General features: G+C 43.8%; 82 protein-coding genes. 45 read left to right on the top strand and 37 right to left on the bottom strand.

Annotation, left to right across the window (positions count from 1 at the left end; translation table 11 throughout):
- Nucleotides 1-143 precede the first annotated feature (143 nt).
- Nucleotides 144-530, bottom strand: a complete 387-nt coding sequence (locus tag FFM70_RS11385; protein WP_137616978.1) for a hypothetical protein — start codon at nucleotides 528-530, stop codon at nucleotides 144-146.
- A 199-nt stretch (nucleotides 531-729) separates the two neighbouring features.
- Nucleotides 730-1,200, bottom strand: coding sequence for a nucleoside-diphosphate kinase (gene ndk, locus FFM70_RS11380; protein ID WP_137616977.1), 471 nt, complete (start codon nucleotides 1,198-1,200; stop codon nucleotides 730-732).
- Between the two features lie 204 nt (nucleotides 1,201-1,404).
- Here ndk and FFM70_RS11375 point away from each other — a divergent pair, with 204 nt between their 5' ends.
- Nucleotides 1,405-2,754, top strand: coding sequence for a DUF2252 domain-containing protein (locus tag FFM70_RS11375; RefSeq protein ID WP_137616976.1), 1,350 nt, complete (start codon nucleotides 1,405-1,407; stop codon nucleotides 2,752-2,754).
- 333 nt (nucleotides 2,755-3,087) lie between these two features.
- Here FFM70_RS11375 and map read toward each other — a convergent pair whose 3' ends face one another.
- A complete protein-coding gene (gene map, locus FFM70_RS11370; RefSeq protein WP_137616975.1) occupies nucleotides 3,088-3,876 on the bottom strand; it encodes a type I methionyl aminopeptidase in 789 nt (262 codons plus the stop codon).
- A gap of 280 nt (nucleotides 3,877-4,156) precedes the next feature.
- On the opposite strand from map, the gene FFM70_RS11365 reads away from it, so the two are divergent.
- Nucleotides 4,157-4,648: a hypothetical protein gene (locus FFM70_RS11365; RefSeq protein WP_137616974.1), complete on the top strand. Its 492-nt coding sequence runs from the start codon at nucleotides 4,157-4,159 to the stop codon at nucleotides 4,646-4,648.
- A gap of 260 nt (nucleotides 4,649-4,908) precedes the next feature.
- On the top strand, nucleotides 4,909-5,697 hold the full coding sequence (gene pnuC, locus FFM70_RS11360; protein ID WP_137616981.1) for a nicotinamide riboside transporter PnuC: 789 nt from the start codon (nucleotides 4,909-4,911) through the stop codon (nucleotides 5,695-5,697).
- Between the two features lie 146 nt (nucleotides 5,698-5,843).
- On the opposite strand, the gene FFM70_RS11355 is transcribed toward pnuC, so the two are convergent.
- Together FFM70_RS11355 and FFM70_RS11350 are read right to left on the bottom strand one after the other, a co-directional pair.
- The gene (locus FFM70_RS11355) at nucleotides 5,844-7,241 is read right to left on the bottom strand and encodes an aspartate ammonia-lyase (RefSeq protein WP_137616973.1); all 1,398 of its coding nucleotides are present in this window, start codon (nucleotides 7,239-7,241) and stop codon (nucleotides 5,844-5,846) included.
- A gap of 380 nt (nucleotides 7,242-7,621) precedes the next feature.
- Nucleotides 7,622-8,398, bottom strand: a complete 777-nt coding sequence (locus tag FFM70_RS11350) for a hypothetical protein (protein WP_137616972.1) — start codon at nucleotides 8,396-8,398, stop codon at nucleotides 7,622-7,624.
- 205 nt (nucleotides 8,399-8,603) lie between these two features.
- On the opposite strand from FFM70_RS11350, the gene FFM70_RS11345 reads away from it, so the two are divergent.
- From FFM70_RS11345 to lpdD, 4 genes are all read left to right on the top strand, one after another.
- Complete coding sequence (locus FFM70_RS11345; RefSeq protein ID WP_171002364.1) at nucleotides 8,604-10,793, top strand: glycoside hydrolase family 65 protein; 2,190 nt, start codon at nucleotides 8,604-8,606, stop codon at nucleotides 10,791-10,793.
- 162 nt (nucleotides 10,794-10,955) lie between these two features.
- Nucleotides 10,956-11,771, top strand: coding sequence for a chitosanase (locus FFM70_RS11340; protein WP_223877489.1), 816 nt, complete (start codon nucleotides 10,956-10,958; stop codon nucleotides 11,769-11,771).
- Between the two features lie 136 nt (nucleotides 11,772-11,907).
- Nucleotides 11,908-12,471 carry a UbiX family flavin prenyltransferase gene (locus tag FFM70_RS11335; RefSeq protein WP_137616969.1) on the top strand — a complete coding sequence of 188 codons (564 nt, stop codon included), beginning with the start codon at nucleotides 11,908-11,910 and terminating at the stop codon, nucleotides 12,469-12,471.
- Nucleotide 12,472: 1 nt separating this feature from the next.
- Entirely contained in the window at nucleotides 12,473-12,883 is a 411-nt protein-coding gene (gene lpdD / locus FFM70_RS11330) for a prenylated flavin chaperone LpdD (protein ID WP_137616968.1), read from the top strand.
- Between the two features lie 62 nt (nucleotides 12,884-12,945).
- Here lpdD and FFM70_RS11325 read toward each other — a convergent pair whose 3' ends face one another.
- Complete coding sequence (locus tag FFM70_RS11325) at nucleotides 12,946-13,386, bottom strand: Rrf2 family transcriptional regulator (RefSeq protein WP_137616967.1); 441 nt, start codon at nucleotides 13,384-13,386, stop codon at nucleotides 12,946-12,948.
- A gap of 184 nt (nucleotides 13,387-13,570) precedes the next feature.
- Here FFM70_RS11325 and FFM70_RS11320 point away from each other — a divergent pair, with 184 nt between their 5' ends.
- Nucleotides 13,571-14,248, top strand: a complete 678-nt coding sequence (locus tag FFM70_RS11320) for a TetR/AcrR family transcriptional regulator (RefSeq protein ID WP_137616966.1) — start codon at nucleotides 13,571-13,573, stop codon at nucleotides 14,246-14,248.
- Nucleotides 14,249-14,470: 222 nt separating this feature from the next.
- On the top strand, nucleotides 14,471-15,838 hold the full coding sequence (locus FFM70_RS11315; protein ID WP_171002365.1) for an Nramp family divalent metal transporter: 1,368 nt from the start codon (nucleotides 14,471-14,473) through the stop codon (nucleotides 15,836-15,838).
- A 397-nt stretch (nucleotides 15,839-16,235) separates the two neighbouring features.
- Here the strand turns inward: FFM70_RS11315 and FFM70_RS11310 are convergent, their stop codons facing one another.
- The 3 genes from FFM70_RS11310 to FFM70_RS11300 are packed head-to-tail and all read right to left on the bottom strand — an operon-like array spanning nucleotide 16,236 to nucleotide 17,487.
- Nucleotides 16,236-16,862 (bottom strand): hypothetical protein, encoded by a 627-nt coding sequence (locus FFM70_RS11310; protein ID WP_137616964.1) that lies wholly within the window; start codon nucleotides 16,860-16,862, stop codon nucleotides 16,236-16,238.
- A 35-nt stretch (nucleotides 16,863-16,897) separates the two neighbouring features.
- A complete protein-coding gene (locus FFM70_RS11305) occupies nucleotides 16,898-17,200 on the bottom strand; it encodes a hypothetical protein (protein WP_137616963.1) in 303 nt (100 codons plus the stop codon).
- Between the two features lie 38 nt (nucleotides 17,201-17,238).
- Nucleotides 17,239-17,487: a hypothetical protein gene (locus FFM70_RS11300; protein WP_137616962.1), complete on the bottom strand. Its 249-nt coding sequence runs from the start codon at nucleotides 17,485-17,487 to the stop codon at nucleotides 17,239-17,241.
- A gap of 254 nt (nucleotides 17,488-17,741) precedes the next feature.
- On the opposite strand from FFM70_RS11300, the gene FFM70_RS11295 reads away from it, so the two are divergent.
- A complete protein-coding gene (locus FFM70_RS11295; protein WP_137616961.1) occupies nucleotides 17,742-20,081 on the top strand; it encodes a cation-translocating P-type ATPase in 2,340 nt (779 codons plus the stop codon).
- Nucleotides 20,082-20,158: 77 nt separating this feature from the next.
- Nucleotides 20,159-20,470: a type II toxin-antitoxin system Phd/YefM family antitoxin gene (locus FFM70_RS11290; protein WP_137616960.1), complete on the top strand. Its 312-nt coding sequence runs from the start codon at nucleotides 20,159-20,161 to the stop codon at nucleotides 20,468-20,470.
- A gap of 148 nt (nucleotides 20,471-20,618) precedes the next feature.
- Here the strand turns inward: FFM70_RS11290 and FFM70_RS11285 are convergent, their stop codons facing one another.
- Nucleotides 20,619-21,995 (bottom strand): sensor histidine kinase, encoded by a 1,377-nt coding sequence (locus FFM70_RS11285; RefSeq protein WP_137616959.1) that lies wholly within the window; start codon nucleotides 21,993-21,995, stop codon nucleotides 20,619-20,621.
- Nucleotides 21,982-22,686 carry a response regulator transcription factor gene (locus FFM70_RS11280; protein ID WP_137616958.1) on the bottom strand — a complete coding sequence of 235 codons (705 nt, stop codon included), beginning with the start codon at nucleotides 22,684-22,686 and terminating at the stop codon, nucleotides 21,982-21,984. Before FFM70_RS11280 ends, FFM70_RS11285 begins: the two co-directional genes overlap by 14 nt.
- Nucleotides 22,687-23,184: 498 nt before the next feature.
- Here FFM70_RS11280 and FFM70_RS11275 point away from each other — a divergent pair, with 498 nt between their 5' ends.
- The 4 genes from FFM70_RS11275 to FFM70_RS11260 all read left to right on the top strand — a co-directional run bounded on the left by FFM70_RS11275 (nucleotide 23,185) and on the right by FFM70_RS11260 (nucleotide 27,136).
- Nucleotides 23,185-23,472 (top strand): hypothetical protein, encoded by a 288-nt coding sequence (locus tag FFM70_RS11275; RefSeq protein ID WP_137616957.1) that lies wholly within the window; start codon nucleotides 23,185-23,187, stop codon nucleotides 23,470-23,472.
- An 81-nt stretch (nucleotides 23,473-23,553) separates the two neighbouring features.
- Nucleotides 23,554-24,285: a MurR/RpiR family transcriptional regulator gene (locus FFM70_RS11270; protein ID WP_137616956.1), complete on the top strand. Its 732-nt coding sequence runs from the start codon at nucleotides 23,554-23,556 to the stop codon at nucleotides 24,283-24,285.
- Between the two features lie 313 nt (nucleotides 24,286-24,598).
- Nucleotides 24,599-25,927 (top strand): PTS cellobiose transporter subunit IIC, encoded by a 1,329-nt coding sequence (celB, locus tag FFM70_RS11265; protein WP_137616955.1) that lies wholly within the window; start codon nucleotides 24,599-24,601, stop codon nucleotides 25,925-25,927.
- Between the two features lie 117 nt (nucleotides 25,928-26,044).
- Nucleotides 26,045-27,136: a S66 family peptidase gene (locus tag FFM70_RS11260; protein ID WP_137616954.1), complete on the top strand. Its 1,092-nt coding sequence runs from the start codon at nucleotides 26,045-26,047 to the stop codon at nucleotides 27,134-27,136.
- Nucleotides 27,137-27,221: 85 nt separating this feature from the next.
- On the opposite strand, the gene FFM70_RS11255 is transcribed toward FFM70_RS11260, so the two are convergent.
- The gene (locus FFM70_RS11255) at nucleotides 27,222-27,533 is read right to left on the bottom strand and encodes a hypothetical protein (RefSeq protein WP_137616953.1); all 312 of its coding nucleotides are present in this window, start codon (nucleotides 27,531-27,533) and stop codon (nucleotides 27,222-27,224) included.
- Nucleotides 27,534-27,764: 231 nt separating this feature from the next.
- Between FFM70_RS11255 and FFM70_RS11250 the strand changes: the two genes are divergently transcribed.
- Complete coding sequence (locus FFM70_RS11250; RefSeq protein WP_137616952.1) at nucleotides 27,765-28,031, top strand: hypothetical protein; 267 nt, start codon at nucleotides 27,765-27,767, stop codon at nucleotides 28,029-28,031.
- A 478-nt stretch (nucleotides 28,032-28,509) separates the two neighbouring features.
- On the opposite strand, the gene FFM70_RS11245 is transcribed toward FFM70_RS11250, so the two are convergent.
- Complete coding sequence (locus FFM70_RS11245; RefSeq protein WP_137616951.1) at nucleotides 28,510-29,544, bottom strand: LCP family protein; 1,035 nt, start codon at nucleotides 29,542-29,544, stop codon at nucleotides 28,510-28,512.
- Between the two features lie 216 nt (nucleotides 29,545-29,760).
- Between FFM70_RS11245 and FFM70_RS11240 the strand changes: the two genes are divergently transcribed.
- From FFM70_RS11240 to FFM70_RS11230, 3 genes are all read left to right on the top strand, one after another.
- Nucleotides 29,761-31,155 (top strand): FAD-binding oxidoreductase, encoded by a 1,395-nt coding sequence (locus FFM70_RS11240; protein ID WP_137616950.1) that lies wholly within the window; start codon nucleotides 29,761-29,763, stop codon nucleotides 31,153-31,155.
- Between the two features lie 167 nt (nucleotides 31,156-31,322).
- Nucleotides 31,323-31,610, top strand: coding sequence for a hypothetical protein (locus tag FFM70_RS11235; protein WP_137616949.1), 288 nt, complete (start codon nucleotides 31,323-31,325; stop codon nucleotides 31,608-31,610).
- A 49-nt stretch (nucleotides 31,611-31,659) separates the two neighbouring features.
- The gene (locus FFM70_RS11230) at nucleotides 31,660-32,349 is read left to right on the top strand and encodes a GTP pyrophosphokinase (protein WP_137616948.1); all 690 of its coding nucleotides are present in this window, start codon (nucleotides 31,660-31,662) and stop codon (nucleotides 32,347-32,349) included.
- Between the two features lie 340 nt (nucleotides 32,350-32,689).
- On the opposite strand, the gene FFM70_RS11225 is transcribed toward FFM70_RS11230, so the two are convergent.
- A complete protein-coding gene (locus FFM70_RS11225; protein WP_137616947.1) occupies nucleotides 32,690-33,283 on the bottom strand; it encodes a TetR/AcrR family transcriptional regulator in 594 nt (197 codons plus the stop codon).
- 181 nt (nucleotides 33,284-33,464) lie between these two features.
- Between FFM70_RS11225 and FFM70_RS11220 the strand changes: the two genes are divergently transcribed.
- The 6 genes from FFM70_RS11220 (at nucleotide 33,465) to apf (FFM70_RS11195) (ending at nucleotide 44,350) form a co-directional block, all read left to right on the top strand.
- Entirely contained in the window at nucleotides 33,465-37,994 is a 4,530-nt protein-coding gene (locus tag FFM70_RS11220) for an MMPL family transporter (protein ID WP_137616946.1), read from the top strand.
- 162 nt (nucleotides 37,995-38,156) lie between these two features.
- Nucleotides 38,157-38,717 (top strand): DNA-3-methyladenine glycosylase I, encoded by a 561-nt coding sequence (locus tag FFM70_RS11215; protein WP_137616945.1) that lies wholly within the window; start codon nucleotides 38,157-38,159, stop codon nucleotides 38,715-38,717.
- Nucleotides 38,718-38,942: 225 nt separating this feature from the next.
- On the top strand, nucleotides 38,943-40,700 hold the full coding sequence (gene spxB, locus FFM70_RS11210; protein WP_137616944.1) for a pyruvate oxidase: 1,758 nt from the start codon (nucleotides 38,943-38,945) through the stop codon (nucleotides 40,698-40,700).
- A 652-nt stretch (nucleotides 40,701-41,352) separates the two neighbouring features.
- On the top strand, nucleotides 41,353-42,783 hold the full coding sequence (locus FFM70_RS11205; RefSeq protein WP_137616943.1) for an ABC transporter permease: 1,431 nt from the start codon (nucleotides 41,353-41,355) through the stop codon (nucleotides 42,781-42,783).
- Between the two features lie 15 nt (nucleotides 42,784-42,798).
- Nucleotides 42,799-43,458 carry an ABC transporter ATP-binding protein gene (locus FFM70_RS11200; protein ID WP_137616942.1) on the top strand — a complete coding sequence of 220 codons (660 nt, stop codon included), beginning with the start codon at nucleotides 42,799-42,801 and terminating at the stop codon, nucleotides 43,456-43,458.
- A gap of 280 nt (nucleotides 43,459-43,738) precedes the next feature.
- Nucleotides 43,739-44,350 carry an aggregation-promoting factor gene (gene apf / locus FFM70_RS11195; RefSeq protein WP_137616941.1) on the top strand — a complete coding sequence of 204 codons (612 nt, stop codon included), beginning with the start codon at nucleotides 43,739-43,741 and terminating at the stop codon, nucleotides 44,348-44,350.
- 425 nt (nucleotides 44,351-44,775) lie between these two features.
- On the opposite strand, the gene FFM70_RS11190 is transcribed toward apf (FFM70_RS11195), so the two are convergent.
- The 9 genes from FFM70_RS11190 to FFM70_RS11150 form a co-directional block, all read right to left on the bottom strand.
- Nucleotides 44,776-45,378, bottom strand: a complete 603-nt coding sequence (locus FFM70_RS11190; RefSeq protein WP_223877488.1) for a sugar O-acetyltransferase — start codon at nucleotides 45,376-45,378, stop codon at nucleotides 44,776-44,778.
- Between the two features lie 141 nt (nucleotides 45,379-45,519).
- Complete coding sequence (locus FFM70_RS11185; RefSeq protein WP_171002363.1) at nucleotides 45,520-46,257, bottom strand: CPBP family intramembrane glutamic endopeptidase; 738 nt, start codon at nucleotides 46,255-46,257, stop codon at nucleotides 45,520-45,522.
- Between the two features lie 197 nt (nucleotides 46,258-46,454).
- Nucleotides 46,455-47,195 carry an aggregation-promoting factor gene (apf, locus tag FFM70_RS11180; protein ID WP_137616939.1) on the bottom strand — a complete coding sequence of 247 codons (741 nt, stop codon included), beginning with the start codon at nucleotides 47,193-47,195 and terminating at the stop codon, nucleotides 46,455-46,457.
- 524 nt (nucleotides 47,196-47,719) lie between these two features.
- Nucleotides 47,720-48,319: an aggregation-promoting factor gene (apf, locus tag FFM70_RS11175; RefSeq protein ID WP_137616938.1), complete on the bottom strand. Its 600-nt coding sequence runs from the start codon at nucleotides 48,317-48,319 to the stop codon at nucleotides 47,720-47,722.
- 424 nt (nucleotides 48,320-48,743) lie between these two features.
- On the bottom strand, nucleotides 48,744-49,118 hold the full coding sequence (locus FFM70_RS11170) for a glycine cleavage system H family protein (RefSeq protein WP_137616937.1): 375 nt from the start codon (nucleotides 49,116-49,118) through the stop codon (nucleotides 48,744-48,746).
- 35 nt (nucleotides 49,119-49,153) lie between these two features.
- A complete protein-coding gene (locus tag FFM70_RS11165; RefSeq protein ID WP_223877487.1) occupies nucleotides 49,154-50,071 on the bottom strand; it encodes a sce7725 family protein in 918 nt (305 codons plus the stop codon).
- A complete protein-coding gene (locus tag FFM70_RS11160; RefSeq protein ID WP_137616935.1) occupies nucleotides 50,068-50,784 on the bottom strand; it encodes a hypothetical protein in 717 nt (238 codons plus the stop codon). Before FFM70_RS11160 ends, FFM70_RS11165 begins: the two co-directional genes overlap by 4 nt.
- Complete coding sequence (locus tag FFM70_RS11155) at nucleotides 50,774-53,152, bottom strand: ATP-dependent DNA helicase (protein ID WP_137616934.1); 2,379 nt, start codon at nucleotides 53,150-53,152, stop codon at nucleotides 50,774-50,776. The genes FFM70_RS11160 and FFM70_RS11155 overlap by 11 nt, the downstream gene beginning before the upstream one ends.
- A gap of 141 nt (nucleotides 53,153-53,293) precedes the next feature.
- Nucleotides 53,294-53,653, bottom strand: a complete 360-nt coding sequence (locus tag FFM70_RS11150; protein WP_137616933.1) for a hypothetical protein — start codon at nucleotides 53,651-53,653, stop codon at nucleotides 53,294-53,296.
- A gap of 209 nt (nucleotides 53,654-53,862) precedes the next feature.
- On the opposite strand from FFM70_RS11150, the gene FFM70_RS11145 reads away from it, so the two are divergent.
- Nucleotides 53,863-55,077, top strand: coding sequence for an acetate/propionate family kinase (locus FFM70_RS11145; protein WP_137616932.1), 1,215 nt, complete (start codon nucleotides 53,863-53,865; stop codon nucleotides 55,075-55,077).
- An 812-nt stretch (nucleotides 55,078-55,889) separates the two neighbouring features.
- Here the strand turns inward: FFM70_RS11145 and FFM70_RS11140 are convergent.
- The 3 genes from FFM70_RS11140 to FFM70_RS11130 form a co-directional block, all read right to left on the bottom strand.
- Nucleotides 55,890-57,110 (bottom strand): MFS transporter, encoded by a 1,221-nt coding sequence (locus tag FFM70_RS11140; protein ID WP_137616931.1) that lies wholly within the window; start codon nucleotides 57,108-57,110, stop codon nucleotides 55,890-55,892.
- Between the two features lie 22 nt (nucleotides 57,111-57,132).
- On the bottom strand, nucleotides 57,133-58,191 hold the full coding sequence (locus tag FFM70_RS11135) for a HesA/MoeB/ThiF family protein (RefSeq protein WP_137616930.1): 1,059 nt from the start codon (nucleotides 58,189-58,191) through the stop codon (nucleotides 57,133-57,135).
- A 377-nt stretch (nucleotides 58,192-58,568) separates the two neighbouring features.
- Nucleotides 58,569-58,922 (bottom strand): hypothetical protein, encoded by a 354-nt coding sequence (locus FFM70_RS11130; protein WP_137616929.1) that lies wholly within the window; start codon nucleotides 58,920-58,922, stop codon nucleotides 58,569-58,571.
- A gap of 1,045 nt (nucleotides 58,923-59,967) precedes the next feature.
- Here FFM70_RS11130 and FFM70_RS13965 point away from each other — a divergent pair.
- The 8 genes from FFM70_RS13965 (at nucleotide 59,968) to FFM70_RS11090 (ending at nucleotide 65,534) form a co-directional block, all read left to right on the top strand.
- The gene (locus FFM70_RS13965) at nucleotides 59,968-60,231 is read left to right on the top strand and encodes a hypothetical protein (protein ID WP_223877486.1); all 264 of its coding nucleotides are present in this window, start codon (nucleotides 59,968-59,970) and stop codon (nucleotides 60,229-60,231) included.
- A 68-nt stretch (nucleotides 60,232-60,299) separates the two neighbouring features.
- Nucleotides 60,300-61,094 carry a hypothetical protein gene (locus FFM70_RS11120; RefSeq protein ID WP_137616928.1) on the top strand — a complete coding sequence of 265 codons (795 nt, stop codon included), beginning with the start codon at nucleotides 60,300-60,302 and terminating at the stop codon, nucleotides 61,092-61,094.
- Entirely contained in the window at nucleotides 61,081-61,761 is a 681-nt protein-coding gene (locus FFM70_RS11115) for a hypothetical protein (RefSeq protein WP_137616927.1), read from the top strand. Before FFM70_RS11120 ends, FFM70_RS11115 begins: the two co-directional genes overlap by 14 nt.
- A gap of 1 nt (nucleotide 61,762) precedes the next feature.
- A complete protein-coding gene (locus FFM70_RS11110; protein ID WP_137616926.1) occupies nucleotides 61,763-62,473 on the top strand; it encodes a hypothetical protein in 711 nt (236 codons plus the stop codon).
- Between the two features lie 8 nt (nucleotides 62,474-62,481).
- The gene (locus tag FFM70_RS11105; protein ID WP_137616925.1) at nucleotides 62,482-63,117 is read left to right on the top strand and encodes an ATP-binding cassette domain-containing protein; all 636 of its coding nucleotides are present in this window, start codon (nucleotides 62,482-62,484) and stop codon (nucleotides 63,115-63,117) included.
- Nucleotides 63,104-63,637 carry a hypothetical protein gene (locus FFM70_RS11100; protein WP_137616924.1) on the top strand — a complete coding sequence of 178 codons (534 nt, stop codon included), beginning with the start codon at nucleotides 63,104-63,106 and terminating at the stop codon, nucleotides 63,635-63,637. Before FFM70_RS11105 ends, FFM70_RS11100 begins: the two co-directional genes overlap by 14 nt.
- Before the next feature lie 387 nt (nucleotides 63,638-64,024).
- Complete coding sequence (locus FFM70_RS11095) at nucleotides 64,025-65,227, top strand: NAD(P)/FAD-dependent oxidoreductase (protein WP_137616923.1); 1,203 nt, start codon at nucleotides 64,025-64,027, stop codon at nucleotides 65,225-65,227.
- Nucleotides 65,228-65,264: 37 nt separating this feature from the next.
- Nucleotides 65,265-65,534: a hypothetical protein gene (locus FFM70_RS11090; protein WP_137616922.1), complete on the top strand. Its 270-nt coding sequence runs from the start codon at nucleotides 65,265-65,267 to the stop codon at nucleotides 65,532-65,534.
- A 56-nt stretch (nucleotides 65,535-65,590) separates the two neighbouring features.
- Here FFM70_RS11090 and FFM70_RS11085 read toward each other — a convergent pair whose 3' ends face one another.
- The 7 genes from FFM70_RS11085 to FFM70_RS11055 form a co-directional block, all read right to left on the bottom strand.
- Nucleotides 65,591-66,361, bottom strand: a complete 771-nt coding sequence (locus FFM70_RS11085; protein ID WP_137616921.1) for a CPBP family intramembrane glutamic endopeptidase — start codon at nucleotides 66,359-66,361, stop codon at nucleotides 65,591-65,593.
- A gap of 91 nt (nucleotides 66,362-66,452) precedes the next feature.
- The gene (locus FFM70_RS11080; protein WP_137616920.1) at nucleotides 66,453-67,523 is read right to left on the bottom strand and encodes an ABC transporter substrate-binding protein; all 1,071 of its coding nucleotides are present in this window, start codon (nucleotides 67,521-67,523) and stop codon (nucleotides 66,453-66,455) included.
- Nucleotides 67,520-68,332 (bottom strand): ABC transporter permease, encoded by an 813-nt coding sequence (locus tag FFM70_RS11075; RefSeq protein ID WP_137616919.1) that lies wholly within the window; start codon nucleotides 68,330-68,332, stop codon nucleotides 67,520-67,522. Before FFM70_RS11075 ends, FFM70_RS11080 begins: the two co-directional genes overlap by 4 nt.
- Entirely contained in the window at nucleotides 68,329-69,165 is an 837-nt protein-coding gene (locus FFM70_RS11070) for an ABC transporter permease (RefSeq protein ID WP_137616918.1), read from the bottom strand. The genes FFM70_RS11075 and FFM70_RS11070 overlap by 4 nt, the downstream gene beginning before the upstream one ends.
- A gap of 11 nt (nucleotides 69,166-69,176) precedes the next feature.
- Nucleotides 69,177-70,274 (bottom strand): ABC transporter ATP-binding protein, encoded by a 1,098-nt coding sequence (locus tag FFM70_RS11065; protein ID WP_137616917.1) that lies wholly within the window; start codon nucleotides 70,272-70,274, stop codon nucleotides 69,177-69,179.
- A 21-nt stretch (nucleotides 70,275-70,295) separates the two neighbouring features.
- Nucleotides 70,296-70,838: a helix-turn-helix domain-containing protein gene (locus FFM70_RS11060; RefSeq protein WP_137616916.1), complete on the bottom strand. Its 543-nt coding sequence runs from the start codon at nucleotides 70,836-70,838 to the stop codon at nucleotides 70,296-70,298.
- 175 nt (nucleotides 70,839-71,013) lie between these two features.
- Nucleotides 71,014-71,481 (bottom strand): ASCH domain-containing protein, encoded by a 468-nt coding sequence (locus FFM70_RS11055; protein ID WP_137616915.1) that lies wholly within the window; start codon nucleotides 71,479-71,481, stop codon nucleotides 71,014-71,016.
- Nucleotides 71,482-71,676: 195 nt separating this feature from the next.
- Between FFM70_RS11055 and FFM70_RS11050 the strand changes: the two genes are divergently transcribed.
- The 9 genes from FFM70_RS11050 (at nucleotide 71,677) to FFM70_RS11015 (ending at nucleotide 76,918) form a co-directional block, all read left to right on the top strand.
- A complete protein-coding gene (locus FFM70_RS11050; protein WP_137616914.1) occupies nucleotides 71,677-72,162 on the top strand; it encodes a GNAT family N-acetyltransferase in 486 nt (161 codons plus the stop codon).
- Between the two features lie 8 nt (nucleotides 72,163-72,170).
- Nucleotides 72,171-72,698, top strand: coding sequence for a GNAT family N-acetyltransferase (locus FFM70_RS11045; RefSeq protein ID WP_137616913.1), 528 nt, complete (start codon nucleotides 72,171-72,173; stop codon nucleotides 72,696-72,698).
- 420 nt (nucleotides 72,699-73,118) lie between these two features.
- A complete protein-coding gene (locus FFM70_RS11040; protein ID WP_137616912.1) occupies nucleotides 73,119-73,778 on the top strand; it encodes a hypothetical protein in 660 nt (219 codons plus the stop codon).
- 141 nt (nucleotides 73,779-73,919) lie between these two features.
- Entirely contained in the window at nucleotides 73,920-74,105 is a 186-nt protein-coding gene (locus FFM70_RS11035) for a hypothetical protein (protein WP_137616911.1), read from the top strand.
- 32 nt (nucleotides 74,106-74,137) lie between these two features.
- Nucleotides 74,138-74,443: a hypothetical protein gene (locus FFM70_RS11030; RefSeq protein ID WP_223877485.1), complete on the top strand. Its 306-nt coding sequence runs from the start codon at nucleotides 74,138-74,140 to the stop codon at nucleotides 74,441-74,443.
- 182 nt (nucleotides 74,444-74,625) lie between these two features.
- Nucleotides 74,626-74,799 carry a GntR family transcriptional regulator gene (locus FFM70_RS11025; protein ID WP_137616910.1) on the top strand — a complete coding sequence of 58 codons (174 nt, stop codon included), beginning with the start codon at nucleotides 74,626-74,628 and terminating at the stop codon, nucleotides 74,797-74,799.
- 15 nt (nucleotides 74,800-74,814) lie between these two features.
- The gene (locus FFM70_RS13880; protein ID WP_171002362.1) at nucleotides 74,815-74,988 is read left to right on the top strand and encodes a GntR family transcriptional regulator; all 174 of its coding nucleotides are present in this window, start codon (nucleotides 74,815-74,817) and stop codon (nucleotides 74,986-74,988) included.
- Nucleotides 74,985-75,878, top strand: a complete 894-nt coding sequence (locus FFM70_RS11020) for an ATP-binding cassette domain-containing protein (protein WP_137616909.1) — start codon at nucleotides 74,985-74,987, stop codon at nucleotides 75,876-75,878. Before FFM70_RS13880 ends, FFM70_RS11020 begins: the two co-directional genes overlap by 4 nt.
- Nucleotides 75,879-75,892: 14 nt before the next feature.
- Complete coding sequence (locus FFM70_RS11015; protein WP_137616908.1) at nucleotides 75,893-76,918, top strand: hypothetical protein; 1,026 nt, start codon at nucleotides 75,893-75,895, stop codon at nucleotides 76,916-76,918.
- 90 nt (nucleotides 76,919-77,008) lie between these two features.
- Here FFM70_RS11015 and FFM70_RS11010 read toward each other — a convergent pair whose 3' ends face one another.
- Nucleotides 77,009-78,379: an aldehyde dehydrogenase family protein gene (locus tag FFM70_RS11010; RefSeq protein WP_137616907.1), complete on the bottom strand. Its 1,371-nt coding sequence runs from the start codon at nucleotides 78,377-78,379 to the stop codon at nucleotides 77,009-77,011.
- Between the two features lie 439 nt (nucleotides 78,380-78,818).
- Between FFM70_RS11010 and fba the strand changes: the two genes are divergently transcribed.
- The gene (gene fba, locus FFM70_RS11005; RefSeq protein WP_137616906.1) at nucleotides 78,819-79,682 is read left to right on the top strand and encodes a class II fructose-1,6-bisphosphate aldolase; all 864 of its coding nucleotides are present in this window, start codon (nucleotides 78,819-78,821) and stop codon (nucleotides 79,680-79,682) included.
- A gap of 313 nt (nucleotides 79,683-79,995) precedes the next feature.
- Nucleotides 79,996-80,634, top strand: coding sequence for an EAL domain-containing protein (locus FFM70_RS11000; RefSeq protein ID WP_307722489.1), 639 nt, complete (start codon nucleotides 79,996-79,998; stop codon nucleotides 80,632-80,634).
- Between the two features lie 189 nt (nucleotides 80,635-80,823).
- Here the strand turns inward: FFM70_RS11000 and FFM70_RS10995 are convergent, their stop codons facing one another.
- The 3 genes from FFM70_RS10995 to FFM70_RS10985 form a co-directional block, all read right to left on the bottom strand.
- A complete protein-coding gene (locus tag FFM70_RS10995; protein WP_137616904.1) occupies nucleotides 80,824-82,143 on the bottom strand; it encodes an MFS transporter in 1,320 nt (439 codons plus the stop codon).
- 117 nt (nucleotides 82,144-82,260) lie between these two features.
- Nucleotides 82,261-83,163 carry an SPFH domain-containing protein gene (locus tag FFM70_RS10990; protein ID WP_137616903.1) on the bottom strand — a complete coding sequence of 301 codons (903 nt, stop codon included), beginning with the start codon at nucleotides 83,161-83,163 and terminating at the stop codon, nucleotides 82,261-82,263.
- A gap of 13 nt (nucleotides 83,164-83,176) precedes the next feature.
- The gene (locus tag FFM70_RS10985) at nucleotides 83,177-83,377 is read right to left on the bottom strand and encodes a hypothetical protein (RefSeq protein ID WP_137616902.1); all 201 of its coding nucleotides are present in this window, start codon (nucleotides 83,375-83,377) and stop codon (nucleotides 83,177-83,179) included.
- Between the last annotated feature and the right edge of the window lie 158 nt (nucleotides 83,378-83,535).

Genomic DNA, 83,535 nt, shown 5'->3' with positions numbered 1-83,535 from the left:
TTCCAAAACTTTTGACTTCGACAAGGATCTCGTTAAAGTCTAAAGGCTAACTAAAGTTATCTGATAAAGTACCACTTAAACATACTAAGATTAGCTTCGTAAGACCATTTGATCTTACGAAGCTAATCTTAGTATGTTTGTCATTATAGGTGCGAATACAGGGTTTCAATCAGATCATCGCTATTAGAAATCAATTGGCGATTTAACGAAATCAAGTATCCAGGTTGTGTTGGATTGAGGATATTATGGAACGTATCTTGAATAATACAACCAGTCATAGAAAAAGTCTTTTCGTGATTTTGAACGATAATGGTAAATGTTTGGCGATCATTGGTGACCACGACAGTTGCCCCAATGAGATGGGTCAGGTTAAGGCCCAAAGTAGCGGTTGAGTTTGTGAGGCCCAAAACACCTGTCGCGGTAATCAGCCTTAAGCAGGCATCAACCCGTTCGAGTGCTGCGTACATCGAAAAGTGAGTCGACGATCGTTCGTGTGGTTTGCGTAAAAACGGTCCGACAACTAAGTTCATAAGAATCCCCCCAAATCCTTAATTGATAACTTTATCATACGGACTTAGGTTAATTGGTTCTAACATTGCGACTTTTTTCAGCCGTTAGTTGAGTCACTTTACGGGTTAACTTTGTAAGGCTTATAAACTAGGCTAGCATAGCTCACTCCTGACTAGTCGTACAAAAAAACGCTTGGCTGTTGAGCCAAGCGTCAGGTCGTTAATTTTTAGCTGCCTTTTCAGCGGCATCTTTACGTGATTTGACCGCTAATTCTGGAAACCAGATGGCGATTTCGTGATGGGCGTTTTCACGACTGTCGGAGGTGTGAATGACATTGCGGAGAATCCCATCTGGATATTCGTGGGCAAAGTCGCCGCGAATGGTGCCGGGTTGAGCATCGTTAGGCCGCGTTTTACCGGCTAGATTATGCACCGATTTGACGACTCCAGTACCACTGACGATAATGGCTACCAGTGGGCCTTCCGTCATGTAAGTTTCGATTTCGGCGAAGTACGGCTTTTCGACTTTTTCACGATAATGTTGCCGTAATTGTTCGGGAGTTGCGCTGATGACTTTTAAAGCGGTAATTTGGTAACTTTTACGTTCTAAACGGGAAATAATATCACCAATGTGTCCTTCAGCGACGCCATCGGGTTTAACGAGTACTAAAGTCTTTTCTGAATTTGCCATAATGAAAATTCCTCCTTAGTTTTAGAAAACGCTTTCATTCCTTGATAACTTAAATTGTAGCTGAATGCAGGCTGGGCGTCAATGGAAGACGGTTTAATTAATGTTTAGAAACAACTAATTTAATGAAATTGTCGATGTAATCCTTTCGTTTTGGTCTCATAAATCGTTATAATGGAAACAGTTTAAAACAAAGGATTGATGTTCATGCCACCACTTGATTTATCACATATTCGCCAACATCATACCGTGGCCGAACTGATTGCGTTGGGCAAAGCGCGCCGGTTAGTCACGTCGTTCGATCAGCTTGGGTCATTTACCTCCGTTGAACGGGATGCGTCGGCGTTTTTAAAACACGTTCGTGAAATGTTAGTACCAGAATTATTGCCATTGCGTCAGGAACGGATGGCGACGTCGGCGTTTGCTTTTTTCCGTGGCTCCGTCGAATTAATGGATTACGATTTAGACTATCAAAATTCAACCGAAATCCCCGCAGTGGTTTGTGGTGATGCGCATATTGGGAACTTTGGATTCTATGCGTCGCCAGAACGGCGGTTAGTCTTTGATTTGAATGATTTTGATGAAGCTGGTATCCACCCCTGGGAATGGGATTTACGCCGGTTGCTTGTGAGTGTGATCTTAGCGGCCCGTGATTCTGATTTCAAGCCGAAAAAAGTGCTGAATTTAGTGCGTGAGGCGAGTGCCAGCTATCGTGATGCGATTAAGCGGATGTACAATCAGACGACGCTCGAGCGCTTTTACCGTGATAATGAAGTGCAGGCAGTGTTGAACTTTGGCGGCGAGCCAGCGGATACCGCCGATTTTATTGCGGATTTAGTTAAGAAGGCGACCAAGCGGAATTCGGAACAAGTTGTCCGTAAGTTTACTTGGACCAATAGCCAAGGTGAACGCCAATTTAAGGATAATGCGCCACGCTCAGTGCATATTGATAAAAAGACCTATCGTGGGCTCAAGGAAGGGATTACCCAGTATCTCCAGACGGTCCGGACGGATGTAGCGTTGCTCTTATCACAATATGAAGTCACCGATATTATTCGGCATAGCGTTGGGGTTGGGAGCTTTGGCTCGCTCTGTTATTTGGTGTTACTGACTAGTACGGATGGTAGTCACATGGTCTTACAAATCAAAGAAGCGTTGCCCACTCGGAAAGTCGGTAGCCAGTCGCGCCAAGCTTTGACCGCCGCTATGGAATTAACCGAAGGCCAACGGATTGTCAGTTCACAGCGAATTTTACAATCCACGTCAGATGTCTTCTTGGGCTATTTTCAAATGGCCGACAAAAGTTTTTACGTCCGTCAATTTCGAGACATGAAAGAGTCGATTGATATCCCAACTTTATCGTGGGGCCAATTTCAAGCTTATGCGAATACTTGTGCCATGATTTTAGCGCAAGCGCATGCACAGAGTCCGACCGCTGCGATGATTCGTGGGTATGTCGGTAGTTCGGCAAAGTTCGATGAAGCGATGGCTAACTGGGCTGAGGCCTATGTCACCCAAGTTGAAAATGATTATCAGACCTTTTTGGAATTAATTTAAAATTGGTAAAAATTTGTTGTAACTGATTGGCTGAATTGAGAGGAATACTCCCTGATGCTTACTTGGCATGAGTATAAACAGCGACTTAAATCTATCAGTACTGAAGCGTGGTATTTCTCAAAAAGATTTCGCTAGAACGATCAAAATGCAACAGTTACAGCTGGCAAAACTAGCGCAACTGGACTCATTATCAACATTAAAGACTTTGAATCGGCATGCCAATGGTTTGGGATGACAAGTGACCTTATCAGTGACGCCGTTAGTCGTTTCTGGTGGCGACCAGTAGCAAAAAAGTTCCGCTGACAGTAATTTGCCAGCGGAACTTTTTTACGATTATTTCAATAAATATTTAGCGTCAAAATCATGGTCATATGACGATAAAATCTTAGGACCATCATCGGTAACGACTAAGGTGTGTTCATATTGGCAACTTAAGCTACCATCCATGGTCCGCACCGTCCAGCCGTCATCAGCGGTTTCGCCAGAACGCCAGTCGCCAACGTTGACCATTGGTTCGATCGTAATGGTCATCCCAGCCTTTAAACGCGTCCCGTGACCAGCTTCGCCGTAATGGGGAACATCAGGCTTTTCGTGCATCGTCGGTCCGATACCATGGCCGATGTATTCGCGAACGACCCCGTAACCCATTTGGTTTTCAGCGTAGTTTTGAATCGCCCAGCCAATGTCACCAATGCGGTTGCCAACAACCGCTTGGTCAATTCCAAGGTATAAGGCTTTCAACGTGACGTCCATTAACTGCTTAACTTCAGGTGATGCCGTTCCAGCAACGAAGGCGTGGCAAGAATCACTCAAGTAGCCATGGTAGTTAATGACCGTATCGACTTTTAACAAGTCGCCGTCTTTAATTAAGATGTCTTTACTTGGGCAACCATGACAAATCATGTCATTAACACTGACACAAGTTGAGTATTTGTAGCCTTCAAAGTTGAGTTCACCAGGGGTGGCATCATGCGCAATGATGTATTCATAGGCGAAATGGTCAACATCCCAGGTCGTCTGCCCAGGTTTAATATAATCTTCGAGTGCATGGAACAGTCCGACCATGATGTCGCCGGCTGCTTGCATGCCCTTAATCTCTCGATCTGATTTAAGAGTTATCATGTTGCCTCCAAAAAAATTTAAATATTGTAAGTGAAAAAGTTTCCATATCTAGTATACTCCAGCCGAGTCTTTCCGACAAAAAGCAATGTTTACGACTATAATTAGCATCAATTGAATTGATTTTTGACGAACAACCAAGATCGGGTTAAGTTGTTTTGAAAGCGCTTTAATTTGTGAGTGCTTATTGTGTGGAATGAGTTAGAATGAAGGCAAGTGTCGTCTTACTGTAATTGTGGTCGTGATCGATAGTCATGAATGACGTCGATTGTTTGGGGGGAATATGAAAAAGAGTGATTGGCATCATCACAAGAAGTGCTTTTTACTGTCGCTCATTGCGTTTATGGTAATTATGGTCGTGCTAATTATTAATCGGCCAACGCTGAGTGATAAGTTGACTGCTCGCAGTTGGTTTATTTTTGATGAGACGACGGTGGTTTTAAGTATGAACAATCACCGTGCAACGCTCGCGGATCGCTTGTTTTCAGCTGATGGTAGCCAGGCCAATGAAGCACTTGCGAAAGTTGTTTTTAAAGCTGATGGGACTGGTCTGCTTAGTTATAAAACTAAGGTTGAACCTTTCAAGTGGCAATTGCACAAAAATATCGTCAGGCTAACTGTTCAGCGAGGGGCTAAACGAGTCGTCGTAAACTGGACGCTTGCAACCACTAGCGGGAAGGTCATTGGGCAGCATTATAAAGGATATACTGTCGACTCAGACGATATTGGTGGTTTGTTTGTCGGCAAGGCTTTTTTGATCTATAAGCGATGGTAATGACTTTCAACCTAAATTAGGGGCTTCTAAAAAACGCAAAAAAAATTGCCCGCACGAAAAGTACCGTGCTGACGGGAAGTAACCGGATTCGTAAGTGATAACTGAATTGATATTTTAAAATTAGCCCTTTTCATCCACAAAGATAATGATACAATATATAGTGTTGTTTCAAACGGAAACACTACATGTGGTAGTGTAAGTCGAAATGGTTGGCCAACTATGATGACGCAACGGCATATGATTATCGATGGAAAGAGGAATTGATTTTGAGTAATTATTTTAAATTTTTAGCGCACCAATTGAAAGGTTGGCCACAACAGAACTACTATTTATTCTACTTTAGCCTAGGTTGCCAAGTGATGACCTTGGTCAGCGCACCAATCACAACGTTATCCATTCTAACATTTATTGGGACGACATTGGGTGTTTTATGTGTCTTAGCCATCAATGCGGCAAAATCAGTTAACGGCTTATTAGGGGTCATTTCTGCGGCTTGCTTTATTGTCGTTGGTTTCTCAGCTAAAAACTACTTGAGTATCGGTGAACAGTTAGCTTATGTGGTCACGCTGGATATTCCAGTGTTGCTCAGTGCTAGCTGGAATGTCAACATGGTCTCAAAAATCCGGAAATTTACGGGTAAGACTTGGATCGTCGCCATCGTATCAACGTTAGTCGTTTATGGCATTTCTGGTTACTTAATCGGGGCACTCACTGATGACCCACGGCCATGGGTCGATGCCATTAGTTTTGCCATTTGTTTAACAGCTGGGGTCATTTGCTTCTTACGTTACAACAACCAATACTTCTGGTGGATCGCATCTGGCTTAGCACAAATGGTGCTTTGGTTCATCTCATTCCGCCAAGGCTCCGCAACTTTAGCAATGTTTATCAACAGTTCCGTTTACTTGATGAACGATGTTTTAGCCTTCACCGTTTCACCTTGGTATAACAAACATGAACGGGCTCGCTTGATTGCTGAAGAAAAAGCTAGCACCCAAGCTGACAAAGCAACTGAAGCCAACGTTTATGGGTTAGATCATCAAGCTTAAAAAATAACTCACTCGGAATCACTGTTCCGGCTATTAGATCAAGTCAATCTGACTTGGTCTTTTTTGTGTTCTAGGCCGGACTGAGCACACTAGTGTGTCTAAAATAAAAATGATCACCCGCTTGAAGGATGACCACTTTTATTGATTTAGGCTTGATTCTGAATTGAAGGTGCTTTAGTCGCGCGTGGCTGCGTTAAACTAGCGGGACTGAAGAGTTGTTCAATCAGTGTAGCTGGTAATCGTTTTTCTTTTAGCAGTAATTCTTTAACTGAGATATGTGCTGTCATGGCACGTTTGATTAGCTTAGTTGTGGTCATATAGCCCAGATAGGGTGTGAGGACGGTGGCGGTGATGGCCGACTGTTCGACCGCGGTCGCACAAGCGGTCTTGTTGACCGTTAAATCTCGTAGACAGTTTTTGACGAGCGTGTGCATGGCTTGTTGTAAATAGCGTTCGTTGGCTAGCAGGTCGCGCAGCATAATTGGCTCAAACGCATTCAATTCGAGTTGCCCCGCTTCAGCTGCCATGGTGACGGTCACGTCATTGCCGATAACTTCGAAACAAACTTGGTTGACGACTTCCGGGATAACCGGGTTGACTTTGCCGGGCATGATCGATGAGCCGGCTTGTTTGGCGGGCAAATTCAGTTCACCCAAGCCAGCTTGCGGGCCACTGGATAGCAGCCGGAGATCATTACTAAACTTCGATAAGTTTACGGCGAGGGTCTTCATGGCACCTGAAAATTCAACGAATAGGTCGCAATTTTGGGTGGCATCGATCAAATCGGGGGCCGTTTGCAAGTTGAGCTTGGTGTTTTGGTTGAGGACTGTCAGAATGTGCGTTTGATAGTAGCGCGTGGCGTTCACGCCGGTACCGATCGCTGTCCCGCCTAAGTTGACAAGTTGTAAATGTTCGCCAGCCGTCTGTAAACGACCCAAGTCTCGTTTAAACAAATGATAGTAAGCCTGGAAAGTACGGCCATAGGTGGTTGGCACGGCATCTTGGAGCTGGGTTCGACCAACTTTAATGGTGTCACGATAAGTGTTGGCTTGCACCAACAAAGTTTGGACCAACTGACCAATTGCGCCGAGTAATCCCGGCAATTGTTGTAATAAGGCCATTTTACCGGCCGTTGGGAACGTATCATTAGTGGATTGTGATTGGTTAACGTCATCATTTGGCTGCAACTTGACCGTTGGATTTAACCGATGCCCCAAGTTAGCGACAACTTCGTTGACATTCATGTTGGCCGAAGTCCCAGCGCCACCTTGAATGGCTGGAACGATAAAGCTGTCGGCGTGACGCCCAATCAACAATTGATTGCACGCGGCCACGATGGCTTGCTGTTTTGCCAACGATAGGGTGCCAGCGGCTTGATTCGTTTCTGCCGCAGCCTTCTTGATTTGAATTAAGCTTTGAATGATTAGTGGATCCAGCGGTTCGTGACTAATCGGAAAATTCCGGACGGCCCGCACCGTGTGAATGCCGTACAACGCTTGTTTATCAATTGGTAATTTGCCAATACAATCTTCTTCAATCCGCATGCCATAACCCTCTTAATTAGATTTCATGTTAGAACTTCTCACATGAATAACTAGAGTTTAGACCACTAATTCTATAATACAATGCGTCACGGTAAATTCTGAGGAATCTAAAGTAAATTGATGGGGTAACGATTGTTTGAATAGTTTACTGGACGATTGGCGAATTTTTCGATTGTAAAAAGCAAATGAGTTAACATAGACCAATTGAGTAGAACGTTTAGTGGTTATAGTTGAAACGGCGTTTTTACATCTTTATAGTTGAAACGTGCAAAAAAAGACTGCCACTTCCGTTTAGCTACGAAAGCGGAACGATTGAAGAACCCAATCATTCCGCTTTCTAGGCGATACTCGGTGGCAACCCGTCTTTTCTTACAGACTTGCTAAATGGTTTGTAACTGCGCTTGTTGCCGAATCGCTTCGACGTAAATGCGGACGAAATCCGTTCCGTACGTTGCCGCCAATTGTTGTTCCAAGTGCGGTGTCGGGGGCAGTTGTCGTAATAGTGGTCGAATCCACTGATTGGTTGGCAACAGCCGCAATAATTGATGGCTGGTAAATTGTGAAAACAACAAGTTTCGGCCGAAATATTGACCGAGACGGGCTTGAAACGCTGGCTGCTTAACTGGCACCAGCTGTAGGCTACTATTATTCATATTACCCAATAATAATTTGGCGCTTGGAAAATCATCATGTAAGTCTAAACGTTGATTTTTATACGCTTTGGCGATGGTCGGCGATAATTGAACTAACCAAATCAACTGATGCTGTTCCAGATGTAAGACCAACCGGAGTGTCACGATATCCGTTGTGGTTAATTGATAACTGTACTGTAGCAAAGTTGCTGGCGTTAAACGTTGCCGTAAGGTTTGCTGAACACTCGCAAAATTACCAGCTTCCCAAGTCACTGCTAACTGGTCATGATTACTGAGCCATAAGCTGTGATCGGCAATCCGTAGCGTCAAAAATCGCGGTATTGGACTGTCTGGTTGATCAAGCATGAGTAGCCAATAAGAACTCGCACTGGAGCGGGCGAAGTTACGTGCCAAGACATGGACATTCGTCGGCAGCGCGGTTTGCACTGCAAGTTGCAGTTGCCGACGATGTGCGTCGGTATTCACGAATTGATGTGGATCATGATTAATTCGTCGTTTTGCCATTGGCCGTCCCTCCTTAGACGATAAACTGCCTTAAGTATAGGTCAAAATTATAGCTGCGACACAGATTATGTCCAAATAGTTCGTGATTTTAGCCATTCGATGGTGCTTGCCGTTATTAGGACCGTTTTCGGGGTATAATTAAAGGTGACTGTTAGCGTTTGACGCTAATTGTAAACGGAAACAAAAATCAATGAGGGGGTCCAGTATGGATTTATGGAAAATTACCGCCACGCAACCAACCCGCGAACTCGCATCCAAGTTAACGGTTAGTAACGGTTTAGTCGGCGTGAAGGATTTAGTGGAAGTTCCCCAATTACAAAATGACCCATCGATGGCAGCCGTTGTTTATGTGAACGGTTTCTATGACTATGAACCAATTCAGTACGGTGAAGCCCAATTTGGGTTTCCAAAACGTAATCAGACGATGATTCCGTTGCCAGCACCGACGCGTTTTGAACTTTGGCTGGACGATGTGCCAGTGGATTTAGAACAAGGGCGGCTAGTTTCGCAACAATATACGTTATCAATGGCAAACGGCCAGTTTAGCCATGAGCTTGTTTGGGAAGAACATGCCACGGGACGGCAGTTAGCCATTACGATAACCCGACTGACTAGTCTGAAGACGTCAGCTTTATTGACGCAGCAAATTGCAGTCAAAGCGCTAAACTTTGAGACTGGTCACTTGCGGATAATTTCTGGCTTGCACGCGCCAGTTACCTCACAATCAGCGGACTTTGATCCACGTTTGGCGCACTTTGACGTTGATGAGATTTTGGCTAATCAACAAAGTCAGCAATTGTCGCCAACCGTCCGTGCCCTGACCTTTAATGCCTTACAGAGTCAGCAACAATTAAGTTTATTAATGAGTTATGATCAGCCAGGCGAGTGGGTTACAGATGGCGATTGGACGGGCGAATTTGAGCTGAGTGCGACGCCGGTGACGGTTACGAAAAAGATTTGGTTCGAGTTGGGCGCTGCCGAATTGTCTGCGGCAGCTGAAACCAATTTGGCAGCGTCGTTTACGGCGATTACACAAGCTCAGACGGCCGCGTTAACGGAATTTTGGTCAACGAGTGATATTAAGATCACTGGTGACGATGCCTCACAACTAGGTATTCGATTCTCTCAATTTGGTTTGCTACAAGCCGTTGGTCTCCATGAAGATGGGCGCGGTATTGCAGCCAAAGGACTGACGGGCAGTGGTTATAACGGTCATTATTTCTGGGACACGGAAATTTATGAAGCCCCATTCTTCTATTGGAATCATCCCGAATTGGCTAAGCGGTTATTAATGGTCCGCTTCCAACAATTGCCACATGCGAAAGCCTACGCGCAATCGCTCGGACTGGCAGGGGCATTGTTCCCATGGCGGACGATCAATGGGGAAGAGGCATCGGCGTATTTCCCAGCAAGTACCGCAGCGATTCATATTGACGCAGATATCGCGTACCTGGTTATTCGCTACTATCAAATTACGCGTGATGCAGCGTTTATGCGCGACTATGGTCAGGAGCTGTTGGTTGAGACTAGCCGTTTCTACCTGAATTATGGTAATTTTGATGATGAAAAAGGGTTCGTTTTAAATACGGTTACCGGCCCAGATGAATATACGGCACTCGTGAATAATAATGCCTATACTAACTATTTGGTACAATTCGAGTTACGCTATTTAACGGATCATTTCAGTCAAAAGGATATTGGGCGCTTCAAGGTATCGCAGCGTGAATGGACAAGCTTTCAAAAAGCGGCTGATCAGATGCACTTTGAAACCCGTGGCGATTTGATTGCTCAAGATGACAGCTTCTTATCGAAGAAGCGGTTAGATCTGAGTCGGATTCCCAAGGATCAGTTCCCGTTACTCACGCATTTTCATCCGTTAGTCTTGTATCGGTTGCAGGTTTTGAAGCAGGCTGATTTGTTACTCGCGATGGTTTTGTTACCTGAGCAGTTTAGTGATGCGCAGGTACAGACAAATTACGATTATTATGAGCCGATAACAACACATGATTCGTCGTTGTCGCCAGCAATTTATGCGATTGCGGCCGCACGTTTAGGCAAACATGACGGGGCAATTAATTTCTTCAAACGGACGATCAATACTGATTTAGCTAATACGCAAGGCAATACGGCGGACGGCCTCCATTTAGCCGCCATGGGTGGTAGCTGGATCACGTTTGCTTGGGGTATGATGGGCTTAACGGTCAATGATGAAGCCGCTAGCCTGCATCCTTATCTACCAACAGGTTGGACAGCTTGTCAGTTTAGACTTCGTTATCGTGACACGGTTTACACGATCAAAGTGACCGCAACCGCGCTAACGGTGACCGGTGCGACTGAAGATGAAGTCACGATTGATCAGAAAAAACGGACAATCAAGATTTTAGCAACCAGATAATCAGAACCCAGTAAGTGGTCTATCTAATTCTTTGGATAGTTACTTGCTGGGTTTTAAATTGGTCTAAAAAATAAATATAAAACAATTTATGAATAGTGTCGCCCATAGTCTCGTTGAATCCGGTACACTAGAGTTAAATTACCAAAAATGGGGGCGCTCAGGATGCGAAAATGGTGGGGTTGGTTAGTTGTTGCTGGAATCTTGTTAGGGGGGATAAGTGGTTATTGGTATTATCGATTACACCGGACTATTATGACGGGGAAGCTCCGCGAGACGACTTTTGCGTTAGTTTCGTCAGCTGAGAATTCTTCGCTCAATTATCACCGCCAATATCGCTATATTGCGGACATTAGAGATGGGCGCGGCTATACGGCTGGTATTATTGGCTTCACTTCGGGAACTGGCGATATGATCCGAGTCGTCAAACGCTATGAAGCGCTACAGTCACATAATCACTTGGCAAACTATTTACCAGCTTTGAAACGAGTCAATGGGACCGCTAGTCATCGGGGGCTAGGGCGGCCGTTTGTGACCGCTTGGCGTCAAGCGGCCAAAGACCCGCAATTTGTCAAAGCTCAAAACGACGTGCTTAATCAGCTGTACTTGAAGCCAGCAGTGGCTGCGGCTAGAGCGGACGGCTTAGCCCCGCTTGGTCAGTATATCTATTATGATGCGATGGTCGTTCATGGCCCAGGAAATGGCGCCGATAGCTTTGGTGGTATTCGGCGGGCAGCCAAGCAACGAGCCAAGACACCGAAACAAGGTGGCAAGACTAAGGCCTACTTGCGGACTTTTCTGACCATCCGAGCCCACGTTATGCGCGAGGAGAGTGCCCATCATGATTTGTCGCGTTTGATTGCGCAGTGGCAATTCGTGTGTGCGGATAAAGATCAGTTACAGCTCCCGCTGACTTGGAAAATGTACGGGGATACGTATAACCTGACGTCAGAAAAATTGGCTAAATTGAAGGCGTTTTAATTTAACCGACTTTTAATAGTCTTAAATCGAATAATACTAAGTCTAAATGCGATTTGTTTGGGCATTACTTGACCCTTAAACTAGAAAGTGAACATGAGACTGAAAGTCACTGCTATTGAAAAGTGAGGGTCACAAGATGAAACGACTTATTATTGGGATTACAGGTGCTTCGGGCACTATTTATGCAATCGATTTATTAGAAAAATTACATCAATTACCGGACGTTGAGGTCCATTTGGTTATGAGTACGTGGGCCAAGAAAAATTTGGCGCTGGAAACGGCCTATACGCTGAAGCAAGTCCAAGCTTTAGCGGATGTCAGTTATTCGATTAATGATCAAGGTGCGGCGATTGCGAGTGGCTCATTTTTGGCTGATGGCATGGTGATTGCTCCAGCTAGTATGAAGACCGTTGCCGGGATCGCCTGTGGCTTTGGCGATAACTTGATTTCACGGGCCGCGGATGTCACCATCAAGGAACAGCGTAAGTTGGTAATCGTCCCGCGTGAAACACCGCTGAGTGTGATTCATTTGGAAAACTTAACGAAACTGGCACGGTTAGGCACGCAGATTATTCCGCCGATTCCAGCATTTTATAATCAGCCAAAAACGATTCAAGATTTAGTTGATCATCAAACGATGAAAATTTTGGATGCGTTTCAGATTCCAACTAAAAATGACCATCGATGGGAAGGTGATTAAGTTGCCAAGTTTTAAAACTGAACAAGCTGGCTATTCAATGACTGCGGTGCTACAGGTAATTGGTCACGACTTGCTAATTGTGGTCACAGGTGGCACGAACCCGCACATTGGGGCTGTAACGACCGTGACCAAGACGACCCCAGTGACAACCGTGAAATTTCCTAGTCACGATGGCCGTTTTCACAAAGATAATTTTATTTCTGAACGACTGGCTAAAATAGTACAGCCCGATTTAGCAGGGAGTTGTACTATCACAGCGGGGATTCATGTCAACCAGATCACTAAGGTACAGCTTGCGGCGGCTGGGCCAATGACGATGGACTTAGGCCGACAGATTACTGCCTGGCTTGAGCACAATCCAATTAAGGCTGCCCAACCGGAGTATTATTGTAAAAATGAAGCGCCAAAGTAAAAAAAGTCCAAGTTGTGTCCAATTTCAGGGCACATACTTGGACTTTTTTAGACCAGTTAAGCCTATTGAACGGCTTCTTTTTTAGCTTGCTCAACTAAAAGATTGTCGACGATATCCTGCAAGCTCGTCTTGGCTAGCCGTGCTTCAGCGGCCGTTTGAGCGTCTTGATAATACTGTTGGAGCACGTTTTGGATGTTGCCACCGACGATGCAATCGGGGTTGGTTTTCGGATCAACTGAAAACAAAGACTTGTCACCTTCGACCGCATAGAAAACGGTCAAGAGCGAGATATCGCTTAGCGGTTTGGCTAACACGGGTTGGGCTGTTCCGGGCGTCGTTGCAATCAGCCCGGCATGGCGTAACTTACCCATCAGTCGGCGGACGACAACGGGACTCGTCTCGATACTGCTAGCAATTAAATCGCTGGTCAATCGCTCACCAGCATAAACTTTAAGGAATGCGAGTAAATGGATTGAGTCGCTAAAACGGGTGGAAACACGCATTTGAATCACTTCCTGTAACTAGATTAATTACCGTGATTATAGCTGATTCAGATAATTAAAGCAATTATACATGACCATTTGAAATATCATGTAACTTTTCATCGATAATGATTGCTTATTATCATAAAATCGGTTATCTTAATGATGATGAATTGAGCAGTTACTTCAAAAAGGAGTTAGTGAGATGAGTGAAATTGAAACCATCCAGGCTTATTATGCCGCCTCATTGGGGAAGGATGGTCAAATTACCAAGACCCAACAAAGAATTCTCGCTGCGGCCCTCGCGTTATTTGCCGAGAAAAGCTATGAAGAGGTTGGGACGCGTGAGATTGCGGACCGGGCAGGGGTAGCCGAAGGGACCCTCTTTCATAATTTTGTTAATAAGAACGGTATCTTGGATGCAATCATGCAACCAATCATGCAGAATATTTTACCAACGATGTTAAACACGTTAGACCAGGCCGTGCTAGATGGTGATAGTCAAACATTGGACGCGTTCATTGTTGCGCTAGTCACCGATCGCGTGGCTTTTGCGGAACGTAATCAGGAATCATTGGCCGTGATTTTGTCCCAATTTTTTAACAACGAAAAAGATCGCGCCGCCGTGATGGGAATGGTCTCCCCAGAAATTTTGGCCCAGGCGAATGTGGTCATGGACCGCTTAAAAACCGCTGGTGAACTTGTTGACTGGCCCAATCGAATGATCTTGCAATTATTATTTTCAACACTTGGGGGCTATTTAGTTGAAAAAGTCTTGTATCCGGACTTAAATCAACTTGATACCAAACAAACCGTCCGTTATCTCAGTGATTTCTTAGTAAATGGTTTAAGCCCACGTAGAATGCCCTTACATGTGGATTAAACTAGTCGTAGCTAGGGTTTAGGACTGCCAAACAATAAAATAAAAACAGTTGACTATTATCTCATGGATGATATACTACCAATTGGAATTGAAGCAAGCGCTCAATCAGCATGAACGAGTGTTGGCTGTTGAGGATCACACAGTAGTCCACAACCTGAATTCTAAACCAATAGAAGAGAGGGTTTCATTATGAAACTAGCAAAAACGAAGGACCGTTCAGCGATGTTAGCCACCAAAGGGAGTACCGGCAGTGGGATACATTCGACTGGGACCGATAGTAAAAGCTTGGACGAAGTGAATGGGAGTGTTCGCGTTCCGAAAAATGCGAGTTTCTGGCGTACGCTGATCGCATATACGGGACCGGGTGCTTTGGTCGCAGTCGGGTACATGGATCCAGGTAACTGGATTACATCGATTGCTGGGGGTTCACAGTATAAGTACGCGTTGCTATCTGTAATCTTACTGTCAAGTTTGATTGCGATGTTGTTACAAGCCATGGCAGCGCGGTTGGGGATTGTCACTGGGAAAGATTTAGCCCAATTGACCCGGGAACGGACGTCAAAAAGAATGGGTATCTTCCTCTGGATTATTACTGAATTAGCCATTATGGCGACCGATGTGGCTGAAATCATTGGGTCTGGGATCGCGTTGAAACTGTTATTTGGTTTCCCACTGATCGTTGGGATCTTGATTACGACTGCCGATGTTTTGATCTTATTGTTATTAATGAAGTTAGGTTTCCGTAAAATTGAAGCTATTGTGGCGACGTTGGTTGCCGTGATCTTATTCGTCTTCTTGTACGAAGTGATCATTTCACAACCAAATGTCCCTGAAATGTTAAAAGGGTATGTGCCAACGACAAAAATCGTCAGCAATCAATCAATGCTTTACTTGGCATTAGGAATTGTTGGGGCCACTGTGATGCCACATAATTTGTACTTGGGTTCTTCCATTTCACAAACTCGGGCCGTTGACCGGAGTGACGAAAAAGAAGTCGCCAAAGCCGTTAAGTTCACCACGATTGATTCTAACATTCAATTGTCCGTGGCCTTCGTCGTAAACAGTTTGCTCTTAATTTTAGGGGCGGCGTTATTCTTCGGGACGAAAGGTGACTTAGGTCGATTCGTTGACTTGTATAATGCGTTGGGCGATAGCAAGATTGTTGGCTCGATTGCGAGCCCCGTCTTGAGTATGTTGTTTGCAGTTGCCTTATTGTCATCTGGTCAAAGCTCGACCATTACGGGGACGTTATCTGGTCAAATTATCATGGAAGGCTTCATTCGTTTGAAGATGCCACTCTGGGCCCAACGGTTGTTGACCCGATTAATCTCCGTCGCACCAGTGTTGGCTTTCGCGATTTACTATCATGGTAACGAAGCTAAGATTGAAAGTCTCTTAACGTTCTCACAAGTCTTCTTGAGTATTGCGTTACCGTTTGCGATGATTCCGCTGGTGAAATTCACGAGTGACTCTAAGTTGATGGGTAACTTCAAGAACCGACGCTGGGTTGAATGGACTGCTTGGATTATCACGGTCGTCTTGATCGTGTTAAACATCTATCTGATTTTACAAACGGTTGGGTTAGTTTAGGTCTTTTAATCAGTTAAAATATAAAATGAAATGCCAAAAACGTCTGAAAATTAATTTTTCAGACGTTTTTTTAGATGGTTACTTAAAGTTGAAAACTGCATTCCGCTTCCGGTTGTTGTTGATAACATGCGGCCGAGGGACCGGGGCAAGCCTGAAAAACGTCTTGCCCCTCGCCTGGAAGCCTTGCGCAACCCGCAAATCTCCCGGCCGGTCCGTGGTGTAAGACCGGAAAATTGCCGGTCAAACGCCACCCACACGGCCGATGCTATCAACAACAACCTACAGCTAGTTAACTGTTCTGAATGATTAGTCAGTTATTTAAATTTAGTAGCGTCAGTCAGAATTGATGTACTGTATGAGGCCATTTTGGATACTTTCATTTCTTTAATATGATCAATTAACCAGTACTCGCCAATGAGAAGGGGGTTGGCGTGAGTAGGTTTGCCAGCATGGGGAGGATGCCGGTTTTAAGGTCATAGATATTTGCGACATGCGTCGACTGGTTTGGTTTTGAGGCGGCTGTCAACAAGTCAATTTGTGAAATAGCTTGTTGATCACGTGGCAAGACTAGGGCCGATGTAGCTGAGACCGTGGGTTGCGGGGCCAGGTCGTGAACGAAATAAGCAAAGTCGGGTGCTGTGTTCAGAAGCAAAGTGAGTAAGCTGATTTGTTGCGGGTCAATTAGTGGTGCTAGCCGTAGCGTTTGAGCGGTGGGGTAGACCATGGCGGCATAGCGTTTCGTCAGCAACTCTGGCAAAGCCGACGTCGGCGGTGCTAGGGTTACAGTTAAGTCTAATTGCCAACTCGCAATGAGTAGGATTGGAATCGTGACGGGATTAGTTGCGCTGATGAGGATGGCTTGCCCTGGTTGAACGGCTTGCTGTTGCAAGCTCGTCCGACACAAAGCCAAGTCTTCGAGGAGGTCTGCGCCCGTGTACCAGATGCCCTGTGTCTCATTTTTCAATAAGGGTTGTTGATAATTGCGACGAAGTTGGGTTTCAATTTTGTCAGTCAAAACGGACATCTAGCCACATTCCTTTCAAAAATAGGTTAAGTCATTTATTTGGTTGGTTGATATTTTAGCTTATCTAAGCTTTGGCTACTGGCATCGATTGTGTCTAAAACTTGATTCTGCATCGTTTTGGCCATGAGCTTAGTAGCATGTGGGGTGAGGTCATTAGTTGGTTTTGGTGCCACAGTCCGGGTCGCCAAATTAGTGCCGTGATTAACTTGACTCACTAATCGTGTTGAGGTGGGGGTGTTAGTCGTGTCGCGAGTGTCAGCTAGGGCCGTGCCAGCTGTTGCGAACATGGTACCAGCAGCCATAAGTGTTATCGTTAATTTTTTAATAGTATTTTTCATTATTATTGGACTCCTTTTAAGTGATTAAGTTTTTTTAGTTAGGCGACTGGAATGAGCCAATCGTTCGAAAGCAGTTGATGGAATTTGCGGCCAAGTGGCACCCATAATTCGGATTGGCAAATGTTACGAGCCGTTTCCCAAAATAACGGGTCGTTGAGTTGGTCATCACTTAATTTAACTTTGATGTACTCGCCTTGTTCCGTTTTCGCAATGACCAATGGGTAAAAGACTTTCACCAAATGGACGGCGGTAATATTTTTAATTTTAGGATCGGTATCTAATAACATATTTCCAGCTCCTTAGTTGCTTGACTTGAATGACTCTAGTTTACCGGCAAATCGAGTGTGCAACTATCGACTTTTCGTAAATCTAATCTAAGAATTTCTTATAAACCGCCTTAGATTCACTCAGACTGGTGACCTGCCCCCAATCGTTAGCTTAAAAATAAGTTAAGCCAGACCAGATTTGAGCGTCAGAATCGTCAAAATTCGCCAAAAATGTTTACAATAGAAGAGATAGAAAACTGAGGAGGCTCATTAGGATGACCGAACGAAACTTACCACCATTGGAACAGGGGTTAACGGCCGCAGCGGTCCAGCAACGGCTGGCAGCTGGCCTGCACAATGAACCGTTGCCACCGCTGACTCGGAGCGTACAGCAGATTTTTCGCGATAACTTATTAACACTATTCAACTTGATCAACGTGTTATTAGGCGCCTTGGTTTTTATGACGGGGAGTTATAAAAATTTACTCTTTTTATTTGTCGTCATCATGAATACCGCCATTGGTATTTTTCAAGAGATTCGGGCGAAACGGCAAGTTGATAAGTTAACGATTCTGTCGGCTGCGAAGATGACGGTCATTCGCGATGGGAAAAAGGTTTCGGTGGATCAAGCAGATCTGGTCCAAGATGATTTGATCAGCGTCACGCGTGGTGACCAAATTCCGGTTGACGTGCTTGTGCGCGAGACGACCGGGTTGGAAGTCGACGAGTCCCAAATTACGGGTGAGTCGGAACCGATTATCAAGGGTAATGGCGACGAACTGATTTCAGGAAGTGTGCTATTAGGTGGTCACGGCATTGTGCAAGCGACGGTGGTCGGCCATGGCAGTTATATTAAGCAATTGGCCCGTTCGGCGAAATCAGATCACCGGACGCCGAGTCAACTTCTGACAATTATTAATCGGATTATTAAAATATTAACGTTTACGATCATTCCGCTGGGGGCTGGGTTATTTATTTCGACCTTGATGCGGGGAACCGGTCAAAATCGGGCCATTCTAGGCACGGTGGCGGCGATGGTCGGTATGATTCCAGAAGGACTGGTGTTGCTGACATCGGTCGCCTTAGCTGCCGGTGCCTTCACACTGGGCCGTCATCAAGTCTTAGTCCGGGAATTACCGGCGATTGAAGCGTTGGCGCGGGTCGATATTCTCTGCTTGGATAAAACGGGGACGATTACGAGCGGCGACCTGAAATTTGAGCGCATTGAGCCGTGGGCGGATGTCGCAGCTGGTGCGGTTCAAACCACGTTGGCTAAGTTGGTCAGCGCCATTAATGATGATAACGAAACTGCCCAAGCCATTCAGAGTGGTCTCGTTAAGCCAGCCGTGACCCCCGACGAGGTGATGCCGTTTTCGTCTGGTCGTAAATGGAGTGGTGCGAGTTTTGATGGTCAAGCCTATGTGTTGGGCGCACCAGAGTTTATTTTTCGTGAAGTCTCGCCGGCACTCCAACAACGGATTCAACAGTTGGCACAGCAAGGCTTTCGAGTATTAGTGTTAGCCAAAGTCGCTAAGCTGACGACGCCTAAGCCCATGACTCCAGAAGCACTAGGGTTGGTGTTGATCACGGATGAGCTGCGACCAAATGCCCAAGCCACGTTTGGGTTCTTTGCGAAACAAGATGTGGCTCTAAAAGTGATTTCAGGCGATAATCCAGTCACAGTCGCGAGCATCGCCAAACGGGCTGGGATTGCGGGGGCGGACCAACTTATCGATATGAGTCAGGTCGGCACTGAGCCAGACTATGATCAGTTAGTGGCTACCTACAACGTCTTTGGTCGGGTGACACCGCAGCAGAAGGCGGGACTGATCAAAGCCTACCAAACAGCCGGTCATACCGTGGCGATGACTGGGGATGGTGTCAACGATTTGTTGGCGATGCGGCAGTCAGATTGCAGTATTGCAATGGCTAGTGGGAGTGAAGCCACTAAGAGCTTAGCCGATTTTGTGTTGCTGGATTCGAACTTTGACGCCATGATCCAAGTCCTAAATGAAGGCCGCCGCGTCATCAACAATATCGAACGGGTTGCGGCGCTTTATTTAATTAAAACAATGTATTCAGTCGCTTTGACGGTGATCTTTATCTTCATGTCCCACAGTTATCCCTTTGAACCGATCCAATTAACGCCAATTTCGTCGTTGATGGTTGGGATTCCAACGTTCTTCTTGGCCTTACAACCGGACTATACGCGTATTACGAGTCGCTTCATGAAGCAAGTCATGGAAATTGCCGTGCCAGCTGCAATTGCGGTGGTCGGTTATATTATGGTGATTGATCTACTAGGTGCCGAGTTTAATTTGAACTTTGCGACGACCTCAACTTTGAGCGTGCTACTGACCGGTATTATAAGCTTGAATGCTTTGTTAATTGCGGCGCGACCGCTGAACCGTTTTAAAATTGGGCTTGTGGCATTGATGGGAACCCTATTTGTGATGGCATTTCTATTTGCGGGGAAAGTCTTCTCGCTAGTGAACTTGCTAGATTGGCATTTAGCCTTGTTCTACTTGCCACTGATATTGAGTGCTTATCCAGTCTTTATCCTGTTGCAGAATGGCCTTGGCAGGCGTGTGTTAAGTAAGATTCGCTGGAAGTAACGGCAGAGATGGTGTTGTGATGTTTTGAGTGACAAATAACCATTTAACGTTGAGTTGAACTAGAGAGGATGGGTATTGTGTGTACACTAAATGTGCCAGCCAGTGATATGACTGAAATTAAGCAGTCGGTTGAAGCTGTCTTCAAAAAAGCTGAGTCTGAAAAGACTGGTATTTATGTCTTCGATCGCAGTGAACTAGTTGGCGTGGTGCTTTCAGTAACAGTATATGAAGGCATGGTCCGCCAAATCGATCAGTTTCAGGAAGCGCTAATCAACAAAGAAGCAGTGCGTCGCCTAAATGAGAAACATCAATTGTATTCTGATGTCGAAGTTCGAGGAGCAGTCGCTAAACAAATCCCTAAAATTGATAAAACTGATGGTTGGGAATAGTCGATTGCTTTTAAAATGAAAAATTTTACTGAGCAAAGTCGAGCTGAAATGTTTCGAAGATAGTCATAAGGAAGAGCTCTGACCAAAAACAACCGTATCCAAGTTAAGCCTGAGTAGGCAGCTTGGATACGATTGTTTTTTAACGACATTATTTTGCCCAAATCAAGGTAAAGATGCTCCCTTGGGGGTGATTGTCAGTGACTTCAATTTTGGCATGATTCAAGGTAACGAGCTGTTGCACGATGGCTAAGCCCAGGCCGCTCCCTTCAATTGCTTGTGATCGTGATTGATCAACACGGTAGAATCGTTGGAAAATCGCGGTTTTTTGATCATCAGGAATCCCTTCGCCTAAATCAGCCACTGCCAAACGAACCGCATGCTCGGTGGCATGTAGACTCAACGTAATCGGCTGATCAGCTGGTGAATATTTGTGAGCATTATCCAATAAAGCAACGACGATCTGTTGCAACATCTCTGGATTACCATTGACGTGAATCTCTGGATCAATCGCCAGTTTTAACGGTTGTGAGAGGGACGGTTGATAGTGTTCGCCTAGTTGCAGTAATAAGAATGATAAATCTTGGTCGGTCAGGGTCAATTTAGCCCGGTCCGCCCGTGATAAATGTAATAAGTTCTCAATCAAGTGTTGCATGCGAAGTGATTCTTCATCAATAAAATTTAAGGATTCTGGAATGACTTCCGGATGGGCCTCACCACGTCGCCGAATTAGGCTCAGATTACCGCGAATCGCCGCAATCGGGGTTCGTAATTCATGTGAGGCGTCCGAGATAAATTGCCGTTCGTGCTGTAAACGCTCATTTTGGGCAACTAACAGTTCATTAAAAGCTTGCCCCAGATCATTAACTTCACGTGGACTGGTCGGCACAGTCAAGGTTGGCTGGTCGGCGTCAGGGTTATTGGACGTGTATTTAGTTTCATGCAACAGACTGATGGTTGGTGCGCTTAAACGCGAAGCTAACTGATGCGCCCACCAAGTTCCTGCGGCCAAGGTTAGCAAGGTGACAATAATAATTAGCAGGATCAAAACGAGCAAACTATTGATCAGCCGTCGAAGACTGACCCACAGTTGATACGTGTTATTGCCGTCTTTTTGCGTATATGATAAGAAGAAACCGAAACCGCGGACGTGGACTAACGCTCCCACGAGGTGTGTTGGTCGGCGCGCAAAAAAGGCCTTTGAAGATGGTGAGGTTAAAATCGTCTGCTTGGTTTTGGTGGCCGTCGTGATGGTTGTTTTTTTGGTCGAAACGCGAATAAACGCGGCTTGTTTTGTATTTCTAGTCGTCGTGTTATTCCACTGAATGAAGCTGGGGACGTCGTTAATGTTGGCCTGATGCAGGCTACTCATTAATTCACGAGCTTCGTGAGAAGTGTTGACCGTTTGTTGGGCCCCAACGACGACTAAGATGACGGCACTGATGGCGAGCGTGATCGTCAAGACGAGCCGTTTGATTGCTTTGTTAATCAACTGTTCATACGTTGGAATGGGTTTAGTTTTCGGCATTCGCAATCGACTCCCTTAATTTGTAGCCGACACCGCGGACCGTTTTGATTAATGGCCCAGCATTTGGCGTCGCTAATTTATTGCGCAAATAGCCGACGTAGACATCGACCACGTTTTGTTGGCCCAGAAAGTCGGCGCCCCAGACTTGATCCAGCAAGTCGTCGCGGGTGAAGACCTCATCAGGATGCGCTAAGAAAAAATGCAGTAGATCGTACTCACGATGGGTTAATTGAACTTCGACGTCGGCATTTGTAACCCGATGTGCCTTGGTATCCAAGACAATCTGATCAAGTTGATAGACTTGATTAGGTTCCAGTTGATTTTCAGCGCGCCGTTGAATGACCCGAATGCGCGCCAACAATTCTTCGATTTCAAACGGTTTGGTAATGTAGTCATCGGCGCCGTTGTCTAACCCAGCGACTTTGTCGCCAATATAGTCACGTGCGGTCATAATAATGACGGGGACTTGGTCATGTTTACGGATGCGCCGCAGCACTTCCATGCCGTCTAGCTTTGGCAACATCCAGTCCAGTAAGATTAAGAGAAGGTCATTTTGATGAGCAGTGTACATGTCCATGGCGGCGAGACCATCGTTAGCAACGAGCACGTCAAAGTCTTCAAATTGGAGTTCTTTGGTCAAGTAGCCGGAGAGACTGAGTTCATCTTCGACAACTAGAATTGTTTTTTTCATAATAGTGCTGATCCTTCCTATATCACATCATTTAAGGTTTGGTATTAGTTAAAATTGCCGCCTGCCGGTTGGTTGCTAAAATGCTGGAACGCCATGGCTGAGCATTTTAACAGCCAACCTCTCGGCTAAATAACTGAACTAAAAATAATCAATCAATAATTTTTTAATAGCCGTTAATTAACGTCGGACGGGTCAGAATTGGCTCAGTGGTGTCGTTTATCTTAGTCGGTGATTTTCCGACTTAGATAACCCCCGGCTTGTGGTAGACCGCACTTGGCTTCCAAACGCGGCCACCACGTTCCAGTCGATTCTGGACCAACCAGAGTGGCGATTTAAATCAACTAACACGAAACGTCTAATTTAGTCTCATTATAGCCAATAGTTGTGAAAGGTTATCGATAAATTGACTTATTTTCATCAAATTTATGCGCAAAATGTAAGCGCCTCAGTGAGTTATGGTAAACTTGGAATAACTAATTCGAGGAAGTAGGGATGAACATGGGAATCTTTAATGATGCGATGCAAGCTCTGTATCACAGCGGCCACTATGGCTATTCAATTGATGTCAAAAAAACAGCAGCGAAAGTTGATCCGAAAGACGTGCCCGCAATTGTGGCACTCGGAAATGTCAGTCGGACGCCTAGTTATCGGACTTGGCACATCGATTCACCATACAAAACCAAAGAATTCACCGAAAAATTGACGATGGCTTTAGTTGATTGTGATCTCGAAATGACTGATTTAACGATCAAACCAGAGATTGATGGTCGTTGGGGTGACCGCTAGCTGGAATTTGTTCCTACAAGTTCTGGTTGTGGCTATCAATTTGGTATTAGACCAATTTAAATGTTCAGGAGGTGTGCCGCGATGTTTTCATATGATCAAGTTCAACAGCTGAATCGCCTAGAAATTGAGATTTACAAGTATATTATGGGACATCCAGCTGAAGTCAGTACGATGACGATTCGTCAACTGGCTAACCAGAGTCATGTTTCGGCGACAACGATTTTACGATTTCTGAAACGGATGGGTTATGACGGTTACGCCGAGTTTAAGTTCACGCTGAAAGAGCAGTTGCGTCAGGATGCGGCGCAACCAGTGTCACAGACTGTCGTGCCCATGCGGACTTTCTTTGACCGGATGGATGTTCCCACGGTCACGAGCAAGATTACCGCCGCAACGGCGTTGATTCGGCAAGCCAAAACGGTCGTCTTGATTGGCGCCGGAACGAGTAAGGGGCTGGCCGGTTATGGGACCCACTTATTAGCCAACTTTGGTGTTTATGCGCTACAGGTCAATGAGACGTCGCAACCGTTACCCGTCACCGCCGTTGATTTATCGGATACGGTGCTGTTACTGTTGTCGGTTTCCGGTGAATCGGAAGATGTCATTCAACAAGGCATCTTCTATCAACAAAATGGTGCCAAACTAGTTGTGATTACGGCCAGTAGCCACTCCACAGCCGCAAGTATCGGGGATGTTGTATTGACCTATGATACGCCGGAAGTCCGAGCTATCAGTGGTGGGAGCACGTTATCACAACTTCCGGTCGTCTATTTTTTGGAACAAATTACGATGGGTGTCCAGAAAGTGGATTAGACCGATTGACGGAATTTGCTAGGAACAAATTCCACAAATGGAACACGTTCCTTTTAAAGAAACACTACACAATATTTTTTGAAAGGGTATACATTACCGAGATGATAGGTATAATAGAATTTATAGAAAGCGTATTCAACAGCTGGATGGCTTGAAACCACCACAGCTATGAAACATGCTATTATTTAGTTAATTGCATTAGGAACTGATAATTGGCCATTATCGATAAGTTAATAATGCGGTTGGTCTTGTGATATCCAAGACGTTAGATTTTAAGCAATACGTTTTCAAATTATTCTAGGGGGTCAACGACATGAGCGAAAACAATAAATCAAGTTTCGTTAATGACCGACTCGTCCCATTATTTGGTAAGATTGCTGGTTCTCGTCATTTAATCGCGTTACGTGATGGGATGACATTAGCCGTACCAATGATTATCATCGGGTCAGTCTTCATGATCATTGCTCAATTCCCAATCCAAGGTTATCAAACTTTCATGTTAAATACCTTTGGCAAGAACTGGGCTACCATTGTTCAATATCCAACCAACGCATCATTCCATGTCATGGGGTTAATTGCCGTTATTGGGATTTCTTATAACATGGCTAAGAGTTACAAAGTCGATCCAATCTCAGCTTCAATCGTTTCAATGAGTGCTTGGCTGTTAACTATTCCGCTAAACACTGATAAAGCTGGGGCCTTATGGGTACCATTAACACAATTAGATTCGGCTGGTTTGTTTACTGCTCTTCTTATTGGTTTATTCATTACCGATCTTTATGTGTTCATGGTTCACCGCAATTGGACGATTAAGATGCCTGAAAGTGTCCCACCGGCAGTCAGCAACTCATTTGCTGCTTTAGTTCCTGGTGCCATCATCTTAGTTTTAATCTGGTTATTACGTTTAGTTGTCGAAGCTACCCCAATGGGCAGTATTCCAAACGTGATCTCATTCGTTTTAGCTAAACCATTAGGCTTATTGAGTAACACCTTACCAGGTGCCTTAGTTGCTGAATTCTTGATCTGTTTACTTTGGATCTTCGGGATTCATGGTGCCAACGTCGTTTCTGGCGTTATGTCACCAATCTGGTTGTCAGCAATGTCACAAAACGCGCACGCTGTTAGCGCTGGTAAAGCCATTCCTAACATCGTTACGTCACAATTCTTCGATAACTTCATCCACATGGGTGGTTCTGGTGCGACTCTTGGGTTAGCATTTATGATTGCCTTTGTTTCACGGAGCGCTGAATTTAAGACTTTAGGTAAATTGATTATCGGACCTGCAATCTTTAACATTAACGAACCAATCGTCTTTGGTTTGCCAATCGTTATGAACTACCGGATGGCGATTCCATTCATCTTAGCTCCATTAACCAACGTTGTGACAACTTATGTTGCGATGTCAACTGGTTTGGTTGCTAAGACGATGGGTGTCATGGTTCCTTGGACCACGCCGCCAATTATCTCTGGTTACTTAGCAACTGGTCATTTATCTGGTGCCGTAATGCAAATCGTTAACATCGTTCTTGATGGCGCGATTTACTACTTCTTCTTCAAGGCTTTGGATCGTGACAAAGTTAAGGAAGAAAAGACTTTCGCTGCAAAAGAAGCTGCTGCTGCAGCCCAAACTGCTAAAGCTTAAGTTGATTTTAAAAGGGACTCGCCTCGGCGGGTTCTTTTTTTTCGGAATTTTTGTTGGCAAAGCTGACTAAATATAATAAAATGATTAGAAAAGAATTAGAAAGAAGCGTGATGACCAATGCAGAAGCCAGCGGCATTAAAGCATGGTGATCAAGTTGCCATTGTCAGTTTATCCAGTGGCACTTTGGGGGAGGGCAGTAGTGAGCATCAATTGAAACGCGGGTTAGCACGACTACAACAATTGGGCTTAGTGCCAATGGTGATGCCCAATGCGTTGCGCGGACGGGCCTATTTACAGGCGCATCCGGAAGACCGAGCCGCCGATTTGAAGCGCGCCTTTTTAGCAGACGAAATTAAAGGCATTATTTGTGCGATTGGCGGTGATGACACGTATCGCTTAGCACCACTGTTGATGACTGATCCGGAATTTGTGCAGTCCGTTCGAGAACATCCTAAATTGGTCACAGGATTTTCGGACACGACGGTTAACCATTTAATGTTCTATCGGCTGGGGTTACAGACGTTTTATGGGCCGAACTTTTTAAATGATTTCGCCGAGTTAGCCCCAACGCTGTTGCCTTATACGGCGAAGACGATTCAGCATTATTTTAAGAATCCGGCGACGACCCGCATTGAAAGTAGCCCGGTTTGGTATGAAGAGCGCAAAGCCTTTGGGCCCAGCGAACTAGATCAACCGCGGCTAGATCATCCGGAAGAACGTCATTATGATGTGCTGCGCGGCAGTGGTCGGGTCACAGGACGGTTACTAGGTGGTTGTTTAGATAGTTTTTACGATTTACTAACTAACACCCGTTACCCCGATGAGGCACAAGTGGCGCAACAGTTTCAATTAGTCCCATCAGTTACGGATTGGCAGGGACGACTATTGTTCATTGAAACGAGTGATGAACAACCTAATCCAGACTTATTTGAAGCGATGTTGGCAAAACTAGCGGCTGTAGGTATTCTCGGCGCGGTTGCGGGAATCATTGTCGGGAAACCGCAGAATGAGCGTTATTACGACGCCTATCGTGACCGATTGTTAGCCGCCACGGAGAAGTGGCACTTGCCAATTTTGATGAATGTCAACTTTGGGCACGCTTATCCACGGACGGCCTTACCGTATGGCGCGTTAACAACAGTTGATTTTGACGCGGCGACAATAACGATTGAAGAACCATATTTTAGTGGCCCGGTCACGAGTGATTAGAAAAGTTGCCCCCTTAAATTGCAGACAAAAAAGGCGTTTGGAATTTTTCCAAACGTCTTTAAACGCAAGTGCTTGAATTTTTAGGTTAGCGCGTGTGGAATCGCGGATGTAACATGGTTGGATGCTGATGGTCATTGCCTTCATATTGGATCAACCAATAATCATTTTGCGGTAGTGAATACCGGGCAATCACGTGTGAGACCACGTAGCGGACCGTATCGGCATTTTCGTTAGTCCAAAGGCGCCAAGTCGGTAATTTTGCGGAATAAACACGCTCCCAATCACCGATTTTTTGCTCATCAGCCGAAAGCGCGACCAAAAGATCGGTGTAGATATCACCGGTCAATTCAATTAAATAGCAGAATTTTTGTTGGTGTGCTGATTTGGTCTGAATCATGGTGGGCAACTCCTTTAACTTGAAGTAGCTTGCACGATTAAGCAAGCCCGTGAATTAACGTTCAAATATATAGTACAACCATTTGACTAATATGCCTAGTGTTTTAGCATAGTGTTATTAAAATGTAACAATTGAAATTGCAGTTTAATTTTCTGAACGATTTTCCTTGACCTGAAACCCGTTTCAGCACTTATAGTGAACTCATAACTTAAACGGATTGGGGCGGACGTGATGAAAACGGGAATTTTAAAACAGGTGGATCTAGAAACGACGATGGCGCAGTACTTTTATGTGGCAGCGGATCAGCACACAAATTGGATCAAAGTCCATTCGACCCAAGCCTTCAAGCCCTTTGAATTGACGCTAAGGTTGAGTGACCTCTTGATCAACCATGATTCGGCGATTGCGACGACCAATCATAAAATGTATGAATTTAATGATAATACGGGTGGTTTGATTACCTTATTTCAAAATTGGCAACAGACCTTGATTGCCTAAAAATTGCTTATATGCTTGGTGCTAGTTGAAATTGCCGCCCGCCGGTTGGTTGCTAAAATGCTGGAACGCCATGGGCCATTTTGAAGCCAAAAAGCGGTCTTCAAAACTGGCCTTGGCCTAAGTCCGAGCAGACCACTCGCACTAAGGCCAACGACACGGCTGAGCATTTTAGCAACCAACCTCTCGGCTAAATAACTGAACTAAAAATGATCAATCATTAATTTTTTAATAGCTGTTAATTAACGTTGGGTGGGCCAGAATTGGCTCAGTGATGTCATTTATCTTGGTCGGTGATTTTCCGACTTAGATAACCCCCAGCTTGGAAGACCGCTCTTTGGCTTCCAAACGTGGCCACCACGTTCCAGCCGATTCTGGACCAACCAGGCAATATAAAACCAACTAGCACCAAATGTAGATTATATAAAAACACGCGCTAAGCTTACCGACAATTCGGTCTGCTTAGCGCGTGTTTTAGGAGTTAGTAAGTCCCATCTGTGTAGGTAATGGTATCTAAACCATTGGTATTGTAATTCTGATTGTTGACGCCATCGTAAGTTGGATTGAGGGCGTTGAGTTGGGTCTCTACGTTGGTCAACTTCTCGGTATTCAAGCCTAATTGGGTGCGAATCGCATCGGAAGTGGCTTGCAGTTTCTTGGTGCTTAAAATTTGGTAAGAGCTCGTATTGATCCACGCACCGGTCCCAACAACTTGGGTCGATTTAATGTGCTTAGTATTCGCACGGTCGTGGGTCGCTAACGAAACTAAGTCGTTAAAGCTCAGATCAGTCTTTAAATTGCCTTTTAGTGAACTGAGCAATTCGCCGTAATGTGACGCGGTACTAGTTTTAGTTAGCTTGGTCAAGACGGCTTTCATAACTTGTTGTTGTCGCAATTGACGGCCGTAATCGCCCCGCGGATCTTGATAGCGCATGCGCGTGTAGCTTAAAGCTTGTTTGCCATTTAAATGATGGGTACCTTTAGTCGTGGTGATGTGATCAAAGGTCACGTTCATTGAACTGGTGATGGTGACGCCACCAACAGCATCGACGATTTGCTTTAAGCCACCCATATTGATTGTCGCGTAATAGTTGATAGGGACGTTAAAGAGTCGACTGACGCTGGCCTTAGCCATTTTTGACCCACCAATATTGTAGGCCGCGTTTAACTTTTGTACATTAGTCGTTTTCGTGCCGACCATCTGGGCCAAAGTATCACGGGGAATACTTGTGATCACGGTCTTTTCAGTTTTCGGATTAATGGTCACGACCATAATCGTATCGGAATTACCTTTGTCGATTCGGCCGTCTGCACCGGTATCGACGCCGAGTAACAGGATACTGATTGGTTTGTTGGCATTGACCGGTTGACTAGAACTGGAGCCAGTATAAACGGCTGACTGGTAACGGGCCTGTGCTTGACGAATAATGACCCCAACGGTGATGAGTGCGATCAGGGCAATTAAGCCCCCCGCAATCAACCATGGTCGTAATTTAGAATGTCTCATATGTTGCATAGTGCCCTCCTTTTGAAACTACAGTTGTTAGCATACCGTTTTCGCGGTCAACTGAAAAATACCTATTTTGAGTGTACTTAATTCAAAAAATAGATACCATCAAAGGCGCTTTGATAGGAAACTATGCAAATTGGGCTGAGACTTAGAAGCAGTCAATTCTAAGAAGTTGGACTATACTGAAAATGAATTGAATTTGAATGAATTGGAGATGTTAGTTTGACAACGTTTAAAGCGTTTTCTGATACAGATGTTTTGACAGATTTAAAACAACAAGTTCCGGCAGATCGAGTTTTAACCGACCCCGAAACGTTACAAAAGTTTTCTTTTAGTAAAAGATTGACCGATGACGACAGTGGCTTGGCTCTGGCCTATATTGAAGCTCAGTCGACGGCCGACATTCAAGGCACGCTGAAAATTGCGCGCAAGTACCATTTGCCAGTCATTCCACAATCACAAACAACCAGTACAGTGATTGGTTCCGATGGGATTGCCGGTGGTTTAATTTTATCAACGGCTAAAATGAATCATATTCTTGAAATTAGTAAGGCAGATTCTCTAGCGGTGATTGAACCAGGCGTTATTAATGGCGATTTGGACCAAGCAGCCCGCAAAGAAGGCATGTTTTATGCGCCAGATCCAGGTTCAAAGCCCATTTCGGGGATTGGTGGTAATGTGATGACCAATGCTGGTGGGATGAGCACCGTGAAGTATGGTGCGACGAAAGACAATGTCCTTGGCTTAACAGTTGTACTGGCGGATGGTCGTGAGATCACGTTAGGTGGTCGGACCCTTAAGCAAGCGTTCGGTTACGATTTGACACAACTCATGGTCGGCTCAGAAGGCACCTTAGGAATCGTGACCAAAGTGATCGTTAAATTAATGCCAATTCCATTAGGTACGCCAGTCATGGGGGTCGCTTTCTTTGAAAATATGACGGCTTTAGCAAAAGCCGTTACGGCGATTCGAATCTCTGGCGTTTATCCAACAATGCTCGAAGCGTTGGATGCGCAGACTGTGGCGGCATTGGATCGGTATGAAAAGACTAACTACGCTACCGATAGTGCAGCGATGTTGATTTTTAAACTAGACAATGGTGGCGAGGCTAGCATGCAGCTTGTTAAGCAGTTGTTAGCTGATAAACAAGCTAAGAATGTCACGGTTACCGAGGACCCAGAAGAACAGGCCAAGTTGGAAAAGTTACGTCGGGATATGTTGCCAGCCGTCTTTGCCGGTCAGAACCATATTATGGAAGATATGGCGGTCCCGCTGTCACAATTAGCCCCATTAATGGACTACATTCAAGATTTAGCGCAACGCTTAGATGTCAAAATCTATACGGCGGGCCATGCCGGTGATGGTAACGTGCATCCAACTTTAGTTTGGCCAAAAGAAGCTACCAAGGTGCCGGATAATATAATCGTGGCGTTACAAGAAATGTTCCACAAGACGTTAGCGCTTGGCGGAACGATTTCTGGTGAACACGCGGTTGGCATGTTGAAGAATCAATGGAACAACGCTGAGTTAGGGGAAGATGTTGATCAGTTACAACATCAAATTAAAGCGTTATTTGATCCAATGGGTATTTTAAATCCAAAACGGAAGATTAACTAACGACATTTTTTGTGTCGCAATTGAATTAGTACCACGAAAAGTTCGAGGGATTGCCTCGGACTTTTTAAATTTCACCTAAAAGCATTCTAATTCGCAAGTTAATGATTGCACCGCGACACGTTTATGCTTATGATTAAAGTATTAAGAGTAGCTGGGGAGGAACGTAATTGACACCAAAAGGTTCGAATGTTCGGCTTGAATTTGATGCCGAGGTCTTGCGCAACGAAGTCTTTGACGTCGTTGATTTTGCAAGTTTTCAACGTTTCTGGCAACGATTCGAGCATTTTCTAGAGGATCGGATGGTTGCAGGGCATTTAAACGTGCTCGAAGGTCATGGCCTGATTCCGAGTGATTTCAAAGATGTCAATGGTCGTTTGGGCTATCAAGTTGGCGATGACCAATATTTGATTGATTATAATCAGATTGTCCGTGAATGGATCGTGACCATTCAATAAGCACGAACGCATAAGCGTGCAAAGAGAAAGTCATTGGAGCGAGAGATAAGTGAGTAAACCAGAGTCTCAAACAACTGAACCGGATCAATTTTTGCCAGCACCACCTGAGTTATTACAGGCGGTGGATCAATTAAAAGCTTATTCATTACGGTATGAAGTTGCGATGAAATTAGTTTTAGATAAATTAGATTATATTAGTCGTGAATATGAACTGCGCTATGGCTATGCCCTAATCGACAGTAAGCAATCGCGAATCAAATCGCCCGAGAGTATTGTTGGCAAAATGCAGCGAAAGCATTTACCCCTGACCCTTGAGGCAGTCTACACGAACCTGCATGACATTGCGGGGATTCGGTTGATTGTACGCTTCCTGAGCGATGTGAAAACCGTTGAAGACTTATTAGCTACACAAGCGGATTTAAAAGTTCTCAAAGTGAAGGATTATATTCATCATCCCAAGCCAAATGGTTATCAAAGCTTGCACTTGATTTTAGGCGTACCAGTCTACACCGTTGATGGTCCGAATATTATTGAGGTCGAGTTGCAGGTCCGGACGATTGCCATGAACTTTTGGGCGTCGTTGGAACATGAACTGAACTATAAGAAGAATGTCCCGAATCAAGCGGCGTTGCGGCAGTCTTTGACGGAAAAAGCTCATTTGATTACGCAACTAGATCAGGAAATGGATGATATCAAAGAACGAATGTATGATCAGCGACCACCTAAGTCGGATGGTTAAAAGTTAAAAGGCGTCATCTAAAAACCAGTCAATTGGTTTTAGATGACGCCTTTTTGGCGGACTTGATGGTCATCAAGTTCAAGGTTGTTTTGAGTTGTTATAATAATTGAGTCACTTAGCAAATAACGGACTAGCTGCGGCTGGCAATGAGTGGTCTAAGCCAGTTTCCACTTGATTTTAAAGGTGGAATTCTTTCACTATTTTAGCAGTCATGATATTTTTAATGTAGGTGTTATAACTAAGCGATATCGATTGTCAGTGCTGTTTTTGACAGATTTAATCGATAACGTAATAGTTATTTACAGAATAACTGTTATCTCTGCAGAAAGGGCGTGATGGTCTAATTGTCGCTAAAGTTGCCCGACTTATTTGAGAGTTCTTTAAAGGGTTTACCACGGTACCACCAATCGTTAATAAAGTTCGCAAGTTGTTCTGGTGACTCTTCTAGGCCGCTTTTAAGCCAGTAGCGAACGACACCGACAATCCCGTTGAGGTAATATTCAAACATATATTGCCCCTCACGCGGTTTGAGGTTGGCGACCTTGACACGGTCATCTTCCAGAATTTCACGTTTGGTGATGGCGATGAAAGTCATTAAGAAATCTTGATCAGTCGTCAGGATAAACGAGGTTACGGCATGGCGTCGTTTCACGATTTCAAAGATACCCGTTAAAATGGCACGTAACGAATTAGGATCTTTATGTTCGTTAATGACGGCCAATAATTCTTTTGTCGCGTCTTGTTCCATCGTGTGCATACAATCTTTAACGTCTTCATAGTGAGCGTAGAAGGTCCCACGATTAATGTCCGCTAATTTGCAAACGGCAGTTACGGTGATTTCATTAATCGGATGGTTCTGCAACAGCTCAATCAAGCTATTTTGGATGAGTCGTTCGGTCATTTGCGACCGCCGATTATTTTTAGTTCCTACCATAATTATTTCACCTCATTAAGTAAACAATTTCGCCACTTTTGTTTATTTAATGACGAAATTATGAAAATTGTTGCTTGAATTTTCTTTAATTTTCAACTAACATGTTGTTATTATTTAAACACATTGTTGATTAAATGTCACGATGTCGTTTTAGAATCTGAACTAGGGAAGGGATATAACATTGAAAGGGAGCCGTAGACAATTTACCATACAGGCTGTCGTTTGGTTGATCGTGATGGTGGCGGCCATCGTGTTCTTACCAAATGTCAGCAGTTTAGTCCGTGATAAGGGCCAAACCCAATTGCCAAGTAGCGCGAAGAGTCAAGTTGCGTCTGTGATTCAAAATCACTGGGGGCGTCATCAAAATAACACGCGTCAAGTGGTCGTCGTGTTCAATAATGGTGATAAGCCATTAACTGCGACTCAGAAGCAAAAAATCGATGGGACGATTCAACGCTTCAAAGTCCAAAAGTCTAAATATCATGTTAAATCAATGACCGCAGCGAGCGATAATGCCGCTGCAAAGAAACAATTGATTTCTAAAGATAAATCGACACAGTTATTACAACTAATGGTTGGTGAAAACCAGACTGTGACGAATATGACTAAAACTATCACGCAAGGGGCCAAAACCAGTGGCGTTAAAACGTACGTTACTGGGAGTGACATCTTAACTGACGACTTTACGCAAGAAACCGAAACTGGGTTACAGAAAACTGAAATTATCACGGTCGTCTTTATTTTCATCGTGTTAACGTTAGTCTTCAAATCACCGATTACCCCAATTGTGTCATTATTATCCGTTGGGTTATCGTTCATTATTTCGTTGAGCATTGTGATGAATCTAGTCGACAAGTTCAATTTTCCATTGTCGAACTTCACCCAAGTCTTTATGGTCGTGGTCCTCTTTGGGATTGGGACCGACTACAATATTTTAATGTTCGATCAATTCAAAGAAGAACTCAGTCATGGCGATAGTCCAGTCGCCGCGACTGGGCGAGCGTTGAAGATAGCTGGCCGGACGATTCTCTATAGTGGTTCCTCACTATTGATTGGGTTTAGTGCCCTAGGATTAGCCAACTTCTCGATTTATCGTTCTGCCGTGGGGGTTGCCGTAGCGGTTGCCATCCTCTTGTTAGTTTTGTTAACTTTGAATCCATTTTTCATGGCATTGCTGGGACCAAAGCTATTTTGGCCATCTAAGAACTTTGCTGGTGGTAGTACGAGCAAAATGTGGCGTGGCATTTCAAAAGGGTCCGTGCAGTATCCTTTGATTGCGTTAGTCGTGGTCTTAGGGGTCGCGGCACCATTTGTCTTCAACTACAGCAATCAATTAAATTATGATACTTTGGCAGAATTGAATGATTCGATTCCTGCTAAAAAAGGGTTCAAAGTGGTTCAAGCGCATTTCTCGAAGGGGACTGCGGAACCATCGACCCTTTATATCAAATCAGATCATGCTTTAAATAACGAAAAAGATATTAAAGCCGTAGATAACTTAACACGTCAATTGAAGAAGGTTAAGGGTGTCAAAACGGTTGCTTCTGTCAGTCAACCAGGGGGGTCAGAAATTAGTGACCTATACGTCAACAAGCAATTGGGGACGGTCACAACTGGGATGACCTCAGCAAGCAAGGGCTTAAAGAAGATTAGTAGCGGCTTAGACAGTGCCAATAGTCAACTGAAGGGCTCAAACATGTCTTCCGGTGTCAGCAGTGCTAAAGAATTAGCTGATGGTGCCAAAAGCCTTTCCGATGGGTTGGTCACTTATACGAACGGTGTTTATACCGTGAATAATGGGTTGGATCAATTAAGCAGTAAGACGGGGGCCTTGTCGAGTGGCGTGAACAAATTAGCGAATGGGTCACAACAAGTCACGACTGGGCTAAACACGTTAAATGGCAAGACTGGCACGTTAGCTAGTGCGACTAGCAAGTTAGCAAGTGGGTCACAACAAGTTAGCACCGGTTTGACTACTTTAAGTGGCAAGACTGGGACGTTGGCTGGTGCGACTAGCAAGTTAGCAAGTGGGTCGCAACAAGTCAGCACTGGTTTGAACACATTGAATGGTCAAACTGGGACGTTGTCAAATGGTGTTAGTCAGTTAGCCAGTGGCTCGAACACCTTAAAACAAGGTGTTGTTAAATATACTGATGGTGTTTATACGGTCAACAAGAACCTTAATACGTTGAACGATGGTACGGGTTCCTTAACGAGTGGTATCGCAGCCTTATCTGATGGGACTGGGTCATTATTGACTGGGACTAATAGTTTAACGTCCGGTTTGAAGGCATTGAGCGACAACAATGATGCTCTCAATTCTGGGACGCAAGATTTGGCAACGAGTGTTGGGACGTTACAAACGGGCGCCGCTACTGTGGCTACTGGTTTAAGTCAGATGGAAGAACAAGTTAAAGCAGCATCTGGCTCTGCGGACACGGCACAACTGACGACGTTAAAGAATAGTTTGAATGCAATCAACACGCAAATGCAGGCCCTAGTAGATGGGTCCGGAAATGTTAAAACAAGCATTTCTTCATTAACAACCACTGCAGATGCTTTAAGTCAGTCAAAATCTGGCATCAATTCAGATATGACTAAAATTAAGAGTGCTTTAGCCAGTGCCTCGAGCAAAGATGCAGCTGGTAACAGTACTAGCACGAAGTCGGTTAATGCGAATGCAGTAGCTTCTGCAGCAATTGCTGCGGCTGGTTCATCGGCAACTTCAGAACAGAAGGCGGCCATCAGTTCAGCCGTGACGTCACAAGTCAACGCCCAGAATAGTGCCAACACAAGTTCGACGGCAACGACTAAAGCTGGTTCTGCAACAACAGCTGATGATGGGTTACAAGCTTTGAACGATTTACAGACTCAGTTAGCTGGGATTAGTACGGCTGCTGATAAGATGCAAAAGCTGAGTGGTGAATTGAGTTCACTCTCAGACTTAAGCACTTTAGCAGCAGGGACCATTAAAGCTAATGAAGGCTCGTTAGAAGCAATTGCTAAACTCGAAACTGCGATTGCCCAAACGCAAAAGATCGAAGCGGCTTTGTCTGGGACGACGACAACGCCTGGCCTAGTTAGTGGCTCAAGTCAAATTGCCACTGGGTTAGATCAATTGAAGACCGGGACAAGTGGTTTAGCAACTAAGATGGGGTCTTACACGAGTGGTGTTGCCACGGCAGCAACTGGCGCTAATAAGATTAATAACGGGGTTTCAACTGTCAACAGCGGCATTAATACGTTGAGTTCGCAAGTTCCAACGTTGACTGGTGCCATTGGTGCCTTAGCAGCAGGGACCAATCAATTGGTTGCCAACTCTAGTGCCTTGAACAGCGGTGCTGCCCAAGTTGCCACAGGTAATGGTCAATTAAATACCCAAGTACCAGCTTTAGTTAGTGCCATTAGTCAGCTATCATCTGGCGCATCGCAAGTCGCCACAGGCAATGGTCAATTGAATGCTCAAGTGCCAACTTTGGTTAGTGGTATCAGCAAGTTATCAGCTGGTGCTTCTCAAGTGGCCAATGGTAACGCACAGTTGAATGCCCAAGTACCAGCTTTAGCTAGTGGTGTGAGTCAATTAGCGGCTGGTTCTGGTCAAGTTTCAACCGGTTTAACCACGTTGCAGGGCCAAGTACCAACACTTGTGAGTGCTATCGGTGCTTTAGATGCTGGGACGAATAAGTTGGCTGCAAATTCAGGGACGTTAACTGCCGGTGCTTCCCAAGTGGCCGCTGGTAACCAAACCATGTACACCACGTTACAAAGCTTGGTTAAACAGATGGGCACGTTACAAAAAGGATTGGCAACCGCTAGTGATGGGACTAAGACCATTAATAAAGGTGTTGGTTCAGCTAACAGTTACCTCGTTGGTTTGAAGAACTCTGATGCAGCGAAGACTTATTACGTTCCAAAGGCTACTTTGAAGAGTAAAACTTACAAGACGGCGTTGAACACGTACATGTCTGATAATTATCATGCCACGAAGTTAACGATCGTCTTGAAAGATAATCCTAGTTCTAAGGCAGCGATGAACAAGATCTCTGCTATCCAAACACAAGCTCAGAACACGTTGAAAGGGACGTCATTGGCTGGCTCGACAATCGCAATCGGTGGTCAAACTTCTGAAACCAATGATACCCAAGCCATCGCGTCGAGTGACTTTGTGCGGACGGCGGCAATCATGTTAATCGGGATCTTGTTAGCCTTAATGGTTATCACACGTTCTGTCCTACAACCGTTCTACATTATCGGGACCTTGTTATTGGCTTACATTATGTCCTTGAGTATTACGAAGTTGTTGAGCAGTATGATTATGGGTCAAGATATGTTGACTTGGAACACACCATTCTTCGGTTTCATCATGTTAATTGCCCTCGGGGTTGATTACAGTATCTTCTTGATGATGAAGTACCGTGAGTTTGATAATACGGCGGCGACGCCAAGTACCCGGATCGTTCGGGCAGCTTCGGTTATCGGTGCGGTCGTCTTATCCGCTGCCTTGATCTTAAGCGGAACGTTCGCGGCCTTGATGCCATCTGGTGTCTTGACCTTGATCCAAGTGGCGATGGTCGTGATTATCGGGTTGATTATCCTGGTATTCGCCATTCCAACGGTGATCCCAGCGTTGATTCGTTTGACTTATCCATTGACGGATAACATGGAAGATGAATCGACCACGGATGAACCGACGAAACGGTCACACAAATAAGTTGAAAAACTGAATCGTGCTTTGAAACGGTGTTTCTTAAATTGGTCGGCTGACTGATTTGAGACGCACCGTTTTTTGATATCAGTTAAAGAACGTATGTTCGAACTGGGCTTTTTATGGTATGCTGTAATCAAACTTAATCGATTAGGAAGGATGGCCGAAATGACTCGATGTGACTGGGCGAATTCAACGCCGTTAATGCAGGATTATCATGATCACGAATGGGGACGCCCACAGCATGACCAACAAAAATTGTTTGAATTATTGTGTTTGGAGACCTACCAGGCGGGTTTAAGTTGGCAAACTGTTTTAAATAAACGTGCCGCCTTTAAAGAAGACTTCTATGATTATGAGGTCAGCAAGGTGGCCGCCATGACTGACACGGATATCGAGCGGCTCTTACAAGATGCCCGTATTATTCGCCATCGTCAAAAGTTAGCGGCGACGATCAATAATGCTAAAGTGATCCAAGCTTGGCCGGCTGGCTCGACGTATGCAGATTGGCTGTGGTCGTTTGTCGATGGTCAGCCCATTCGGCAGGCGTGGACGAGTGCGGCGGAGATTCCAGCTACCAATGATTTAGCGAAGCGGGTTTCGAAAGCCATGAAGCAGCGCGGCTTTAAGTTTGTCGGGCCAACGACAGTCTATTCCTATTTACAAGGTGCAGGCTTAATTAATGATCATTTAGTGACCTGTGATTGGGCACCAGAAAAATTAAATTAGTAACTAAAAGGTGAAAAATAGTTGTTGATTGTTGCTTCCGGTTGTTATTGATAACATACGGACGAGGGACCGGGTCAAGCCTCAAAAAGATTGCGGTGAATTAAGTTAACCGCAATCTTTTTGCTTAATTCGGTTGTTTACAATTGAATTTTGCACCAACTAGATGTATATTTAACCCGTTGTTGAAAACGCTAACAATAATATTTTTAAAAGAAGGCTACTATCATGGTTAAAACGGTTGAAGCATCAGTCGCAATGTTAAAAGTTCTGGAAGCTTGGGGCATCAAGCAAATTTATGGCTATGCCGGTGGGTCATTTAACTCGACGATGCATGCATTGGACGTGGAACAAACGCGATTACACTATATTCAAGTTCGACATGAACAAGTCGGGGCACTGGCCGCAGCGGCAGAAGCCAAGCTGACTGGTAAAATTGGCGTGGCTTTTGGGTCTGCGGGACCAGGTGCGGTCAATTTGTTGAATGGTCTGTATGACGCGAAGGAAGATCACGTCCCCGTTTTAGCCTTGGTTGGCCAAGTTGCTCACACAAATATGAATTATGACTACTTCCAAGAATTTGCTGAAGAACCTATGTTTAGCGATGTGGCAGTCTTTAATCGGACAATCATGACACCAGAAAGTTTGCCCTATGTCGTGGATAAAGCGATTCGGACCGCTTATAAAGAAAAAGGAGTCGCGGTCGTTACGATTCCAAATGATTTTGGTTATGCGGAAATTCCAGATGTTGCATACGATTCAGCGAGTGTCCCTGCAGGTTTAGTGACGGCGCCTGCGATTCCAGATGACCAGATCGAACACGTTTTAGGCTTGATCAAAAAAGCAAAGTATCCCGTCTTTCACGTGGGACAAGGGACTCGCGGTGCCACCGAAGCGATGATGCAATTGGCAGATAAGCTGCAAGTGCCAATTATTATCACGGGTCTCGCTAAGGGCGTGATTCCAGATACCTTTGCCGGTAATATGGGGAGTGCTTATCGTGCTGCTTCGAAGGCTGCTGATGAACTCATGGCGATTACGGACTTGGTTGTTTCCGTGGGTGCTGACTACTCCTTTGCCCAAATCATGTATACAACGCATGATTTCAAATACGTCCAGATCGAATTGGATTCTGGCAAGTTTGGCCGGCATCATCATTTGGATTATGGTATTAATGGGGATGCGAAAGCTTTCATTAATCGGGCCTTAGCATTGAGTGAACCGGCCGCACCGTCACCGTATTATCAAGCGGCGCAAGCTGACATGGCAGCTTGGAAACAATATCTCCAGAAGTTAAGTAATCGGACGACGGACCCATTGGAATACGAACAAGTTTACCGTGAAATCAATCGGGTCGCAGCCGATGATGCCGTCTTTTCGATGGATGTTGGGGATAACACGATCAACAGTTTCCGGTTCTTACAAATGAACCCAAAGCAAAAATTGCTCACTTCAGCATTATTTGCGACGATGGGGGCTGGTGTCCCAGGTGCGATTGCCGCCAAGTTGAGTTATCCAGACCGGCAAGCCTTTAATGTTGCAGGTGATGGGGCCTTTTCAATGGTCATGCAAGACTTGCTGACCGAAGTGAAATACCAGTTGCCAATCTTTAACATCGTGACTTCTAATCAGACGCTGAACTTTATTAAGTCGGAACAAGAAGATGTGCCACAACCTTACTATGGTATCGATTTAATTGGCGCCGACTTTGCGATGATTGCGGAAGGCATGGGAGTCAAAGGGATTAAGGTTGAGCATTTTGATCAATTACATGGGGCGTTTGAAACGGCGATGGCTGAAATTAAGGCGGGACGACCCGTTTTGATTGACGCTAAAATTACGGCCAAGCGTGGTTTACCAGTTGAAATTTTAGATGTCGATCCACAAAAGACTTCGGCGGCTTCCGTCGCGACTTTTAAGCATCAATACGATGCTGAAGAGTTACAACCACTTTCAGCTTACTTTAGTCAATTCGGTGTGAAATAAACGAAATATGATTATTTTTTCTTGGTTGGATATGAATTTTATAGAGGTAATTATCTAGAAACCAATTTAGGTTTTAGATAATTACCTCTTTTTTGTCGACTTGATTTTTTAGATACCTTCTTTGAGGAATTTTACATAAGCAAAATTGTTGGTTTGACATTTGTTTATTTGATATTTAGATGAGATGGAGAATGATTACAATTTTTTCATTATTTATGAGATCTAGAATTGATTAATTGTAGGAGCGTAAATCAAATTGTGCTCAAACACGTTGAAATTAAAAAGGTAAAGTAAAGATAGTCCAAGAGGGGAGGCAGGCCAACATGAAGAGAATCATTGATTATATTTCTGACCAAATTAAAAGTCAGGAGTTCAGAGACCAGTACTCAATTATGATATTTCTAATTCTAGCTGTTCATATTACGATCAAAATTAGTATCAATTTTTAATGTAAAAGACAAGGGCGGCTGTAAATAGCTTCTCTTTTCTTTTTCAACCACCGCATCACAGCATTAGTAACCGCTTATCAAAAATATTCGGTGCTTAACCATTGAAAGACCCCAGTAAGGTCATAATTTAGTCCTTTTTACCCTGTAAATTGAGAGACGTTCAGAGCAAAGCAGGACTAATACTTATTTGAGGAGGATTAAGAATGAATTTTTTTAAACGTGCATGGCTTAATTTAACGGCGAAGAAGGGTCGTTCAATTCTTTTGATTCTGGTCACATCCGCTATTATGTTATTTGTTTTGGCCGGCCTGTTGATTCGGAACGCGGCCGATACGGCAACGAATAATGCCAAGCAAAGTGTCGGCGCGACCGTTACTTTATCGGCGAACCGGGAAGCGGCGTTCAAAAAGATGCGCAGTAGCACGTCGACCAGCAAGACCAGTCGACCGAAACTGACGACGTCACCGGTTAAGTTAAGCGACGCAGCCAAGATTGCCAAGCTTAATAATGTGGCAAGTTGCACCGCGACCGTTTCAACGTCAGCCAATGCAACTGGTTTTGACGCCATTTCCACATCTGGTTCTTCGGACAGTAATGGTGGTGGCATGAAAGGGATGGGTGGTAGCACGACGAGTTCCGGAGATATTGCGATTTCTGGGGTGACCTCAACTAGCGCTACTTCCGCTTTTGAAAACAGTTCTAGCAAGATCACTAAAGGCCGTGGCATCACAACGGCCGATGAGGGCACGAACAATGTCGTGATCGAAAGTGAACTGGCTAAGGAAGATAGCTTAAAAGTCGGCGACTCAATTAAATTGAAAGCCACGACTGGAACGAAGAAGACTTATACTTTGAAGGTCGTTGGGATTTATAAAGCCTCGTCTAGCACGAGCACCCAACAAGGTCCTGGCGCGACTGATCCGGCTAATAGTGTTTATACGTCTTATACTTTTGCCAACACGGTCAAAGGCGCTAAATATAAAAATACCGCTGATTCAGTGACCTTTAATGTTTCTGATCCAGCGAAAGTTAGTTCAGTTAAAACGGCTGGAAAAGCTTTGATCAACACGTCGAAATATTCGTTGACGACGGATGATAGCAGTTATCAAACTGTTAAAGCGTCGATGGCTAACGTGAAATCATTTGCCGATAAAATCGTTTGGTTAGTGGCGATTGCTGGGACGATTATCTTAGCGTTGATTGTCATCTTGATGATTCGGGAACGTCGTTATGAAATTGGCGTCTTGCTCTCATTAGGTGAAGCACGCTGGAAGATTGTGGCCCAATTCTTCACTGAAATGGTCATGGTTTTGATTGTTTCCATCGCGATTGCCGGTGCCGGTGGCAAATTTGTCGGCAATCAACTGGGCCAACAGTTGGTTTCACAACAAACGACTACCGCAACGACAACGAGCTCGACCAGTACCCAACAAGGCCCTGGCGGCAGTGGTGCTCCTGGTAGTAGCGGCACCGGGTCCGTTTCAGCGCAAAAACAAGCTGAATTAGACATTAATGTCTCGGTAATGGACTTAGTTGAACTCGGAGGTTTCGGGTTAGCAATTATGTTCTTATCCATTATGTTAGCGTCTGGTGGGATTCTGCGGCTACAACCGAAGAAAGTCTTGATTGATTAGAGAGGAGTTTTGACCATGTTAAAAGCGAATGATATTGGTTATTGGTATGATCGCCAAGAAAATAGTCTGTTCGAGCATGTGAACCTCGAATTTAAATCAGGACATTCTTATGCGATCGTCGGTCAAAGTGGTTCTGGAAAAACAACCTTCCTGTCGTTACTGGCGGGACTTGATAAGCCGCGTGCCGGTCAAATTGAACTGAATGGTGAGCCCATTAATCAGTTAGGATTGACCAACTATCGAAAATCGCATGTCGCAATCGTGTTCCAGTCCTATAATTTATTCACTTATATGTCGCCATTAAATAATTTGTTAACGGCGATGGCAGTGACCAGTTCCAGTCATAAAGGGGATAAAAAATTTGCGATGGACATGTTGCAGACCCTTGGGATTACGGATGAACAGATGACTAAAAATGTTCAGAAACTGTCTGGTGGTCAACAGCAACGCGTTGCCATTGCGCGAACCATGGTGTGTGATGCGAAACTGGTGGTTGCCGATGAACCGACTGGGAACTTGGATGAAGAAAATACACAATATGTGATTGAACAATTCCAAAAAATTGCCCATGAACAGCATAAATGTGTGATTATCGTCACCCATGAACCCGATGTTGCGGCGGCTTGTGATTATGCTTATCGTTTAGCCAAGCATGAATTTACTTTAGAAGCCTAAGCTAGAATCAAGCGCTCAACGTGGTCAAAACGGCCGTGTTGAGCGCTTTTTGGCGACTTCACGTGTCAGATTAATTGGTTAAGGCAACCAAGTAGTGTTACAAAGTATTACGAAAACGGGCTTTTATTACAACTGACCCCTAAAAATGTAACGTCCCATTGATACCACTGCAACACTGACCCGGTATACTAGATTTTGTTGATTGGTTGCGACTGATCAAGAGAATCATTGAACCTTATCGATAGAAACTTACAAAAAATTATAGGAGTGTTGTCTTTTAATGAAAGCTAAAAATCTTGTCTTATCAACTGTTGCTGCCCTAGGTTTGTTCGCTGTTACCACGACCGCCGCTAATGCTGCGACCGTCACAGTTAAATCTGGTGACACCGTTGCAAAAATTGCTAGTGACCATCAAACGACGGTTAGTGCCATCCAAAAAGCTAACAACCTAAAAAATGTTAACTTGATCTATGTTGGCGACCAACTTGAAGTCAATGGTGCTGCTACCACGACAACGACTGCTACAACAACTAATACGACGAGTCAAAATACGACTTCATCAACGACTCAAAACACGACTACTAGCCAAAACACGACTAACGCTAGCCAAAATACAACAACTAGCGCAAATACCGCTGCGGCAACGACCACAACATCATCAACAGATTCAAGTGATAGCTCAGCTAAAGCTTGGATTGCCAATAAAGAATCTGGTGGTTCATACACCGCTTCAAATGGCCAATATGTTGGTAAGTATCAATTGAGCTCATCATACTTAAATGGTGACTATTCAGCTGCCAACCAAGAAAAGGTTGCTAACAGCTACGTTTCATCCCGTTACGGCTCATGGAGTGCCGCAAAAGCGCACTGGTTAGCTAACGGCTGGTACTAAAATTTAGATAATTAACTTGGTCCGATTCACTGTCATGGTGGATCGGATTTTTTTATTTATTTAGTTGATAATTGCCGCTTCCGGTTGTTGCTGATAACATGCGGGCGAGGGACCGGGTCAAGCCTTAGAAACGTCTTGCCCCTCGCCCGGAAGTTTTGCCAAGCCCGAAAATCTCCCGGCCGGTCCGTGGTGTAAGACCGGGAATGCGCCGGTCAAACGCCACCTACACGCCCGATGCTATCAGCAACAACTTACAGCTAGTTAACTGTTTTGAGCAGTGATCCGTATGAAACGATTTTTCGCATAGCCAAAACTAGTATTACTGGATTCAGGGCAATTTTGATGTTTAGTTGTTTATAAAATAAAAGACTCGTCTAATTCTACTAACAACTAGAATTGGGCGAGTTTCTGACTTTAGTTTAAGGCTAGTGTTGAATTAAGTGTGAGATTCGATCAGCTTCAGTGATTGGCCGGATGACACGACAAGGATTCCCAGCGGCGACCACGTTTGCGGGAATATCTTTGCTGACCAAGCTATTCGCGCCAATGACACTGCCAGTTCCAATGGTTACGCCAGGCACGATGCAGACGTTGCCGCCTAACCAAACGTTGTCTTCAAGGGTAATCGGCAAGGCAATTTCGATACCAGTATTCCGTTCCGACGCGACTAAGGCATGATTGGCCGTGTAGAGTCCGACATTTGGCCCAATGAAGCAGTTTTCGCCGATAGTGATTTTCGCTTCATCCATGAGATAGGCGTTGCGGTTAATAAAACTGCCTTTGCCGATTGACGTGTACTTGCCGTAATCAGCCCAAATCGGATTCATGATCGTGACATCTGCAGCGCGATTAGGAAAGAGTTTTTCGAGTAACTGTTGTCGTCGGTCACTAGTCTGACCCAAGCGATTGATTTCGGTACAGAGCTCATCGGCTACGGCGCGTTCCTGGATGAGTGAGGGATCCCCATTCGGGTCGTACCACATTTGCGCAAAACACTTCTCTTTTTCAGTCATCTTTGAGTTGGTCATTGTTAGCCGTCCTTATTAGTGTATTTATTAAAATCTATTATAACTAATTTGTCTCAGGGTCGCACCAGTGAGCTGACCTGCTCATTAAAAAAGCCTGATTGGCCAAGCTCGCTGGAGCGGACTGACTAATCAGGTTATTTTTTAAATGGTAATTTTATTGTGGCGACTAAAGACATAGAGCGCTAAGACGAAAATCACGACGATTTCGGTTAACTGGACCCAAACGACCGTTGAAGATAATTGCAAACTGGTCGTCGGGTGAGTGTTGAAGCCGATAAAATCGTTCATCGCATGAATTAAGATGGGCCAAATTAGCGAGCCCGTCTTGTAATAAACGCCACAGAGTAAGAAACCAAAAGCAAAGGCGAATCCAAGTTGTAGTAAGGTAACACCAAAGCTTTGGTGCGACAAGTTAATGAGGTGTGACAGGCTAAATAGCAGACTGCTAAAGACGGTGGCACGTAATAGACCATGAGAGCGCCCATTTAAATCGGTGAGGAAGAGAGTGAATAAGACGCCCCGTGACAAATATTCCTCGAAAAGTCCGATTAACAGCACGGTGATAATGTTGACCACCACACCTTTGAAAGCCGGACCAATGGTTAAAACGCTAATGTCGAAAAAAAGTAGAATTAAAATTAAAGGCCAGACGACACCTAATTGTTTGCGCAGTCGCACCGGACTGATAAAGTGAACCGTTTGGCGGGACCAAACTTTATTCAGAATGTAGACAATCAGGAAGCAAACAACTTCTTGACTGATGACTTTGGTGAAGAAAGGAAGTTGGTGTAAACCAGTGTCCTTGAAAACTAGGCCAACGACAATGAGGGTGATGATCATCACGATCCAAAGTAGGCCAGCGGTACGAAATCGTTTCATTAAAAAATCCTCCATGAAAATTCAAAAAATACGTCATAGGTTAACGATACCCTTTTTGGCTGGTGCTTGAAAGGATAATTAACAAATTTATTGCGAAAGGTTCATCAAATTTGTCATGCAAAAAGCCTGAATTTATCCCACGCCAAACTAAAAAAAGCACCGCCGTAGCGATGCTTTCAAGGGATAACTAATTTAGTTTAGTACCAACCGTGAGCTTGTGAATGTGCTTTGGCAGCAGCCCATGAACCATAACGTGAAGAAACGTAGTTGTTAGCAACACGTTCTTGGTTAGCGGCTGAGTAGTCACCATTCAAGTATGACTTGCTTAATTGATACTTACCAACGTATTGGCCGTTAGTTGCTGAGTATGAACCACCAGATTCTTTGTTGGCAATCCAAGCTTTAGCTGAGTTTTCACTTGAGCTAGCGTTGTTGTTAGTTGCAGGTGTTGATTGAGTTGCGGCTGGTTTAGCAGCAACAGTTGTGTTTTGTTTTGGTGCCACATATGAAGAACTTGCAGCAGCTGCATGATAACTGTTTGAGCTTGAAACCGTTGCTTTAGGCGTGGTCGATACAGAACTAGCACTAGCTGAGTGAGTCGCAGTGGTAGTCGTTGCAGGTGTCGTCTTAGCAGCAACAGTTTGGGTGCTTTGAGTTGTCGTGGTTGCAGCAGTTGTATTAGCAACTGGAGTGCTGGTTGTTGAAGCAGCGGCAGTAGTGCCACCAACTTCAAGCTTGTCGCCAACGAAGATCAAGTTAACATTTGATAAATGGTTCGCATCGCGAATGGCGTTAACAGTTGTGTTATAAGTGTTGGCAATTTCAGCAACCGTGTCACCGGCTTTGACCGTTACAGTAGCGGCGTCAGCAGCAGTGGTTGTAGCAGCGAATAAAGCTAAAGCTGCGGCAGATGATAATACAAGATTTTTGATTTTCATAATGTGTATGCACTCTCCTATTAGTTGGATGGGTCGGTTTACTTATCTATTATTATTTACGTTTACGAGTCTTTAGTTAGCGACAACTAATGTCGCCGTAACTAATTAACAATGACTAGTATACCGAGCCAGTGTTGCAACACAATAAACAGGAGGTTACGTTTTACCCCCCATCTTGTAATATAAGCCGATTTTTGTAATGAATTGTAATATTCGGTGCCTATTTTGGGGTGAAATTGTGATAAACCCGTGAATTTGTCCCAAAGTGAGTGACTAGTCATCGAAAAGGAGTGGTTTGATGATAAATAATTTAATAAGTGGTGTGATTGAAAAATCCGTTTAAAGCTATTTTTCAGAATTATCATTAGATTATGTTTTCACAATAGTTGTAAAAATCAGGACCAAATCACTCGAAAATTGCAATAATCGAATTTAGGCGTATTGGCTGTTCAGGTAATCGTAAAATGGCACAAAAAAAACAGGTCACCAGATTGGCAACCTGTTATCATGATTTTAATTTAAGTTTAGTACCAACCAGTTGAGAGCCAGTGTGACTTAGCAGCTGACCATGAACCGTAACGTGATGAAACGTAATTTTCAGCAACACGTTCTTGGTTAGCTGCTGAGTAGTCGCCACCTAAGTAGGAAGCACTTAATTGATACTTACCAATGTATTGGCCGTTACGTGCGCCGTATGAGCCGCCAGATTCTTTGTTGGCGATCCAAGCTTTAGCAGAACTATCTGAACCATTGTTACTATAGTTAGAAGTCGATGCTGCTGGTGCTGGTGTCTTAGCAGCTGGTGCGCTGTAACTTTGTGTATTGGTATTTTGGTTTGATGATTGGCTAGCTTGAGTCGTCGTCGTTTGAGTTGATTGCGTTTGGGTCGTCGCAGTATTGCTAGTCCCATTAACTTCCAACTGTTGACCAACGAAGATCAAGTTAACATTGTTTAATTGGTTGGCTTTTTGAATCGCATCGATCGTTGTGTTGTGTTGATCGGCAATTTCAGAAACCGTATCCCCAGCTTTAACAGTAACCGTAGCTGCTTGGGCAGTGGCACCAATAGCAAAAAGACTAGAAGCGGCTGCAGCAGTAGATAATAAAACATTCTTCATTTTCATAAGTAATGTACACTCCCTATTTTTAGTCCGAATTGCTTGGTCCCGAATTTCATTCCAAGCACCTTAACTAAGCAATAGTATAACCGCTTATTGTAACAAACGAATACCAGTTATTTTACGAAATGGCGGGGTGTTTGTAACATAAGGCGTTTTTTGTAATACTTCGTAATATATCAAAACTAATTTGGTAATAATTTCGGCCATTAGTAACCGCTTTCATATGTACCAATTTGGGCTTTGCGAGCTTGATTTGAAGGTTAAAAAGCAAAATTAACCGCTATAACCCGGCATTAAGCATTGGGTTACGGCGGTTAATAGTTTTGGTGATTTTAAATTTAACGGGCTAGGCCAGTGCTGGTAACCACCTAAACCCGGTTGGGACTCAAACAAGCATGCTTACTTTAAGTAATTAACAAAGTTAACGTTAATCTGCCTTAAGTTTGGTTAACCAATTATCTTTCTCAACGTTACCAGCCATGGCGGCGGGATCCGCAGCGAGTTCGCTGTTCACTTCTTGGACGGTAATATTGAATGGCGTGGGTAATTTTTTAATCATGTTAGTCCCGGTAATCGTCATTAGCGTTTCACCGGCGTTAAAGTGGGCGTTAATTTGGGGAGTCTCGATTTTAATAATGTCGCCTAACGCTTGTTGTGCGGTGGCCGTTAAGCCGAAGACCATGCGTTGGCGAGATTTAGTCCGTACCCAGATGTCGCCATAGACCATGGGAGCGTGAATGGCGGCATGTTCATCTTTGTAATAATGGATCATCGTTTTCCAGGCTGATTCATGTTTAGCCATAAGTGGTCCCTCCTGTAATGAATCTAAGTATAACACTAGTCGTTTAAAGTCAGCAGGCGGTGTATGAGTTGTAAATGGTGCATCAACGCTAATTTCTTGATCGTCCCTAAGCCAGGAAATTTTGTTCCGGCTTGGTAGGCCAATAATTCAGCGAGTGCGGGGGTGGCGTTCAAACCGTGCAAGTGAGTCGGTGCCCAAATGGTTAATTTTTTGAGTGCTTCGAAAAATTTTTGCTTTTGGCCGCGCATGCTGTCATTGCTGTCGGAAACAAAGTGATGAATTCGAAGTTGGCCGGTCGCCGTGACGTAAATTAGGTGGAGCGCAATGGCGCGTGACGGCATTCCTTTGTCAAAATAAACGCTACCGACCATCGAGTAGTCGCCATAACCTTGTGTGCCAAACGGTGGGGTCACCCAATTGGCCGCCGTGAAAAATTCATCGGTTAAGTCGGCATAGTCAGCGACGTGTGGCCGAAAGGTGAGTGGGTCAGTCAATAAGATGGCTCGCTCGCCAGCCAGTTGATGGTGCCGCGCTTCGTCCGGAATTAAGATGCCGCCCACTTTTTTGAGCATTGCCGTGCGCTGGTAGGCTTTGAGTAACGGATAGTTATTTGCTATCAACAGACTGGTTTGGCCGGTTGCCGTGGTTAAAAAATCCGAACTGAAATCGGCGGCTAAAATGGCGCTTGGGTGGTAAAACGGCAAGTCGTTGGTGGCTGGTAGCGGATATAACTTAGTGTTGTTCAACCCGTAAACGCTGACTTGGGGGTTCGCGACCACGCTAAACGGCTGTTGTTGATCAATCAAAGTTTGCACCGTTTGTTGCAATTCCTTCGAGTCCCGAACTGGCTCAATAATGGGAATGATTTTCGGCCCCAATTGTTGTTGTTCCGCTAGAGCTTTGAGTGCGAGCAGGTCGTACATCCGACCGCGAAAGTAAGGGTAGTAGGTCATAATTGCTCCCTCAAATCTGGTTGGGATAAGGCTTGGTACTTCAGCTGCAAGGCGTGGTAGTCGGCATTCCGGGCGTCAAGTTCTTCTTGTAAAGCCGTAATGGCGTCATTTTGACTGTCAGCGAGAAAGCGGTCATACAAGTTTTGTTCGGGATCGTAAACATCATAGCCAGCCTGAGCACGCTTACGCAGTTCCTTGTACAATTGATCATCTGAGTACAGCTTAAGGCCCTTCTTCACGCGTTTCGCCTTATCGACTTCGCGAAATAGGGAGGCGATAAAGTGGGCAGTCAATGGTTCGGGATCGACTTGCAAGGCTTGGTGCTGGGCTTTTTTAGCTACGGTCAGAAAGCCAGGGGCGCGCAACGTCTGAGGGGCTAAGTCCATGGCCCGCTGGTCAAAAGCACGATAGATCAACACGCCGATATGACTCGGAATTTCGTCAGCGACTTCTGCATATAACTTTTGTGGCAAAACGAAATAATTATAGTTGCCAATGAAAGATAGCTTCGCCTTGGAATGGAAATCAGCCTTGGTCACTTTAAGCTCATAGCAACGCCAATCGATGCTGCCATCGGGTAACTGCTGGTAACTCAAGGTATCCACGATACCACGATCGTCTGGCATCGAAACTTCTTCGACGACGTACGCGCCTTGTTCCAAACAATATTGATATAGCGTACTTTCAAGTTGGCGCGTTAGTTTAGTCTTCATGAGTAAGTCCCTCCGTTTGCTGCCAAAAATTGGTAATCGTCGCCTGCAATTGTGGTACCGAATAAATCGATTGAAAATATTGCCAGTGTGGTGGAAATAAGTTGGTATAGCGCCGACTGGCAAAGCGTTGATCGAGTAATAAAATAATGCCAGTGTCATGACTGCTCCGAATCAGGCGGCCAGCAGCCTGTAAAACATTGTTCATGCCAGGCAACTGGTAAGCATAAGCGAAGCCCTGACCGTTATCGTGATCATAGTAATCCCGAATCAAATTGGTTTCGGGATTGATTCCCGGCAAGCCAACACTGACAATGGCAACGCCAATCAGCCGGTCGCCACGTAAATCAATGCCTTCCGAGAAAATTCCGCCCAAGACGCAAAAACCAACTAAAGTTTGTTTTGGATTTGCTTGGAATTGATCTAAGAAAGCCTGACGTTCACTGCCAGTCATAGCGTTGACTTGCGTCGTGGTCTGGATCTCCGGATTCGCTAGTTCAAACGCCGCTTTAATTTGGGTTAAATAGCCATACGATGGAAAGAAAATTAAATAATTACCAGTTTTAGCCGTCACTAAAGCCTTGAGACTGGCCACAATCGCCGCTTCACTGTGTGGGCGTTCATGATAAGTCGTTTGCACATATTGTGTGACCAAGATGGCTTGGTGCTTTGGTGGAAACGGTGAGGGCAATTGGTAAGCTAAGCTGTTGGCTTCACCACCTAAAACCCGTTGGTAATAAGTCATTGGCGATAGCGTTGCCGAAAATAAGACGGCACCGGCGCCTAACTTCAGCGAGCGGTCCAAAAAGTCACTCGGGTCTAGACACAGTTCTTTCACGGTGACATGATGCCCGTCCAAGACGGTTCTCGTTTGATAGCTCCCGTCATAGAGGTCGCTGATTTTGACAAATGTCAGGCAGTCAAAAAAGTAATCGCGGACGGCGTCAAGCAAAGCGGATGGCTGTTGTTTTTGTAGCCAATCACTGATGAAGTCGTTGAAGTTGCGTAACGTGCGACTGAGCTTTTCTGGTGGTTCAATGGATAGTTGTTCCGTGACGTCATCATCAATCAGTGCCTGACTGATGCGGCCAAAACTGCGGCGAACCTTTTTTAGCTCACGTTGTAAGTCATCACTAGGCTGAGACTTGTCAGGTTTCGCTAACTTGAGCAAATAAGCGATTTTGGCGTCACTAATCTCCGCGGAGAACATATCGCGCGACCGACTGACCAAGTTGTGTACTTCATCCACTAAGAAAAAGTTGTCGTGATCTTCTTCGCTGAAGAAACGTTGTAAGTAGACCAGCGGATCAAACAGATAGTTATAGTCACAAATGATGACATCACAAAAAAGTGAAATGTCTAGCGAAAATTCAAACGGATCAAGCGTGTGCGCCCGTGCGTATTTTTCAATAACGGGGCGAGTGAGCTGGTTCTCGTGTGTTAAGATATCCTTCAAACCAGGCTTCAAGCGATCATAATAGCCGACCATGAAGGGATTTTCTTCCGGTGGCAGGTCTTGTTCTTCTGGAAACCGAATCTGGTCCTTGGCCGTTAAGGTGATACTTTTCAGCTTCAGCCCATCGTGACTCATCAGGTCAACGGCTTCCTCGGCAACGTGGCGCGTGCTTTGTTTGGCCGTTAAATAGAAGAGTCGTTCAATTTCGTCTTCACCCATCGCTTTAATCGCGGGGAATAATGTGGAGATCGTTTTACCCGTACCGGTTGGGGCTTCTACGAAGAGTCGTTTTTGAAAATGAATCGTTTTATAGACTGCCGCTGCCAGTTCACGTTGACCAGTGCGATAGCTGGGGAAAGGAAAAGGTAGTGTTTTAATGGAAGCATTACGTTGTTGCCGTAAGTCCGCGCGTAACGTCAGCCAGTACTCGTATTCTGTCACTAAGGCTTTGAAGAAGGCGTCGAGCTCGGCCCGCGACAACACCCGTTGTGTCTTTGTAATCTTTTTAGTTAAGACTTGAAAGTAAGTCAATTGCAACGTAACTTCGGTTAACTCCGGGTGGTCTTGTAAAATTAAATAACCGTAGACCTGAACTTGACCCCAATAGAGGTCACGAGTATTGTCGGTCAAGTCATCAAAGGCTTGATCAGAAGTCTTGATTTCTTCAATGAGAATACCATCATCGGTCGTCTGAACGCCATCTGCCCGGCCAGAAATCAAATAATCCGCGCCGTTCATGGTGACAGTCGTTTTTAAATACACTTCACTTTGATAAGCTTCGGAGCGGCTACTTTGGAGTTGGCGGTGAATCTTAGCGCCTTCTAAAGCCGTATTTTGACTATTTTTCACTTCGTTGAGATCGCCTTTACGCAAGACGAATTCAACCAGTTGTCGAATCCCGATTTTAGTGGGCATGCCAAACTCCTTTCTGAACATAATTATCACCTATTATAAAACAGACGTTCGGTTTTGTCTGCTGAAAGTTGACGGATCAGCTCATCAATTAATGGTCTAAAAAAGTCATTCGCCGTGATGACGAATGACTTTAAGTGATTGTTAGTACCATTGGCTGTGCCGCCGTTTCAAGCTGCGCCGTAAGCTAAAGCCATAGCTGATCAGGCCAGCGACAATCACAACCGCCAACACACTAGCTAGCCATGAGTGTTGGGTGCTAAAGTAAGTCGCGTAGCCAGCGCTCAAACTGATGAGGCCAATCATGGGTGCGAGAATTTTGAGGGGCACCGGGTGTAAAAAGATAAGGCTGATGAGCATCAGCACCAGCGCCGTGACGGTAGCTTCCACGCTCACGCTAGTGCCAAAGCTGATTAGTAAGGCGACGATTAAGAGTCCCAAACCGAGAATGAGTGATAAGCTAGCAAATAACTGACTGAGCGTCCAATTAAATGGTCTTTTCATAGTGAGCACCTCACTTTCATTAACTTAATTATAGCTTAATTGGTCCTGCACAAATGCATGATATGCTTTGAAGATACGATCAAAGTTGCTTAACTTAAGTTAATTTTCACACAATTTATGGCCTTTTTCATCCTATCCTTGAAAGCGTATTCAATATTAGTTACACTAGCAATAGGCACACTTGATGACGGATGGAGGAAATAGACATAATGGCAAAAGTATTAGCAATTAATGCGGGTAGTTCAACTTTGAAGTGGAAGCTTTTCAGCTTACCAGAAGAAACGGTGATCGCCTCAGGGATGGTTGACCGTTTGGGGTTATCGAATTCGGTGTTTGTTTTAAAGAAGGCCGATGGCGATAAGTATTCGGAGACACATGATAAAATTAATGCACAAGAAGCGGCGGCAATGGTGCTGACCCGCTTGAAGAGTGACGGAATCGTTGAACATTTGACCGAGATTACAGGCATCGGTCATCGGATCGTTGCTGGTGGGGAAGACTTTAAAGATTCCGTGGTCATTACCCCAACCACGTTGAAACAAATCAAAGATTTATCAGAGTATGCGCCGCTACATAATCCAACGCAGGCCTATTATATTGAAGTGTTCCAGCAATTGTTACCAAAAGCGGTACAAGTTGCCGTATTCGATACGTCCTTGTATGTAACGATGCCTGAGGTCAATTACCTCTACAGCGTGCCTTACGAGTATTACAAACAATTTGGCGCTCGTAAATATGGGGCACACGGCACGAGTCATCGTTATGTCGCCCAACGGACCGCTGAATTACTCGGCAAGCCGTTAGCAGACTTGAAATTGATCACGTTACATTTAGGCTCTGGTGCGTCAATTACCGCGTTTGATCACGGTAAAGCCATTGATACGTCGATGGGTTTCACACCGTTAGCCGGGATCACAATGAGTACGCGTTCTGGGGATATTGATGCCTCGATGATTCCGTTTTTGATGCGGCACCTCGGTATTTCTGATGTCCAAGACTTTATTGATATTTTGAATAATAAGTCAGGGCTATTAGGTATTTCTGGCGTGTCACCCGACATGCGGGATTTGGATAATGCGGCGAATAATGATCATAATCATCGCGCAGAACTTGCCCTAGAGATTTTTGCCAACCGGGTCATTAAATATATCGGCAGCTACATCGCTGAAATGAACGGCTTGGATGCCTTGGTCTTTACAGCTGGGGTCGGTGAAAACTCTGTTGCAATGCGGTCACGGATTTTAAATCAGTTGGGTTACTTCGGCATCACGATCGACGAAGACAAGAACAATTGTCATGGCGTTGAACAAGTGATCAGTAAGCCAAACGAACCGGTCACGGTAATGGTTGTGCCAACTAATGAAGAATTAATGATCGTTCGGGATGTGGAACGCTTGACACATCGCGCGCCAATCGCTAAATAGGGTTATTTTCGACGGACATTGGTGGGAATAATCTGATGGAAGCTGGGAAGCCCTAGAACCAATCTAAGTAAGTGGCGTCAGTTGCTGGTTTGTAGCAATTGATACCATTTTTCTTTATAATCATTTGATTCATGTTAAAGACGTGTAACTTTATCTTCGTGTTTAGGCTCAGTTCTTTCGACAATCTTGTTCTAAATGTAACTACATTTATTGGCAGTAATTAAGATTTTTGTTCGATGCTTCATCAAAAAACAAGTATGTTTAGGTAATCATGAAAACCCTTGAAGAGCCCAGTAATTAGCAATTTAGTTTTAGGGTTACTTTGAAAATGGTCAAGGGTTCAAGAACTCGGTATGGAATAACTATTGTCAATAAACCACTGCATCACAAAGACTTCATTAGCTATGTGAGCAATCTTATGATCTGAAAAGTAGACCGTACGTAATAAAATAAGAAAACAGTTAGTAATTATGGTGGTGTTTGGGCACTCAGTAGCCGCTATGTAAGCCTTAATAATAGGACTTATCATTAACGATAGTGTGTTGTTGATATTTTAAATGAGATTGACTTTTAAGTGGTCTGGTTACTAGTGTGATTCATTTACATGAAGATAATTTTTTCCTGGAGGGCAGAATTTTAAGAATAGAAGGGGTTTATGTGTATAATTTCAAAAAAGTAACTCTGAAAATCATGTAATCTTTAGAGCTACCTTTTTTAAGTGAATCAGGAATGTCTGTCCCAAACCCATATCATTGAAGAGTAAACTGATAAAAAATAGTAAATACAACAAAAAAATTTCATTACTTTTACGATTATTTGCAGAGATCAAATTGGCGTAACTTTGTATTTAATAAATAGACAACACCAAGTAGCATTGTTGTGAGACCAAATATCAAAGTGAAAATACGCCAATCCATCATTTTTGCCACATAACCAAAAAACACCGAGCCAATTGGAATTGTTGTGACAGTTAGGGTGTAAAAGCAACTTAAAACTGAACCAATATTTTTAGCAGGTAAATTACTTTGTAAGATCGGTTTTTGCATTGTTTGATTGATTCCTAAAAACGAAAAGAACAATAGCCATGCAGTTAAAAATAGTTCCAGTGAGGCGTTGAAGATAAATGCACCAACGAGCGCCACGCCAAAAAGTAACGTCGTGAGACAAAAAGCGAGCCCAATCTTGAACCGTTTTAAACAACGATTTGCAAGAAAGGTAGCGCCTAGCGTCGTTCCTAATGCGCCAATTGCCGACATGATTCCAAAAAAAGTAACTCCGCCAAAAGATTTCGCAATTAGCAACGTATAGACATTTAAACCACCAAACAAGAAATTTATCGCACTACTGCCGACACAAATTGCCCAAACTATCTTTGACTTGTACAGTAGTTTAAACGGCGTTATTAGGTTCAGACAGAATTGTCGAAAGTCTTGATGGTTATGCTTAACAAATTTCACTTGTTCAGGGCTGATGATTTTTGAAAATGTCCGTGCAGAAAATATAAATGACGCAATATCAAGTATTAGTATCACTGGATAGCTAATGATTTTTAGTGCAAAACCGGTGATTGCGTTAAAAATATAATCGCTAGCATTATACGAAAAAGACATATACATTTCAGCAGTCGGTAGCGATTTTGCTGGAACTAATTTAGGAATTAGTGCATCTTGAACAGTATATGCATTAATGCTACCAAAAGAAGCTATCGCCGCCAATAAACAAATAATGATTGGCTGACTATTTTTACTCGGTTGCATTAGAAGCAACGTCATCACTCCGATAACTAGCGCTTGAAACAGTTCAAGAAAAATTAATATTTTCCGCTTATCGTATCGATCGATGACTGGTCCAAATAAAAATGAAACAACATTCGGGGAAAAAACTGCAAAATTAAAAATTCCAACCCACATCGTGCTTTTAGTCAGAACTAGTATGTACCAGGAAAGTGCAATCATATACATACTATCCCCACAATTGCTGGCGAGTCTGCCAGCAAATAGATGCCTAAAATTGACGTTTTGTTTAATTAGCATCAACGATCACTTCCTGACGCCTTTATTTTTGACTATCACCTAATATATAAGAAAAGTAGGCTAAGTTTTGTAAATTAAAGAAATCAATGTGCTGTACAATGCCCATTTTTAACTTTTTAAGACTGGTCACATAGTATAGTGCATACAAACTTGAAATACTACCAGAAATATTAGCTATAGGAGAAATAATTGCATTATCCCATTTCCAAAAAGTGTTTTTGAAGATTTCACGAGATGCCAAATATTTTTCGCGGTCGCGTTTAACTAACTCATCAAATCCAACAGTTGAGCCATCAAAAATCGCATGATTTATGACAGTACTTGCATACCCCCCTAAAACCCATGGTGTACCTGTTTCCTTACAATACTTATCCAGAATTGTTGGTAAATTTTCGGGCTTGTCAATACAATCAAGCAGAATATCAAAGTTAGATCCTAACTTCGTAAGATCATTCAAAGTATCTATCCAACATTTCTTTTGCACAATTTTAATCATTGGATTAATTGATTCTAAGTGTTTTTTTAACACTTGAACCTTAGAAAGACCAATATCAGCTTGTGAATACGTTTGACGATTTAAGTTAGATTCCTCGACATTATCGCCATCAATAATAGTAATAGTTCCAAATCCGAGTCGGGCTAGGTTTAGAGCAGTATTACTCCCTGTACCACCAGCACCGAGGAGTAACACCTTACTCTTTTTTAACGTTTCTTGAACATCCCAGTAATTGTAATACTTTCCTACAATATCTATCCATGCAAAAAAATTGATGTTTCTATTATAGAGTCTTATTTCTTTTTCAGAGAAGTTTTTACTATTATTTTCATAGATTGCCCCACACTCTTTTAGCTTTTGCAATAGGTTATTCATTTGAAGGCTATTTAAGTTATATTTTTGCTGCAATATGTCCAAAGTGTTTTCACCATTTAAGTCTTTCAGAAATCCTAAGAATTCCTGTGGGTTACTTACAATAATGTCTCTAGCAATTCTTGCTTGAAACCCACCTATTCTGATACCTGTATGTTCTTCATTAATGAATGGAATCAGCATTGGCTTCATCATTGGTTTATTAAAATTCATTTATAACCCTCCTATAAAAAAAGTGTCTACTCAAAATCACACTTGAATAGACACCCTCTAGTTCAACTAAAATATTATTGCCCACCAACACGATTTTGAAGACTCTCATGTACTTCAATAACTTCTTGAATGTCCATACCTATCTCTCTCTTCTCAATCTAAATTATAACAACCGGTTGTTATAACGTGATTTAACCACAGTCAATGATCAGTAACAATATGGAACAATTGTTAATAATATTAAGAAACAAAGAATATACCAGCTTACTCATGAAAAATAGCTCGGTGCCTTATCGTCTAACGATTCAAAGGTCCTGAACTACTTTTCGTGAATCAACTGGGGTCAGAATGACGCAGATTAGTCTTCTATATTTAGACTATTGGACAGGCCAGACGATATTACCATCACCATCACCATCATCTTCGCCAAATCCTACTGGCAATTCGTAATGTGATGAAGCATTTTGTAATTTTACTGTGTAGAAATGGGTTGCTGCATGTGCTGTTAAGCTACTTCCAAGAATTGATAAAGCAATAATTGGCAATAATAACAGTAATTTATTTTTTTCATAGTTAGTACATCGATTTTTAAGCAATGATTTGGAATATATGAATAACAAGATTGGTCCAGAAAAAATTAGCACCATACCCCGAACAAGAAAGTTTACAATACCAGAAATAAAATCATCCGAAGCACTATTTTGTATCATAATACTGCGATTGCTGATCATTGGATTAATGGTACTCCATGTTCTTCTTTCCTAGCTTGGAATATCCTTAATATCTTGATTATATGATTTTGATGCTACGGAGGTGAACTTTATTTTCTGAACTATCTGCTTTGGACTTGCTAGGATTATTAGTGGATAGAACATCAAGTAGGCACAAGTTAAATATAAGTTTTGAATATTCCAACGAAATACAAAAGGGCCTGCCCGTGGAGCTGTGATTAAATAAATTATTATAAGAAATAAAAGGCCATTTTTAAAATATGCATTAAGAAAAATCTTTATCATTTTCATAACAGTTATCCTCCCAAAAATCACCGACAACATTTATTGATTGGAAGTATAGAGCCTAGGTATAAAAATGTCTATTTATTGTCAGGGTGTAAACACCATATAATGTAATAAAGTAGGTGAAAATTATTTTGAAACTTTATATTCTAGAAGTATGTGGTTGCTCGAGGCGGTATGGCAATTATTCTTATAACGTGTAGTACTAATTTTGTAGTGTTTGTTAGGAGAGCTCATTGAATATATTGGGTCATTGGATAGTGATCGTTAGAGTTATCGATTGTTTTAAGGTATCTAAAATAAAGTAATAAATTTCTAATGAATGATCCATATATAATTGAAGAGATATATGCAGATTATGTTAATTCTTAAGGATAATGATTGTTGAACAAATTTTAAAAAGACATCCTTGCTAGGAATAATTGTATGCCATGACAACAAAATAAAAAAACAAATGGCAAGTTAAGGACGCTTGTACGCTTGTATATAAAAGTGATCATTATAATAGTTATATTAAGAAGAGCTGCTTAAAAAGATATTTTACGTCAATGATGTTTTCCTGTATATTACGTTTGTGGAGATGAGGGGGGAAAAAGGAGTGACAAAATGACTGTATTTAAGAAAATGGGACTGGTTGCAGCAACAGCAATTGTCTTTACTGGATTAGGTGTTGGTGCTTTTAATGTACAAGCCTCTAATTTCGGAGATTCCTAACTGGAGCAATGAGTATAGATTTTGGAGCCAAAACGATAATACACCTGTGCGTATTAAGACTGATACAACATCGTACTACAATCATACGACGTATATGTCGGGTGATGGCGATTATATTAGGATTTGGGCTGCACTTGGTGACGGGACTGCTGTCAATCATGATCATGCCTATAACTCATACAAAGGGCAAGTTGATTACTTATGGAATACGGCAGTTGAAGAGTATGGATCAGGAATTTCTGTGCGGATTAATAGTACAAGTATCAAGAACTTGTCAGCAGCAGGTGTTTGGAGCCCAGACAGTGTTTAACTACTAAAGTATAGTCTCATCTCCACACTATACATATCGCTTCAAAGTAATCTAAAGGAGGAAAAACTGTGATTAACTTGTGGCATCGATTTAATAAACAAGCACTTTTGTTCTCGGTCATGCTGGCATTGGTATTGCCAATGATTCAGCTATATCAGCGGTTACGGTCACACTTGGGTCAAAAAAATATTTTTTTGGACTCGCCCTTCACGCTCTGGATGGGCGTTGATGGGTTCAATTTTGCAGCTGTGACCTATTATTTAGTTATCCCGTTGCTAGCGGCATTACCAGCTGCAACGTTGTTGAAAAAAGATGCTGAAAATGGTTATTTGATGCAACTAAGATTAAAAGGGGTATTGGCAAAAGTTGTCGCTACCTATTATGCGTGGTCATTTATTCTGGGTGGGCTAATTGTTGCATTGCCGTTGCTTCTAAATATTAGCTTCTTTGCCTTGTTCTACCCAAGCATTGTTCCAGATAATTTATTGAATCAGAATATCTTAGTGATACACGCGAATACTTTTGGTGTTGGCTTGTATTATCAACATCCTTGGGTACATTCGTTGTTGAACATCAGCTTGGTACTTCTTTGGGGTGGTCTCTTTGCAACGTTTATCACCGCCATGTCACTACATTTGAAAAATCGGTTCTTGGCATTAAGTACCGGTCTGTTGCTACAATTAGGATTACTACTCATTCAAGAGCTTCACTTTTTTTCGGGAAGCTTTGCACCAATGGATTTCTTAAAGCAATCAGCGACTTCAAATACGAGTTTCGTGGGGATGATTATCCTGACGTTGGTTATGATCGGTCTTATTGGCGTCTTAACGCGGATCGGAGCGAGAAAACTTGCAGATTTATAAGATTGGTCGGCAACAAGTCCGATATTTACCACTATTTCTAAAACCAATGAGCGTCACCTATGGCTTAATAATGTTGATGGTTGTCAGTAAGCTAATGATGATCAACCAAGTACCAGCCACCTTTGCTAACGTGTACGTTACCTGGTTTGATGCCTACTTGCTAGGGTTAGTTTATTTACCAGTCACAGCGCTCATTAGTATCACACAATTAAGCTATCGACAAGTCGATTATTTAATTTCTGGCTGCCGTAAAACGCTATACCAGCAGTGGGTAATACAGAGCACATTGGTTCAGACAGCGCTTTGGCTTCCTTGGGCGGTGACAACGTTAGTCATGAGCTGGCATATTGGCATTATGATCAATTTCCAAGCAGCACTTGTTTTGATATTCAGCACATTTGAAGTTCTTGGAAATCAAATGGTACTGGTGATCGTTGCACTGGTAGCTTTTCAGCTGACGAAAAGTAAATTGATTGGCGCAACGGTCGTGCTAGGTGCCAATATGATTTTCTTTTCACTATATTTGAACAAACTATCGATGCCGTTTTGGCAATTTACTGCATCGCAAGCACCAATCAATAAGTTCGCTAGCTGGGGTATATTGATGTTAATCCTGTACGTATTGATGCAACTGTTATTGATTTTGATCAAGCAGCGAGATTACTAAGATGAAAAAGTTGCTATATAGTCAATGGCTCTATTTTTGGTCACTGATCTCTAAACGATTGTATTGGTTACTTGGCGGTTATCTAGTCCTAATTCTCGTTCACACGAGTCAATTACCGATGCGTATTTCAATTTTAAGGGCAACGATTACTGGTCCTGATTTCACGGCGGTTCAACAAGGCTATCCGTATTTACCACCGTTTTGGTTGTTATTGCTGATTTTTCCTGCGTTTATCGTGGGGGATAGTTTTAAACAACTGTGGGTGAACCTGTTTATTAAAGTTAAAGGGTATGGGTACACTAAGTGCCAGTTTGGGCTCAATAATCTTATTTTAATGAGCGGTGTCAACTTTAGTTATGTTTGTACTGTCCAGCTAATCGGACTTAGTGTTGAGCTATTTCGATCGAAAATTGACTGGCAACAGATACTGGTGACTTATCTTAACTTTGGCTGGCAATTATTTTGGGTATTGATGTTACTTGCGTTAATACAGCAGTTTGCAGGCTGGATTCATCCAGTTGGGGGATTGCTTTTACCGATTGTATTACTCACTTATACGGTCTTTACGGTCAGTCTCATCAACCCAATCAACTTGACGATGTGGCCGAGGTTGTTGGGATTAAAGCCGGGGTTATCTTGGCTATTGGTCATTAGTGACTTAATTATTGGCATGTTGTACGTTGGCATTTATGGCAAGACTGAATGGAAGTGAGTGAAAATATGGCACTGATTGAATTAGATCATGTTGGCAAAACCATTACTGGTAAACAATTGCTGACCAATGTATCATTTGTGGCTGAAGAAGGGTCGGTGACCACTTTAGAGGGGATTAATGGTTCTGGGAAAACGTTAATTTTAAAAGCCATCTTGGGTCTGATTAAAACGACTGGGACGGTTACCGTTAATGGTTCCAAGGTGACTGTTAGTGGACGTTATCCAATCCGGGCGGGGGTCTTGATTGAAACGCCGAGTGTATTAACCGAATTTTCGGCATTTAAAAACTTACAGTTGATTGCAGACTTGCTTGAAAATGTTGATGAGACGGCTATTCGGCAATTGTTGACGCAATTTGAGCTACCGGTTGATAACCGGACTAAGGTCAGAAAGTTTTCGTTAGGAATGAAACAAAAATTAGGCATCGCACAGGCGATGTTAGGTCAGTGCGACTTGATTGTGTTGGATGAACCAACGAATGCGCTGGATGAAACTAGTGTGCAAAACTTGATTGGCTATATTAAGAAGCTTCAGCTTGTAGGGTCAACATTTTTAATCACGTCACACGATCGGGATTTTATTGAACAGGTTGCGACTAAGCGAATTAAAGTAAAGGCTGGGACTGTGGATGAAATTGTCTAAATCGCTCAGGTGGCTGGTTGTTGTTATCATCATAATCGCCGGTGTTGGCTTGGCAGGTAAACGCTATTATGACCTTAATCAAGTTGATCAGCATCCCGTTCGCGAAAAAATGTTTTCACAAGGCCAGTGGGTTAAAACAGACTCTGTGAATTTCAAAGTGTTAACAACTAAAACTACTCAGTCTGGTAATGAGCGGCAAGTGGCAGTCGTCATGAAAATACAGCAGCTTAAGCCCAGCCATTATGGCAATAAACGCGGCAACTATAATATCACTCATGGGATGTGGCTAAATATTCCGTATGGCTATAGCAACATGAGTATTCCGATGCGCCATCTTGATGGCCGGCCGTTTACGCAAAAAGAAGTCGAAGATCCAACTGAAAAAAGTGCGCAATTTTATTTCACGACCCGAGCTGATGACTATCGGAATCGGACAGCAGCGGCTCGGTTGAGTATCTTAATTCCAGAAAATGAACAATTTGCCAAATTTACAAAATATTCGATGCCCTTAGAATCCTAAAGTTGAAGAAGCAGCCAATCAGTTTAACAACTTCTCCTAAATGAGACAGCTGTTAGACTGATATTTTTATGGCTTATTTTGATAGGAACTTAAAGTCAGTGTATTCGTAAAAGGTTAAACCGAGATATTGGTGGGTGTAACTGACAAACAATGATAACGATGCTATTGAAAATGTCGTGCGGTTGAAGAAAAATACAGTTAGAAAGCTAGTTGATGAAATTAATGCGCAGTAATAGCTGATTTTTTTGAGCCGACAGTGTACCATAGTGATAACTGAGAAGTTGATACTTGTACAGTCCTGAATAATAATAGTTTGTTAAAAGGCTAAAAGCGAGTAGCAACAAGAGCTTTAATCAGAATTAGGTTTAACAAAGGGGATTAACTAATATGGCAACAACAGTAGTATTGGGTGGCGGCTATGCCGGGATGCGTGCCGTTAAATTTTTACAAAAATCGTTACCAAGTGGTGATGAGCTGATTTTGGTCGACAAAACTGCGATTCACACGGAAAAGACTAATTTACACGAAGTTGCGGCGGGGACGATTGACCCGGACCGGATCACGTATGATATTCGGTCAGTGATTGGTAAAGGTGTGCAATTTGTTCAGGCGGCGGTCACCCATGTGGATATTGATCAAAAGGTCATTACGTTAGCTGAACAGGCAGATCTGAATTATGACTATTTAGTGCTAGCACTTGGTTTCCAATCAGAAACTTTTGGGGTAGCTGGTGCGGATACTAATGCGTTAGCGATGGATGATTTAGCAAGCTCACAGGCAGTTTATCAACATATTGAAGCGACCATTAAAGGTTATCGTGAAACCAAAGATCACAATGACTTGAAGATTGCAGTCTGTGGGGCGGGCTTTACTGGGATTGAACTCTTAGGTGAATTGACCCAGTCGTTGCCAAAACTCCAAGCAAAATATGGCACGCCAGCAATCAAGCTCGTTTGTTTGGAACGGATGCCATCCATTTTACCGATGTTTACGCAAGACTTACGCGACTATGCGTTGAACTTTATGGCGAAACATCAAGTTGAAATGATGCTGGGGTCGATTATCGAAGCCATCAAGCCCGGAGCGGTCGTTTATAAAGATAGTAATGACCAAAGTCATGAATTTGCGGCGAATACGATTATTTGGACAGTTGGTGTCAGTGGCTCGCAAGTCATTGCGGATTCTGGCTTTGACCAACGGCGTAATCGGGTCATGGTTGAACCAGATTTGTCGTTGAAAGATCATCCTGAAGTCTTTATCGTGGGGGATGTGGCGGCAGTCATGGATCCAGCGAGTCAACGTCCTTATCCAACTACTGCGCAGATTGCATTAGCCTGTGGTGAACAAGCTGCCAAAAATATTGGTGCACTACGGCATAACCAAATGACAACGCCATTTGTCTATCATTCAAGTGGGACGGTGGCGTCTCTTAGTGATCGGGATGGCATCGGTGAAATTTTCAGTAACAATAAGCCGGTGCATGGTTATCCTGCCTCCGTTTTGAAAAAGGTGATTACGGACCGTTCGTTGGTTGAAAGTGCTCATTTGAGTACGATGTTTAGCAAAGGTCGGTTTGACCTGTATCATTAAATTCAACTAGTTTTGAGGCTTTTTGGGGGGCTTTAAAATGACGACTTCTGAAATCCGCTATCCCATCACCAAGCTAAAAGTAGCGTTTGTGACATTGGTTAGTGGGCTATTAGTGTTGACGGTGAGCTTTAGTCAGGAATGGTTATTGGCCGGATTAGCATTCAGCTCACTGCTAGTTTTAAACGGCCAGTTTTTAATTTTTGCCGACACGCGTGATCGACAACCATTAAATCGGATAAGTTTGGGACTAACGTTACTGTTACTAGTTGTTTCAGTGTTGAAATTTGTGTTCATTACGTCGTTATAAAATAACCAACGCCTAGCGACCGGATTAGTGGTCGCTAGGCGTTTAGTTTACCCTTTTTATCGTTCAGTTAGAATCGTTGATCGTTTGGTTTGGCGTGCGACCCAGATGATGGCTAAGATCAATAAAATGAAATAGACCCCAGCAACAATTAGTGAAGTCTGCACAGGCATATCGAGATTGCTGGCATTTGTTGGATGTTGAACCAGTTGGACGATGATCGAAATGTCGGTCAAACAATGCAAGATGATGGGAATCGTCAAGTTATGCGTCCGCACGTAAATCCCACCAAATAAAGTTCCCAATAACATGGCGAAAAGAATCTGTGGCAGGACGTAGCTCAGTGATAGATGCGAGGTGTTGATCAGGTGCATGCCTCCGAAAAATGCACTACTGATCACGATACTGAGTAACGCTTTACCCGGAAATGACCGGGCCACGATTGGCAGTAAGACACCGCGAAAGACGTACTCTTCGGTAATTCCGATGAGTAGGACGTAGCAGCTGTAAAAGATGATGGCGCCGCTAAAAGGGAGTTGGCTCAATTTACCCAAGTTAACGGCAGCCAGTAAGCCGACCAAAATGATGGCAGGAAGGGCTGTGCGTAATTGTTGGCCGAAATGGTGACCAGACCAGAGTTTGACTGGCACGTGCCCGAATAATTGATTGAACCCCCAGACCCCAATTAACACGACCGTATCTTGAAAAATTCCCGTCCAATGCATTGGAATGAACTTTAAGTGGACTAATTCTGCCGCCCCAAAATAAAGGGCAATGACCCAAATAAATAATAGACAAGCTAGACCGAATCCCCGTTTAAACGATTTCATAACCACAGCCTCCAAAGTTGTGTCTTAACTTAATTTTAGCATTCAATCCAACCCAAAAAGCGACTGAAAAATTTTTCTCAGTCGCTTTTTATTAATGATGCATTTTAAATTCAAGGTAACGGTCATTATATAAACCGACTTTTTCTGGTGATAAGTTCTTGTAAATTTGTAAATGTTCAATCGTTTTGTTGTCTGGATAAAATTGACGGTCGTTTCGAATCGCTTTTGGTAACAGGGCCTTCGCTTTCATATTCGGCGTCGCATAGCCAATATATTCAGCGTTTTGCGCAGCGTTTTTAGGGTCACTCATGAAGTTTAAGAAGGCATAAATGGCTTTAAAATGCTTTGCAGTCTTTGGAATGACTAAGTTGTCGAACCAAAGATTGCTGCCTTCAGATGGGACAACGTAATGGAGGTGCGAGTTGTTATCGAGCATTTCGGAAGCTTCACCGGACCAATCCACTGCGACCGCCGCTTCGTTTTGACTCATGTACATTTTAATTTCGTCAGCGACGACGGCCTTAACGTTTGGTGCTAAGCGGTTAAGCTTATTTTCGGCCGCCAGCAATGTGGCTGGATCGGTGGTGTTCATGGATTTTCCCATGGAAGCAAGCGAGAAGCCCATCACGTCGCGGGCACTGTCAATCAACATGATCTTATTCTTGTACTGTTTTTCCCAGAGATCATTCCAGTGTTGAATACTGCCTGGTTTGACAAATTTATCATTATAAATAATACCTAGGGTTCCCCAGAAGTAGGGCACGGAGTATTTGTTGTCACGGTCGAAGTCTAGGTTTAAGAAACGTGGATCGTAGTTTTTCATACCAGTTAACTTAGCTTTATCTAACGGCAATAATAACTTGGCTTCCTTCATCTTTTCGATCATGTAATCGCTTGGCACCGTCAAATCATAGCTTGTCCCGCCTTGCTTGATCTTAGTGAACATCGCTTCGTTGCTATCGAAAGTTTCAACGTTGACATGGTAACCAGTCCGTTTTTGAAATTTGGTCAACAGGCTCGGATCGATATAATCGCCCCAAGTGTATAAATTCAGGACTTTCGAACCATTGCTACCGGTACTTGCTTGCAGGCGGTGAGCCCCAAAGGCGAGTAGGCCGCAAATGACGAAAAGACCAATAATCATACTAAATAATTTCTTCATTTCCGCCGCCTCCTAACATTAGCCCGATGGCGACTGCTGTATTGATTGATAAAGTAATACCCGATCACGAGGACCATGGCCATTAGGAACATCAAGCCAGAGAGGGCATTGATTTCCAAATTGATCCCTTGGCGCGCCCGTGAGTAAATTTCCACGGACAAGGTCGTAAAGCCGTTCCCAGTGACGAAGAAGGTGACCGCAAAGTCATCCAGCGAGTAGGTCAACGCCATAAAGAAACCGGAAAAAATTCCGGGCATGATATAAGGCACGATGACTTGGCTGAGTAATTGCCAATTATTGGCGCCCAGATCCGCCGCTGCATCTAACAAACTGGTACTCATTTCTTGGATTTTCGGCAAGACCATTAAGACCACGATTGGAATTGAAAAAGCAATATGGCTGAGCAAGACTGAGCCAAACCCCAATGGAATCTTTAGCGCCGTGAAGAAGATCAAAAAGCTGGCCCCGATAATGACATCAGGTGAGACCATTAAGATATTGTTTAACGCTAAAATGGTGTTTTTAGTCACGGGACGGGTGGTGTTATTGATTCCCAAAGCGCCCAACGTCCCAATCATTGTCGCTAACAATGAGGACAATAGTGCAATCAAAAGTGTCTCTAAGAAAATAGCAATTAGCCGAGTATCCGCAAATAAATCTTGATAATGTGACCAAGTAAAACCATGAAAATTATTCATGGTATCGCCCTTACTGAAAGAGTAGACCACTAAGAAAATGATTGGCGCGTACAAGACAATAAATACTAACCACAAGTATAAGTTGCGCCATTTGAAGCGTCGTTGTGTCATTTTGTCAGCCCCTTTCGTGCGTGGCGTTTACCACTACCACCGGTGAGCCACATAATAATAATCATGGCGACAATCAGGACGACGCCAATCGTGGAACCCATGCCCCAGTTCATCGTCGTCAAGAAATGTTCTTCGATAGCCGTCCCTAACGTGATGACTTTGTTACCGCCGATTAAACGGGTCAACATGAAGAGGGAGAGCGATGGAATGAAGACGGCCTGAATCCCAGCCTTAACCCCAGGCATGGTCAATGGGAAAATCACGCGACTAAACGTTTGCCAATTCGTGGCGCCCAGATCGCGACTCGCGTTGACGTAGGATGGCTTCAGCTCACTGATTGAATTATAGATTGGCAAGACCATGAATGGAATCTGAATGTAGGCCGCGACAAAGACGAAACTAAAGTTCGTGAAGAGTAATTGTTTTGGACCAATGCCGATAAAACTTAAAAATTGATTCGCAATGCCAGCCTGACTAAAGATTCCGATGAAGGCGTAGGCCTTGAGTAGTAAATTGATCCAAGTTGGCATGATTATTAGTAATAACCAAAGCTGCGGATGCTTGGTCTCATTGAGCAGATAGGCGGTTGGATAGCTAATCAGCAAGGTTGCTAGTGTAATCAAAAAGGCGTACCAAACTGAGTTAACGGTCATCATCAAGTAAGTGCTGGATGAGAAGTACGTTTGATAGTTGCCAAAGGTGAATTGCCCATCAATGTTGAAAAATGATTGATAGATCAACAAAAGGACGGGGGCAATCACGAAGAGCAAAATCCAAAGCGAGTAGGGCACAAAGTAAGCCGTGTTCCGGCTCAAGCGTTGTTTTCGTTGCATTGTGATCCCCCCTAATCGTCTTCGTATTGTTCAAGTCGTGCATCGAAGGCCGCTTCGGTTTCGTGTAGCCGCATGACATGAATATCTTGTGGATCAAACGTTAAGCCAATTGGCGTTCCTTCGTCGGCCGGATTGGTGGAATGCACGAGCCATTCATTTTGGTCGTTATCATAAGCGACGATTTCAAAATAATTACCACGGAAGAGTTGTGAGTCCACTGTCACGACGAGCTTGCCTTGATCAGCTGGGACGATATCCAAGTCTTCTGGGCGCAAGACGATTTCCACGGCTTCGTTCGGTCGCATCCCAGCATCAGCGCATTCAAAGGTTTTGCCGACAAACTCAACGGTATAATCTTTGCGCATTTTACCGGGGATAATATTACTTTCACCAATAAAGTTGGCGACAAAGTGGTTGATGGGTTCGTCGTAAATATCGACGGGCGTCCCACCTTGTAAGATTTGACCATTATTCATGACGAAGATTTCGTCACTCATTGCGAGGGCTTCTTCTTGGTCATGGGTGACGAACAAAAAGGTGATGCCGAGGCGTTGTTGCAAGTCCCGAAGTTCATACTGCATATCTTTGCGCAATTTGGCATCCAGCGCCGATAAGGGTTCGTCTAGCAGGAGAACTTTAGGTTGCATGACGAGGGCCCGGGCAATCGCGACCCGTTGTTGTTGTCCGCCGGAGATCTCACTGATCTCGCGGTCCCCAAAATCAGCCAACTGGACGAGGGCGAGGGCTTTTTGGACCCGTTCCTCAATCTCGGCCTTGGCAATTTTATGTAGTTTTAAGCCAAAGCCAACGTTTTCAGCCACATTTAAATGAGGAAAGAGCGCGTAGTCTTGAAAAACTGTATTGACTTGGCGTTGGTTCGCTGGCAACTCGTTAATGACTTGGCCGTCAAAGTAAACCTGACCGGCGGTGGCATCAGTAAAGCCTGCAATGGTCCGTAAAATCGTGGTCTTTCCACAACCGGACGGCCCCAGTAACGTATAAAATTTTCCCGCCTCAAGTTCTAAATTGATATCTTTGAGAATCTGCTGATCCCCATAACTTTTACAAATATTGGTTAAGCGAATGATTGGTTGCGTATTATCCGACAATTTGAAAGCCTCCTTTTAAGTTTACAAGTAGGACGCCGTTGTCACGAGGGTGAAGGTGCATGGTTCGGTCCCAGCATTCGTGAGTTGGTGCGCCTTAGTCGCGTGGAAGTACAAGCTATCGCCAGCGCTTGCGCGGTAGTCTTGGGTTCCTAAGTGCAAATTGAGCGTGCCAGCTTGGACGATAATTAACGTCTCCGCTGGCGAGGGCTCGAAGGGTTTGAAGCGACCGTTGGGAGCTAACCTGATCTTTACGGGCTCGAGTTCATTCTCGTTCGATGCCGGTATTAACCATTTTAGTTGATAGCCCAGGGCTTCATCGTCAAAAATGATTTGTTCATTTGGATGATAAACGATCTTATCCGTCGGCGTTTCTGGTGTGAAAAAAGCGGCCGGCGTCTCACCTAAAACTTCTAGGATGGCAAAGAACGTTTCCATCGAGGGTGACGACTGATTATGTTCCAGCTGAGAAATATAGCCTTTGCTCAAATCTGTTCGTTCACCCAATTCCTCTTGGGTCAATTGTTTTTGCATGCGCAAGTTGCGAATGCGTTGACCGATATCCATGACAATCACCTCTTTGTTTTGTAATAGTAAACAACAAGTTTAGTTTAAGCTTTAATTATTATAGCGAAAAAACAGTTGCTGACAAATTAAAATTTGGTGAAAGTGGTGAACGATGAAGCTATCAAAAAAACGGCCCAAGACACACCGGTCTTAGGCCGTGAGCAGGATTATTAAGTTAATCGGCGCGATAAACGAGTTCGAAGACTTCACTAACCATTGGGGTATCTGGTGTCAGTGACAGACCATGATCCTCTAAGGCTGGGGTGAATTCTTCGGTCTTACGTTTCCGCCAGTCACCGATAGTGCCATCGCCGTCACCTTCGTGATAAGCGTGTTCACCGGAGATCCGATAAAACGGGATTAATTCGGAAACGACGGTTTTAAGAACCGCAACGGGTTTCATATTGCCATCTAACAAGACGTTGTAGTCACCAACTTGTGGAATTGCCACTTGTTCGGCGGTATAAGTATCCAATGGTGTCGTGGTCGCTGTTTTGGCTCCAGACAAAATCGCATCGGTCAACGCTTGAACTTGGGTAGGATTGTTTTGTTCTCCAAACCAACGCGTTTGATAAGAAGCGCCGTTAGTATCGGTCGTTTCATTAAAGTCTTTCCATAATTGCTCTGCTGATTGTGCTGGCATAATAGTCACCTAATTTCAATAAGAATATTGAATTCACGTTGTTGTAACCGAATTCACAACCTAAGTATAGCATGTCAACTGTAAAAGCGACATGCTAACCGCTTTTTTAAATGGCGAAAAGTTTGGTTGACCGAAAACGCCGCCGTTTTGCCGGGGCTTTGCTATACTAGAGGTACTTACTAGGGGGCGGAACGAATGGAAATTACACCAGTTAGACCGACAGATTTGCCGCAATTGTTAGCCATTGAAAAGGCCGGTTTTTCGGTGGCAGAGGCGGGCAGCGAAGCGGCTTATCGTGAACGGATCGAAAAATTAGCCACGACCTTTTTAGTGGCGCGCGAGGGTGACATGATTTTAGGGTTTATTGTGGGGCCCGCGGTCAAAGCGCGCTATATTGAAGACGAAATGTTTGCCAAAACGCCGACTAATTTAGTGCGCGGTGGGCATCAGTTGGTCTTTACGTTGGCCGTCTCACCATTAGCTCGCCATCAAAAGATTGGCAGTCAACTTTTGGCAGCACTGGAACAGGTGGCCCGCCAAGCCCAACGGACGAGTGTGGCGCTAACCTGTTTAGCACGACTAGTCCCATTCTATGAACAGAATGGTTACCAAAACCAAGGCGTTGCCGACTCGAGTCATGCCGGCGAAACTTGGTTTAACATGGAAAAAGTATTGGAGTAAAAATAAAAATGAAATTAGCAACATTGCAAGCAGAATTACCTAGTTTTAAAATTCGGTTGTTAACGATGGCAGATCAAGCTGATTTGTTGGCGTTAGAACAAACCAATCCGGACTATCATCAACAGTTTTCACCCAATGAGTTAAGTTGGGCTGAAATTCAAGATGACTTGACGGCGCATCCGGGTGAAATCGAAGCAGCCCAAAAACAAGTCTTTGGCTTTTATTTAGCCAATCATTTGGTTGCGGTATTGGATATTTTGAATCAATATCCAGAACAGGACTTTTTATTCATTGGCTTATTAATGGTGGGCAATCCTTATCAACGGCGTTCAGTGGGGAGCGTGATTGCGACTGGGTTGATGAAAGCTGCGTTAAAGAGTAACATTCATTGCCTACAATTAACGCGTGTTTCGTCAGATACAGTGGTCGAAGCCTTTTGGAAGAAACTCGGCTTTGATGACGGCGATCAATTATTCTTGCCATTGGCGGACAATGGGCGTTTAGCAGTAACAACGATGACACGGGTGTTAGCTTAGTGAACTATAGCGTTTTTTCAATTCTGGGTGGTCCTGAAGGGCTAGCTAGATTGGAAAAGCGTTTTTTTGTTGACTGAACGAAGCTGTAAGGTTGTTGCTGTTTTTGGCACGTATTATGATTTCACTTAATAGGCAGATAAAGGATGCCATTACTAATCAAGCCATGAAAGATAGTCAGTCAATGCCGCTTCCGGTTACTGCTGATAACATGCGGGCGAGGGGCCGGGTCAAGCCTGAGAAACGTCTTGCCCCTCGCCCGGAAGCTTTGCCAAGCCCGCAAATCTCCCGACCGGTCCGTGGTGTAAGACCGGAAAAACACCGGTCAAACGCCACCAACACGCCCGATGCTATCAGCAACAACCTACAGCTAGTCAACTGTTCTGAGTAATGAGCCACATAAGTCCATTTAAGGCATAACCAATGCCAGTGTTACTGAATTCACAACACTTTCAACCCTTAGTAGACAGTTACATCATTAGAAACGTGGTGATTGGGATGCTGATACCAGAGCAATTTCAAGTTAATTTAAGAAAATTGGAAAGTCTCAATGGGTTCATGTTGATGTTAGTTTGGTTCTTACAATTAACTGGTTTTAAGTCAAAAACGATTCAGCCAATTAGGCCAATTCCACTATTGCTAATATTAACGGCCTTTTGGGTGTTAAGCATCTGCTCGCCAGCATCGTTGCGTAAATTAGTTCAAGCACTGCGCTTAGATTTACAAGTTGTTTACTTGGTTTACACTGCTATATTAGTGGTTTTACCAGTGGCTTTTAGTACGACGGCTTTAAATGATAATGGTACTGCCATTGGCATTTTGATCTCAATTGTTGGGGTACTGATTCCATATTTGCCAAAGCAACGAGTGTTGGGCGTACAAATTACTGACTCACGGGCACGTAATAATTGGCAACTCGTGATTATTTTAGGTGCTAGAATAAGCTTTATTGTTGGTGTGACAAGCTTTATCTTGGGTGCTTTGAGTTTTGTTGTTTTTCTTTCGACGCTTTCGGTTGGCTTCGTTAGTTTACTTGGTGGGATGTTCGGCTATTTACGTTATTTGAATCGACACAGTGACTAATATTTCGCAGAAGTTTAGCTATTCTAGCCACGTATATTATTAAAATAATTCTAACCAGATTCTTAAGGGTACACTCTCATAAACTGATGCGATTCGTGTTACACTCGTGGTGATAAAATAAATCGAAACGAGGTTGTCCTGATGATCAAGCACTGGGGAATAGTGGATACTGAAATGTTGATTGCCGCGATTGTTTTACTAGCCTTTGTCTTTTATTTCTTCGAATTGACTGCTAGCTTAGCCGTGAGCGCGATTGCTTTTCCAATTAGTTTAGTCGTCTTAATGGGAATCATGGAATATGCTGCCAGCGAGTTACGGCGGAAATAATTAGATATTTTTCAGTAGATTGAGGTTGAATCGTGATAGACTGTGATTTTTTACAACAACAATTTGAGAATAAAGTGCCGGTCGATGAGACTTATTTTTATTTTCGTAGTGATTCGGCAGAAATAGAACATTATATCGGTTACTTACCAGAAAGTGCTTTACCGTATTGGATTGGAAAATGTGATATTCCGGGTGGCTGTGAGTTTAAAAGCGCTGAAGAATTATTTACGGCACCAGTTTTTGATGGAAAATCTTTACAACAACGATGGTCAGATGTCGAGCTATGTGCCATTGGTGGGATGCCGGTTGCTGACTGGGTCAGGGATAATATCGGGTGATTTCAAGTTTGTATAACTGGAATTCTTATGATATTGAGAATAGTGTGATCAATAGAGCGACTGTCAATGATTGATGGTGGCTTTTTAATTTACCAAAAATTAACCTTTCAACGCTTGTACTCAACTGTATGGCATCGTACAATACACCTAGTACAGTATAATACAGTTACGGAGGTGACGGCATGGTTGTAATCGATCATGATAGTGGACAACCGTACTACGCCCAACTTGTGGCGGGACTTAAACGTGAAATTTCGCAAGGCATCTTGCAGGCGGATGATCAGTTACCATCGGTCCGTGAGATGGCCAAACAACACCTACTTAATCCCAACACGGTCAGTAAAGCGTATAAATAGCTCGAAGCACAACAAGTGATTAGAACAGTTCCCGGCAAAGGAACTTACGTCAATGCACTTGATCCAAGTGCCGCGCAGGCGGAACTTCAAGTGAAGCTACAACAATTAGTGTTGCAAGCGAGTCAATCAGGCGTAACCATTGCCGACTTGATCACTTGGTTAACGAAAATGGAGGACCAGTCATTATGAGTTTGAAAGTTAGTGGCTTATGTAAGCAAATCAATCATGAAGCGACATTAGACCAAATTAGTTTTGAAATTCAACCCGGACAAATCGTGGGGGTCATTGGGCGAAACGGGGTCGGTAAGACGACGCTATTTCGGACGATCAATGGGCAATACTTGTTGGACCGAGGGACGATTACCGTTGATGGGGAGACATTGCTCACTCAGCCGGATTTGCGAACACGCTTAAGTTTTGTCGATCCGCAGGCCAACTTTTTTAAGGGTGCCACGGCGCAACAAGTGGCCTGGTACTATCAAGTGGCTTATCCTGACTTCGATTTGGCAAAATTCAATCAACTACTGACACGCTACGGTTTGGCCGCCAATCAGAAGTTGCGTCATTTTTCTAAAGGGATGTTTGGCCTATTCACGATTATCCTGAGTGTGGCAACGGGTGCTCCTTACATCTTTTTGGATGAACCGTTAGATGGCCTAGATGTGATTGTTCGCAAAAATGTGTTGAGTATCTTGATTGATGAGGCGGCCACCCAAAAACGGGCGATTATGATTGCTTCACACAATTTGAGTGAGCTAGAAGGGATCATTGACCGGGCATTGATGCTAAAGGGCGGCCGATTAATTCATGACTACCAACTAGAAACGATGCGGTTACAGGCGCGTAAACTACAATTGGTTTACCGGGATAAAAAGATTCCAGCTTTATTGCGGGAACAAGGTCACATTGTCAGTGTTTCTGGTCGAGTCATCGTGGTCGTCTTTGAAGACTTTACACCAACGTTACAAGCGGCCTTGGCAGCGACTGAGCCAGCCTTTCAAGAAACGTTACCGTTATCCTTGACCGATTTATTCATGGCCAATTTAACGGATGCGGGCGATTATGAATTATTGTCATAGGGGGAAATCAAACAATGAGTAATCATGAAATTAGACGCCTATTGTGGCATCGTTATCGGGGCATTTTGTGGACGGCTATTGCGGTGCTACTAATCACCGGGTTTAAATCTGCAAGTGATACGGCTGTCATCAGTAACGCGCTAGCTGGCAAGTCAGCACGGCTGTTTACCAGCGGTGGCTATACTGCTGAAACTGGCGGGATAACAATGTTGATTATCAATTTTATCGTGATCTTAATTTTAGGTTGGCTGACTTTTATGTGGGACAACTATACAAACTTTAATCATTATTTATTTAGTTTACGGGCGACACGGCATCAGCTCTTTACGCAAAAACTAGTCATTTTTGGGAGTGTCATTATCGGCAGCTTTGTCACCATGCATTTGCTATTTTTAGGGACTTTGCGGGTGCTGAGCCATCGTGCGGTTAATTATAATCTGCAGTGGGGACCGGAGCTGCGTTATATGTTAAGTCAGTTACTGTTTTTACTGGCCTTGTACGCGATTGTTACCACGATTGGGTTATGGCTCGGTCAGGCGGTGGCAAGTGTCATCTTTACACTAATTTCGATTCCTAGCTTGATTTTTGCGTTAGAAGGCGCCTTTAATCTAGTTAGTTATGCGATTGGTGTGGATCCTTACCACACAAGTTATTTGGCTCACCTTGATCAGTCAACTTGGCCGGGATTAGGGGTTTTTGCGGGGTTAAGCTTTGTGATTATTGGGTTCTTATGGGGCATGGATCATTGGGCCTTCAAGCACTTATCGTTAGAAAATTCCGGCAACTTTATGTTATTTCCACGTTTTCGACTAGCGTTTCTATGGCTAACAGTTTTCTATTTAGCTGTTGCGGTTGGTTTTTCGTCATTTGGCCGGACCGTTTATGCGGTTGTGATCAACAGCTATGTGGGTGAAATACCATTCAGTATCAGTTTGATTTTAGCGATAATTGTCGGTTATTTAACTTGGAGTGTCGGGCGTTTGATCTTATATCGTCCGGATCATGCTTGGGATGCGTTTAAATTTAAAAAAATGGCTTAGACCACGAAAAAGCGCCGTTACTAGCAAGCTAACTTGCTGAGTAGCGGCGCTTTTGGGCGGCAAAAGGATTACATCTGTAAAATTGAAGGTTTAACGAATCTTGTTCAAACGCTTGGCAACGGTCTTGATATTCAATAAGTCCCAGTCTTCCAAGTTATGGGAAATTGAGTTATGACCCCAAGTCCCGCAGCCTAACGTTAATGATGGCGCAACATTGTCATATTTGAAACCAATTGCACCTTGAGATGATGGCACGTTGATCAAAGCCCGGCAAGCGGTCATTTCAATCGCAAAGTCATTCATAACGGCTTCATCAGTCGTGTGCAAAGTGGCGGTATGACCCAAGCCACCGAGTGACAAGCTCCGTTTCATTAAGTTGAAGCCAGCTTTTGTATCTTTGGCGTGAACGACGGCCAAAACTGGTGACAACTTTTCACGTGAAAGGACTTGATCACCACCGATGTCAGGAAGTTCAACGGCTAAGACTTTAGTGTCAACGGGGACATCGAAGCCCGCCCATTGTGCAATCTGCCATGGAGTTTGACCAGCGACTTTTGGATCAACAGCTTGTTTTTTCAAATTCATGACGGTGCTTTCGAGGGCTTTGAAATGGTCATCGCCAACGAAATAGACGCCATTATGGCTTAATTCAGTTTTGACTTGATCATAGATGCTGTCATCAACGATTAAGTTGGATTCGGAGGCGCAAATCATGCCGTTATCGAATGACTTAGACGTGATGACATCATTGACCGCCTGTTTAACATCGGCGGTCTTTTCAATGAAGCAAGGGACGTTACCAGGACCAACCCCTAAGGCTGGTTTCCCGGTGGAGTAGGCCGTTTTGACCATGCCAGCACCACCAGTGGCAATAATCGTGGCAACACCTTTGTGGTTCATCAAAGCGCTAGTCGCTTCCATGCTAGGCACCTTGATCCATTGAATCCAATCTTTAGGTGCACCCGCAGCTTCAGCAGCATCGCGGATGATCTTCCCGGTTTCCACACAACACTTTTGTGCAAAAGGATGGAAGCCGAAGATGATTGGATTCCGAGTCTTTAAAGCAAGCATCGCATTGAAGATGACCGTAGAAGTAGGGTTGGTTACTGGTGTGACACCAGCAATAATCCCAACGGGTTCGGCAACTTTCGTAATCCCACTAACGGGATCGTCACTAATAATACCGACCGTTTTGTCATCTTTAAGGTAGTTATAGACGTTTTTGGCCGCAAAATCGTTCTTGGCAACTTTGTCGCGATAGTTCCCACGGCCAGTTTCGTCAACGGCCATTGCAGCTAACATCCCACGAGCAGCATGTGCCGCGTGGGCCATGGCAGTAACAGCTTCATCAATTTGGTCTTGGTCCATGACTTCCAAACGGCTGGCAGCCAAAGAGGCATTTAACACTAGGCGATCAATTGATTGTTTAACTTCAGTTTTTGCATCAATTTCTTTCAACATCGAGTGGTTCCTCCTAAGCAATACGATACTTGTTGTTTATTTCACAAGTCCTATTATAAACACTTCTTCACAAATGTAAATACAAACTTTTTAGTTGCAACAAATATTAGAATAGTTGAGATAACGCCGGTCTTACTGTACCTTATTGTGAAATTAAAGAAAGCGCTTACATTATTGATATACTAATATTTAGTTATATATTTCACAAATTAACTAACTTAATTTTTATCATTAGTTGACTGTCGCAACTAAAGTCGTTATAAATCGTATGATATTCTTGAAAAGGCTTACATTTGCAATGGTCTGGCGAGCCCCGGTGTTAAGCGGGTTGGGTTGGTTAAGAAATATCGCAAATCGGTTATCACTCTAGGGTAAAGTATGCTAAAATGAATGTGATTCAAAAATCGTATCTCTTAATTAACCTAGGAGGGTTATTTTTATGTCATTTGTAAATGCTGTTGATATGACACAAGACGCATACAAGAACCATTACGCTATTGGTGCGTTCAACACTAACAACCTTGAATGGACTCGTTGCATCTTAAAGGGTGCCCAAGATACAAACACCCCAGTTATTCTTCAAGTTTCAATGGGCGCTGCTAAGTACATGGGCGGTTACAAGCTCGTTATGGACTTAGTTGCTGATACTATGGAAAGCATGAACATTACTGTTCCAGTTGTCATGCATTTAGACCATGGTAACTACGAAGCTGCCAAAGAATGTATCGAAGTTGGTTTCTCATCAGTTATGTTTGATGGTCATGATTTACCATTTGCCGAAAACTTAGAAAAGACTAAGGAAATCGTCAAATTAGCTCATGCTAAAGGCATCTCTGTTGAAGCCGAAGTTGGTTCAATTGGTGGTGAAGAAGACGGTATCATCGGTGAAGGTGAATTAGCCTCTGTTGAAGAAGCTAAGACTTTAGCTGCTACTGGTATTGATATCTTAGCTGCTGGGATTGGTAACATCCATGGTAAGTACCCAGAAAACTGGACTGGCTTACACTTCGATCGTTTACAAGAAATCTCAGACGCTGTTAAGATGCCAATGGTATTGCACGGTGGTTCTGGTATTCCTAAGGACCAAATCGTTAAAGCCGTTGAAATGGGTATCAGCAAGGTTAACGTTAACACCGAAAACCAAGTTGCTTTCGCTAACGCTACCCGTGCTTATATCGAATCTGGCGCAGACCAAATCGGTAAAGGCTACGATCCTCGTAAGTTATTGGCTCCTGGTAAGAAAGCTATCGTTGATGTTATCACATCACGTATTGGCTGGTTCAAGACTCCAGCAGTTAAATAATTGGATTTTTGATTCAGAAGAGTCGACTCCGGTCGGCTTTTCTTATGACTTTTAAAATAAACTAAAGCTGTTTTTGAGTTATCAGAGCTGATAACTTAAAAACAGTTTTTTTGTGGAACGAGTCAATTCGCACATTTTACTCAAATATCGTCATGTTTTATGTTGGATAATCGATTGATAAATATTTTTATGTTGAATGACGTTAATCAATTGCACGCAAGCGGCGTTTATCTTACAATAAGATTATTGTAGAAACTCACCTGCAACTGGGGCAAACAGGCGTTAGGAGGAGAGCATTATTTTTAAATTCTTTGTGCAACCACAAGTTGATATCGATACGCATCAAATTTATGGCTATGAAGCGTTATTACGAAAGTCAAAGCAGGATGGTTGGACAGTGCCGACGAGTTTTTTGGAGCTTTCCGTGGCTGACCAAGCCAAGTTAATTGAAGCAACCATTGCTGAATTGGGCTCAAAAATTACGAATCAATTTTTAGCCTTCAATCTAAATCGTGCACAATTTTCAGAACCGGAGACCCTCGAAACAATTTTGACGCTCCAGAAGAAGATTATTCCAGTCCGTTTGGCGATTGAATTGACCGAAACGCCCACTTTGCCAGAAATGCAACGCTACAGTGAAATTCTGCACGCGCATGATATGAAGCTCGACTTGGACGATGTCGGCACTGACAATACATATGCGGACATTAAGGCGTTCTTACCTTATGCAGATAAAATCAAATTTGCCATGCAAAACTTTCGTATGAATGGCACGGCTGACCAGATTCCGAAACAGTTGGACTTCTGGGTACAACAAGCCCGAAAGTATGACCTAACCATGATCCTCGAAGGGGTCGAAGATGAACATGATCAAAAATTAGCTGCCAAGTATGGCATTAATATTCATCAAGGTTACCTCTATAGCAAACCCGTTTTACCAAGTATCGTTTAAAAAATAATGAGAGTGGGGCAAAAGGCGGTCTGCTACCGAGCATAGCCTAGAAAGTCGAATGTTTGGCATTTTCAATCGTTTGACTTTCGTAGCTAAGCGGAGGTCGCAGCCTTTTGTTCCACGTTTCGTCTATAAAAATTAGGCAACCAGAATAAGTCTGGAATTCTCTCCCAGACTTATTCTGGTTGCCTAATTTTGGTTAATTGCCATAAGTAATCGCTTTTCATTATAAAACCAAAGGATGATGAACATTAAGCCATACAGTCCTAGTGGCAACCAAGCGTAGTTTAAGGTGATCATGTGCTGAGTTGCGAGATTCTGGGTGTGGTTCGCTGCATAGCCTGATAAATGAAATAACCCAGCGGTGACTAGTCCACCGAGCCCCAGCCCAACATTGACACCAAAGTCATCAGTGGAGGCTAAGATTCCTTCAGCCTGGATGCCCATGCTCATCCCATAGCGAATTGTATCGGCAATCATGATCGAAACTAGCCCAATGATTAGCCCATTCCCGATTGAATTGACAAACGTGGCACCAAAAATCAGGCCCAAATTTTGAATTTCTGCGCCGATAGCCAATCCCAATTGGCCGATAGCGGCGATTAAGATGCCAGTTAACATCGTCCGTTTTTTACCGATTTTTCGAGTCGCTCGCACGATTAAAATGACGCCAATGAGTGAAGCAAACGTGAAGCCGTTGACGATTGGCACGAGGCTTTCGTTGTGTAACAAATATTTGAAATAATAAATGGTCGTCTGATTTTTGATGGCGGTCGTTAGCCAATATAGCAGGATCACGATTGAGATGACGAGCCATGGCTGATTCTTTTTGAGCATGGCCCAGACCTCACTAAGGGGTTGATGGGCCTGCTCTGGTTGACTGAAACGTTCGTGGACTTGGAAAAAGGTATTCCAGATCAAGCCTAACGAAATCAAACTGAATAAGCTAATTGTTAAAAGAAAACCGTGTTGCTGGTTGCCATGGCCGAAGAAGGCAACTAATGGCAAGGTGAAGACGGCGACGACAAGTTGTACCGAGCTACCAAAAAATTGTCGAATCACGCCAAGTAGCGTTAATTCGTGTTCATTTTGGGAGAGGGTCGGCAGAATCGAAGTAATCGGCAAGTTCACAGCCGTGTAGAAGAAACCGAGACCAAGGTAAGTGACGTAAGCCCAGATTAGTTTGCCGGTACTGCCAAAGTTGGGCGTCACGAAGGTTAGTGTGGCGAAAATCACGTAGGGCAGGGCATACCAGAGAAAGAATGGCCGACTTTTACCGAAACGGGAGTGAGTGCGATCAATCATGACACCGATAATTAAACTTTCGACCACGTCGGCCAAGCGGGCAACAACGAACAGAATGGCCGCAGCGCTCGTTGAGAGGCCATAGACGTCGGTGTAAAAAAACAGCAGGTACGTTGTCATCATTTGAAAGACTAAGTTATCGGCGGCGTCGCTCAACCCGTAGCTGATTCGTTCCGGCCAAGCCGTTTGCCAAGGTTGTTTCAAGTTATCATCCTCAATTCGATAGATTTTGCGTGTTTCAATTGTACACCAGTTAAGTGATTGATGATATTTAAGTGAATAAAAACGCGCGACCTGCTGCAAGGCGCGCGTGACGTAACGTTATTTTTTAGTGAGTTGACCGACTTTGGTGAGTGCTGGAATCAAGCCTAGGCTATCTAATGTTTGGTTCGGTAAGACAACGGTATTGGCGTCGCCATTGGCTAAGGCTTTGACGGCCTCGGTGTTTTGGAAGATAAAGTAATTTTCAGATGATTGGCTTAAGGCTGCATTTAAAATCTTAGTCCGGTAAGCGTCGGCGTCAGCTTCGGTTTGGATTGCTGTGGCTTTGGCCGTCGCGCTGTTGACCAAGGCTTCGTTTTGAGCCTTGTTGGTTGCGAGCAAGGCCTTGTTGTTAGCTTCGTTTTCAAGCGTAATGGAACGGCTCTTACCTTCAGCGGTCGCAATGGTCGCATCCCGTTCCCGGGTCGCTTGGAGTAATTTGTTCATTGAGGCTTGGATATCTGCCGAGGGGTTGACCGAATCAATATTGACTCGGTCAACGTTCAGCCCATAGCCAGCGGTAACTGAAGAAATTTCCTTGAATAAAGCGGCGTTGATCTCTTGGGTCCCATTTAACACTTCATTCAATTCTTTGTTCCCAATAATGCCCCGCAAAGCGGCCCGCGTATCTTGAATCATACTCCGAACGGAATCTTCGTTTTTGAAAACAAAATCTTCAATATTGGTTACGTGATATTTAAGTGAAATCTTAACTGAAATTTCGGCGTTATCTTTAGTGATGACGACTTGTTGATTCAAGTCTACCGGTGTTTGAGCGGTATTTACGGTGATTACGCGTGAGATAAATGGTTTAATAAAATGAAAACCAGAACTCAGGACTCGTTCGAACTTCCCAAATGTCAGGACTACGCCTTGATTTGGTTGAGTGATGATGCGAATTGACCCAACGAGTAACGCGATGATGAGTAATAGAACGATGATGCTGACGATCAATGTGACCATAATACAATTCCCCCTATTGGTGAGGCGCAACCACTGTGACCGTTAAGCCGTGCGCATTGGCTTGCACGATTTCGACTAAGTCCCCTGCGTGTAACGGGGTTGCGGCATGGATATGGTAAAAGATGCCATAAAACGCGATTCCGTCAGTTAAGTCCGCACTTTTGAGTTCGAATCGCTGGCCGATTAAACGTTGTTCTAAGTATCCTTCTTGCATAACCCTTCCCACCTTTTAATTGTGATGAGTTAATTATAGGCTGTTTAGCGGGGGATTGATAGGATGAAGCTGGTTTCGAGCGCACAAAAAACTATCTGAGGGTGTCGCTTCGCTCGGCCCTCGTAATCATGATATGAAACGACCGCCTTTCCAGTTAT

Origin of the sequence: Lactiplantibacillus nangangensis (genome assembly GCF_005405065.1) — a bacterium.
Taxonomy (GTDB): Bacteria; Bacillota; Bacilli; order Lactobacillales; family Lactobacillaceae; genus Lactiplantibacillus; species Lactiplantibacillus nangangensis.
Note: the sequence above shows the minus strand (reverse complement) of the source record. Positions and strands in the feature narration are given on the sequence as shown.

Excerpts from the sequence above, each read along its gene's own strand:
- FFM70_RS11385 (WP_137616978.1), bottom strand. The coding sequence starts at position 530 with ATGAACTTAGTTGTCGGACCGTTTTTACGCAAACCACACGAACGATCG.
- ndk (WP_137616977.1), bottom strand. The coding sequence starts at position 1,200 with ATGGCAAATTCAGAAAAGACTTTAGTACTCGTTAAACCCGATGGCGTC.
- FFM70_RS11375 (WP_137616976.1), top strand. The coding sequence starts at position 1,405 with ATGCCACCACTTGATTTATCACATATTCGCCAACATCATACCGTGGCC.
- map (WP_137616975.1), bottom strand. The coding sequence starts at position 3,876 with ATGATAACTCTTAAATCAGATCGAGAGATTAAGGGCATGCAAGCAGCC.
- FFM70_RS11365 (WP_137616974.1), top strand. The coding sequence starts at position 4,157 with ATGAAAAAGAGTGATTGGCATCATCACAAGAAGTGCTTTTTACTGTCG.
- FFM70_RS11355 (WP_137616973.1), bottom strand. The coding sequence starts at position 7,241 with ATGCGGATTGAAGAAGATTGTATTGGCAAATTACCAATTGATAAACAA.
- FFM70_RS11350 (WP_137616972.1), bottom strand. The coding sequence starts at position 8,398 with ATGGCAAAACGACGAATTAATCATGATCCACATCAATTCGTGAATACC.
- FFM70_RS11345 (WP_171002364.1), top strand. The coding sequence starts at position 8,604 with ATGGATTTATGGAAAATTACCGCCACGCAACCAACCCGCGAACTCGCA.
- FFM70_RS11340 (WP_223877489.1), top strand. The coding sequence starts at position 10,956 with ATGCGAAAATGGTGGGGTTGGTTAGTTGTTGCTGGAATCTTGTTAGGG.
- FFM70_RS11335 (WP_137616969.1), top strand. The coding sequence starts at position 11,908 with ATGAAACGACTTATTATTGGGATTACAGGTGCTTCGGGCACTATTTAT.
- FFM70_RS11325 (WP_137616967.1), bottom strand. The coding sequence starts at position 13,386 with ATGCGTGTTTCCACCCGTTTTAGCGACTCAATCCATTTACTCGCATTC.
- FFM70_RS11320 (WP_137616966.1), top strand. The coding sequence starts at position 13,571 with ATGAGTGAAATTGAAACCATCCAGGCTTATTATGCCGCCTCATTGGGG.
- FFM70_RS11315 (WP_171002365.1), top strand. The coding sequence starts at position 14,471 with ATGTTAGCCACCAAAGGGAGTACCGGCAGTGGGATACATTCGACTGGG.
- FFM70_RS11310 (WP_137616964.1), bottom strand. The coding sequence starts at position 16,862 with ATGTCCGTTTTGACTGACAAAATTGAAACCCAACTTCGTCGCAATTAT.
- FFM70_RS11305 (WP_137616963.1), bottom strand. The coding sequence starts at position 17,200 with ATGAAAAATACTATTAAAAAATTAACGATAACACTTATGGCTGCTGGT.
- FFM70_RS11300 (WP_137616962.1), bottom strand. The coding sequence starts at position 17,487 with ATGTTATTAGATACCGATCCTAAAATTAAAAATATTACCGCCGTCCAT.
- FFM70_RS11295 (WP_137616961.1), top strand. The coding sequence starts at position 17,742 with ATGACCGAACGAAACTTACCACCATTGGAACAGGGGTTAACGGCCGCA.
- FFM70_RS11285 (WP_137616959.1), bottom strand. The coding sequence starts at position 21,995 with ATGCCGAAAACTAAACCCATTCCAACGTATGAACAGTTGATTAACAAA.
- FFM70_RS11280 (WP_137616958.1), bottom strand. The coding sequence starts at position 22,686 with ATGAAAAAAACAATTCTAGTTGTCGAAGATGAACTCAGTCTCTCCGGC.
- FFM70_RS11275 (WP_137616957.1), top strand. The coding sequence starts at position 23,185 with ATGGGAATCTTTAATGATGCGATGCAAGCTCTGTATCACAGCGGCCAC.
- FFM70_RS11270 (WP_137616956.1), top strand. The coding sequence starts at position 23,554 with ATGTTTTCATATGATCAAGTTCAACAGCTGAATCGCCTAGAAATTGAG.
- celB (WP_137616955.1), top strand. The coding sequence starts at position 24,599 with ATGAGCGAAAACAATAAATCAAGTTTCGTTAATGACCGACTCGTCCCA.
- FFM70_RS11260 (WP_137616954.1), top strand. The coding sequence starts at position 26,045 with ATGCAGAAGCCAGCGGCATTAAAGCATGGTGATCAAGTTGCCATTGTC.
- FFM70_RS11255 (WP_137616953.1), bottom strand. The coding sequence starts at position 27,533 with ATGATTCAGACCAAATCAGCACACCAACAAAAATTCTGCTATTTAATT.
- FFM70_RS11250 (WP_137616952.1), top strand. The coding sequence starts at position 27,765 with ATGAAAACGGGAATTTTAAAACAGGTGGATCTAGAAACGACGATGGCG.
- FFM70_RS11245 (WP_137616951.1), bottom strand. The coding sequence starts at position 29,544 with ATGCAACATATGAGACATTCTAAATTACGACCATGGTTGATTGCGGGG.
- FFM70_RS11225 (WP_137616947.1), bottom strand. The coding sequence starts at position 33,283 with ATGGTAGGAACTAAAAATAATCGGCGGTCGCAAATGACCGAACGACTC.
- FFM70_RS11215 (WP_137616945.1), top strand. The coding sequence starts at position 38,157 with ATGACTCGATGTGACTGGGCGAATTCAACGCCGTTAATGCAGGATTAT.
- spxB (WP_137616944.1), top strand. The coding sequence starts at position 38,943 with ATGGTTAAAACGGTTGAAGCATCAGTCGCAATGTTAAAAGTTCTGGAA.
- FFM70_RS11205 (WP_137616943.1), top strand. The coding sequence starts at position 41,353 with ATGAATTTTTTTAAACGTGCATGGCTTAATTTAACGGCGAAGAAGGGT.
- FFM70_RS11200 (WP_137616942.1), top strand. The coding sequence starts at position 42,799 with ATGTTAAAAGCGAATGATATTGGTTATTGGTATGATCGCCAAGAAAAT.
- apf (WP_137616941.1), top strand. The coding sequence starts at position 43,739 with ATGAAAGCTAAAAATCTTGTCTTATCAACTGTTGCTGCCCTAGGTTTG.
- FFM70_RS11190 (WP_223877488.1), bottom strand. The coding sequence starts at position 45,378 with ATGACCAACTCAAAGATGACTGAAAAAGAGAAGTGTTTTGCGCAAATG.
- FFM70_RS11185 (WP_171002363.1), bottom strand. The coding sequence starts at position 46,257 with ATGAAACGATTTCGTACCGCTGGCCTACTTTGGATCGTGATGATCATC.
- apf (WP_137616939.1), bottom strand. The coding sequence starts at position 47,195 with ATGAAAATCAAAAATCTTGTATTATCATCTGCCGCAGCTTTAGCTTTA.
- apf (WP_137616938.1), bottom strand. The coding sequence starts at position 48,319 with ATGAAAATGAAGAATGTTTTATTATCTACTGCTGCAGCCGCTTCTAGT.
- FFM70_RS11170 (WP_137616937.1), bottom strand. The coding sequence starts at position 49,118 with ATGGCTAAACATGAATCAGCCTGGAAAACGATGATCCATTATTACAAA.
- FFM70_RS11165 (WP_223877487.1), bottom strand. The coding sequence starts at position 50,071 with ATGACCTACTACCCTTACTTTCGCGGTCGGATGTACGACCTGCTCGCA.
- FFM70_RS11160 (WP_137616935.1), bottom strand. The coding sequence starts at position 50,784 with ATGAAGACTAAACTAACGCGCCAACTTGAAAGTACGCTATATCAATAT.
- FFM70_RS11155 (WP_137616934.1), bottom strand. The coding sequence starts at position 53,152 with ATGCCCACTAAAATCGGGATTCGACAACTGGTTGAATTCGTCTTGCGT.
- FFM70_RS11150 (WP_137616933.1), bottom strand. The coding sequence starts at position 53,653 with ATGAAAAGACCATTTAATTGGACGCTCAGTCAGTTATTTGCTAGCTTA.
- FFM70_RS11145 (WP_137616932.1), top strand. The coding sequence starts at position 53,863 with ATGGCAAAAGTATTAGCAATTAATGCGGGTAGTTCAACTTTGAAGTGG.
- FFM70_RS11140 (WP_137616931.1), bottom strand. The coding sequence starts at position 57,110 with ATGCTAATTAAACAAAACGTCAATTTTAGGCATCTATTTGCTGGCAGA.
- FFM70_RS11135 (WP_137616930.1), bottom strand. The coding sequence starts at position 58,191 with ATGAATTTTAATAAACCAATGATGAAGCCAATGCTGATTCCATTCATT.
- FFM70_RS11130 (WP_137616929.1), bottom strand. The coding sequence starts at position 58,922 with ATGATCAGCAATCGCAGTATTATGATACAAAATAGTGCTTCGGATGAT.
- FFM70_RS11110 (WP_137616926.1), top strand. The coding sequence starts at position 61,763 with ATGAAAAAGTTGCTATATAGTCAATGGCTCTATTTTTGGTCACTGATC.
- FFM70_RS11105 (WP_137616925.1), top strand. The coding sequence starts at position 62,482 with ATGGCACTGATTGAATTAGATCATGTTGGCAAAACCATTACTGGTAAA.
- FFM70_RS11100 (WP_137616924.1), top strand. The coding sequence starts at position 63,104 with ATGAAATTGTCTAAATCGCTCAGGTGGCTGGTTGTTGTTATCATCATA.
- FFM70_RS11095 (WP_137616923.1), top strand. The coding sequence starts at position 64,025 with ATGGCAACAACAGTAGTATTGGGTGGCGGCTATGCCGGGATGCGTGCC.
- FFM70_RS11090 (WP_137616922.1), top strand. The coding sequence starts at position 65,265 with ATGACGACTTCTGAAATCCGCTATCCCATCACCAAGCTAAAAGTAGCG.
- FFM70_RS11085 (WP_137616921.1), bottom strand. The coding sequence starts at position 66,361 with ATGAAATCGTTTAAACGGGGATTCGGTCTAGCTTGTCTATTATTTATT.
- FFM70_RS11080 (WP_137616920.1), bottom strand. The coding sequence starts at position 67,523 with ATGAAGAAATTATTTAGTATGATTATTGGTCTTTTCGTCATTTGCGGC.
- FFM70_RS11075 (WP_137616919.1), bottom strand. The coding sequence starts at position 68,332 with ATGACACAACGACGCTTCAAATGGCGCAACTTATACTTGTGGTTAGTA.
- FFM70_RS11070 (WP_137616918.1), bottom strand. The coding sequence starts at position 69,165 with ATGCAACGAAAACAACGCTTGAGCCGGAACACGGCTTACTTTGTGCCC.
- FFM70_RS11060 (WP_137616916.1), bottom strand. The coding sequence starts at position 70,838 with ATGGATATCGGTCAACGCATTCGCAACTTGCGCATGCAAAAACAATTG.
- FFM70_RS11055 (WP_137616915.1), bottom strand. The coding sequence starts at position 71,481 with ATGCCAGCACAATCAGCAGAGCAATTATGGAAAGACTTTAATGAAACG.
- FFM70_RS11050 (WP_137616914.1), top strand. The coding sequence starts at position 71,677 with ATGGAAATTACACCAGTTAGACCGACAGATTTGCCGCAATTGTTAGCC.
- FFM70_RS11045 (WP_137616913.1), top strand. The coding sequence starts at position 72,171 with ATGAAATTAGCAACATTGCAAGCAGAATTACCTAGTTTTAAAATTCGG.
- FFM70_RS11040 (WP_137616912.1), top strand. The coding sequence starts at position 73,119 with ATGCCAGTGTTACTGAATTCACAACACTTTCAACCCTTAGTAGACAGT.
- FFM70_RS11035 (WP_137616911.1), top strand. The coding sequence starts at position 73,920 with ATGATCAAGCACTGGGGAATAGTGGATACTGAAATGTTGATTGCCGCG.
- FFM70_RS11025 (WP_137616910.1), top strand. The coding sequence starts at position 74,626 with ATGGTTGTAATCGATCATGATAGTGGACAACCGTACTACGCCCAACTT.
- FFM70_RS11020 (WP_137616909.1), top strand. The coding sequence starts at position 74,985 with ATGAGTTTGAAAGTTAGTGGCTTATGTAAGCAAATCAATCATGAAGCG.
- FFM70_RS11015 (WP_137616908.1), top strand. The coding sequence starts at position 75,893 with ATGAGTAATCATGAAATTAGACGCCTATTGTGGCATCGTTATCGGGGC.
- FFM70_RS11010 (WP_137616907.1), bottom strand. The coding sequence starts at position 78,379 with ATGTTGAAAGAAATTGATGCAAAAACTGAAGTTAAACAATCAATTGAT.
- fba (WP_137616906.1), top strand. The coding sequence starts at position 78,819 with ATGTCATTTGTAAATGCTGTTGATATGACACAAGACGCATACAAGAAC.
- FFM70_RS10990 (WP_137616903.1), bottom strand. The coding sequence starts at position 83,163 with ATGGTCACATTGATCGTCAGCATCATCGTTCTATTACTCATCATCGCG.
- FFM70_RS10985 (WP_137616902.1), bottom strand. The coding sequence starts at position 83,377 with ATGCAAGAAGGATACTTAGAACAACGTTTAATCGGCCAGCGATTCGAA.